Origin of the sequence: Streptomyces sp. NPDC006711, assembly GCF_042869775.1 — a bacterium.
GTDB lineage: Bacteria > Actinomycetota > Actinomycetes > Streptomycetales > Streptomycetaceae > Streptomyces.
This window is the reverse complement of record NZ_JBIAGO010000020.1, coordinates 1-115343: the sequence shown is the minus strand read 5'-3', so window position 1 is coordinate 115343 and position 115343 is coordinate 1. Positions and strand designations below refer to the sequence as shown.

91 protein-coding genes, 2 pseudogenes and 1 riboswitch (1 of these 94 running past the window's edge) are annotated in these 115343 nt (G+C 72.0%); of the genes and pseudogenes, 30 read left to right on the top strand and 63 right to left on the bottom strand.

The features are described from left to right. Nucleotides 1-4317 carry part of the coding region annotated (locus ACFYM2_RS30060) for an amino acid adenylation domain-containing protein (RefSeq protein ID WP_388840610.1) on the bottom strand (this coding region is incomplete at its 3' end). 2199 nt of the annotated region lie to the left of the window's left edge, so 4317 of the 6516 annotated nt are shown. Nucleotides 4318-5418: 1101 nt separating this feature from the next. Between ACFYM2_RS30060 and ACFYM2_RS30055 the strand changes: the two genes are divergently transcribed. The 4 genes from ACFYM2_RS30055 to ACFYM2_RS30040 all read left to right on the top strand — a co-directional run bounded on the left by ACFYM2_RS30055 (nucleotide 5419) and on the right by ACFYM2_RS30040 (nucleotide 8696). Beyond that, a protein-coding gene (locus ACFYM2_RS30055; protein ID WP_359004389.1) for an IS5 family transposase occupies nucleotides 5419-6203 on the top strand; the annotation gives its coding sequence in 2 pieces (ribosomal slippage) (nucleotides 5419-5752 and nucleotides 5752-6203; 786 coding nt in all). Between the two features lies 1 nt (nucleotide 6204). After that, nucleotides 6205-7722 carry an RHS repeat domain-containing protein gene (locus tag ACFYM2_RS30050; RefSeq protein ID WP_388840607.1) on the top strand — a complete coding sequence of 506 codons (1518 nt, stop codon included), beginning with the start codon at nucleotides 6205-6207 and terminating at the stop codon, nucleotides 7720-7722. After that, the gene (locus tag ACFYM2_RS30045) at nucleotides 7722-8219 is read left to right on the top strand and encodes a hypothetical protein (protein WP_388840604.1); all 498 of its coding nucleotides are present in this window, start codon (nucleotides 7722-7724) and stop codon (nucleotides 8217-8219) included. Before ACFYM2_RS30050 ends, ACFYM2_RS30045 begins: the two co-directional genes overlap by 1 nt. Nucleotides 8220-8369: 150 nt before the next feature. Beyond that, entirely contained in the window at nucleotides 8370-8696 is a 327-nt protein-coding gene (locus ACFYM2_RS30040; protein ID WP_388840615.1) for a contact-dependent growth inhibition system immunity protein, read from the top strand. Between the two features lie 38 nt (nucleotides 8697-8734). Here the strand turns inward: ACFYM2_RS30040 and ACFYM2_RS30035 are convergent. From ACFYM2_RS30035 to ACFYM2_RS30025, 3 genes and pseudogenes are all read right to left on the bottom strand, one after another. Further along, nucleotides 8735-8992: pseudogene (locus ACFYM2_RS30035) on the bottom strand (IS5/IS1182 family transposase); the annotation flags it as partial. A gap of 428 nt (nucleotides 8993-9420) precedes the next feature. Then, the gene (locus tag ACFYM2_RS30030) at nucleotides 9421-10761 is read right to left on the bottom strand and encodes a class I SAM-dependent RNA methyltransferase (RefSeq protein WP_388840601.1); all 1341 of its coding nucleotides are present in this window, start codon (nucleotides 10759-10761) and stop codon (nucleotides 9421-9423) included. A 115-nt stretch (nucleotides 10762-10876) separates the two neighbouring features. Next, complete coding sequence (locus ACFYM2_RS30025) at nucleotides 10877-12922, bottom strand: APC family permease (protein WP_359006351.1); 2046 nt, start codon at nucleotides 12920-12922, stop codon at nucleotides 10877-10879. Nucleotides 12923-13149: 227 nt separating this feature from the next. On the opposite strand from ACFYM2_RS30025, the gene ACFYM2_RS30020 reads away from it, so the two are divergent. After that, the gene (locus tag ACFYM2_RS30020; protein ID WP_362719734.1) at nucleotides 13150-13818 is read left to right on the top strand and encodes a TrkA family potassium uptake protein; all 669 of its coding nucleotides are present in this window, start codon (nucleotides 13150-13152) and stop codon (nucleotides 13816-13818) included. Further along, on the top strand, nucleotides 13818-14486 hold the full coding sequence (locus ACFYM2_RS30015) for a potassium channel family protein (protein ID WP_388840598.1): 669 nt from the start codon (nucleotides 13818-13820) through the stop codon (nucleotides 14484-14486). The genes ACFYM2_RS30020 and ACFYM2_RS30015 overlap by 1 nt, the downstream gene beginning before the upstream one ends. An 85-nt stretch (nucleotides 14487-14571) precedes the next feature. Here the strand turns inward: ACFYM2_RS30015 and ACFYM2_RS30010 are convergent, their stop codons facing one another. The 8 genes from ACFYM2_RS30010 to ACFYM2_RS29975 all read right to left on the bottom strand — a co-directional run bounded on the left by ACFYM2_RS30010 (nucleotide 14572) and on the right by ACFYM2_RS29975 (nucleotide 22197). Next, nucleotides 14572-15306: a DUF3159 domain-containing protein gene (locus ACFYM2_RS30010; protein WP_359006357.1), complete on the bottom strand. Its 735-nt coding sequence runs from the start codon at nucleotides 15304-15306 to the stop codon at nucleotides 14572-14574. Between the two features lie 3 nt (nucleotides 15307-15309). Then, on the bottom strand, nucleotides 15310-15708 hold the full coding sequence (locus ACFYM2_RS30005) for an OB-fold nucleic acid binding domain-containing protein (protein WP_359006360.1): 399 nt from the start codon (nucleotides 15706-15708) through the stop codon (nucleotides 15310-15312). A 120-nt stretch (nucleotides 15709-15828) separates the two neighbouring features. Further along, entirely contained in the window at nucleotides 15829-16521 is a 693-nt protein-coding gene (locus tag ACFYM2_RS30000) for a response regulator (protein WP_350233125.1), read from the bottom strand. Nucleotides 16522-16594: 73 nt separating this feature from the next. Next, entirely contained in the window at nucleotides 16595-19165 is a 2571-nt protein-coding gene (locus ACFYM2_RS29995) for an ATP-binding protein (protein ID WP_388461482.1), read from the bottom strand. A 148-nt stretch (nucleotides 19166-19313) separates the two neighbouring features. After that, entirely contained in the window at nucleotides 19314-20048 is a 735-nt protein-coding gene (locus tag ACFYM2_RS29990; RefSeq protein ID WP_359002083.1) for an ABC transporter ATP-binding protein, read from the bottom strand. A gap of 247 nt (nucleotides 20049-20295) precedes the next feature. Continuing rightward, a complete protein-coding gene (locus ACFYM2_RS29985) occupies nucleotides 20296-21081 on the bottom strand; it encodes a DUF3710 domain-containing protein (RefSeq protein WP_359002085.1) in 786 nt (261 codons plus the stop codon). A 1-nt stretch (nucleotide 21082) separates the two neighbouring features. Then, nucleotides 21083-21616, bottom strand: a complete 534-nt coding sequence (gene dut / locus ACFYM2_RS29980) for a dUTP diphosphatase (protein ID WP_350233121.1) — start codon at nucleotides 21614-21616, stop codon at nucleotides 21083-21085. After that, nucleotides 21613-22197, bottom strand: coding sequence for a PaaI family thioesterase (locus tag ACFYM2_RS29975; protein ID WP_359002087.1), 585 nt, complete (start codon nucleotides 22195-22197; stop codon nucleotides 21613-21615). The genes dut and ACFYM2_RS29975 overlap by 4 nt, the downstream gene beginning before the upstream one ends. Nucleotides 22198-22254: 57 nt before the next feature. On the opposite strand from ACFYM2_RS29975, the gene ACFYM2_RS29970 reads away from it, so the two are divergent. Beyond that, nucleotides 22255-22716 carry a DUF3093 domain-containing protein gene (locus ACFYM2_RS29970; protein ID WP_350233119.1) on the top strand — a complete coding sequence of 154 codons (462 nt, stop codon included), beginning with the start codon at nucleotides 22255-22257 and terminating at the stop codon, nucleotides 22714-22716. 28 nt (nucleotides 22717-22744) lie between these two features. Here the strand turns inward: ACFYM2_RS29970 and ACFYM2_RS29965 are convergent, their stop codons facing one another. From ACFYM2_RS29965 to ACFYM2_RS29950, 4 genes are all read right to left on the bottom strand, one after another. Next, nucleotides 22745-23752, bottom strand: a complete 1008-nt coding sequence (locus ACFYM2_RS29965) for a hypothetical protein (protein ID WP_388461487.1) — start codon at nucleotides 23750-23752, stop codon at nucleotides 22745-22747. Nucleotides 23753-23763: 11 nt separating this feature from the next. Next, nucleotides 23764-24060 carry a DUF4193 domain-containing protein gene (locus ACFYM2_RS29960; protein ID WP_053725482.1) on the bottom strand — a complete coding sequence of 99 codons (297 nt, stop codon included), beginning with the start codon at nucleotides 24058-24060 and terminating at the stop codon, nucleotides 23764-23766. 405 nt (nucleotides 24061-24465) lie between these two features. Continuing rightward, nucleotides 24466-25704, bottom strand: coding sequence for a HAMP domain-containing sensor histidine kinase (locus tag ACFYM2_RS29955; RefSeq protein WP_359002092.1), 1239 nt, complete (start codon nucleotides 25702-25704; stop codon nucleotides 24466-24468). Nucleotides 25705-25709: 5 nt separating this feature from the next. Beyond that, a complete protein-coding gene (locus tag ACFYM2_RS29950; protein WP_267056846.1) occupies nucleotides 25710-26363 on the bottom strand; it encodes a response regulator transcription factor in 654 nt (217 codons plus the stop codon). A 343-nt stretch (nucleotides 26364-26706) separates the two neighbouring features. Between ACFYM2_RS29950 and ACFYM2_RS29945 the strand changes: the two genes are divergently transcribed. Beyond that, nucleotides 26707-26877: a hypothetical protein gene (locus ACFYM2_RS29945; RefSeq protein WP_350233116.1), complete on the top strand. Its 171-nt coding sequence runs from the start codon at nucleotides 26707-26709 to the stop codon at nucleotides 26875-26877. 75 nt (nucleotides 26878-26952) lie between these two features. Here the strand turns inward: ACFYM2_RS29945 and ACFYM2_RS29940 are convergent, their stop codons facing one another. Together ACFYM2_RS29940 and ACFYM2_RS29935 are read right to left on the bottom strand one after the other, a co-directional pair. Next, a complete protein-coding gene (locus ACFYM2_RS29940) occupies nucleotides 26953-27753 on the bottom strand; it encodes an inositol monophosphatase family protein (RefSeq protein ID WP_388840595.1) in 801 nt (266 codons plus the stop codon). Nucleotides 27754-27762: 9 nt separating this feature from the next. Continuing rightward, entirely contained in the window at nucleotides 27763-28917 is a 1155-nt protein-coding gene (locus ACFYM2_RS29935; protein ID WP_388840592.1) for a ferrochelatase, read from the bottom strand. 142 nt (nucleotides 28918-29059) lie between these two features. Between ACFYM2_RS29935 and ACFYM2_RS29930 the strand changes: the two genes are divergently transcribed. Next, nucleotides 29060-30301, top strand: a complete 1242-nt coding sequence (locus ACFYM2_RS29930; protein WP_388840589.1) for an MFS transporter — start codon at nucleotides 29060-29062, stop codon at nucleotides 30299-30301. Then, the gene (locus ACFYM2_RS29925) at nucleotides 30267-31580 is read left to right on the top strand and encodes a D-arabinono-1,4-lactone oxidase (RefSeq protein ID WP_388840586.1); all 1314 of its coding nucleotides are present in this window, start codon (nucleotides 30267-30269) and stop codon (nucleotides 31578-31580) included. The genes ACFYM2_RS29930 and ACFYM2_RS29925 overlap by 35 nt, the downstream gene beginning before the upstream one ends. A gap of 10 nt (nucleotides 31581-31590) precedes the next feature. On the opposite strand, the gene ACFYM2_RS29920 is transcribed toward ACFYM2_RS29925, so the two are convergent. Further along, the gene (locus tag ACFYM2_RS29920; RefSeq protein ID WP_388840583.1) at nucleotides 31591-32691 is read right to left on the bottom strand and encodes a hypothetical protein; all 1101 of its coding nucleotides are present in this window, start codon (nucleotides 32689-32691) and stop codon (nucleotides 31591-31593) included. Between the two features lie 498 nt (nucleotides 32692-33189). Between ACFYM2_RS29920 and sepH the strand changes: the two genes are divergently transcribed. Beyond that, nucleotides 33190-34272: a septation protein SepH gene (sepH, locus tag ACFYM2_RS29915; RefSeq protein WP_359002104.1), complete on the top strand. Its 1083-nt coding sequence runs from the start codon at nucleotides 33190-33192 to the stop codon at nucleotides 34270-34272. 98 nt (nucleotides 34273-34370) lie between these two features. On the opposite strand, the gene ACFYM2_RS29910 is transcribed toward sepH, so the two are convergent. After that, nucleotides 34371-35219 carry a sulfurtransferase gene (locus ACFYM2_RS29910; protein ID WP_388840580.1) on the bottom strand — a complete coding sequence of 283 codons (849 nt, stop codon included), beginning with the start codon at nucleotides 35217-35219 and terminating at the stop codon, nucleotides 34371-34373. A gap of 240 nt (nucleotides 35220-35459) precedes the next feature. Here ACFYM2_RS29910 and ACFYM2_RS29905 point away from each other — a divergent pair, with 240 nt between their 5' ends. Beyond that, a complete protein-coding gene (locus tag ACFYM2_RS29905; RefSeq protein WP_388461494.1) occupies nucleotides 35460-36233 on the top strand; it encodes a VOC family protein in 774 nt (257 codons plus the stop codon). 116 nt (nucleotides 36234-36349) lie between these two features. Here ACFYM2_RS29905 and ACFYM2_RS29900 read toward each other — a convergent pair whose 3' ends face one another. From ACFYM2_RS29900 to ACFYM2_RS29880, 5 genes are all read right to left on the bottom strand, one after another. Beyond that, nucleotides 36350-36937, bottom strand: a complete 588-nt coding sequence (locus ACFYM2_RS29900; RefSeq protein ID WP_359002110.1) for a hypothetical protein — start codon at nucleotides 36935-36937, stop codon at nucleotides 36350-36352. Nucleotides 36938-37069: 132 nt separating this feature from the next. Continuing rightward, a complete protein-coding gene (locus ACFYM2_RS29895) occupies nucleotides 37070-37720 on the bottom strand; it encodes a thymidine kinase (RefSeq protein ID WP_359002112.1) in 651 nt (216 codons plus the stop codon). 37 nt (nucleotides 37721-37757) lie between these two features. Beyond that, nucleotides 37758-38945 (bottom strand): nucleotide pyrophosphatase/phosphodiesterase family protein, encoded by a 1188-nt coding sequence (locus ACFYM2_RS29890; RefSeq protein WP_359002114.1) that lies wholly within the window; start codon nucleotides 38943-38945, stop codon nucleotides 37758-37760. After that, nucleotides 38945-39532, bottom strand: a complete 588-nt coding sequence (locus ACFYM2_RS29885) for a DUF5998 family protein (RefSeq protein WP_350233105.1) — start codon at nucleotides 39530-39532, stop codon at nucleotides 38945-38947. The genes ACFYM2_RS29890 and ACFYM2_RS29885 overlap by 1 nt, the downstream gene beginning before the upstream one ends. A gap of 38 nt (nucleotides 39533-39570) precedes the next feature. Then, complete coding sequence (locus ACFYM2_RS29880; protein ID WP_388840577.1) at nucleotides 39571-42543, bottom strand: GNAT family N-acetyltransferase; 2973 nt, start codon at nucleotides 42541-42543, stop codon at nucleotides 39571-39573. Nucleotides 42544-42939: 396 nt separating this feature from the next. Here ACFYM2_RS29880 and ACFYM2_RS29875 point away from each other — a divergent pair, with 396 nt between their 5' ends. Continuing rightward, nucleotides 42940-43221 (top strand): HPr family phosphocarrier protein, encoded by a 282-nt coding sequence (locus ACFYM2_RS29875; protein ID WP_350233103.1) that lies wholly within the window; start codon nucleotides 42940-42942, stop codon nucleotides 43219-43221. A gap of 62 nt (nucleotides 43222-43283) precedes the next feature. Here the strand turns inward: ACFYM2_RS29875 and ACFYM2_RS29870 are convergent, their stop codons facing one another. The 4 genes from ACFYM2_RS29870 to ACFYM2_RS29855 all read right to left on the bottom strand — a co-directional run bounded on the left by ACFYM2_RS29870 (nucleotide 43284) and on the right by ACFYM2_RS29855 (nucleotide 48074). Further along, a complete protein-coding gene (locus tag ACFYM2_RS29870; RefSeq protein ID WP_388461499.1) occupies nucleotides 43284-43994 on the bottom strand; it encodes a GntR family transcriptional regulator in 711 nt (236 codons plus the stop codon). Between the two features lie 193 nt (nucleotides 43995-44187). Then, nucleotides 44188-44955, bottom strand: a complete 768-nt coding sequence (locus ACFYM2_RS29865) for a M23 family metallopeptidase (protein ID WP_388840574.1) — start codon at nucleotides 44953-44955, stop codon at nucleotides 44188-44190. 13 nt (nucleotides 44956-44968) lie between these two features. Next, a riboswitch (cyclic di-AMP (ydaO/yuaA leader) is annotated at nucleotides 44969-45128 on the bottom strand. A 223-nt stretch (nucleotides 45129-45351) separates the two neighbouring features. After that, nucleotides 45352-46716, bottom strand: a complete 1365-nt coding sequence (locus ACFYM2_RS29860) for a M16 family metallopeptidase (protein WP_388461561.1) — start codon at nucleotides 46714-46716, stop codon at nucleotides 45352-45354. Nucleotides 46717-46733: 17 nt separating this feature from the next. Continuing rightward, nucleotides 46734-48074 carry a pitrilysin family protein gene (locus ACFYM2_RS29855; RefSeq protein WP_350234808.1) on the bottom strand — a complete coding sequence of 447 codons (1341 nt, stop codon included), beginning with the start codon at nucleotides 48072-48074 and terminating at the stop codon, nucleotides 46734-46736. Between the two features lie 206 nt (nucleotides 48075-48280). Here ACFYM2_RS29855 and ACFYM2_RS29850 point away from each other — a divergent pair, with 206 nt between their 5' ends. Continuing rightward, entirely contained in the window at nucleotides 48281-50743 is a 2463-nt protein-coding gene (locus ACFYM2_RS29850; protein ID WP_359002124.1) for a DNA topoisomerase IV subunit A, read from the top strand. 89 nt (nucleotides 50744-50832) lie between these two features. Here the strand turns inward: ACFYM2_RS29850 and ACFYM2_RS29845 are convergent, their stop codons facing one another. Beyond that, nucleotides 50833-51993: a CobW family GTP-binding protein gene (locus ACFYM2_RS29845; RefSeq protein ID WP_388840571.1), complete on the bottom strand. Its 1161-nt coding sequence runs from the start codon at nucleotides 51991-51993 to the stop codon at nucleotides 50833-50835. A 280-nt stretch (nucleotides 51994-52273) separates the two neighbouring features. Here ACFYM2_RS29845 and ACFYM2_RS29840 point away from each other — a divergent pair, with 280 nt between their 5' ends. Then, nucleotides 52274-53407: an FAD-dependent monooxygenase gene (locus ACFYM2_RS29840; RefSeq protein ID WP_388840568.1), complete on the top strand. Its 1134-nt coding sequence runs from the start codon at nucleotides 52274-52276 to the stop codon at nucleotides 53405-53407. Nucleotides 53408-53467: 60 nt separating this feature from the next. Here the strand turns inward: ACFYM2_RS29840 and ACFYM2_RS29835 are convergent, their stop codons facing one another. Next, complete coding sequence (locus ACFYM2_RS29835; RefSeq protein WP_388461503.1) at nucleotides 53468-54625, bottom strand: citrate synthase; 1158 nt, start codon at nucleotides 54623-54625, stop codon at nucleotides 53468-53470. A 120-nt stretch (nucleotides 54626-54745) separates the two neighbouring features. On the opposite strand from ACFYM2_RS29835, the gene ACFYM2_RS29830 reads away from it, so the two are divergent. The 6 genes from ACFYM2_RS29830 to ACFYM2_RS29805 all read left to right on the top strand — a co-directional run bounded on the left by ACFYM2_RS29830 (nucleotide 54746) and on the right by ACFYM2_RS29805 (nucleotide 60451). Next, a complete protein-coding gene (locus ACFYM2_RS29830; RefSeq protein WP_388840565.1) occupies nucleotides 54746-56056 on the top strand; it encodes a citrate/2-methylcitrate synthase in 1311 nt (436 codons plus the stop codon). Nucleotides 56057-56129: 73 nt separating this feature from the next. After that, nucleotides 56130-56588: a winged helix-turn-helix transcriptional regulator gene (locus ACFYM2_RS29825; protein ID WP_388840561.1), complete on the top strand. Its 459-nt coding sequence runs from the start codon at nucleotides 56130-56132 to the stop codon at nucleotides 56586-56588. A gap of 90 nt (nucleotides 56589-56678) precedes the next feature. Continuing rightward, on the top strand, nucleotides 56679-57527 hold the full coding sequence (locus tag ACFYM2_RS29820; protein ID WP_359002136.1) for an alpha/beta hydrolase: 849 nt from the start codon (nucleotides 56679-56681) through the stop codon (nucleotides 57525-57527). Between the two features lie 16 nt (nucleotides 57528-57543). Further along, nucleotides 57544-57942, top strand: coding sequence for a nuclear transport factor 2 family protein (locus ACFYM2_RS29815; protein WP_388461509.1), 399 nt, complete (start codon nucleotides 57544-57546; stop codon nucleotides 57940-57942). Between the two features lie 116 nt (nucleotides 57943-58058). Next, nucleotides 58059-59777 (top strand): ATP-binding protein, encoded by a 1719-nt coding sequence (locus ACFYM2_RS29810; protein ID WP_388840558.1) that lies wholly within the window; start codon nucleotides 58059-58061, stop codon nucleotides 59775-59777. Continuing rightward, nucleotides 59774-60451, top strand: coding sequence for a response regulator (locus ACFYM2_RS29805; protein WP_359002142.1), 678 nt, complete (start codon nucleotides 59774-59776; stop codon nucleotides 60449-60451). Before ACFYM2_RS29810 ends, ACFYM2_RS29805 begins: the two co-directional genes overlap by 4 nt. A gap of 54 nt (nucleotides 60452-60505) precedes the next feature. On the opposite strand, the gene ACFYM2_RS29800 is transcribed toward ACFYM2_RS29805, so the two are convergent. The 3 genes from ACFYM2_RS29800 to ACFYM2_RS29790 form a co-directional block, all read right to left on the bottom strand. Then, nucleotides 60506-61498 carry an ABC transporter substrate-binding protein gene (locus tag ACFYM2_RS29800; protein ID WP_359002145.1) on the bottom strand — a complete coding sequence of 331 codons (993 nt, stop codon included), beginning with the start codon at nucleotides 61496-61498 and terminating at the stop codon, nucleotides 60506-60508. A 237-nt stretch (nucleotides 61499-61735) separates the two neighbouring features. Continuing rightward, on the bottom strand, nucleotides 61736-62641 hold the full coding sequence (locus ACFYM2_RS29795; protein WP_388840555.1) for an ABC transporter permease: 906 nt from the start codon (nucleotides 62639-62641) through the stop codon (nucleotides 61736-61738). A 358-nt stretch (nucleotides 62642-62999) separates the two neighbouring features. Further along, entirely contained in the window at nucleotides 63000-63815 is an 816-nt protein-coding gene (locus tag ACFYM2_RS29790; protein ID WP_359002149.1) for an ABC transporter ATP-binding protein, read from the bottom strand. 168 nt (nucleotides 63816-63983) lie between these two features. Here ACFYM2_RS29790 and ACFYM2_RS29785 point away from each other — a divergent pair, with 168 nt between their 5' ends. After that, entirely contained in the window at nucleotides 63984-64667 is a 684-nt protein-coding gene (locus ACFYM2_RS29785) for a response regulator (protein WP_359002151.1), read from the top strand. A 12-nt stretch (nucleotides 64668-64679) separates the two neighbouring features. On the opposite strand, the gene ACFYM2_RS29780 is transcribed toward ACFYM2_RS29785, so the two are convergent. From ACFYM2_RS29780 to ACFYM2_RS29765, 4 genes are all read right to left on the bottom strand, one after another. Continuing rightward, complete coding sequence (locus ACFYM2_RS29780) at nucleotides 64680-66278, bottom strand: cation acetate symporter (protein ID WP_388840552.1); 1599 nt, start codon at nucleotides 66276-66278, stop codon at nucleotides 64680-64682. Further along, complete coding sequence (locus ACFYM2_RS29775) at nucleotides 66275-66835, bottom strand: DUF485 domain-containing protein (RefSeq protein WP_388840549.1); 561 nt, start codon at nucleotides 66833-66835, stop codon at nucleotides 66275-66277. The genes ACFYM2_RS29780 and ACFYM2_RS29775 overlap by 4 nt, the downstream gene beginning before the upstream one ends. A gap of 116 nt (nucleotides 66836-66951) precedes the next feature. Then, nucleotides 66952-67482, bottom strand: a complete 531-nt coding sequence (locus tag ACFYM2_RS29770) for a DUF1453 domain-containing protein (RefSeq protein WP_388840546.1) — start codon at nucleotides 67480-67482, stop codon at nucleotides 66952-66954. Between the two features lie 203 nt (nucleotides 67483-67685). Next, nucleotides 67686-69803: a DNA topoisomerase IV subunit B gene (locus ACFYM2_RS29765; RefSeq protein WP_359002159.1), complete on the bottom strand. Its 2118-nt coding sequence runs from the start codon at nucleotides 69801-69803 to the stop codon at nucleotides 67686-67688. Nucleotides 69804-70240: 437 nt separating this feature from the next. On the opposite strand from ACFYM2_RS29765, the gene ACFYM2_RS29760 reads away from it, so the two are divergent. Then, nucleotides 70241-70471 (top strand): hypothetical protein, encoded by a 231-nt coding sequence (locus ACFYM2_RS29760; protein ID WP_100575885.1) that lies wholly within the window; start codon nucleotides 70241-70243, stop codon nucleotides 70469-70471. 94 nt (nucleotides 70472-70565) lie between these two features. On the opposite strand, the gene ACFYM2_RS29755 is transcribed toward ACFYM2_RS29760, so the two are convergent. The 11 genes from ACFYM2_RS29755 to ACFYM2_RS29705 all read right to left on the bottom strand — a co-directional run bounded on the left by ACFYM2_RS29755 (nucleotide 70566) and on the right by ACFYM2_RS29705 (nucleotide 87708). Continuing rightward, entirely contained in the window at nucleotides 70566-71384 is an 819-nt protein-coding gene (locus tag ACFYM2_RS29755; RefSeq protein WP_359002161.1) for a serine protease, read from the bottom strand. A 132-nt stretch (nucleotides 71385-71516) separates the two neighbouring features. Then, the gene (locus ACFYM2_RS29750; protein ID WP_359002163.1) at nucleotides 71517-73070 is read right to left on the bottom strand and encodes an RNA polymerase sigma factor; all 1554 of its coding nucleotides are present in this window, start codon (nucleotides 73068-73070) and stop codon (nucleotides 71517-71519) included. Nucleotides 73071-73389: 319 nt separating this feature from the next. Beyond that, the gene (locus ACFYM2_RS29745; RefSeq protein ID WP_359002165.1) at nucleotides 73390-74274 is read right to left on the bottom strand and encodes a FadR/GntR family transcriptional regulator; all 885 of its coding nucleotides are present in this window, start codon (nucleotides 74272-74274) and stop codon (nucleotides 73390-73392) included. A 160-nt stretch (nucleotides 74275-74434) separates the two neighbouring features. Then, a complete protein-coding gene (locus tag ACFYM2_RS29740) occupies nucleotides 74435-76159 on the bottom strand; it encodes an ATP-binding cassette domain-containing protein (protein ID WP_388840543.1) in 1725 nt (574 codons plus the stop codon). Between the two features lie 1000 nt (nucleotides 76160-77159). Next, nucleotides 77160-77924: an NUDIX domain-containing protein gene (locus tag ACFYM2_RS29735; RefSeq protein WP_350233077.1), complete on the bottom strand. Its 765-nt coding sequence runs from the start codon at nucleotides 77922-77924 to the stop codon at nucleotides 77160-77162. Nucleotides 77925-78019: 95 nt separating this feature from the next. Beyond that, the gene (locus ACFYM2_RS29730) at nucleotides 78020-79954 is read right to left on the bottom strand and encodes a glycogen debranching N-terminal domain-containing protein (RefSeq protein ID WP_388840540.1); all 1935 of its coding nucleotides are present in this window, start codon (nucleotides 79952-79954) and stop codon (nucleotides 78020-78022) included. Between the two features lie 517 nt (nucleotides 79955-80471). Continuing rightward, nucleotides 80472-81953: a DUF4192 domain-containing protein gene (locus tag ACFYM2_RS29725; protein ID WP_388840537.1), complete on the bottom strand. Its 1482-nt coding sequence runs from the start codon at nucleotides 81951-81953 to the stop codon at nucleotides 80472-80474. Between the two features lie 462 nt (nucleotides 81954-82415). After that, a complete protein-coding gene (locus tag ACFYM2_RS29720) occupies nucleotides 82416-83216 on the bottom strand; it encodes a BTAD domain-containing putative transcriptional regulator (protein WP_388840534.1) in 801 nt (266 codons plus the stop codon). A gap of 144 nt (nucleotides 83217-83360) precedes the next feature. Continuing rightward, entirely contained in the window at nucleotides 83361-84110 is a 750-nt protein-coding gene (locus ACFYM2_RS29715) for a 4'-phosphopantetheinyl transferase family protein (RefSeq protein ID WP_388840531.1), read from the bottom strand. Continuing rightward, the gene (locus ACFYM2_RS29710) at nucleotides 84107-85414 is read right to left on the bottom strand and encodes a hypothetical protein (RefSeq protein WP_388840528.1); all 1308 of its coding nucleotides are present in this window, start codon (nucleotides 85412-85414) and stop codon (nucleotides 84107-84109) included. The genes ACFYM2_RS29715 and ACFYM2_RS29710 overlap by 4 nt, the downstream gene beginning before the upstream one ends. Beyond that, the gene (locus ACFYM2_RS29705; RefSeq protein ID WP_388840525.1) at nucleotides 85411-87708 is read right to left on the bottom strand and encodes an MFS transporter; all 2298 of its coding nucleotides are present in this window, start codon (nucleotides 87706-87708) and stop codon (nucleotides 85411-85413) included. Before ACFYM2_RS29705 ends, ACFYM2_RS29710 begins: the two co-directional genes overlap by 4 nt. 219 nt (nucleotides 87709-87927) lie before the next feature. On the opposite strand from ACFYM2_RS29705, the gene ACFYM2_RS29700 reads away from it, so the two are divergent. Both ACFYM2_RS29700 and ACFYM2_RS29695 read left to right on the top strand, forming a co-directional pair. Next, on the top strand, nucleotides 87928-90099 hold the full coding sequence (locus ACFYM2_RS29700; protein ID WP_359002185.1) for a RecQ family ATP-dependent DNA helicase: 2172 nt from the start codon (nucleotides 87928-87930) through the stop codon (nucleotides 90097-90099). 218 nt (nucleotides 90100-90317) lie between these two features. Then, entirely contained in the window at nucleotides 90318-90962 is a 645-nt protein-coding gene (locus ACFYM2_RS29695) for a hypothetical protein (RefSeq protein WP_388840522.1), read from the top strand. A gap of 369 nt (nucleotides 90963-91331) precedes the next feature. Here ACFYM2_RS29695 and ACFYM2_RS29690 read toward each other — a convergent pair whose 3' ends face one another. The 7 genes from ACFYM2_RS29690 to ACFYM2_RS29660 form a co-directional block, all read right to left on the bottom strand. Then, the gene (locus ACFYM2_RS29690) at nucleotides 91332-91958 is read right to left on the bottom strand and encodes a hypothetical protein (RefSeq protein ID WP_359002187.1); all 627 of its coding nucleotides are present in this window, start codon (nucleotides 91956-91958) and stop codon (nucleotides 91332-91334) included. Between the two features lie 221 nt (nucleotides 91959-92179). Further along, nucleotides 92180-92890 (bottom strand): ribonuclease HII, encoded by a 711-nt coding sequence (locus tag ACFYM2_RS29685; protein ID WP_388461535.1) that lies wholly within the window; start codon nucleotides 92888-92890, stop codon nucleotides 92180-92182. A gap of 97 nt (nucleotides 92891-92987) precedes the next feature. Further along, nucleotides 92988-93908 (bottom strand): ADP-ribosylglycohydrolase family protein, encoded by a 921-nt coding sequence (locus ACFYM2_RS29680; RefSeq protein ID WP_388840519.1) that lies wholly within the window; start codon nucleotides 93906-93908, stop codon nucleotides 92988-92990. A 12-nt stretch (nucleotides 93909-93920) separates the two neighbouring features. Beyond that, nucleotides 93921-94580 (bottom strand): histidine phosphatase family protein, encoded by a 660-nt coding sequence (locus tag ACFYM2_RS29675; protein WP_350233059.1) that lies wholly within the window; start codon nucleotides 94578-94580, stop codon nucleotides 93921-93923. A gap of 89 nt (nucleotides 94581-94669) precedes the next feature. Continuing rightward, a complete protein-coding gene (locus ACFYM2_RS29670; protein ID WP_388461538.1) occupies nucleotides 94670-95275 on the bottom strand; it encodes a YdbC family protein in 606 nt (201 codons plus the stop codon). Between the two features lie 109 nt (nucleotides 95276-95384). Then, nucleotides 95385-96191: an ABC transporter permease gene (locus ACFYM2_RS29665; protein ID WP_388840517.1), complete on the bottom strand. Its 807-nt coding sequence runs from the start codon at nucleotides 96189-96191 to the stop codon at nucleotides 95385-95387. Next, nucleotides 96188-97108 carry an ABC transporter ATP-binding protein gene (locus ACFYM2_RS29660; RefSeq protein WP_388840514.1) on the bottom strand — a complete coding sequence of 307 codons (921 nt, stop codon included), beginning with the start codon at nucleotides 97106-97108 and terminating at the stop codon, nucleotides 96188-96190. Before ACFYM2_RS29660 ends, ACFYM2_RS29665 begins: the two co-directional genes overlap by 4 nt. A 250-nt stretch (nucleotides 97109-97358) precedes the next feature. Between ACFYM2_RS29660 and ACFYM2_RS29655 the strand changes: the two are divergent. After that, nucleotides 97359-97953, top strand: a pseudogene (locus ACFYM2_RS29655) (response regulator). 171 nt (nucleotides 97954-98124) lie between these two features. Then, the gene (locus ACFYM2_RS29650; RefSeq protein WP_388461544.1) at nucleotides 98125-98655 is read left to right on the top strand and encodes a TerD family protein; all 531 of its coding nucleotides are present in this window, start codon (nucleotides 98125-98127) and stop codon (nucleotides 98653-98655) included. Between the two features lie 169 nt (nucleotides 98656-98824). Here the strand turns inward: ACFYM2_RS29650 and ACFYM2_RS29645 are convergent, their stop codons facing one another. Beyond that, nucleotides 98825-101728 carry a vitamin B12-dependent ribonucleotide reductase gene (locus ACFYM2_RS29645; RefSeq protein ID WP_359002201.1) on the bottom strand — a complete coding sequence of 968 codons (2904 nt, stop codon included), beginning with the start codon at nucleotides 101726-101728 and terminating at the stop codon, nucleotides 98825-98827. 154 nt (nucleotides 101729-101882) lie between these two features. Further along, nucleotides 101883-102404: a transcriptional regulator NrdR gene (gene nrdR / locus ACFYM2_RS29640; RefSeq protein WP_350233055.1), complete on the bottom strand. Its 522-nt coding sequence runs from the start codon at nucleotides 102402-102404 to the stop codon at nucleotides 101883-101885. A gap of 664 nt (nucleotides 102405-103068) precedes the next feature. Between nrdR and lexA the strand changes: the two genes are divergently transcribed. Continuing rightward, nucleotides 103069-103860: a transcriptional repressor LexA gene (gene lexA / locus ACFYM2_RS29635; RefSeq protein ID WP_350233054.1), complete on the top strand. Its 792-nt coding sequence runs from the start codon at nucleotides 103069-103071 to the stop codon at nucleotides 103858-103860. Nucleotides 103861-104024: 164 nt separating this feature from the next. Here the strand turns inward: lexA and ACFYM2_RS29630 are convergent, their stop codons facing one another. The 5 genes from ACFYM2_RS29630 to ACFYM2_RS29610 form a co-directional block, all read right to left on the bottom strand. Then, a complete protein-coding gene (locus ACFYM2_RS29630; protein WP_359002203.1) occupies nucleotides 104025-105995 on the bottom strand; it encodes an ATP-dependent DNA helicase in 1971 nt (656 codons plus the stop codon). 37 nt (nucleotides 105996-106032) lie between these two features. Then, on the bottom strand, nucleotides 106033-108021 hold the full coding sequence (locus ACFYM2_RS29625; RefSeq protein ID WP_388840511.1) for an IucA/IucC family protein: 1989 nt from the start codon (nucleotides 108019-108021) through the stop codon (nucleotides 106033-106035). Between the two features lie 58 nt (nucleotides 108022-108079). Beyond that, nucleotides 108080-108844 (bottom strand): GNAT family N-acetyltransferase, encoded by a 765-nt coding sequence (locus ACFYM2_RS29620; RefSeq protein ID WP_388840508.1) that lies wholly within the window; start codon nucleotides 108842-108844, stop codon nucleotides 108080-108082. A 30-nt stretch (nucleotides 108845-108874) separates the two neighbouring features. Beyond that, nucleotides 108875-110746: an IucA/IucC family protein gene (locus ACFYM2_RS29615; RefSeq protein WP_359002209.1), complete on the bottom strand. Its 1872-nt coding sequence runs from the start codon at nucleotides 110744-110746 to the stop codon at nucleotides 108875-108877. Nucleotides 110747-110866: 120 nt separating this feature from the next. Further along, on the bottom strand, nucleotides 110867-112288 hold the full coding sequence (locus ACFYM2_RS29610; RefSeq protein ID WP_388840505.1) for a diaminobutyrate--2-oxoglutarate transaminase family protein: 1422 nt from the start codon (nucleotides 112286-112288) through the stop codon (nucleotides 110867-110869). A 337-nt stretch (nucleotides 112289-112625) separates the two neighbouring features. Here ACFYM2_RS29610 and ACFYM2_RS29605 point away from each other — a divergent pair, with 337 nt between their 5' ends. Together ACFYM2_RS29605 and ACFYM2_RS29600 are read left to right on the top strand one after the other, a co-directional pair. Continuing rightward, a complete protein-coding gene (locus ACFYM2_RS29605; protein WP_388840502.1) occupies nucleotides 112626-113849 on the top strand; it encodes a trypsin-like serine peptidase in 1224 nt (407 codons plus the stop codon). Nucleotides 113850-114022: 173 nt separating this feature from the next. Continuing rightward, nucleotides 114023-115186 (top strand): trypsin-like serine peptidase, encoded by a 1164-nt coding sequence (locus ACFYM2_RS29600; RefSeq protein WP_388840499.1) that lies wholly within the window; start codon nucleotides 114023-114025, stop codon nucleotides 115184-115186. Nucleotides 115187-115343: the final 157 nt, after the last annotated feature.

Here is a 115343-nt window from a genome sequence, read left to right as displayed (position 1 = left end):
CTCGCCGGTGCTGCCGGTGGGCACCGGGCGCAGCTGGGCGTCCAGCACGAACATCTGGGTGTTCCAGATCGGCCGGCCGATGGTGACCACGCCCGCCGGGACACTCTCGCCGGGCTCGATGCGGTACTCCGAGCAGCCGACGGTGGTCTCCGTCGGGCCGTACTCGTTGATGACGGTCGCACCGGGGTGGCGGCTGCGCCACTCGTCCAGGACCTCGCCCATCAGCGACTCGCCGCCGAGCACCAACTGCTCCGCCGGCGAGTACTGCGCGGGCAGTTCGATGAGCAGCGGCAGGTGGCTCGGGGTGGCCTTGACGAAGGTGGGCCGCTGCCGTCCGTCCGCCGCCCGGGCCTGGCCGCTCAGCTCGACCAGTTCCACGCAGCCACCGGAGGTCAGTGGCGCGAACAGGCCGGTGGCGGTGAGGTCGAAGGCGACGGGCGAGTGGACCAGGGCCCGTCCGGCCACACCCGGGTACGCCGTGCGGGTCCAGCTGAGGTAGGCGTCCAGCGAGCGGTGTTGCACGGTGACGCCCTTGGGGCGGCCGGTGGATCCCGAGGTGAAGATGACGAAGACGGCGTTGTCGGGGTGGAGGGGTGCGGTGCGGTCGGCGTCGGTGAGGTCCGAGCCGTCCTGTCCGGTCAGCATCGCGGCGACCTCAAGGCCGTCCAGGCGCAGCGACGGGCAGGGCGCGGCGACGTGGTCGAGCACGCCCTGGGCCGTGACGACCAGTACGGGCGCCACGTCCTCCAGCATGAAGCCCAGTCGGTCCGCAGGGTAGGACGGGTCCAGCGGCAGGTACGCGCCACCGGCCTTCACGATGGCCAGCAGGGTGACCACCAGGTCAACCGAGCGGGGCAACGCCACCGCGACGTAGGACTCCGGACCGACGCCGCGCTCCACCAGGAGCCGGGCCAGCCGGTTGGCGCGCTCGTTGAGTTCGGCGTAGGTCAGGCTGACGTCGTCGTGCACGACGGCGGGAGCACCGGGCACGCGTCGTGCCTGCTCCTCGATGAGGACAGGCAGGGTCTTCCCCGAGACCTCGTGCGGACGGCCCTGCCACTCCTCCAGCGCCTGCCGCCGCTCCTGCTCCGTCAGGATCTCCAACCGGCCCAGGGGCACGTCCGGTTGGGAGGCGCACTCGGCAAGCAGCCGCACCAGCCGGGCGGTCAGCGCGTCGACGGTGGCCTTGTCGAACAGATCGGTGGAGTACTCCAGCATGCCGTCGATGCCCGCGGGAGTGCCGTCCCGCGCTGTCCTCTCCTTCGTGTGGAAGGAGAGGTCGCACTGTGCGATGCCCCTGTGGACGTCCTGCGCCGCCACCTCAAGGCCGGGCAGGACCATGCTGTCCTCAGGGGTGTTCTGCGAGGTCAGCATGGTCTGGAAGAGAGGGGCGTGGGAGAGCGACCGGGTCGGGTTGACGGCCTCGACGATTCGCTCGAAGGGGATGTCCTGGTGGGCGTAGGCGTCCAGGTCGGCCTTCCGCACCCGAGTCAGCAACTCACGGAAGGTCGGGTCACCCGACACATCCGTTCGCAACACCAGAGTGTTGATGAAGAACCCGACCAGATCATCCAACGCCTCATCCGAACGCCCCGCCACCGCGGTGCCGATCGGAATATCCGTACCCGCACCCAGCCGCGACAGCAGCGCCGCGAGCCCGGCCTGCAACACCATGAACACCGTGGCATCACACGCACGCGCCAACTCCACGATCCGCGCATGGAGTTCGGCGTCCAGTACGAAGTTCTCGGTAGCACCGCGATAACTGGCAACGGCCGGCCGAGGCCGGTCCAACGGAAGCTCCAACAACTCCGGAGCACCACTGAGCTCCTTGCGCCAGAAGGCCAGCTGCTGAGCGATCAGACTGTCCGGGTCGTCCTCCTCGCCCAGCACGTCACGCTGCCACAGCGCATAGTCGGCGTACTGCACCGGCAGCGCTTCCCAGGCAGGCGCCAGCCCACCCACGCGAGCCGTGTAAGCAGCGGACAGATCCCGCGACAGCGGGCCGCGGGACCAGCCGTCGGTGATGATGTGGTGCAGCAGGACGAGCAGGACGTGCGCGCCTGCGCCGACTCCGTACAGGACCGCCTTCAGCGGTACTCCGGCGGTGAGGTCGAAGCCGTGCCCGGCCTGCGCGAACAGCGCCTGTTCAAGCTGTTCGGTTCCGTCCAGCTCGATGAACTCCACTGTCGGGGCCGCCTGTTCGGCGGGCAGGATCACCTGGTGGGGTTCGCCGTCGTGGTCGGCGAAGCTGGTACGCAGCGCCTCGTGCCGGGCCACCACGTCGCCCAGCGCGGCCTCCAGCGCGGTGCGGTCCAGCTCACCGGTCAAGCGCACGGCGATCGGGATGTTGTAGGTCGGGCTTGGTCCCTCCATCTGATGGAGGAACCACAGGCGCTGCTGGGCGAGGGAGAGCGGGATCCTGGCCGGACGCTTCATCGGTGCCAGCGCGGCATGTGCCGTGCCGGCGCCGGCCAAGAGTGCCGCGAGCTCGGCGACGGTGGGTGCCTTGAACACCGCGCCCATCGACAGCCCGGCGTCCAGAGTCGCGCGAATCCGGCTGGTCAGCCGGTTGGCCAGCAGGGAATGGCCGCCCAGGTCGAAGAAGTTGTCATCGACGCCGACCGACTCAAGGCCCAGCACCTCAGCGGTCAGCCGGCACAGGATCTCCTCTGTCGGAGTGCTCGGGCCGCTGCCGAAACCGGTGCTGTACTCCGGAGCGGGCAGGGCCTTGCGGTCCACCTTCGCGTTCGGCGTCAGCGGCCACTCCTTGATCACGACGAAGGCCGACGGCACCATGTACCAGGGCACCGTCTCCTCGGCGTGGGCCCGCATCGTCGCGGCGTCCGGGTCGGCGGCGCCCTCCGTGGTACTCACGTAGGCCACGATCCGCTGGTCGCCGGGGCGGTCCTCGCGGACCAGCACCACCGCGCGGGAGACCTGCTCGTGCCGGGTCAGCACGGCCTCGATCTCGCCCGGTTCGACCCGGAAGCCGCGGACCTTGACCTGGTGGTCGGCGCGGCCGCGGAACACCAGCTGCCCGTCCTGCGTCCAATGGGCCAGGTCACCGGAGCGGTACATCCGGCCGCCCGGCGCCCCGAACGGGTCGGCGACGAACCGCTCGCTGGACAGCCCGGGCTGCCTGAAGTAGCCCCGCGCGAGCCCGGGGCCCGCGATGTAGAGCTCGCCGGTGACGCCCGGTGCCACCGGACGCAGCCAGTCGTCCAGGATGTAGCCGCGCATGTTGTCCATCAGACGGCCCAGAGGCAGCACGCCGTCCGGGGTCGGCAGGCCCGGCGGCAGCCGGAACTGTGCCATGTTCACGGTGATCTCGGACGGGCCGTAGACGTTGATGACGGTGGCCTGGGGATGGCGGCGGCGCCACTCGTCCAAGGCGGCACCCAGCAACGCCTCGCCGCCGAGCATCAGCTCACCGGTGGGCGAGTAGCCGTCCGGAAGCAGGTTGAGCATCGGCAGATGACTGGGCGTGGCCTTCATGAAGGTGCAGGAGACAGTGTCGGCGTACGCGTCTTCCTCCAGCGCGGCGGCCAGCACCCGCCCGCCGGACACCAGCGGCCCCCACAGCTCCGAGACGGTCATGTCGAAGGAGACCGGCGAGTGCCACAGCGAGGTGCCGCCCGGCCCCATGCTCGGGTAATCCTTGCGGGCCCACGCCAGATAGTCGGCCAGCGCCCGGTGCTCGATCACCACGGCTTTGGGGGTCCCGGTGGAGCCGGACGTGTAGGTGATGTAGGCCGGGTTGGCCATCCGCAACGGCTCGGTGCGCTCGGCGTCGGTCAGATCCCTGTCCGGCAGGCCAAGCAGCGCTTCGTCCACCGCCGGGTCGTCCAGCAGCACGAGGCGGTCGGCGAGCCCTTCCGCGGCGGGGGCGCCGGTGGCGGAAAGCAGGCAGGCGGGGTCGGAGTGGGAGAGCATGTAGGCGATGCGCTCGGCCGGGTAGTCGACGTCCACCGGCAGATAGGCGGCACCGGTCTTGGTCACCGCCACCAGCGACACGATCTGCTCCAGCGAGCGGGGCATCAGCACACCCACGACCTGCTCCGGTCCGGCACCGCGCGCCACCAGCAGCCGGGCCAACCGGTTGGCCCGCTCGTTCAGTTCGCGGTAGCTGAGCGTCCGGTCGCGGAAGGTCGCCGCGGGGGCGTCGGGAGTGCGGCGCACCTGGGCCTCGAAGAGTTCGGGCAGCTTCGAGCCGGGTGCAGGACACAGCCGTCCCTGCCACCGCGCCGGAACACCCGCGAACAGCTCCTCCCCGGCACCGGACTCCACCGCACCCGCAGTCTGCGAACCGCTCATCTTCCGAAACTCCTCGTGGCCCGACGAAGGGCGTGTGCTCTCGACTTGGCGACGTGTGTGAGGGCGTGCGACTCGGGCAAACGCGCATGACACTCGTGAATCGACGGTATGCACGGCCGATTTCGCTGCGTTATTGAAGCAATTTCGCAGGTGAGCAGAGGCCTGACAGCACAGGCCTGACAGCCGATAACGAACGCTGAACCACCGTGCTGCGCGTGCCGGCCACGCCACCTGGATGGCCGAGGCATGAGGTTCGCCCCGCTACAGGGCCCGTCTCGGCGGATCGCTTCCCGGCAGCGAACTCCACGGAACGGGCGACGGTTTCCAGGGGTGCTGGGCAACTGGCCTCGATACCCGTGGAGTGGAGCAGCGGAGTCAGTTCGCTGGGCGGCGAATCGCCTTGCGGCTTGGCGAGCGGGTCGGCGATCGCGCCGTCTCGGCGCCCGGGATCGAGGCGTCACCCGCGCTGAGCCTCGCGCCATAGGCGTCGCCCCAGTATCAGGGCGCCAGTTCTGCATCGGGGAAGCGCGCGGTCAAACCCGGGGCATTGCGCTGTCTGCCGACAGAAGAACCGCTCCTGAGACGCATGAGCACGTGCAACTCGGTGCTACGCGCGTGATGCGGACCACCTCGGTGGACGCACAGTGCCGCATACGACACCCACGGGGGATCCGGACTCCAGCATCAAGACCGACAGCTGAAGAGCCCTTCGACTTCCACGTCTCGCATCCGTCCATGGCCTCGGCGAACCCAAGCGCCCGCCCTTGCCCTCCATTCCGTGGAGGTCGGATGAGCGTCACGAGCGTCGCGGCTTGGTTTCCCCACTCCAGGTCGACTGACTGCGACATGCGCAACGCGTCGCGGGTGGGCGCCTTGTCCACCTCGCCGCACGCGCGCGGGCAGTCCTGATCGACGCACGCTTGGCTTTGCACGCAGTTCCCAGCGGATGCGATCGCGCCGATACAACGATTTGCAGCTGCTCAGGTTGCCAACGCATGGCACGGGCTTGACCCTTCATTGAGGGTGAGACTCTAAGATGCTATTTCATTTGGTGTGATCTTGCGGCAGTCTGGTGTGGTGACGACTGGGCTCGTACAGCGGATGGTGCCGGACGGCTTGTGGGAGTTGTTCGAACGTGTGGTGCCGCCGGCGCCGGAACGCCCCCAGGGCGGCGGCCGGCGTCGGCATGGGGATCGTGAAGTGCTGGCCGCCATCATCTTCGTGGCCACGTCAGGGTGCACGTGGAATCAGCTGCCACCCGGCTTCGGCCCCTCCGGAGTGACGGCGTTTCGGCGCTTCACCGAGTGGTCGCAAGCCCGGGTGTGGGCCAAGTTGCACCGCCTGGTCCTGGATGAACTCGGTGCCCGCGGTGAGTTGGACTGGTCGAGGTGCGCGATCGACTCCGTGAGCGTCCGGGCCCTCAAAGGGGGCCCCTGACGGGACCGAATCCGACCGACCGTGGCAAAGCCGGATCGAAAATCCACCTCATCGTCGACCGCAACAGTCTGCCCATCTCGATCGGCATCTCGGCCGCCAACGACCACGGCAGCCTGGCCCTCATTCCGCTGATGCGCGGGATCCCGCCGATCCGCTCCCGCTTCGGCCCGCGACGACGCCGCCCCGCCAAACTCCACGGCGATAAGGGCTACGACTACGACCACCTCCGCAACTGGCTGCGACGACGACAGATCGTGCCCCGCATCGCACGACGCGGGATCGAAGCCTCCGACCGGCTGGGCCGGCACCGTTGGGTGGTCGAGCGAACGATGTCCTGGCTGAACGGATGCCGACGCCTGCACCGCCGCTACGAACGCAAGCCCGAGCACTTCCTCGCCTTCGCCGGCATCGCCAGCACCCTCATCTGCTACCGCCGCATCACCAAATGAAATGACGTCTTATGATCCGGCGAACCGTGCGACTCAGTTGTGGTCGGATGTCGGCGCGCTCGCGTTCACGCATGATGCGGCAGGACGAGAGCGCCGGCGCACCATCGGTGAGTCGACGTTCCTCGCCCAGGAATGGGACGAAGCCGACCGCCTGACCGTGCAACGCCTCAGTTCAGCCCAGGATCGGACCCTCCAGCATCGCACCTACGGATACCGGGCAGACGGTTACCTCTCCGAGATGCGCGAACTGACGTCAGGCACCAGCCGGTTCACGCTCGATGCGATCGGCAGGGCCACATCCGTGCGCGCTGTCGGCTGGAGCGAGACGTACGCCTACGACGCCGCAGGTAACCTCACTCACGGCACTTCACCAGGCCAAGGAATCGTGGGGCAACGGGAGTTCGAAGGCACGCTCATTCGACGAGCTGACCGCACCCGTTATGAGTACGACGGACAGGGACGTCTGACTGCGAAGATCCGGCAGCTTCTCAACGGCCGGAAACGAAAGTGGACGTACTCGTGGACCGCCCAGGACCAGATGACCTCGGCGGTCACGCCCGAGGGCGAGCAGTGGCAGTACGTGTACGACCCGCTCGGACGGCGTATCGCCAAATACCGCGTGGACAAGGACGGTTCCAATGCGGACCAAACCGAGTTCAGCTGGGACGGCACGCGCCTTGCGGAGCAGACGGGGCCGGACGGGGCCGTCACTACCTGGGATTACGCGGTGGGCACGCACCGGCCTCTGACCCAGACCAGGCATCGTCCGAGGGGTGCTAAAACTTCATACCTTGCCGAACTGGCAGAAGACACAACCACTGAGCGAGTCACCCATTTCCACGCCATCATCACCGGACCGGTGGGTACACCAGCCGAACTCGTCACGGCGGACGGGCAGGTGGAGTGGCAGAAACGCGCGAGCCTGTGGGGTATGCCGTTGCCGTCCCCGGAGGACGGACCGCCGATGGTCGACTGCCCGCTGCGATTTCCGGGTCAGTACGGGGATGCCGAGACAGGGCTGAACTACAACTACTTCCGCTCATACGATCCCGAGACGGCCCGGTACATCAGTCCGGACCCTATGGGGCTTGAACCGGCCGGAAATCACCACGGCTATGTGCACGCACCGCACACGTGGCAGGACCCGCTCGGCCTTTCACCATGCAACTACGGAATTGAAGACCTCTACAGTTCGGCTGCCACAGTCAAGAAGGGGCAGCTGTCACCGGCGGGACGGGCATTACAAAAGCATGGTGACCCCAGCCCTGGCAATATCGAAAAACGGGGCCGGCCCCACGTCGATCTCTATGACTTCGGCAAGGTGACCAACGTCGAGCGCACACAGATCGCCAATGAGATGATCGAAGACATCCTCACCGATCCCAGGGTCGTTGAGAAGGTCAATACCTCGGCACTCCCTCAGTACGGGGGGATTACCAGGGACTTCAGAGTGCCCGGGGGCTGGGGTGCTCGCTGGAGTTGGCGCGGTGGCCAACTCACGTTCGAAGGGTTTCTGTGATGGCTGGACCGGTCCACGACAGGCTGCGATACAGGCCGGAGCATTTCGAGGCGGATGGGGCATTGCGCGACGTATGCATCTTGAATGCTCAGCCGGAATCCTGGCAGCGCATGATCGAAGGCTTTTCGATGGCCCCTTGGCGAGTCGTCTTCCGATGGACTTTCGCGGAATCACCTGACGAAGGGTCCCTCCTCGACGCCGGGGAAATCTGGCGGCACCTGGAAGAAGATCAAGATGAATCCGCGAGTCTTTCCGTCCAGGTGGGGAACATCTGGTTCACTTGCTACTTCTTCGACCCGGATGAGATCGAGTTCACCTTCGACCCTGCTGACGTCGAGGACGAGAAGTCGTTCACCGCAGTGCGGGACTTCGTCCGTCGTCTAGGCGATACGACCCAACAGGAAGTCATCGTCACAATGGAGGGGACCGATCACGCGGCGATGCCAGCTCTGCTGATATACGCGCCGACCGAGCGAACTCGAGGCGACCACTCATGAATTATCCGTGACAGGCCCCGCAACTGTAAGGCGTGGAGCGCAATCCCGGCACCAACTGAGCGCCCAATGGCATGATGCAGAGCCGAGAGGGGGATCTCCAGCCCCATCTCGGACGGCTTGTCGCATGATTCCAGGAAAGGCTGCTGATAAATCTGTCTTTCGACCGCTCTGCGGAAGAGTCCAATCAGCGACTTGACAGTGGAGCAACTTGCCAGGCTCATCACACAGGATGTCGGGCTGCCATGGTTGCTTCCTGTCGGCGTGGAGATCCTTCAGGGTGAGGCCGCAGAAGGGACCGCCGGCGGCTGGTTCGACGATGATTTGTTGACCGCAGTGCTCACGCGCAACGCCACCGCATGGGCCGAAGCACCAGAGCTCGCTGGAGCCATCAAGGATGTACTCGACATGCCCGACAATGAGCTTTCGCCCTACCTGAGAGACGACGCCGACAGATTTCGGGCACACCTGCCGCGCTAAGACCGTGTACGTTCACGCGCCGGGCATCTGCGGACCCGCTAGGTGAGCGAGTTCGCATCGGTGAGCCGGCGAGCCATGACGTGGGGCATGGCCCAGTAGACGCGGGAGGTGGACGTGGCCGGACGGTGTTCGTAGTCGCGGACCAGTATCAAAATCCCGAACGTCTGCTCCACCCGCCACCGTTTCGGCTGCGGAAAGAATCTCCGCCCCTCAGGATTGCGCCGGACTCGACGCCGAGTCCGGTGTCCCGCCCCGTGGGCGACGACCTGATTCTTGCGGCCCTGATCGACCAGGGCCGCAAGAATCAGACAGACAGACGCGTGGCACGAAGCCAAGCGCCTGACCGAATTCGTCACGGCAGTACACGACCACGCCGCATCCCTGCCACCCGGACAGGAAAGGGCCGAGATCGAGGCTGACTCGCGTTCGCAGGCGCCCACCTTCAGCAGCTCACCAGAGCCGCCTCGGCGCCGAAGCTATTCACGCCGCGCAGATCTTGAGTCGTACCTCGACACCATGCAACCGTCCGCGAACCGAGCTCATCCTCGACGCCCCACAGCCAGGGATCCTCAGACCACACCTGACGGATCGTCACCTGCGCCCACGAAGGCTTGACGCGCCATCAGTTCATGCGTCAAACGTGCGTCACACGCGTCGAACATGCGTCAAGACATCGCCCGTAACGCCCACACCGCACATACCGCACACCACCCGAACCCGCAGGTCAGGCACCCTTCGCGACCGGCTCCAGGATCGCCACGCACTCCACGTGATGGGTCATCGGAAACAGATCGAACGCCCGCAGCGTCCGCGGCTTGTAGCCCGTTTCGGCGAAGTACGCCAGGTCGCGGGCCAGGGCGGCCGGGTCGCAGGCTACGTAGGCGATGCGGCGGGCGCCCAGGGCTGCCAGGTGCTTGACCGTCTGCTTGCCGGCGCCCGCGCGGGGCGGGTCCAGGACGATCAGGTCCGCCTCCGTGATCTTCGTGCGGGGCAGGACCTGCTCGACCTTGCCCTGCTCGATGCGGACCCGCGGCAGGTCGGCCAGGTTGTGGCGGGCGTCCTCCACCGCGCGCTTGGAGGACTCGATGCCGAGCACCGCGCCGCTCTCGCCGACCCGCTCCGCGATCGCGCCCGCGAAGAGGCCGACGCCGCAGTACAGGTCGAGCGCCATCTCCCCCTTGCGCGGCATCAGGCCCTGCATGACCGCCTTCACCAGCGTGTCGGGGGCCTGCGGGTGGACCTGCCAGAAGCCGCCCATGCCGACGCGGTAGGTGCGGCCGTCCGCGCGCTCGCGGACGAAGGCGCGGCCGTGCACCCGGTGCACTCCGCCGTCCTTCTCCTCGACGCGCAGGACCGAGACCGGCTTGTCGAGTTCCACCAGGGGCAGCCGCCCGCCGGGGTTGGGGGTGAGGACGACCTGGCGGTCGTGCGAGCCCGATGACGCGATCGCCTCGACCGACGCCAGCTGCGGCCACTCCCGCTTCTCGACGCCCAGTTCCGTCACGCTCGGCGCCGCGATCATGCAGTGGTCGATGACCTCGATGTCGTGCGAGCGGTGCTTGCGCAGGCCCGCGTGGCCCTCGTCGTCGACGGCGTACTGCACGCGCGTGCGCCACGCCGGGACCTGGCCGGCCGGGAGCTTGTCGCCCTCGGCCGGCACGACCGTGCCGTCCCAGCCCGCGTCCTCGGGCGTGAGGCCCGCCAGACGCTGAAGCTGTTCGGCGATGACCTCGCCCTTCAGGCGGCGCTGCGCGCCGGGCTTGGCGTGCTGCCAGTCACAGCCGCCGCACTTGCCGGGACCCGCGAACCGGCAGGGGGCCTCGACCCGGTCCTTGGACGCCTCGATGACCCTGACCGCGTCCGCGCGCAGGAAGCGCGAGTCCTCCTCGCCCTCCGTGACCCGGGCCACGATCTTCTCGCCGGGCAGGGTGTGGCGTACGAACAGGACGCGGCCCTCGGCGGTGCGTGCGATGCAGTGGCCACCGTGCGCGACGGGGCCGACCTCGACCTCGTACTCCTCCCCGACCAGCGACGACGGCGAGGGCTCGGGTGCGTTCTGCTGCATGGGCGGGTGACTCCAGAGTGAGGGGAGGACGGCGAAGGCCGGGTGAACAGCCCACCAGTCTACGTGGGTGTCACCCGGCCGCCCGCCACGGGCACGCCCCGACCGCGCCGGGGCGTCAGCTCTTGTTGCCCGGCTCCTTCGGGCGGGCCACCGGGCCCCGGCGCACCGCGCCCGGCGCGTTCCAGTCCGCCCGTCTGCGGGCGCGCTTCTTCGCGGCCTCGGAGGACTCCAGCTGGTAGGGGACGGACGTCACCATCACGCCGGGGGTGAACAGCAGGCGCCCCTTGAGCCGCAGCGCGCTCTGGTTGTGCAGCAGGTGCTCGTACCAGTGGCCGACGACGTACTCGGGGATGAACACGCTGATCGCGTCGCGCGGGCTCTCGCGGCGCAGACCCCGTACGTACTCGATGATCGGCCGGGTGATCTCGCGGTAGGGCGAGTCGAGGATCTTCAGCGGCACATTGATGCCGCGCCGCTCCCACTCGTCCTTGAGCGCCTTCGTCTCGGCCGGGTCCACCGAGATCGACAGCGCCTCCAGCTGGTCCGAGCGCATCAGCTTGGCGTAGGCCAGGGCGCGCAGGGTGGGACGGTGGACCTTGGAGACCAGGACTATCGAGTGCACCCGCGAGGGGCGCAGGCTGTCGTCGGAGGGCTCGTCGGGGGCGGCGATCTCGGTGGCGACCCGGTCGTAGTGCTTGCGGATCGCGGTCATCGTTCCGTAGAAGATGACCATGCCGAGCAGCGCGACCCAGGCGCCGTGGGTGAACTTCGTCGCGAGGACGACCACGAGGACCAGACCCGTGAAGAACGCGCCGAACGCGTTGATCGCGCGCGAGCGGACCATGTGGCGGCGCTTGGTCTGGTCGGTCTCGGCGGCCAGGTGGCGGTTCCAGTGCCGGACCATGCCGGTCTGGCTGAGCGTGAACGAGACGAAGACGCCGACGATGTACAGCTGGATCAGGCGGGTCGAGTCCGCACCGTAGATCACGACGAGCAGGACCGCCGCGCCGGCCAGCAGCACGATGCCGTTGGAGAAGGCGAGCCGGTCGCCGCGGGTGTGCAGCTGGCGCGGCAGGTAGCGGTCCTGGGCGAGGATCGAGCCGAGCAGCGGGAAGCCGTTGTAGGCGGTGTTCGCGGCGAGGAACAGCACGAGCGCGGTCGCCGCGGCCAGCACGACGAACAGGAAGCTGCCCTTGCCGAAGACGGCCTCGGCGACCTGCGAGATCACCGGGTTCTGCACATAGCCCGAACCGAGCGGCGTGCCGTTGCGCAGCAGGTCCTCGGCCGGCTTCTCGACCATCCGTACGTGCGTGGTCATGGCCAGCGCGATGATGCCGCAGAACATGGTGACGGCGAGGCCGCCCATCAGGGCGAGCGTGGTGGCGGCGTTCTTCGACTTCGGCTTGCGGAAGGCGGGGACGCCGTTGCTGATCGCCTCGACGCCGGTGAGCGCGGCGCAGCCGGAGGAGAAGGCGCGCAGGAGCAGGAAGACCAGGGCGAAGCCCGCGAGGCCCTGGTGTTCGGCCTTGATCGTGTAGTCGGCGGTGGGCGCGTTCATGGTGTCCCCGAGTACCAGACCCCGGAAGGCGCCCCAGGCGATCATGATGAAGACGCCGGCGACGAAGACGTACGTCGGGATGGCGAAGAGCTTGCCCGACTCCTTCATGCCCCGCAGGTTCATGAGTGTCAGCAGGACGATGACCGCGACCGCGCACATCACCTTGTGCTCGACGATGAACGGGATCGCCGAGCCCAGGTTCTCGATGCCGGAGGCGATCGAGACCGCCACCGTCAGTACGTAGTCCACAAGCAGGGCGGAGGCGACGGTGAGTCCGGCCTTCGGCCCGAGGTTGGTGGTGGCGACCTCGTAGTCGCCGCCGCCGCTCGGATAGGCGTGCACGTTCTGCCGGTAGGAGGCGACCACGGTGAACATCAGCACCACGACCGCGGCCGCGATCCAGGGGCTGAAGTGGTACGCCGACACACCCGCCACGGACAGCACCAGGAGTACTTCTCCAGGCGCGTACGCAACGGACGAGAGCGGGTCGGAGGCAAAGACGGGAAGTGCGATGCGCTTGGGGAGGAGCGTTTCTCCCAGCTTGTCGCTGCGCAGCGCCCGGCCGATCAGGATCCGTTTGGGCACGTCGGTCAGTTTGGACACGCAGAGGATCGTAAGCGCTGTGTCTGGATAAGGCCCACCCGCCTCCCCCAAGCCGTGTCCGCGATACGGGCACTGAGTGAACGCATCACCTGCCGGGCCGCATAAGCTCATCGGGCGGCAACGTGGATTTCTGTTGCCACGCCGTTGCCCGGCTAGCCGAGAAGGAAGTAGTGAGCAGGGTGTTTGCGCAGGTCATCGGGGCGACCAGGAGTGCGGGGTAAGGGGACGTGCACATCGTCATCATGGGCTGCGGGCGAGTGGGAGCCGCTCTCGCGCAGGCCCTGGAACAGCAGGGGCACACCGTTGCCGTGGTCGACCAGGACCCGACGGCCTTCCGCCGCCTCGGTTCGGGCTTCGGCGGACGCCGGGTGACCGGCGTCGGCTTCGACCAGGACACCCTGCGCGAGGCGGGCATCGAGGAGGCCGGCGCGTTCGCGGCGGTCTCCAGCGGCGACAACTCCAACATCATCGCGGCCCGGGTGGCGCGTGAGATGTTCGGCATCGAGAACGTGGCGGCCCGGATCTACGACCCGCGCCGCGCGGAGGTCTACCAGCGCCTGGGCATCCCGACGGTCGCGACGGTCAGCTGGACCGCCGACCAGATGCTGCGCCGGCTGCTTCCGTCCGGCGCGGAGCCCCTGTGGCGCGACCCGAGCGGTGGCGTGCAGCTGGCCGAGGTGCACACCTCGACGGCGTGGATCGGTCACAAGGTCAGCAAGTTGCAGGAGGAGACCGGCGTACGGGTCGCCTTCCTCACCCGGCTGGGCGAAGCGGTGCTTCCGACGTCCCAGACGGTCCTCCAGGAGGGCGATCTGGTGCACGTGATGATGCGGACCGACGAGGTCGAAAAGGTCGAGGCGGCGTTCGCCCAGGGTCCCGAGGAGGGCGGTCACTGATGCGCGTGGCGATTGCCGGGGCCGGCGCGGTGGGCCGTTCCATCGCGGGCGAGCTCCTGGAGAACGGGCACGAGGTGCTTCTCGTCGACAAGGCGCCCACCGCCATCTCGGTCGAGCGGGTGCCGCTGGCGGAGTGGCTGCTCGCGGACGCCTGTGAGATCACCTCGCTCGACGAGGCGGCGTTGCAGCGCTGCAACGTGGTCATCGCGGCCACCGGTGACGACAAGGTGAACCTGGTCGTCTCGCTGCTCGCGAAGACCGAGTACGGGGTGCCCCGGGTCGTGGCCCGGGTCAACAACCCCAAGAACGAGTGGCTGTTCAACGAGTCGTGGGGCGTGGACGTGGCCGTCTCGACGCCGCGTCTGATGTCGGCGCTGGTCGAGGAGGCGGTGAGCGTCGGCGATCTCGTACGGCTGCTGCGCTTCAGCCACGGCGACGCCAACCTGGTCGAGCTGACGCTGCCGCCGGAGTCCGCGATCGCGGGCACCCAGGTCGGGGACGTGGCCTGGCCGCAGGACACCTCGCTCGTCACCATCATCCGGGGCACCCGGGTGCTGACGCCGAGCCAGGAGGAGACCCTGGAGGCGGGCGACGAGCTGCTGTTCGTGGCCGCGCAGGCCCGCGAGGAGCAGTTGGAAGACCTGCTGTCGGTACGCCGCGAGCGCTGATCGGCGACGATGCGCCAAAGGCCCGGAACCGTCGTGGTTCCGGGCCTTTGGCGCGCGTACGGAAAATCCCCGGGCGGGGGGTTGGTCAGGCGCCGGCTTCGCCCCTGGCGGCGGCCTTGCGGGCCTTTTCGGCCGCTTCCTCGGCCTCCATCTCGGCGAAGACGTCGATCGGCGCCGGCGCCTTGGCGAGGAAGACCCAGGTGAGCCAGACGGCGAGCAGGAACGGCGGGATCTTCAGGGCGATCAGGACCCAGCCGAGCTGGGAGGTGTTGGCCCACCAGTACAGGGGGAAGAGGATCGCGCACTTGGCGAGCAGGATCAGCCCCCAGGCCCAACTGGCCTTCGCGTACGCCTTCTTGCGGCCGGGGTTGCGGGTGCGCCAGGACAGGTTCTCCTTGAAGACCGGGCCGAGGATGAGCCCGATCAGCGGCACGCCGCACAGGGTGGTCACGATGTACGCGAGCGCGAGGCCCAGCGTGTAGAGCATGCCCGGCAGGTAGAAGTCCTTGGCGTTGCCCGTCACCATGGCGAAGACCACGCCGAAGGCCACGCCGAAGACGCCGCTGAAGGCGTGCTTCATGGTGTCCTTGCGCACCAGGCGGACCGCGACGAGCAGCAGGGACACCGCGAGGGCGGCGATCGCCGAGACGTGCAGGTCCTTGTTGACCGTGAAGATCGTGACGAAGAGCAGTCCCGGAAGGACCGTCTCCACCATGCCGCGCACGCCGCCGAAGGCCTCGAAGAGCGCGGCTTCGGTCACCGCCTTCGCGTCGGCGGGCGGGGCGGGGGTGGTCGTGGTCGGCTTGTCGACTGACGTCACCGGCTACTCCTGTCCGAGCGGTCGCAGTTCGTATTTGGGGTTGAAAAGGACCCGTCGGCCGTGGCTCAAGGAGATCCGGCCCGAAGCGATGAGCTTGCGGCCCGGCTCGATGCCCACGATCGAGCGCCGTCCGAGCCACACCACGTCCAGCGGGGCGGTGCCGTCGAAGAGCTCGGCCTCCAGCGCCGGCACACCCGCCCGGGGACGCAGGGTGACCGTCCGCAAGGTACCAGTGACTTTGACTATCTGGCGGTCGCTGCACTCGGCGATGCGGGTGCACCCCGTGGCCTGTGCGTCCTGCTGCAGTTCCGCGGAGTGCAGGTCCTCCTGCGAGGTGGACAGCCGGTCGAGCATCCGGCGCAAGCGCCCCGCGGGCTTGTCGGTACGAAGGTCAGCACTCATACACAAAGGGTACCGGGGCCCTCCCCCGCCGGATCGAAGCGTGTGGGCACCACGCACTCCTCGGCCCTACCGCACGGGGATGAGGCGTCCCGGTCACCCCCGGCGGCGGGCCGGCTCGGATCAGTGTTCGAAGCGGTACCCCATGCCGGGCTCGGTGATGAAGTGGCGCGGGTGCGAGGGGTCGAGCTCCAGTTTGCGGCGCAGCTGGGCCATGTAGACCCGCAGATAGTTGGTCTCGGTGCCGTAGGAGGGGCCCCAGACCTCCTGGAGCAGCTGCTTCTGGCTGACCAGGCGGCCGGGGTTGCGCACGAGCACTTCGAGCAGGTGCCACTCGGTGGGGGTCAGACGTACGTCGCGGCCGTCGCGGTGGGCCTTCTTGGCGGCCAGGTCGACGGTGAAGCCGTCCGTTTCGACGAGGACCACGTCGTCGGGCCCGTCGGCGCCCTTGGGCGGCTCGGCGCGGCGGACGGCGGCGCGCAGCCGGGCCAGCAGCTCGTCCATGCCGAAGGGCTTGGTGACGTAGTCGTCGGCGCCCGCGTCAAGCGCCTCGACCTTCTCGTCGGAGGTGTGGCGCGCGGAGAGCACGAGGATGGGGACCCGGGTCCAGCCGCGCAGCCCCCGGATGACGTCGACGCCGTCCATGTCGGGCAGGCCGAGGTCGAGGACGACCACGTCGGGGTGGCGGGCGGCGGCGAGCTGGAGGGCGCTCGCTCCGTCGGGGGCCGCGTCCACCTCGTACTTGCGTGCCTTGAGGTTGATCACGAGCGCGCGCACGATCTGCGGCTCGTCCTCGACCACGAGCACCCGGGTCATCTGGGACACCTGCCTTCTGCGGTTACTGGCTGAGCGGTTACTGCCTGAGCGGTTACTGCCTGAGCGGTTCGGTTCATGAGGGGGCGTTGGTGGCTTGAACGGCGGGGGTGGCTTGTGCGGCGTGGTCCGTCGGGGCGCGGCCGGGGCCCGGGGCGGCGCGGACGGTGAGGACCATGGTGAGGCCCCCGCCCGGGGTGTCCTCGGCGGCGAGCGTGCCGCCCATGGCCTCCGCGAAGCCCCGGGCGACGGCGAGACCCAGGCCAACGCCCGCCCCGCGCGGGGCGTCTCCGTAGCGCTGGAAGGGCGCGAAGATGCGGTCCTTGGCGGCGTCGGGCACGCCGGGGCCCCGGTCGGTGACGCGTATCTCGACGCGTTCGGCCAGACCGCTGGCGGCGACCGTGACGCTGCGGCCGGGCGGGCTGTACTTGACGGCGTTCTCGACCACGTTGGCCACGGCCCGCTCCAACAGGCCCGGGTCGACCTCGACCATGGGCAGCGTCTCGGGGATGTCGAGGACGACGCTGTCCTCGGGGACGCCGCCCAGCGCCATGGGCACGACCTCGTCGAGGTCGATCTCGCGGATGAGCGGGGTGACGGTGCCGGTCTGGAGGCGCGACATGTCGAGGAGGTTGCCGACGAGGTGGTCGAGGCGGTCGGCGCCGGCCTCGATGCCTTCGAGCAGTTCCGCGCGGTCCTCGTCGGACCACGCGACGTCCTCGGAGCGCAGCGAGCTCACCGCCGCCTTGATGGAGGCCAGCGGGGTGCGCAGGTCGTGGCTGACGGCGGCGAGCAGCGCGGTGCGGATGCGGTTGCCCTCGGCGAGCTTGCGGGCCTCCTCGGCCTCGCCGACCAGGCGCCTGCGGTCCAGGACGACGGCGGCCTGGGCGGCGAACGCGCCGAGCACCCGCCGGTCCTCGGCGGGCAGGACCCGGCCGGACAGGGCGAGCGCCATGTGGTCGCCGACCGGCATGTCCACGTCCGCGTCCTCGGGCCGGCCGACCGGGCGGGGGCCCACGCTGCCGGCCCGGGTCCAGGGCTCCATGTCGCCGGCGCGCTCCAGAAGGGCGACCGATTCCATGGCGAAGGTCTCGCGGACCCGTTCGAGCAGGGCGTCCAGGCTGGTCTCGCCGCGCAGGACGCTGCCCGCGAGGAAGGAGAGGATCTCCGATTCGGCGCGCAGCCTGGCCGCCTGGTGGGTTCGGCGGGCGGCGACGTCCACCACGGAGGCCACCGACACCGCGACCAGGACGAATATGACGATGGCGACGATGTTCTTCGGGTCGGCGATCGTGACCTGGTGGACGGGCGGGGTGAAGAAGTAGTTCAGCAGGAACGAGCCGAAGGCGGCCGACGCGAGGGCCGGGAGCAGTCCGCCGATCAGCGCCGCCGCGACCGTGAGCGTCAAGAAGAGCAGCATGTCGTTGGCGAGCCCGAGGTCCGCCTCGACGTTGGTGAGCAGCACCGTGAGCAGGGCGGGACCCAGCACGCCGGCCGCCCAGCCCCACACGATGCGGGCCCGCCCCAGCCGTGCGCCGCGCGCCACGGGCAGGCCCCGGCCCTTGGCGACCTCGTCGTGGGTGACGATGTGGACGTCGAGGTCGGGACCGGAGTCCCGGGCCACGGTCTGTCCGACGCCGGGGCCGAGGATGTACTGCCAGGCCTTGCGCCGGCTTGAGCCGAGGACGATCTGGGTGGCGTTGACGCCGCGTGCGAAGGCGAGCAGCGCGGAGGGGATGTCGTCGCCTATGACGTGGTGGAAACTGCCGCCCAGGTCCTCGACGAGGGTGCGCTGGACGGTGAGTTCCTTGGGCGACGCGGAGGTGAGTCCGTCGCTCCTCGCCACGTAGACGGCCAGGATCTCACTGCCGGAGCCCTTGGCGGCCATGCGGGCGGCCCGGCGGATCAGGGTGCGGCCCTCGGGGCCGCCGGTGAGGCCGACGACGATGCGCTCGCGGGCCTGCCAGGTGGACTGGATGCCGTGCTCGCCCCGGTACTGCTGGAGGTATTCGTCCACGCGGTCGGCGACCCAGAGCAGCGCGAGTTCGCGCAGGGCGGTGAGGTTACCGGGCCGGAAGTAGTTGGAGAGGGCCGCGTCGACCTTGTCGGACTGGTAGACGTTGCCGTGCGCCATGCGGCGGCGCAGCGCCTGGGGCGACATGTCGACGAGCTCGATCTGGTCGGCCCTGCGCACCACCTCGTCGGGCACCGTCTCGCGCTGGCGTACGCCGGTGATCGACTCGACGACGTCGCCGAGGGATTCCAGGTGCTGGATGTTGACGGTGGACACGACGTCGATGCCGGCCGCGAGCAGTTCCTCGACGTCCTGCCAGCGCTTGGTGTTGCGGGCGCCGGGCACATTGGTGTGCGCCAGTTCGTCCACCAGGGCGACGGCGGGGCGGCGCTCCAGGACCGCGTCGACGTCCATCTCGGTGAAGGCGCCGCCCCGGTAGTCGATCGCGCGGCGCTGGATCTGCTCAAGGCCGTGCAGCATCACTTCGGTGCGCGGCCTGCCGTGGTGCTCGACCAGGGCCACGACGCAGTCGGTGCCGCGCTCGACCCGGCGGTGGGCCTCGGAGAGCATGGCGTACGTCTTGCCGACGCCCGGCGCCGCGCCGAGGTAGATCCGAAGCTTGCCGCGTGCCATGGCCCCATTGTCTTTCAGAATTCAGCTGCGTACGCTGCGTCGACCTTACGGCCAACAATTGCGGCAAATGGGGTGGGGGTGGGGCGGAGGGCACCTCTTGACGCGATTCTGACGCCCGGCCGCCGGGTCTCGGGCCGCGCGCCCCGGGTCAGCCGTGATCGGTGATCTGGCCGTCGCTCAGTTCCAGGACACGGTCGGCGAGGCCCAGGAGCTGGCTGTCGTGGGTGGCGACCAGGGCGGTGACGCCCTCTCCGCGTACGACGGCGCGCAGCAGCTCCATCACCGCGAGGCCGGTGTCGGCGTCGAGCTGGCCGGTGGGCTCGTCCGCGATGAGCAGGGCGGGGCGGTTGGCCAGGGCGCGGGCGATGGCGACGCGCTGCTGCTGGCCGCCGGAGAGCTCGCCGGGCCGCTGCGCGGTGTGCTCACCGAGGCCGACCAGGGAGAGCAGCAGCGCGGCCCGCTCCTCGCGCTCGCGCGCGTCGGCCTTCTTGAGCCGCATGGGGACGCCCACGTTCTCGGCGGCGCTGAGGATGGGGATGAGGCCGAAGGACTGGAAGATGAAGCCGATGCGGTCGCGGCGCAGCTCCAGGAGGCCCTGCTCGCCCAGGCTCCCGACGTCGGTGCCGTCCACCGTGATGGTTCCCTCGTCCGGCTTGTCGAGGCCGCCCAGGAGGTTGAGCAGGGTGGTCTTGCCGGAGCCCGAACGGCCCTTCAGGGCGACGAGTTCGCCGCGCGGCACTTCGAAGGAGACGCCGCGCAGGGCGTGCACGGCGCGGGGGCCGGTGCCGTAGGAGCGGTGCAGGTTGTCGACCTTGACCATCGGGCCGGCCGGCCGCTCGGCCGCGAGGGCCGCAGCGCCCTGTCCCCTGGTGCTCCGCGTCATGTCGGTCATCTCCCCGTTGCCCCGCTGTCCCGTCGCCCCGGCGCCCCGTACGTACGTGTGCGCGGTTGGGCGCCAGTATGTGCGGGCGGCGCGGGGGCGGGCAATGACGTGGCCGGGGGTCTGCCCGGATCGCCCGGGCGGGGGAGGTCTTTCGGGCAACGCGCGAGGGCCGGGGCGACGGCGCGAACGCCGATGGGCCGCGTCCCCTTCGCGGGGGCGCGGCCCATCGAGAAGCCGGGCGGACGGTTCAGCGGATCTCGGTGACCTCGGGGCCCCGCTGGAGCTGGCCCATGCCGCCGGAGAAGCGCGAGCCCTCCTGGTCCTCCTGCTGTACGCCCTCGGGCACCATCTGCGCGTCGTTGGGCAGCTTCAGGACGATCGGGTCGCGGGGCGCCATCGGGCCCTCGCCGCGCACCACGACGGTGTCGCGGAAGATCGTCTCCAGGAGCCCGGCGGCCCCCGGCTGCACCGCGCCCTGGCCGGAGATGACCCCGCGCAGGAACCAGCGCGGTCCGTCCACGCCCACGAAACGCACCAGCTGCACGCCGCCCGTGCCGTCGGGCAGCTGGACGGGGACCTGCGCGCGCAGCTCCCAGCCGAGCGGGCCCTCGACCTCGTCGATGATGCCGCCCTGCTGGGTGATGCCGGAGGCGATCTCCTCGCGGACCTCGCCCCAGATGCCTTCCTTCTTCGGCGCCGCGAAGGCCTGCAACTGGACCGCGCTGTCGTTCAGGACGACCGTGGCCGCCACGATCGCGTCGCCCGCGACCTCGACGCGCAGCTCCATGCCCTCGACCCCGGGGACGAAGAGGCCGCCGAGGTCGACCCGGCCCTCGCCCGGCTCGATGACCTCGGAAACGTCCCAGGGCCCGTCCGGACGCGGCGCCGGCGGCAGGTTCACCCGGCGCGCCTCGCCCTCGTCGCCGGCCCCGGTGGCGCCGTCGGCCTCAGTGCCGTCGACGGCCTGCTCGGCCTCGCCCGCCGCGTCCGCCGCGTCGTCCGCGGATCCACTCTTCTTGCGACGTCCGAACACGTCACTGTCCTTCCCGGTCGGATACGGCCGAAGCGTATCGATTCCCACCCGTTGTGCCGCCACTGGCGGCCGGATCGTCCACGGCGGCGTGACCGCCGGTGGACCCGAAGCCCCCCTCGGCCCGCGCCGAGCCGGGAAGCTCCGCCACCTCGTGGAAGCGCACCTTCTCGACTTGCTGGACGACCAGTTGGGCAATGCGGTCGAAACGCTCGAACCGCACGCTCTCGCGCGGGTCGAGGTTGACCACGATCACCTTGATCTCTCCACGGTACCCGGCATCCACCGTCCCCGGGGCATTCACCAGGGCGACACCGCACCGGGCGGCGAGCCCCGAACGGGGGTGCACGAAGGCCGCGTACCCGTCGGGCAGCGCGAGGGAAACACCGGTCGCCAGAACCGCCCGCTCACCGGGGGCCAGCTCGGCGGCCTCGGTGGTCACCAGGTCGGCCCCGGCGTCGCCCGGGTGCCCGTACGCCGGGATCGGCACCTCCGGGTCGACGCGGCGGATGAGGACGTCTACGGGGTCACGCGTCACGGGTTCACCTCGAAGGCGCGGGCGCGCCTGACCTGGTCGGGGTCGGACATCGCGGCCTGGATCTCGGCCGGGCGTCCGTTGTCGATGAAGTGGTCCACCTTCACCTCGATGAAGAGGGCCTGGGCCCGGACCGCCACGGGCCCGTCGGGCCCGCCGACGCGGCCGGTGGCCCGGGAGTAGATCTTGCGGCCGGCCACGGCGGTGACCTCGGCCTCCAGATGCAGCACGGCGTCGACCGGGACCGGGCGGACGAAGTCCGTCTCCAGCCTGCCGGTCACCGCGATGACCCTGAGCAGCCAGTTCAGCGAGCCGAGCGTCTCGTCGAGCGCGGTGGCCAGCACCCCGCCGTGCGCGAGCCCGGGGGCGCCCTGATGGGCCTCGCGCACGGTGAACTCGGCCGTGACGCGCACGCCTTCCCCGGCCCGCGCGGCCAGGTGCAGTCCATGGGGCGCTCCGTCGCCGCAGCCGAAGCAGTGCCCGTAGTGCGCGCCGAGCAGTTCGCCCGGCAGGGGCGCCTCGGGGTGCCGCACCGGCGCCGTGGCGTCGGCCGGGGGCGTCAGGGACGCAGATGTAGCAGTCACAGGCGCAGACCTTACCCGCGGTCCAGGCGCAGGTCGCGCCGTGCCAAGCTTGCTTTCATGCAGCCCAATGCCCCGCAGTACACAGAACGCCTGACCGCGCCCCGCTCCTGGTGGTTCATCTCCGTCCTGGTCGGCGTCGCCTGCGCGCTGATGCTGCTGCCGGTGGGCACGCTGCCGATGCTGGCCGGTTTCGTGGGCGGCACGGCGGTGTCGTGGGTGGTGGTGAGTTCCTACGGCTCGATCCGGATCCGGGTGCTCACGGACACGCTGGTGGCGGGCGAGGCCCGGATCCCGGTGAAGGCGCTGGGCGAACCGGAGATCCTGGACGCCGATGAGGCGCGGGCCTGGCGGCTGCACAAGGCCGATCCGCGCGCTTTCATGCTGCTGCGGGCCTACATCCCGATGGCGGTGAAGGTGGAGATCACCGACCCGTCGGACCCGACGCCCTACGTCTACCTCTCCACCCGTGACCCCGAGGCGCTGAAGGCCGCTCTGAACGCGGTCCGCTCCGCCGCCTGAGCCGGATCTCCCCCGGCCGGTTCGCCGCTCAGCGGCCCAGTTCCCCGGGGGTGGTGCCCGGCGGCAGCGGGTCGTCCGGCTGCTCCAGGGCCGGCAGGTCCTCCAGCGCGTCCCAGGGCACCTGGCGTGCGCGCAGGTCCTCGCGGACGTGCCCGGCGAGTTTCTTGGTGTCGCGGCGGTTGAGCACGGCGCCGACGGCCGCGCCGACCATGAACGGCGTCAGGTTCGGCAGATTGCGCACCATGCGCTTCATGATCTGCTGGCGCAGCTCGCGCTTCATCTGGCCGCCGAGGGCGAAGTTGAGCGTGGTGGGTTTGGTGACGTCGATGCCGCGCTCCTCGGTCCACGACGTCAGGTACGCCATGGCGCGTTCCTTGAGCGAGCCCGGCGGCCGCATTCCGTAGACCTCGTGCAGCTCGGCGATGAGCTTCAGCTCGATGGCGGCTACGCCGGTGATCTCCGCGGCCAGTTCGGCGGGCATCGCGGGCGGTACGGGCAGCATCGCGGCCGCGCCGATGCCCGCGCCGACCGTGGACGTGCCGTTGGCGGCGCCCGCGATCAGCTTGTCGGCGATCTCCTCGGGGCCGAGCCCCGGGAACTGGGCGCGCAGGGTCGCCAGGTCCCGCACCGGGACGCGGGGGGCGATGTCGATGATCCGGTCGGCGAGGTGGCCGAGCGAGGCCTTCACGCCCTCGCCGCTCTTGCGTACGCCCTTCTTGAGCACCGGAACACCCTTCTTGAGGGCCGGCAGGCCCTTGTCGAGAGTGCCCCTGCGCAGGGCGTCCAGGCGTCGGACCCCGGCCGCGGGTCCCGCCTCCTTCGTCTCCGGTGCCGTGACGGCTGCTTCGAGCGAGGCCTGCCGGCCCCGCTCGGCGTCACGTGCACCGTCGGCCGCGCTCACCGCAGGCCGGCCGGCCGGCTCGGCGGGGGCTTCCACGCCTTCTGCCGGGCTCGTGCCGCCCTGTGGCGCCTCGGTGGGACCCGGGGCACCCTTCCTCCGGAACGGTCGCTTCCGGGACGGTTTCGCGCTTGCCACAGCCGGCCTGCTCAGTCGCAGTCGCGGCAGATGGGCTGGCCGTTCTTCTCCCGGGCCAGCTGGCTGCGGTGGTGCACGAGGAAGCAGCTCATGCAGGTGAACTCGTCGGCCTGCTTGGGCAGGACGCGAACGGCGAGCTCTTCGTTGGACAGGTCCGCGCCGGGCAGTTCCATACCCTCGGCAGCCTCGTACTCGTCGACATCGACGGTCGAGGTGGACTTGTCGTTGCGCCGGGCCTTCAGCTCTTCAAGGCTGTCGGAATCGACGTCGTCATCGGTCTTGCGTGGGGTGTCGTAGTCCGTTGCCATGTCGCTCTCCCCCTCTGGGTGGTTGCGGTGTCTCAGCGCACGTAACGCGTGAGAGGCCGGACTTGTGCCCGACCTGAGGCGGAGATTTTGCCTCACATCAAGGTCTGTTACTCAATCGACACCCAACCGCACCCCTCAGGAGTGCTCGTCTTGGATGGCGATCGGGACCGTACACGGTCCATAGGTCGCGCTTCACCAGCGCCACCTCGTGTACTTCCCGTGATCTCACCCCCCGGAAACCCGGACTTTTACCGGGATTCCAGGGAATTCGACGATCACGGAGAGTAGGTGGCCTGTTGTGTCCCCTTGTGACTGATCACACACGGAACTCACAGGAACAGGTCCAGAGAATTCCGCGCAAAGCGAACGGCCATCAGAAGCCCAAGGGGCTCCTCGCGCCGCGTCTCAGACCGGAAGGGTGACACGCATCACGAGGCCTCCGCCTTCGCGGGGCTCCGCGATGATACGGCCTCCGTGGGCCCGCGCGACCGACCGGGCGATGGACAGGCCGAGTCCGACGCCCTTGTCGCTGCCGGTCCGCTCGGTACGCAGCCGCCGGAACGGCTCGAAGATGTTGTCGATCTCGTACGCCGGGACCACCGGGCCGGTGTTGCGGACGATGAGCGTCGCATGGCCGTCCCTGACCTCGGTGACCACCTCGACCCAGCCCTCATCGGGGATGTTGTACCGCACCGCGTTCTGCACCAGGTTCAGCGCGATCCGCTCCAGGAGCACGCCGTTGCCCTGGACGATCGCGGGGGCCCGCTCGCCGCGGATCTCCACGCCCTTGGCATCGGCCTCGTTGCGGGCCTGGTCCAGGGCGCGTGAGGCCACCTCCGCGAGGTCCACGGGCTTGCGGTCGATGATCTCGTTGTCGCTGCGGGCCAGCAGCAGCAGCCCCTCCACCAGCTGCTCGCTGCGCTCGTTGGTGGCCAGCAGGGTCTTGCCCAGCTGCTGGAGCTCGACCGGGGCGCCCGGATCGGACAGATGCACTTCGAGCAGCGTGCGGTTGATGGCGAGCGGGGTGCGCAGCTCGTGGGAGGCGTTGGCGACGAAGCGCTGCTGGGCGGTGAAGGCCCGCTCCAGGCGGTCCAGCATCTCGTCGAAGGTGTCGGAGAGCTCCTTGAGCTCGTCGTCGGGGCCGTCCAGCTCGATGCGCCGGGTCAGGTCGGTGCCGGCCACCCGGCGGGCGGTACGGGTGATGCGGCCGAGCGGCGACAGGACGCGCCCGGCCATCGCGTACCCGAAGGCGAAGGCGATGACGCTGAGGCCGACCAGGGCGAGCAGGGAGCGGCTGAGGAGGTTGTCCAGGGCGTGCTGGCGCTGCTGGGCCATGCAGAGGCTGATGGCGTCGTTGATCTCCTGGGAGGTGCCGGAGGCGGGCAGCTGGCAGCTGCTGCTGGACAGCGCGATGCCCTGGCCCCCCACGATCTTGAAGGGGGCGCTGCCCGCGTGCAGGGCCTGGGCCGCCAGCAGGTAGATGATCGACAGGAGCAGTATCCCCGCGATCATGAACATGCCGCCGTAGAGCAGGGTGAGGCGTATGCGGATGGTGGGCCTGAGCCAGGGGAAGGGCGGTTCGGCCGACTTCGGGGCCCAGGTGGGCTTCGGAGGCGCCGTGGGGGGCGCGGGCGTGGCGGCCATCGCCGTCAGATCCGGTAGCCCGAGCCCGGCACGGTGACGATCACCGGGGGCTCGCCGAGCTTGCGGCGCAGGGTCATGACGGTGACCCGTACGACGTTGGTGAACGGGTCGGTGTTCTCGTCCCAGGCCTTCTCCAGCAGCTGCTCGGCCGAGACCACGGCGCCCTCGCTGCGCATCAGGACCTCGAGCACCGCGAATTCCTTGGGAGCGAGCTGGATCTCCCGGCCCTCGCGGAACACCTCGCGCCGGTTGGGGTCCAGCTTGATGCCGGCCCGCTCCAGGATCGGCGGCAGCGGCACGGTGGTGCGCCGGCCGAGCGCGCGGACGCGGGCGGTCAGCTCGGTGAAGGCGAAGGGCTTGGGCAGATAGTCGTCCGCGCCGATCTCCAGGCCCTCGACCCGGTCGCTGACATCGCCCGCGGCCGTCAGCATCAGGACACGCGTGGCCATGCCCAACTCGACGATCTTGCGGCAGACGTCGTCGCCGTGGACGAGCGGGAGGTCCCGGTCGAGCACGACCACGTCGTAGTCGTTGACGCCGATCCGCTCCAGGGCCGCGGCGCCGTCGTACACGACGTCGACGGCCATGGCCTCCCGGCGCAGTCCGGTGGCCACCGCATCGGCGAGCAGCTGCTCGTCCTCGACGACGAGTACGCGCACGGCGCATTTCCTTCCCTAGGGACCCGCGTCGTTCGCGGGCACGACGGTGCAGTGCACCAGTGACGGTGCGCTCCCATCCTGCCCCTTACGCCCATAAACCGGCGGTAAGGCGATGCCGGGCCGGCGGCCGCCCCCGCCTGCGCTTTCCGGCCACGCCAGGTGCGGGCGCGGTGCGCAACCGGATTGGCGGGCCCGTTGAGGTTTCCGCCGGAGCGGGTCTGGGGAGGACGAATGCACACCCCGCGATCACGCCCCTGGCTGTGGCTTGCCACACCCCGGCGTCGTGGTCGCTACCCACCGTCGGCACACCCCGTGCCACCGACCCACGACGAGGGGGCGCACCATGGACGCTTTCACCGCAGGACTGCTGCAGCGCATAAGGGCCACGGAAACCGACCTCACACGGGCACGCGAGACCGGCGACGACTTCCTCGCGGACGTCGAGCAGGCGGAGCTTGACGATCTGCGTCGTCTGGCCGCCGAGCACGGCGTCGAGGTGGCCGCAGCCGTCTGAGACCCGTCCGCCCGAGACCCCGGCGCCGCGTACATGGGCGCCGGGGTCCGGTCATGTCCAGGGCCGCCGGGCGGCTCAGTCGTGCCAGGCGCCGTGCTCCTCGAGGAGCGCCTGGAGCGGGCCGAAGACCTCCGGGGACGCGGCGAGAGTCAGCTCGCGGGAGGCGGGCTGCCCCGGCCGCCCGCCGGTGAGCGCGCCGGCCTCGCGGGCGATCAGGTCGCCCGCCGCGTAGTCCCAGGGGTTCAGGCCGCGCTCGTAGTACGCGTCGAGCCGGCCCGCCGCCACGTCGCACAGGTCGATCGCGGCCGAGCCGCCTCGGCGGATGTCACGGAAGCGCGGGATCAGGCGCTCGGCCACCTGGGCCTGGTGGGCGCGGACGGAGTGGACGTAGGCGAAGCCCGTGCCGACCAGGCACTGCGCGAGCGGGGCCGGGGGGCGGCAGCGCAGCCGGCTCTCGCCCTCGAAGGCGCCGCCGCCGAGGACGGCGTGGTAGGTCTCGCCGCGCATCGGGGCGGCGACCACACCCGCGACCCGCTCGCCGTCCGCCTCGGCGGCGATGGAGACGGCCCAAGTGGGCAGCCCGTAGAGGTAGTTGACGGTTCCGTCGAGCGGGTCGATGATCCAGCGCACGCCGCTGGTGCCCTCGCTGGAGGCGCCCTCCTCGCCGAGGAAGCCGTCGCGCGGGCGCCGTTCGGCGAGGTAGCCGGTGATCAGCTTCTCGGCCGCGATGTCCATCTCGGTCACCACGTCGATGGGGCTCGACTTGGTGGCGGCGACGGCGAGGTCGGCCGGGCGCCCGTCACGCAGCAGCGCCCCGGCCCGCCGGGCGGCCTCGAGGGCGAGATCGAGCAGTTCGCGGTGCAGCGGTAGCGTCATGGTCGCTCCTTACGCGTACGGGCTGTCGGCGCCGGCCGCGGCGGGCTTCGCGGCGCCCCGGGCGGCCGGGCAGCAGCCGACCGCGCACAGGTCGTGCGAGGGGCCGAGCGCGCCCAGGGCGCACCGCTCGGCGGGCAGTCCGCGCTCGGCCGCCGCGCGTTCCAGGACGAGGTCGCGCACGGCCGCGGCGAAGCGCGGGTCGGCCCCGACGGTGGCGGAGCGCGCCACGGGCAGACCGAGCTCGGCCGCCTTGGCGGTGGCCTCCGTGTCCAGGTCGTACAGGACCTCCATGTGGTCGGAGACGAAGCCGATGGGGACCATGACGACGGCCGGGGCGCCCTCGCCGTGGACCGCCTCCAGGTGGTCGCAGATGTCGGGTTCGAGCCAGGGGATGTGCGGGGCGCCGGAACGGGACTGGTAGACCAGCCGCCAGGGCCGCTCGACGCCGGTCTCGGCGGCGACCGCGCCGGCGATCACCCGCGCCACGTCCAGGTGCTCGCGCACATAGGCGCCGCCGTCGCCGTGCTCCGCCACCGGACCGGAGGTGTCGGCGGCGGCGGTGGGGATCGAATGCGTGGTGAAGGCCAGGTGGGCGCCCGCGCGGACGTCATCGGGCAGCGCGGCGAGCGACTTCAGGACGCCGTCGATCATGGGGCGGACGAAGCCGGGGTGGTTGAAGTAGTGCCGCAGCTTGTCGACCCTGGGCACCGCAAGGCCCTCGTCCTGAAGCGTCGCCAGCGCCTGTGCCAGGTTCTCGCGGTACTGCCGGCAGCCCGAGTACGAGGCGTACGCGCTCGTGGTGAGGACCGCGACGCGGCGCCGGCCGTCGGTGACGAGCTCGCGCAGGGTGTCGGTGAGGTAGGGCGCCCAATTGCGGTTGCCCCAGTAGACGGGCAGGTCGAGGCCGTGCTCCGCGAAGTCCTCGCGCAGGGCGGCCAGAAGGGCGCGGTTCTGCTCGTTGATGGGGCTCACGCCGCCGAACAGGAAGTAGTGCTGCCCCACCTCCTTCAGGCGCTCCTTGGGGATGCCCCGGCCGCGCGTCACGTTCTCCAGGAACGGGACCACGTCGTCGGGGCCTTCGGGGCCGCCGAAGGAGAGCAGCAGCAGGGCGTCGTACGGGGCGGCGGCGGCCACTCCGGGAGCTGGATCGCGCAGTTCGGACATGACTCGATCCTGCCATCCGCCTCTGACAGAGGGCCCACCGAGCCGGTCGTGGGGGCCGGGAAAAAGGCGGTGCGCCCGCCCACTTCAGCGTCGTACGCTTTAGGAATTAAGTAACGCGTCACGCCGGAACCCGGAGCCCCCGTTGCCCAGTCCCTATCGCGCGATCTTCTCCGCCCCCGGCGCCCTGGGGTTCTCTGCGGCGGGCCTGCTCGGCCGGATGCCCCTGTCGATGATGGGCATCGGCGTGGTGACCATGATCTCCCAGCTGACCGGGCGCTACGGCCTGGCCGGCGCGCTCTCGGCGACGCTCGCCATGTCCGCCGCCGTCCTCGGCCCCCAGATATCCAGGCTCGTGGACCGGCACGGCCAGCGCCGGGTGCTGCGCCCGGCCACCCTGGTCACCGTGGCCGCGGTCGGCGGGCTCCTGGTCTGCGCCCAGCGGGGCGCCCCCGACTGGACGCTCTTCGTCTTCGCGGCGGGGGCCGGCTGTGTGCCGAGCGTCGGCTCCATGGTCCGGGCCCGCTGGGCCGCGATATACCGCGGCGACACCCAGAAGCTGCACACGGCGTACTCCTGGGAGTCGATCGTCGACGAGCTCTGCTTCATCCTGGGACCGATCCTGTCGATCGGGCTCTGCACCGCCTGGTTCGCCGGGGCCGGACCGCTGATCGCGGCCTGCTTCCTGGTGACCGGGGTGCTCTGGCTGACCGCTCAGCGCGCCACCGAACCCGCCCCGCACCCGCACGAGCAGCACACCGGCCGCACCGCCCTCGGCTCGCGCGGTCTGCAAGTCCTGGTCGCCACCTTCGTAGCCACCGGCGCGGTCTTCGGCTCGGTCGACGTGGTCACGGTCGCCTTCGCCGACGAGGCGGGCCACAAGGCGATGGCCAGTCTGGTGCTCGCCGTGTACGCGCTCGGCTCGTGCCTGGCCGGGGCGGTGTTCGGGCTGCTGCGCCTGAAGGGGGCGGCGTCGACCAGGTGGCTGGTGGGCGTGTGTGCGATGGCGGTGAGTATGATCCCGCTCCAACTGGCCGGGAACCTGCCGTTCCTTGCCGTGACGCTCTTTGTCGCGGGTCTGTTCATCGCGCCGACGATGGTGACGACGATGGCCCTGGTCGAACAGCACGTACCGCGCAGCAAGCTCACCGAGGGCATGACCTGGACCGGTACCGGGCTCGCGGTCGGTGTGGCGCTCGGCTCATCGGCCGCCGGTTGGGTGGTGGACGCGGCGGGCGCGGGGGCGGGGTATCTGGTGTCCGGCGTGTCGGGAACGCTCGCGGCGGTGGTGGCGTTCCTCGGATACCGCCGGCTTCGCAGGCCGGTGCCGCATCGGGAGGGGCTCGAAGCAGATGAGCGGAGCGAACGGCAGCAGCACCTGGCGTAACTGGGCGGGCAACGTCACCGTCAGGCCGGCCCGAGAGGTCGCGCCGGCCTCGGCGGTGGAACTGGCCGAGGCGGTCCGCGCCGCCGCGCGGGACGGCCTCGCGGTGAAGGCGGTCGGCACCGGCCACTCCTTCACCGCGGCCGCCGCGACCGACGGCGTACTCATACGTCCCGACCTGCTGACCGGCATCCGGAAGATCGACCGCGCCGCGATGACCGTCACGGTGGAGGCGGGCACCCCGCTGAAGCGGCTCAACGCGGTGCTGGCGCGGGAGGGCCTGTCCCTCACCAACATGGGCGACATCATGGAGCAGACGGTGGCGGGCGCCACGAGCACCGGCACCCACGGCACCGGCCGCGACTCGGCCTCGATCGCCGCCCAGATCACCGCACTTGAGCTGGTCACCGCCGACGGTTCGCTCCTGACCTGCTCCGCCGAGGAGAACCCGGAGGTGTTCGCCGCGGCCCGGATCGGGCTCGGCGCGCTCGGCGTCGTCACCGCGATCACCTTCGCCGTCGAGCCCGTCTTCTGGCTGACGGCCCGTGAGGAGCCGATGGGCTTCGACCGGGTCACCGCCGGCTTCGACGAACTCTGCGCGGAGAACGAGCACTTCGAGTTCTACTGGTTCCCGCACACCGGCAACTGCAACACCAAGCGCAACAATCGCAGCGCCGGGCCCGCCGCCCCGCCCGGGAAGCTGCGGGCGTGGATCGACGACGAGTTCATGTCCAACGGGCTGTTCCAGCTGGTGTGTTCGCTCGGCCGGGTCGCGCCCGCCACGATCCCGGCCATCGCGGGACTCTCCAGCCGGGCGCTCTCCGCCCGCACCTACACCGACATTCCGTACAAGGTCTTCACCAGCCCGCGCCGGGTGCGCTTCGTCGAGATGGAGTACGCCCTGCCGCGCGAGGCGGCGATCGCGGCGCTGCGCGAGGTCAAGGCGCTGGTGGACCGCTCGCCGTTGCGCGTGAGCTTCCCCGTGGAGGTCCGCGTCGCGCCCGCCGACGACATCGCGCTCTCCACCGCGTCGGGCCGCGAGAGCGCCTACATAGCCGTGCACATGTACAAGGGCACGCCGCACCAGGCGTACTTCACGGCGGTCGAGCGGATCATGACCGAGCACGCGGGCCGGCCGCACTGGGGCAAGCTGCACACCCGGGACGCGGCGTACTTCGCGGAGGTCTATCCGCGCTTCGCCGAGTTCACCGCGCTGCGCGACCGGCTCGACCCGGACCGCCGCTTCACCAACCCCTATCTGCGGCGCGTGCTGGGCGACTGAGGCGCGGGCGTCACGGGGCGGGGGTGCCCCCGGGCTTCGCGCCGGAGGCGCCCGAGGCGCCGGGCCCGCCGGCGCCGCCGCCCTGCCCCGTGGCCGTGCCGGACGAATCCGCTCCCGACGAGCCCGTGCCCGGCGAACCGGCGGAGCCGGACGGGGTGGGCGTCGGGGCCGTCGAGGACCCCCCGGAGCCGGAACCGGAACCAGAGCCGGAGCCGGAACCCGAGCCGGGCCCGGTACCGGAGCCCGTGGACGGGGAGGACGAGGGGGCGGGCGACCGCGAGGGATCCGTCGTCGAGGAGCCGTCCCCGCCCGTGCCCTTGCCGCTGCGACCCGGGCTCGGCGAACCACCGGTGCCGGCCCCGGGCGAGGGCTTGTGCGGATCGCCGCTGTCGGCGGGCGCGGGATCCGAGGGCTGCCGCTTGGCGGCGCCGCCGGTGAACACGGACTGCAAGGTGGTCCCGCCGCCGTTGCCGCCGAGCTCGCCGCCGGCGATGAGCTCGTACGCCGTGATACCGCCCATCGACACCCCGAAGACGACGGCCGCCGCCAGCAGCGGCCGCTTCCAGCCCCGCAGCCGGGTGCCGTGGACGCTCGCCTCGTTGAACTCCTTGGCCGGCGCCGCGCCCGGCGGCAGGTCCCCCGGTCCGAGGGTCTTCAGCAGCCGGGTCCGGTCGGCGTCCGCGCGGGGCAGCAGGTGCGTGCGGTCGGCGTCGAGGTCGACCTGGCCCAGGAGCTGGGTCCGTTCGGCGTCGGCGGGATCGGGCCGGCCCAGGAGCTGGGTCCGTTCGGCGTCCGCCGGGGGCGGCGGCGCCGTCCGGTCGCGGCCGCGTTTGTACGGGGAGACCACCGGCACGTGCCGCGCGCCCGACTTGGCCTGGACCGTCACTTCCCGCAACTGCTCGCCGGTCCGTTTGAAGAAGTGCTGGAAGACGGTGCCGCCGCAGGTGGCGACCACGCTCACGACACCGGCGCCGATGAACGTGCCGTACACGCCGAGGGTCGAGGCGAGCACCGCCGCGGCGACCGCCGCCAGCGCGCTGCCCGCCACTTGAGGCACGCTCAGATCGATGCGCTTCTTCTCATCCGTACCGGTGTCCGGCTTGTCACTCATGCCCAGTCCTTGTTCGCCCTTCTGTTCCGTCTTGCACTGGGAAAGGACATATGAGCGAAAGGATTAGTTCCGGTTTTGGGGATTGTGTGAAGCAGGACACGTGGGTGCCTGGAACGCCCCCGCCGGGGCAGGCTCAACTCCCGTACCCAGGGAGAACTTCGGCGGCGTGCCGGTCCACCCCGGTGGCCCGAATGGAGTACTGTGGCGAGCCCTGGGCCCCGGTCCCACACGGGTACCCGGGACTACGGGAGGGGGCCGAACGCGGCACTCGAACCGGCGGCGCCGCGGCACCGCACGGGCGCCTGCTGCACAGAGTGACCAACTCGGTCACCCTGCGTTGTGAAACAGGCAACCGTGCCACAGCGGCGTTCCAGGGCCCATGCCCGACACGCCGGGCAACTCGGCAATGTTGTGGCAGGCTGCACCCGGGCAGGCCACACTCGACTAGCGGAAGCAGCGACGCACGTGACGTCGGCAGGCACCACCCGGGAGGTCCCCATGCCCGAACTGCGTGTCGTGGCCGTCTCCAACGACGGCACACGACTGGTGCTCAAGGCTGCGGACAGCACGGAGTACACGCTTCCGATCGACGAGCGGCTCCGGGCCGCCGTGCGCAACGACCGGGCCCGTCTCGGCCAGATCGAGATCGAGGTGGAGAGCCACCTCCGCCCGCGCGACATCCAGGCACGGATACGAGCCGGTGCCTCCGCCGAGGAGGTCGCCCAGTTCGCCGGCATCCCGGTCGAGCGCGTACGCCGCTTCGAAGGCCCCGTCCTCGCGGAGCGCGCCTTCATGGCGGAGCGGGCGCGCAAGACCCCCGTGCGCCGTCCCGGCGAGAACACCGGACCCCAGCTCGGCGAGGCGGTGCAGGAGCGTCTGCTGCTGCGCGGCGCCGACAAGGAGAGCGTCCAGTGGGACTCCTGGCGCCGCGACGACGGCACGTGGGAAGTCCTGCTCGTGTACTTGGTCGCGGGCGAGCCGCACTCCGCGAGCTGGACCTACGACCCGCCGCGCCGGCTCGTGCAGGCCGTCGACGACGAGGCCCGCTCGCTGATCGGCGAGTCCGACGACACCATCACCTCGGTGCCGGAGCCCAGCTTCCCGTTCGTGCCGAGGATCGCCAGGCTGCCCAGGGACCGGCCGCTCGACCGCGCCCTCGACCGGTCCCTCGAGCGGCCGCTCGACCGGGCCCTCGACCGTCAGTTGGAGCGGCCGGCGCCGTCGCCCGAGCCCGTGGTGGCCGACGAGAGCGATTCGCTGACCAGCCTGCTCGAAGCGGTGCCGAGCTTCCGGGGCGACCTGGTCGTCCCTGAGCGTCCGTCCGCCCCGCCGGAGCCGCCCGAGACCGCGCCGGACACCGAGTCCGAGGTCGAGGAGCCGCCCGCGCCGGCCGCTTCGGCGGGTGCGGGCGCCGCGTACGCGGACGTCCTCATGCCCCGCACGGTGGCCGGCCACCGGGACCGGCTGACCGGGACCACCGACCGCCAGGCCGAGGCCGACGGGGTGCGCCCCGGACGCAGGGCGGCCGTCCCCAGCTGGGACGAGATCGTGTTCGGGACGCGCAGGAAGAAGCAGGACTAGAGGTCCCCGGACGTCCGCCGTGGGGGCGGGGCGGCGCCCCGCCCCCACGGGTGTCCGGCGCGTCGGCCCGCCCGGCACGGCGGGCCGGTCTGCCCCGGCTACTGCGGGTCGGGTCCCGTCGCCACCGGCCGGGACTCGTCGCTCGACCACTGGGACCACGAGCCGGCGTACAGCGCCGCCGGGATCCCCGCCACCGCGAGGGCCAGCACCTCGTGCGCGCCCGAGACCCCCGAACCGCAGTAGACGCCGACTTCGGTGTCGAGCGCCCCAAGGGCCTTGAAACGGGCGGCCAGTTCGGGCGCGGGAAGGAAGCGGCCGTCGGGGCCCACGTTCTCGGTGGTCGGCGCCGAAAGGGCGCCCGGGATGTGCCCGCCCACCCGGTCGATGGGCTCGACATCCCCCCGGTAGCGCTCCCCCGCCCGCGCGTCGAGCAGCACCCCCGAGCGCGCCAGCGCGGCCGCGCCGTCCGCGTCCAGCAGTGCGACCGCTCCCGGCTCGGGTCGGAAATCGCCCTCGGGGGGCGCCGGGATCTCGGTGGACAGCGGGCCCGTCCAGGCGGCGAGCCCGCCGTCGAGCACCCGGACGTCACCGTGGCCGGTCCAGCGCAGCAGCCACCAGGCGCGGGCCGCGGCCCAGCCCTGCCCGCCGTCGTAGACCACGACCGGGGTACGGGCCGACACGCCCGCGCCGCGCATCACCCGGCCGAATTCGGCCACGTCCGGAAGCGGGTGGCGGCCGCCGGCCCCGGGCGGCCCGGCCAGTTCGGTGTCGAGGTCCACGAACACGGCGCCGGGAAGGTGGCCCGCCGCGTACTCGGCCCGGCCGTCGAAGGGAGCGTCGCCCGACGCCTTGGCCAGGCTCAGCTGCCAGCGGACATCGAGCAGGACCGGCGGTCGCGGGCCCGCCACGGCGGCGGCCAGTTCGGATGCGGTGATGATGGCGTTCATGGGGTCATCCTCGCGCAGCGGCCGTCCGCGACGTAAGACCAGGAAGAGCCGGAGGGAGCCGGGGGGATCCCCGGGAAGCGTGAGAGGCCTCAAAGGGGGCATCCTCCTGCGGGAACGCGCCACACGCGGCGCGGCCGGGGCGCGCAGGGGCCATGGGGGTGGAAGCATCGGCCCGGGTGCGCGGGTACTTCAACCGCACCTCCCAGCAGCAGTATGGCGACGGCCGAGGAGAGAGTGACGATGACCCAGTCGGAGACCCGGCGCACACCTGGCACACCTTGCTGGGTGAGTCTCATGGTGCACGGTCTGGCCGCGACCCAGGAGTTCTACGGCGCGCTGTTCGGCTGGGAGTTCTGGCCCGGCCCGCAGCAGCTCGGCCCCTACGTCCGCGCCGTGCTCGACGGCAAGGAGGTCGCCGGGATCGGCCAGTTGCCCCCCGACCGGCATCTGCCGATCGCCTGGACCACCTATTTGGCGACCGATGACGCGGACGCGACGGCCGAGTCGATCCGGCACTGCGGCGGCACGGTCGGCGTCGGTCCGCTCGACGCCGGTGAGGCGGGCCGGATGGCGATCGCCTCGGACCCGGCGGGCGCCGTGTTCGGCGTCTGGCAGGGCGGTGAGCACGTCGGCGCCGTCGTCGCGGGCCCGCCCGGCACCCCGGCCTGGAACGAGCTGGTCACGCGCGAGACCTCGGCGGTCGGCAAGTTCTACCAGGCGGTGTTCGGTTACGCCATGGAGCCGGCGGCCGGGGCCGACCCCGACCATGTGCGTCTGTGCCTGGACGACCATCCGGTCGCCTCGCTGCACGGCGTGGGCAACGCCCTGCCGCGCGACAAGGGGGCGCACTGGATGACGTACTTCGAGGCCGCCGACGTCGACGCGGCGGCGGCCCGGGTGGCCGGCCTCGGCGGCCGGGTGCTCACCGAGCCGCACACCACCGCGAGCGGCCGGGTCGCGATGGTCGCCGACCCCGAGGGCGCCGTGTTCACGCTTCTGCGATCGGGCGGCTGACCCGGCCGGTGTCCGGGGCGGCCGGCCCGAACAGTGTCCATGAGGGTACGCCGCTGACGCTCCAGGGAGGTGAACAGCCGGTCCGCCGCGGCCAGTTGCCCTGACCCCGCGCCCGGTCAGTGCTGTTCGCTCCGGGGGACCTCGGCCAACCCCTTGAGCCCCGGAATCGGCGCCAGCGCGAGCCAGTAGCACAGCGCGCCCAGCGCCATGAGGTCCAGGCTGAGGGCCATCACGGCGGTACCGGCCAGGACGAGCACCGGGGGCAGCCAACGGCCCGCCTTGGCGGGCCGGGCGAGGGCGCGCGTCACGAGCAGGGCCAGCAGACCGATGTAGAAGAGCAGCGGCCCCACCGTGTACACGGCGGGCGTCACGCCGGGGTGTGCCTTGACCGCGAGGAAGAGCGCGTCCATGCCGGCGCGGTCCTGGGCCCGCAGGCCGACTTCGAGGTCGATCGCCGCCTGGACGATCCCGGCGGCGATGCCGACCAGCGCGACGGCGGCGGCGGCCGATGCGGCACCCGGGTGCGCGGTCCTGCGACGCAGCCCGAGGACCACGGGCACGAACAGGACGAGCGAGGCGAGCAGCAGAAGGTGTCCCGTGGTCCACAGGACGCCGGGGCTCCGCGCGTCCTCACCGGACATCCGGACGAGGCCGTACCCGGCGAGCAGGGCGGGGGCTGCGGTGGCGTACGTACGAGGTGTCATGGCTCGATGCTCGCCCGGCGCGACCCCCCGGCCCATCGGGAAGGACCCTGGCCCAACCCCCGTACGGCCCCTACGGGTTGGTCTCCCGAACACGACGGCAACCCCGGCCGGGCGCGGACGGCGGCGCCGGGGTCAGGCGGAGGCGACCGGCAGCACGTCCGGTGAGAGCGCCGCCGCCCGCGCCGACGCGCTCGTCATCCGCCGGCGGTGGTGGCGCCGGCACAGCACCTCGTACCCGATCTCGTCCGCCGCCTGGTTGACGTCGCCGATGACGACCTGGGCGCCCTCGACGACCATCTGGCCGCCGATGGTACGGGCGTTGTGCGTGGCGCGGGCGCCGCACCAGCACAGCGCCTCGACCTGCAACACCTCGACCCGGTCGGCGAGTTCGACCAGGCGCTGGGAGCCGGGGAAGAGTTTGGAGCGGAAGTCGGTGGTGATGCCGAAGGCGAAGACGTCGAGTTCGAGGTCGTCGACGACCCGGGCGAGCTGGTCGATCTGGTCGGGCGCGAGGAACTGGGCCTCGTCCGCGATGACGTAGTCGCAGCGTCCGCCCTGGGAGAGGTGGGCGACGAGATGGGCGTAGAAGTCGAAGCCGTCGGCGGCCTCGACGGCGTCGGTCACCAGGCCGAGCCGGGAGGAGAGCTTGCCCGTGCCCGCCCGGTCGTCCCGGGTGAAGATCATGCCCTGGAGCCCGCGCGCCGAGCGGTTGTGCTCGATCTGAAGAGCGAGGGTGCTCTTTCCGCAGTCCATCGTTCCGGAGAAGAACACCAGCTCGGGCATGGGAGGGTGACGGCCTTTCAGATCTGGGGGGAGGGTGTTACGAGCGTACTTCGAGGAGCGGTACGAGCTGTTCCACCGGGGTCATCGAGCCGTGGTTGCCGACCATCAGGGACTCGTGGGGCTCGCGCCGCGACGCGGTGATGACGACGTCGTCATGGGCGGCCGCCACCACGTCGCCGATCCGGCCGTACACCCGCTCGTCGATGTGCGGGCCGAACCAGCCCGCGGCGATCGCCTCGTCGCGGCTCGCCACCCAGAACTGCTCGCCCAGCACCTCGCGCCAGCAGGTCAGGACGTCCGGAGCGGCGCCCGGCACCGCGTACACATGGCGGGCCCGGCCCTCGCCGCCGAGCAGGGCGACGCCCGCGCGCAGCTCCCAGTCCTCGTCGAAGTCGATCCGGGACTGCTCGTCGAAGGGGATGTCGATCATGCCGTGGTCGGCGGTGATGTACAGGGCCGCGCGGGGCGGGAGCTGTTCGGCCAGGCGCTGGGCGAGCCGGTCGACGTACATCAGCTGGCCGCGCCAGGCGTCCGAGTCGACGCCGAAGCGGTGGCCCTTGCCGTCCACCTCGGAGTAGTAGGTGTAGACCAACGACCGGTCCCCCGCCGCGAGTTGGGCCGCCGCGAGATCCATGCGCTCCTCGCCGGAGAGCTTGCCCCGGAAGGTGCCGCCGCTGAGCGCGACCTTGGTGAGCGGGGTGTGCTCGAAGTCCGGCGACGACACCTGGGCGGTGTGCACGCCGGCCCGGTCGGCGAGCTGGAAGACGGTGGGGTGGGGCTGCCAGACGTGCGGGTCGGTCCACGGCTTCCAGCGGAGCTGGTTCATCAGCTCGCCGGCCTCCGGGTCGCGCACGGTGTAGCCGGGCAGGCCGTGCTCGCCGGGGGGAAGGCCCGTGCCGACCGAGGCGAGCGAGGTCGCCGTGGTGGCGGGGAATCCGGCGGTTATGGGCCGGCCCGTGCCGCCGCGCGAAGTGGCGAGCAGGGAGTGCAGATAGGGCGCCTCGTCGGGGTGGGCCTTGATCTGCTCCCAGCCGAGGCCGTCGATGAGGAAGACGCAGTTGCGGTCGGCGGGCGCGAGGGCGTCGATGCGCTGTTCGAACCCGGGTACGCCCTGGCCCGCCACGAGGGTGGGCAGCAGGTCGGCGAGCGATCCGGTGCCGTACTCGGGGACGGGCGCGGTGTCCAGGGCGAGGGGTTCGGGGTCCTGCCAGGCCGGCTGTGCCATCAGCGGCCGGTCGCCGCGGTCGCCTCGGAGAGCGCCTGGGCGAAGGCCAGGGTCCCCCGGACCGTGTCGGGGCCGTCTCCGGCCTCGCTGACGCGCAGGCTCAGGTCGTCGGCGGTCGAATTGCCGGTGTAGCCGTGATCCGCGTCGCAGTTCGGGTCGCCGCAGGCGGCGGGCTCCAGGTCGAGCCGCGCGACGGCGCCCCAGCCGATGGTCAGGACGACCTCGCGGGGCAGGGTGCCGGGCGTGTACGACTCGGGGTTGGCGACGACGCGGCTCACCACGACCGAGGAGATCCGGCCGAGCTTGACGGACTCCGTGGAGGTGGTCGCGTACGGGGTGGGGGAGGTGGTGTCGGCGTTCTGCTCGTCGGTGTGGCTGACGATGAAACGGTTGTCCGTCAGCACGAGGACCGTCACATGGCGGCGCACCTCGTTGGCGTCGAAGGTGGTTTCCTGGTGCACCAGGTACGACGCGATGGGCTCGCCGCCGACTGCGGCCTCCACCGCCTCGGCCACTAGGGCCGGGTAATAGCCGCTGCGCTCGATCGCCGCGCGCAGCCCCTGGGTCGTCGTACCGGTCTTCGCCATGGGGTCCATCTTAAGCTCCCGCGCGGGGCTCACGGCCCTCAGTAGCTGGGCAGGCGCCTGGGGCCCAGGTCCGTGCGGGGCGGGGCGGGGGCCAGACGGACGCTCGCGCCGAGCACCGCGAGGCCGCGCTGAGCGACGATCACGGGTTCGAGACCGATGGCGACCACCTCGGGATGGTCGTCCACCAGCCGCGACACCCGCAGCAGCAGCTCTTCGAGCGCCGCGGTGTCCACCGGCGCCGAGCCGCGCCAGCCGAACAGGAGCGGCGCGGTCCTGATGGTCCTGATCAGTTCGGCCGCGTCGCGGTCGGTGGCCGGAATGAGGCGGTGGGAGGTGTCGCCAAGCAGTTCGGAGGCGGCGCCCGCGAGCCCGAAGGACAGCACCGCGCCCACCGCGGAGTCGATCGCGGCGCGCACGACGGTGTCCACGCCGCGCGGGACCATGGCCTGCACCACCGGCGCGAGCTCCTGCGGCTTGCCGAGGGTGGCCGTCAACTCGGCGTAGGCGCGGGCCAGTTGGCGCTCGTCGGCCAGGTCGAGGCGGACGCCGCCGAGGTCGGGGCGGTGGCGCAGGTGCGGCGCGGTGGTCTTGAGGGCGACCGGGTAGCCCAGGCGGCGGGCGGCTTCGACGGCGCGGGCCGCGTCGGGCGCGGGCAGCGCGGGGCGCACCGCGATGCCGTACCGGGCCAGCAGCTCCCGGGCGTCGGCGTCGGCCAGGGTCGTGCCACGCGGGTCGGGGTCGGCGCCGAGCAGGCGCTCGATCAGGGCGGCGGCGCCGGCCTCGTCGATGTCGTCGTACTCCCCCACCTTGCCGGGGTCGGCCGCCTCCCGCCGCCAGCGCGCGTAGCGGACGGCCTCGGCGAGGGCCCGCACGGCCCGCTCGGCGGCGGGGTAGGCCGGAATGCGGGCGGCCTCGCGCGGCGCGGGCGGCGTGCGGCCTGGCTCCGCGCCGGGGGGTGTGGCCGCCCCGCGCCCCGGGTCCTGCCCCGGCCGGACGCCGACGGGTGCGCCGGATACGCCGAGTGCGCTGGATGCGCGGGATGCGCGGGATACGCCGCCACCGGATCCCCGCTCCTCGGGGGCCGACGGGACCGATGCGGCCGACGCGGTGCCGGGCGGAGCCGGATGCGCGCCGGACGGGGTCCGGGTGACCGTTCTAGCCGCCGCGGCCAGCGCCTCGGCCAAGCCGCCGATTTCCACGTGGACCACCGCCACCGGCTTGGCGGGCGCCGTGGCCGCGGCGTCGCGCAGGGCGTCGGCGAGGACCTGGCCGTCGCCGGACTCCAGCACTCCGTTCTCGCCGACCCAGGGAATCGCGGTGACCACCACCGCGTCGCAGGCGTCGTCCGCCAGGGCCGCCGTGAGGGCCGCGCGGAAGTCGGTCGGGGTCGCGGCCGTCGTCAGGTCGAGGGGCCTGAGCGGACGCAGACCCTCGGTCAGACACGCGTCGTACGTCAAAAGGCCCAGCGATTCGGAGTTGCCGAGGATCGCCACGCGCGGCCCGGCCGGGAGCGGCTGGCCCGCGAGGAGCAGGCCCGCGTCGACGAGCTCGGTGACCGTGCCCACCAGGATGACGCCGGCCTGGCGCAGCAGCGCCGAGACCGTGGCGTCCGGCACCCGGCTCACGGGGACGGCGTGACCCGGCGGGGTCGTGCCGCTGTGCCGGGCGCCCTTGACGACCACGACGGGTTTGGCGGCGGCGGTGCGGCGGGCCAGGCGGGTGAACTTGCGCGGGTTGCCGATGGATTCGAGGTAGAGCAGGACGACGTCGGTGTCGGGGTCCTCGTGCCAGTACTGGAGGAAGTCGTTGCCGGACAGGTCCGCGCGGTTGCCCGACGAGATGAACGTCGACGGGCTCGCGCCGCGCCGGTAGAGGCCCGAGAGCAGGGCGATGCCGATCGCGCCGGACTGCGTGAACAGACCGATCCGGCCGGCGGGCGGCGCCTGGGGGGCGAGCGAGGCGTTGAGCCGCACGCCGGGCGCGGTGTTGATGATCCCGAACGCGTTGGGGCCGATCAGCCGCATCCCGTAGGAGCGGGCCTGGCGCACGAGCGCGCGCTGGCGCTCCCGGCCGGCCGGGCCGCTCTCCGCGTAGTCGGCGGCGAGGACGACCAGGCCCTGCACGCCGTGCTCGCCGCAGTCGGCGACCGCGTCCGGCACCCGTTCGGCGGGCACCGCGAGGACGGCCAGGTCGACCGGTTCGCCGATCGCGCCGACGCTGGAGAACGCGGGGACGCCGTCGATCTCGCGCCGCTCGCCGGTCAGCGCCCGGTTCACGGCGTAGAGCCGTCCCGTGAAACCGGCCTCCAGGAGGTTGCGCAGGACCGCGCGGCCGACGCCGCCGGGGGCGCGGCCCGCGCCGATGACGGCGACCGAACCGGGCGCGAGCAGGCGCCGCACGGATTTCGCCTCGGCGCGGTATTCCCTGGCGCGTTGCACGGCGAGCGATTCGGCGGTGGGTTCCAGATCGAGCGTGAGGTGGACCGAGCCGTCCTCGAAGGAGCGCTTCTGCTGGTACCCGGCGTCCGTGAACACCTTGATCATTTTGTTGTTGGCCGGGAGCACTTCCGCGGCGAACCGCCTGATGCCGCGCTCGCGGGCCACCGCCGCGATGTGTTCGAGCAGCGTGGAGGCGACGCCGCGCCCCTGGTGGGCGTCCTGGACGAGAAAGGCGACCTCGGCCTCGTCGGCGGGGGCGGAGGCGGGGCGGCCAAGGGCGTTGATCCGGTCGTAGCGCACGGTCGCGATGAACTCTCCGCCGACCGTCGCCGCGAGCCCGACCCGGTCGACGTAGTCGTGATGGGTGAAGCGGTGCACGTCCTTGGCGGAGAGGCGGGGGTAGGGAGCGAAGAAGCGGTAGTACTTCGACTCGTCCGAGACCAGCTCGTAGAAGGAGACGAGCCGGCCGGCGTCCTCGGGGCTGATGGGCCGGATGCGCGCGGTGCCGCCGTCGCGCAGCACCACGTCGGCCTCCCAGTGAGCCGGGTACGCGGGGTCGGACGCCGTCGTCATACCGAAAGCGTACGGGTCGCGTGGGCGTACCGGGCGGGGCAAGGTGGCAAGGGGGTGTCTGGTGGATCAGGGTCGGTCAGGGCGCCGCGCCCCCGGCCATGGTCCACCAGACACCCCCTAGGGAGTGTCTTCAAAGTGGCGTCGTCCGCCCGTAGGGCGGGGCCGGCGGGGTCTGGTGCGTGCGATCGCAAGGCGAAGGAGGGAGTCGACGCGGAGCATCGGCGACCGACGACAACGCCGCGAGCGTGCGTGCCAGACCCCGCCGGCCAGACGGGACTTTGAAGACACGACCTAGGGCCGGCCGGCGGCGCACCCGGGCCCGGGGTCGGCAGGAGCACGGCACACCCCATGAGAGACTGGTCTAGACAACCGTCAGAGATTTCGAAGGGCAACACCATGGCTGAGCGCCGCGTCAACGTCGGCTGGGCCGAGGGCCTGCACGCCCGCCCCGCGTCCATCTTCGTCCGTGCCGCCACGGCTGCCGGAGTCCCCATGACGATCGCCAAGGCCGACGGCAACCCGGTCAACGCCGCGTCCATGCTCGCGGTGCTCGGCCTGGGCGCGCAGGGCGGCGAGGAGATCGTGCTGGCCTCCGACGCCGAGGGCGCGGACGCCGCGCTCGACCGGCTGGCGAAGCTGGTCGCCGACGGCCTCGAGGAACTGCCCGAGACCGTCTGACCCGGCCGGCCGCACACCGAAGGACCGCCGGGCCCCGACACGGGCCCGGCGGTCCTTCGTCGTCAGGTGCGGGCGCGCGCGATCTCGGTCCCGCGCGGCGCCCCTCGCTTTCTCGGCGTTCCGCTCGGTGCGGCCACCCCGGCCGCCCCGAGCCCGCGCGGCCGGTGGGCGCGCGAGGACCGCTCGGTGTGCTGGGCCATGAGCGAGCGGGCGCGTTCGGCGTCGCCCCGGGCCACCGCGTCGGTGACGGCGCCAAGGCCGTCCCACGCCTGGGCCCCGCGCTCGGACGGATCGGCCACGTACATCCAGGCGATCTTGCGCCGCACCTGGGTGAGCGGCGCGATCAGGGCCGGGCTCGCGCAGGCCTGGGCCAGCGTCTCGTGGAACCAGCCCCACAGCTCAGCGCAGTCCTCGCCCGCACCGCGCCCGGCCCGCTCCCTGCCCAGCCGCACCAGGGCGCGCAGCACGGTGAGATGGGCCTCGTCGCGGCGCGCGGCGGCCCGCGCCGCCGCCAACGGCTCCAGCAGCAGGCGCAGTTCGAGGAGGTCGGCGCCCTCGGCGGCGGTGGGCTCGGCCACCCAGGCGCCGGCGTATCTGCGGGTGGTCACGAACCCCTCGGACTCCAGGGTGCGCAGGGCCTCGCGGACCGGGACGCGCGAGACCCCGTAACGGCGGGCGAGCGCTTCCTCGGCGAGCCGGCCGCCGGGCTCGTGGACGCCCGCCACGATGTCGTCGCGGATGGCCGCGCACACCGAATGCGCCGGAACGCGCATGCCTCGACCTCCGCCTGGTACACGGCGCGACGCGGTCGTCGGCGCTGGTCGGGCGACTGTACGCAGGCCGTGTTAATTCCCCGTGACGCGTCGGAGCCCAGGGGCGCCTTCCGGCCAACGGCGAAGGCCCCCGCGCGCGTCACGGGGGCCTTCGGTGGGCGCGGGGGCGCCGGGGTGCCTTCGGGTGGGACGCTCAGACGTTCACGCCGTGCGAGCGCAGGTAGGCGACCGGGTCGATGTCCGAGCCGTACTCCGGTCCGGTGCGGGCCTCGAAGTGCAGGTGCGGGCCCGTGGTGTTGCCGGTGTTGCCCGACAGGGCGATCTGGGTGCCGGGCTCGACCGACTGGCCGACGGTGACCTGGATGACCGAGAGGTGGCCGTACTGGGTGTACGTGCCGTCCTGCATCTTGATCACGACGTTGTTGCCGTACGCGCCGCCGGGGCCGGCCTCCACGACGGTGCCGAGGCCCACCGCGTGCACCGGGGTGCCGATGCCCGCGTGGAAGTCGATGCCGGTGTGGCTGCCGGAGGACCACAGCGACCCGCCGGTCTTGTAGCCGGTGGACACATAGCTGTTGGATATCGGCGCGACAAAGGTGTTGAGGCGCTTGCGCTCGGCCTCGCGCGCCGCGCGCTCCTTGGCCTCGCGTGCCTCCTGGGCCCGCAGTTCGGCCTTGCGCCGGGCCTCGGCCTCGGCCTCCGCCTTCGCCTGGGCCTTCGCGGCCGCCTGCTTCTGCGCGTCGGCCTGGGCGCCGAGCTGGTCGGCGACGGTGTCACCGATGACGATGGCCTGCGTGAGACCGGTGTCGGTGACGGTGTTGTCGGGGGCGGCGACGGCCGGGGAGGCGAGGGTGCCCACGACTCCGGCGGTGGCGAGGGTGGCGATGCCCGCGATGTTCGCGCTGCGGCGCGTCATCCGGCTGGGCGCGCGGTGTTTCCCGGTGGCACGGGTGAACGCCATGGAGTGGCGGTGTCCTTTCCTTCCATCTCGCCTACCGGGTTAGCTGACGGGTTCGGAGCAGGAAGGTCTCCTACGGACTCCCCCGCGGGCGGAGGCGTCCGATTCACCCCAGGGACTGAGTGGGTCCCCGGCTCCCCTGGCTCGCGCCATCGGGGACTCGGCGATCGCTGTCCGGTGCCGCGGCTGCGGCGGGTGGTGACGGACAGCGCGACTGACGCTAGACGGCCGGTCTTTCTCCTACCAAACAGACGCCGCATTTTGTTGCGTACGCCACACGACAGAGAGGCAACCTCCCCAACAAACAGGACATATGGGCAGACCCCGGGGGCGCGTGCGCCACCGGGGTCCTTCCTGTCACCGAGGCCCCGGGGATCCCGGGGGCCGAAGGGGCGTCAATCAGCCCGTGACGACGCTCACTTCACCGATGCCCAGCGCCCTGACCGGCTCCTCGATCTGCGCCGCGTCGCCCACGAGCACCGTCACGAGCCGGTCGGCCGGGAAGGCGCTGACGACGGCCGCCGTCGCCTCCACGGTGCCGGTCTCGGCGAGCCGCGCGTACAACTGGGCCTGGTAGTCGTCCGGCAGGAACTGCTCGACCTGGTCGGCCAGCGTCGCCGCGACCGCCGCCGCCGTCTCGTACTTGAGCGGGGCTACGCCCACCAGGTTCTGCACGGCGCTCTCGCGCTCGGCGTCCGTCAGCCCTTCGGCGGCCAGCTTGCGCAGCACCTTCCACAGGTCATCGAGCGCGGGACCGGTGTTGGGAGTGTCCACCGAGCCGCTGATGGCGAGCATCGCAGCGCCACCGTCGGGGCCCGAGCGCAGCACCTGGCCGAAGGCGCGCACACCGTAGGTGTAGCCCTTCTCCTCGCGCAGCACCCGGTCCAGACGGGACGTCAGGGTGCCGCCCAGGCAGTACGTGCCGAGCACCTGGGCCGCCCAGACGCGGTCGTGGCGGTCGGGGCCGACGCGGCCGATGAGCAGCTGCGTCTGGACGGCGCCCGGGCGGTCCACGATGACGACGCGGCCGGTGTCGTCGGCGGTGATCGCCGGGACGGGGCGCGGCTCGGCGGTGTCGCCGGTCCACGCGCCCAGGGTGTCGGCGAGGATCGCGTCGAGGTCGGTGCCCGACAGGTCGCCGACGATGACGGCGGTCGCCGTCGCGGGACGCACGTGCGCCTCGTAGAAGGCGCGCACGGCGGCCGCGTCGATCGCCCCGACGGTCTCCTCGGTGCCCTGGCGGGGCCGGGAGATGCGCGAGGTGGCCGGGAAGAGCTCCTTGGAGAGCTGCTTGGCGGCGCGGCGGGCCGGGTTGGCCTGCTCGTGCGGGATCTCGTCGAGCCGGTTGCGCACCAGGCGCTCGATCTCGGAGTCGGCGAACGCGGGGGCCGCCAGCGCCTCGGCGAGCAGCGAGAGCGCCTTCGGCAGCCGCGAGAGGGGCACTTCGAGCGAGACCCGGACGCCGGGGTGGTCGGCGTGCGCGTCGAGCGTGGCACCGCAGCGCTCCAGCTCCGCGGCGTACTCCTCGGCCGAGTGCTTGTCGGTGCCCTCGGTCAGGGCGCGCGCCATGATCGTGGCGACGCCGTCCAGGCCCTCGGGCTCGGCGTCCAGCGGGGCCGCGAGGAAGATCTCGACGGCGACGACCTGCTGTCCCGGCCGGTCACAGCGCAACACGGTCAGGCCGTTGGCGAGCGTGTCGCGCCCGGGGGCCGGGAAGGCCCACGGCTCGGCGGCGCCGGCGGCCGGCTTGGGGTGGAACTCCATGGTCACGACAGCGTCCGTCACTGGCCCGCCTCTTCTTCCTCGTCGTTGCCTGCCTCGGGTGCCCCGGTGGGCTCGTACACCAGGACCGCCCGGTTGTCGGGGCGCAGCGTCGCGGCGGCGACCGCCTTGACCTCGGCCGCGGTGATCTCCAGGACGCGGTCGACCGCGCTCAGGGCGAGCTGCGGGTCGCCGAAAAGGACCGCGAAGCGGCACAGTTCGTCGGCGCGGCCCGCGACGGTGCCGAGCCGGTCGAGCCATTCGCGCTCCAACTGGGCCTGGGCGCGCTCCATCTCCTCGTCCGTGGGGCCCTCTTCGGCGAACCGCGCCAGCTCCTCGTCGACGGCGGCCTCGATGTCGGGGACCTCGACGCCGCCGGAGGTCTTGACGTCGAGCCAGCCGAGCGAGGGCGCGCCGGCCAGCCGCAGCAGGCCGAAGCCCGCCGCGACCGCCGTCCGGTCGCGCCGCACCAGACGGTTGTGCAGACGCGAGGACTCGCCGCCGCCGAGGACGGTCAGCGCCAGGTCGGCGGCGTCGGCCTCGCGGGTGCCGTCGTGGGGCAGCCGGTAGGCGGCCATCAGGGCGCGCGCCGGGACGTCCTCGACGACGACCTCGCGCAGCTGCCCGCCCATGGTGGCGGGAAGCGATCCGTCGCGCGGCGGCTGCTTGCCGTCGTGGGAGGGGATGGAGCCGAAGTACTTCTCCACCCAGGCCAGCGTCTGCTCGGGATCGATGTCGCCGACCACCGAGAGCACCGCGTTGTTGGGCGCGTAGTAGGTGCGGAAGAACGCGCGCGCGTCGTCCAGGGTCGCCGCGTCCAGGTCGGCCATGGAGCCGATCGGGGTGTGGTGGTAGGGGTGGCCCTCGGGGTAGGCCAGCGCGGTCAGCTTCTCGAAGGCGGTGCCGTAGGGCACGTTGTCGTAGCGCTGGCGGCGCTCGTTCTTGACGACGTCGCGCTGGTTTTCCATCGACTCCTCGTCGAGGGCGGCGAGCAGCGAGCCCATGCGGTCGGCCTCCAGCCAGAGCGCGAGCTCCACCTGGTGGGCGGGCATGGTCTCGAAGTAGTTGGTGCGCTCGAAGCTGGTGGTGCCGTTCAGGGAGCCGCCGGCGCCCTGCACCAGTTCGAAGTGGCCGTTGCCGTGGACCTGCTGGGAGCCCTGGAACATGAGGTGCTCGAAGAGGTGGGCGAGACCGGTACGGCCCTTGACCTCGTGGCGCGAGCCGACGTCGTACCAGAGGCACACCGCCGCGACCGGGGTCAGGTGGTCCTCGGAGAGCACCACGCGCAGGCCGTTGGCCAGTCGGTGCTCCGTCGCTGTCAGACCGCCGGAGCCGGCCTGGGCTGTGGCCGTGTGACCCATGGGCATGTACGTCCCTTCGTATCCGATGTGCAGTACCGCAGTGTGGAGTACGTGCGGAGGAAGTCCTGGGTTGAGAAGTCCTGCCACTGTATGCAAGCGCGTGGGCACCTGGCGAAGTTCCCGGGTCGCGGTCGGCGTTGTCAGTGGGACGGTCCACAATGGTCGGATCCAGCCCCGATCCGGTACGTGAAGGAGCAGCAGCCGCGATGGCCCGCCGCAGCACGAAGACCCCGCCGCCGCCCGACGACTTCGAGGAGCGGATCCTCGACATCGACGTCGTCGACGAGATGCAGGGCTCCTTCCTCGAGTACGCGTACTCCGTGATCTACTCGCGGGCCCTGCCGGACGCGCGGGACGGCATGAAACCCGTCCAGCGCCGCATCGTCTACCAGATGAACGAGATGGGCCTGCGCCCCGACCGGGGCTATGTGAAGTGCGCCCGCGTCGTCGGCGAGGTGATGGGCAAGCTGCACCCGCACGGTGACGCCTCCATCTACGACGCCCTGGTGCGCATGGCGCAGCCGTTCTCCATGCGCCTTCCGCTGGTCCAGGGCCACGGCAACTTCGGATCGCTCGGCAACGACGACCCGCCGGCCGCCATGCGGTACACCGAGTGCAAGATGGCCGACGCCACGTCGTTGATGACGGAGTCGATCGACGAGGACACCGTCGACTTCACGTCGAACTACGACGGCCAGGAGCGGGAGCCGGTCGCCCTGCCGGCCGCCTATCCGAACCTGCTCGTCAACGGCTCGTCCGGGATCGCGGTCGGCATGGCCACCAACATGCCGCCGCACAACCTGGGCGAGGTCATCGCCGCCGCCCGCCATCTGATCCGCCATCCGCAGGCGGACCTGGAGGCGCTGATGCGCTTCGTGCCGGGCCCCGACCTGCCGACCGGCGGCCGGATCGTGGGTTTGCAGGGCATCAAGGACGCCTACGCCTCGGGGCGCGGCACCTTCAAGATCCGGGCCACGGCGTCGGTGGAGAACGTGACGGCGCGCCGCAAGGGCCTGGTCGTCACCGAGCTGCCCTTCACGGTCGGCCCGGAGAAGGTCATCTCCAAGATCAAGGACCTGGTCGGCTCGAAGAAGCTCCAGGGCATCGCCGACGTGAAGGACCTCACCGACCGTTCGCACGGTCTGCGCCTGGTCATCGAGGTCAAGAACGGCTTCGTCCCCGAGGCCGTCCTGGAGCAGCTGTACAAGCTGACGCCGATGGAGGAGTCCTTCGGCATCAACAACGTGGCCCTGGTGGACGGCCAGCCGCTCACCCTCGGCCTCAAGGAGCTCCTTGAGGTCTACCTCGACCACCGCTTCGACGTGGTGCGCCGGCGCAGCGAGTTCCGCCGCACCAAGCGCCGCGACCGGCTGCACCTGGTCGAGGGCCTGCTCGTGGCCCTGGTCGACATCGACGAGGTCATCAGGATCATCCGGTCGAGTGACAACTCGGCGCAGGCCAAGGAACGGCTGATCGAGCACTTCTCGCTCAGCGAGATCCAGACGCAGTACATCCTGGACACCCCGCTGCGCCGGCTCACCAGGTTCGACCGCATCGAGCTGGAGAGCGAGCGCGACCGCCTGAGCGGCGAGATCGACGAACTGACCGGGATCCTGGACTCCGACGGCGAGCTGCGCAAGCTGGTCTCGGCCGAACTGGCGGCGGTGGCGAAGAAGTTCAGCACCGACCGGCGCACCGTCCTGCTCGAATCGGCGGGTTCGTCCGTGGCGGCCGTCCCCCTCGAAGTCGCGGACGACCCGTGCCGGGTGCTGCTGTCCTCGACGGGCCTGCTGGCGCGCACCGCGGGCGCCGAGCCGTTCACGCCCGGCGAGGACGACAAGCGCGTCAAGCACGACGTGATCGTCTCGTCCGTGCCGGCCACCCAGCGCGGCGACGTGGGCGTGGTGACGTCCAGCGGGAGGCTGCTGCGCCTCGCGGTGATCGACCTGCCCCGGCTCCCGGACACGGCGTCCGCGCCCAACCTGTCGGGCGGCGCCCCCGTCTCGGAGTTCCTGTCCTCGCTGGACCCCGACGAGACGGTGGTGTGCCTCACCACGCTCGACGAGTCCTCACCGGGTCTGGCCATCGGCACCGAGCAGGGCATCGTCAAGCGCGTGGTGCCCGACTACCCGGCCAACAAGGACGAGTTGGAGGTCATCACCCTCAAGGACGGTGACCGGATCGTGGGCGCGGCCGAGCTGCGCACCGGCGAGGAGGACCTGGTCTTCATCACCGACGACGCCCAGCTCCTGCGCTTCCAGGCCCAGCAGGTGCGCCCCCAGGGCCGGCCCGCCGGCGGCATGGCCGGCATCAAGCTGGCCGACGGCGCCAAGGTCATCTCCTTCACGGCGGTCGACCCGGGCGGGGACGGGGCGGTGTTCACGGTCGCGGGCTCGGGCGCCACCCTGCTCGGGGACGCGGCGGTCTCCGCCAAGCTGACGCCCTTCGACCAGTACCCGCGCAAGGGCCGGGCCACCGGCGGGGTGCGCTGTCAGCGCTTCCTCAAGGGCGAGGACAAACTGGTGCTGGCCTGGGCGGGACCCGCTCCGGCGCGCGCGGCCCAGAGCAATGGCACCCCGGCCCAGCTCCCCGAGCCCGACCCACGCCGTGACGGTTCGGGCACGCCGCTGACCTCGCCGGTCGCGGTCCTTTCGGGCCCCCTCGCGTAAGACGGAGGCGGGGACGGGGGCGGAGGCGGGGAGCGAGCGCGGCGGCGGGCGCGGGCACGGGCGTCAACTAGCCCAGGGGGCCGGGGAGTTCACCGAACCCCGGCCTCTTCCGACTCCTCGGGGTCCTCGATGTCGGACTCGGACTCGGGCTCGGCCTCCGCCTCGGGCTCGGGCTCGGGTACGTAACGCAACACGCCCCACATCGCGTGTTCGGCGGGGACGGCGCCCGGGTCGTCGCTCACGCAGCCGGCGAGGTGCTGGTCCAGGGCGGGCGCGTCGATGCCGGCGCCGATCAGGACGAGGTCGGTGCGGCGCTCCTGGCCGGGCGCCCACGGCTCGGGGTAGAAGCGCAGGAACCGGCCGACCGCGTGCAGGCTGTAGCGGTTGCGAGGATCGGCGGCGCCGAAGTCGATGAACCCCTTGAGGCGGTAGAGGCCTTCGGGCCGGGTGTCGAGGAAGGCCATGAGGCGGCGCGGGTCGAGGGGCACCTGCGAGGTGAAGGCGACGGACGTGTACCCGGCGTGCAGGTGCCCGCCATGGCCCGGGCAGCCGGGCCCGTGCGGGTCGTGCCCGCAGGAGTGGCCGGGCTCCTCGCCGTCGGGCAGATCGTCGAGCAGGTCGTCGAAGGCCAGCTGCCCGACCCGTTCCGTGACGGGCCTGCGGTCGAAGAAGAGCTCCGGGTCGACGCGGCCGTACGCGGACTCGACCACGGCGGCCGCCTCGGGCAGCGAGGCCCGCAGCCGGGCCAGGTCACCGGCGTCCACCCGGTCCGTCTTGTTGAGCACGACGAGGTCGGCGATGGCCACGTGCCGCTCGATCTCGGGGTGGTGCTCGCGCGTCGCCTCGTACTCCGCCGCGTCGACGACCTCGACCAGGCCCCCGTACACGATGCGCGGGTTCTCGCTGGCGAGCAGCATCTTGAGGAGTTCCTGCGGTTCGGCCAGACCGCTCGCCTCGATGACGATGACGTCGAGGCGAGCGGCGGGACGGGTGAGCTTGTCGAGGTAGCGGTCGAGTTCGCTGCTGTCGACGGCGCAGCACAGACAGCCGCCTCCGAGCGAGACGGTGGAGTCGCCGAGCCGGCCCGCCACCGTCATGGCGTCGATCTCGATGGATCCGAAGTCATTGACGATGGCGCCGATACGGGTGCCGCGTGAGGCCCTGAGCAGATGGTTGAGCAGAGTGGTCTTGCCCGAGCCGAGGAAGCCCGCGAGGACGATGACGGGGATCTGCCGGCCGGGGTTGTTCACCTGGGACCTTTCCGCGAGCCGCGTCCCCTGGGCGCCGCCCGGACGGGCGGCGGCCGGACCCGGCCTCTGTGCTTGCTGGTTGTCTGTGCCTGCTGGTTGTCCGCGCCCGCCGCCTGCCCGCTCGCGCGGACATTGCCCGGAACGCAACGATTCCTTGCCGTTTTGTGTATTGCGGCCCCCCGGCACGCTGTCGAGACTCAGCCTGTCACGACTCGACGTATCCCCGGAGAGCGGGTGAAGCGGTCTCCAGGATGCACACGACAAGCACCGGGAGAGCGCCATGCACCACAGGAACGTCTTGATCTCCGGGGCCAGTGTGGCAGGGCTGACGCTGGCCTACTGGTTGCAGCGGGCCGGGTTCCGGCCGACCGTGGTGGAGCGGGCTCCGGGGCTGCGCAAGGGCGGGCAGGCCATCGACATCCGGGGTTCCGCCTTACAGGTCATGGACCGGATGAACCTTCTCGACAAGGTCCGGTCCGTGACGACCGGCATGCGCGGCATGTCGGTGGTGGACGGCGACGGCGTGGAACTGTCGCGCTCCACCGAGGAAACCTTCACGGGCGGGGTGATAGACAACGACGACGTCGAACTGATGCGGGACGATCTGACCACGCTGCTGTTCGACGTGAGCCGCTACGGCACGGAGTTCCTGTTCGACGACGTCATCACCGCCATCGCGCAGGACGACGACGGCGTCGAGGTCCGTTTCCAGCACGAACGCCCGCGCCGCTTCGCCCTGGTGATCGGCACGGACGGCCTGCACTCGGGGGTGCGCCGGCTGGTCTTCGGGCCGGAGTCCTCCTACCTGCGTTTCCTCGGCAGCTATCTCGCGATCTTCAGCGTGGACAACTTCCTCGCGCTGGATCACTGGCAGACCTTCCACATGACCCCCGAGGAGCTGGTCGGCGTCTACAGCACGCGCGACAACACCGAGGCGAGGGCGATCCTCCTGTTCCACTCCCCCGAGCTGGACATCGACCACCGCGATCCCGTCCGCCACAGGGCCCTGGTGGCCGAGCGGTTCGCCGGGGTCGGCTGGGAGACGCCCCGGCTCCTGGAACGCATGGGCAGCGCACCGGACTTCTACTTCGACTCGATGAGCCAAGTCCGCCTCGACCACTGGTCCAAGGGGCGGGTCACCCTGGTGGGCGACGCGGGCTACTGCCCCTCGCCCCGCTCGGGCCAGGGCACCAGTCTCGCCCTGGCAGGGGCCTACGTACTGGCGGGTGAGCTCGGCAACAGCCCCCACGACCACCGCGGCGCCTTCGCCCGCTACGAGCTCCTGACCCGCGACTACGTCCACCGCAACCAGCGGCTCGCCCAGAACAGGTCGGGCGACAGCAGGCCCTCCCCCGTCGAGCTCGCCCGCGCGGCCAACTCCCTGACGCTTCCCGCCTACCCCTGCCGGGGCTGACCCCGTCCCCGCCGCGGCAGGAGCCGGCGGGCCCGGCGTGCGGCGCCGCCAGGAGCGGGCTCAGGCAGCGGGGACGGGCTGCGCCGGGGGCGGCCCCACATAGCGCGCCGCCGGGCGGATGATCTTCGAATCGGCCGACTGCTCCAGGATGTTGGCGCTCCAGCCCACGACCCGGGCGGCGCAGAAGGTGGGCGTGAACATCTCGCGCGGCAGGCCGCACAGTTCCATGACCACACCGGCGTAGAACTCCACATTGGTGTGCAGCTCACGGCCCGGCTTGAGTTCGGCCAGGATCGCCTCGACCTGGCGCTCCACCTCGACGGCGAAGTCCACCAGCTGTCCGCCGAAGCTCTGCGCGATGCCGCGCAGCATGCGGGAGCGGGGGTCCTCGGTGCGGTAGACGGGGTGCCCGAAGCCCATGATCCGGTCACCGGCCAGGACGCGTTCGCGGATCCAGCCGTCGATGCGGTCGGGGGTGCCGATCGCGTCCAGGGTGTCCAGGGCCCGGCTGGGCGCGCCGCCGTGCAGGGGACCCGAGAGCGCGCCGACCGCGGCGACCAGGCTCGCCGCGACATCGGCGCCGGTGGAGGCGACGACGCGGGCGGTGAAGGTGGAGGCGTTGAAGCCGTGGTCGATCGTCGAGATGAGGTACTGCTCCACGGCGCGGACCCGCTCGGGCTCGGCCTCACAACCGGTCAGCATGTAGAGGTAGTTGGCGGCGTACGGGAGATCGTCGCGGGGCTCGACCGGCTCATGTCCCTGGCCGAGCCGGTGCAGCGCGGTGAGCAGGGTGGGGACGGCGGCGCAGGCGGCGAGCGCGTCCTCGGCGCGCTCGCGCGGGTCCAGGTCGTACACCGGCCTAAAGCCCCTGGCCGCGCCGAGCAGGGAGAGCGCGGTGCGCAGTCCGGCCAGCGGCCCCGAACGGGCTCCGGTGCGGGCGATGCCCGGCAGCGCCTCCCGTACGCCGTCGGGCAGGTGGCGCAGCGCCGCCGTGCGGGCGGCGAAGGCGGCGCGGGCTCCTGCGTCGGGCAGCTCGCCGTGGAACATCAGGTACCAGACGTCCTCGAACGTGCGGGCTCCCGCGAGCTCCACGGCGGAGTACTGGCGGTAGTGGTAGAACCCCTCGCGGCCTCGGACGTCGCCGAGTTCGGTGTCCGTGACGACGACGCCCGCGAGCCCGCGGGGTGCCGCGGCGGGGGCGGTGACGGTGCCGGCCATGTGACTGCCTCCTTCAGTGCTGCATCTTCCCTGCTTCATCTTGATTCGACTGTCTATGATTGATTGCAAGGTGTCAACATTGATTCTGATCCGCTCAATCAATATGGATACGGTGACCCCATGACGGAACAGGCACGGCTCACCACCCGCGAGGCGGCCCAGCGGCTCGGCGTGAAGCCCGAGACGGTCTACGCGTACGTCAGCCGGGGGCAGCTGAGCAGTGAGCGCGCGCCCGGCGGCCGGGGCTCCACCTTCGACGCTCGGGAGGTCGACGCGCTGGCCCGGCGCGGCAACCGCCGCGAGCCGTCCGCCGGCGGCGCCACGGGCGGCGAGCTGAGCTTCCCCACCGCCCTGACCCTGATCGACAAGGACCGCTACTTCTTCCGCGGCGTCGACGCCGTCGAACTCGCCACCGCCTACGGCTTCGAGGAGGTCGCGGAGTGGGTGTGGACAGGGGAGCTGACGCGCGGCGCCCGCTTCACCGCGCCGCCCCCCTTCCTCGAAGCGGCCCGGCGCGCCGCCGGCGCGCTGCCCGCACACAGCGGCGCCATGGACCGGCTGCGGGTCGCCGCGGTCGCCGTCTCCGCCGCCGACCCCCTGCGTTTCGACCTCGACCCCTCGGCCGTCCTCGGCTGCGGCCGGATGCTGATCCCGACCCTGGTCGGCGCGCTGCCGAAGGCGGCCAGGACCGAAAAGGACGCGACCGACGAAAACGACACGGACGACGAGGGCCGCCTCGCCGGGCGGCTGTGGCGGCGCCTGACCCCCCAGGAACCTGACGCGACGTCAATTCGCTTGCTTGACACGGCACTCGCGCTGCTCATCGACCACGACCTCGCGGCCTCCACGCTCGCCGCCCGGGTCGCCGCTTCCGCCCGGGCCCACCCCTATGCCGTGGTCTCGGCCGGACTCGGCGCGCTGGAGGGGCCGCTGCACGGCGCGGCGAGCGGCCTGGCCCACCGCACCCTGGCCGAGGTGCTTGAGCGCGGCGGCGCGGCCCCGGTCGTCGCCGACCATCTGCGCTCGGGGCGGCGCGTACCCGGCCTCGGACACCGCCTTTACACCGGCGAAGACCCGCGCGCCACCGCCCTGTTCGCGCTGCTCGGCGCCATCCCGCAGGCGGCGGACGCACTGGCGGCGGCGCGCGACGTGGTGGACACGACGGCCCGGCACACCGCCCTGTACGCCAACATCGATCTCGCGCTCGCCGTCATGAGCGTCGCCTTCGGCATGCCGGCGGAGGCCGGCGAGACCGTGTTCGCGGTGGCCCGCACGGCCGGCTGGATCGCGCACGCCCTGGAGGAGTACGCGGAGCGGCCCCTGCGGATGCGCCCCAGCGGTCACTACACCGGCCCCCGCCCACCACGGCCCCTCCCCCTCCCTTTCCAGGGGCCGTCCACGGGCGGCCCGGGCGCTGCGGCGAGCCAGTAACGTCTCACTCCTGCGTGCCCTTCAGTACCGACCAGACCACTCACCGCCGGGCCGGCGGGGGCGGGAGAAGCCCATGTCCGACCAAAAGAGTCACCTCACCTTCCAGCACGGCCAGGAGTTCCTGTCCGCCATCTCCGAGCGCTGGAACTACCAGATCCTGCGGGAGGTGTTCTTCGGCGTCGGCCGGTTCGGCGAGCTCAAACGCGCCCTCGGCATCTCGGCGAACATCCTCACCGCGCGGCTGGCCGGCCTGACCGAGCTGGGCCTGCTGACCAAGCACGCCTACCGCCCGGACAAGCCGTGGTACGAGTACCGGCTCACCGACAGCGCCCGCGAACTGGTCGTGCCGGCCATCGTGACCATCACGCGCTGGGCCGAGGCCCACGCGACGGACGGCGACCTCACGCGCCACCCCCTGGTGCACACCGCGTGCGGCAGGCCGACCGAGCCCTATCTCGCCTGTAGCAGCTGTCACCAGCCGGTCGAAGCCTCGTCCCTGCACCCGGCACACCCGGAGGAAGGGCCGCACTGACGCACCCCGAGCAAGTGGTAGCGGTTTGATACTAGTAGCGCTACGCTACCAAGTGTCGCCCTCCTCGACGACCACGGAGAGGAACCGCACATGACCTCCGCCTGGCTCCACGACGTCACCGAGCAGCTGATCCCCACGGCCCTGGGAGACATCAACGTCCGCGTCGGCGGCCGCCCCGACGGCCCCGCCATGGTGTGCTGGCCCAGCCTGATGATGGACGGCACGATGTGGCAGTACCAGTACGAGCACTTCGCCCCCACCCACCGTCTCGTCCTCATTGACAGCCCAGGCCACGGCAAGTCCGACGCCCTGCGCAGGATCATCGACCTGAGGGAGTGCTCCGACGCCCTCGTGGAGATCCTTGACGCGCTCGGCATCGAACGCTGCGTCCTGGTCGGCAACAGCTGGGGCGGCATGCTGGCGGGGGTCTTCCCCGCGTACCACCCGCGCCGCACCATCGCGGCGATCGGCATCAACTGCACCGCGTCCCTGCCCTCCACCTTCGAGAGCGTCTGGGCCACCGGGCTCTGTGCCCTCCTCTCGCTGCGCGCGAGCATGCCGCCGCTGGCCGCGAAGGCAGCGCGCGCCGCCTTCGCCGGCCCCACGGCAGAGGCCACGAACCCTGAATTCCTCGACTTCATCACGTTCGTCCTGCGCGACGACCCCAAGTCCGTCGCCTGGGCGCTGCGGAGCATCCTGATCGGCCGCAAGGACGAGCACCGCCGTCTGAGCACCATCCGGGACACGCCCGTCCTGATCATCGCGGGCGAGGAGGACAGCCAGTTCCCCGTGCACGTGGTGCGGCGCATGGCCGACGCCATCGAAGGCAGCACCTTCCGTGTGCTGCCCCATACCGCCCATCTCGCGGCCCGCGAGAACCCGGCGGCCGTCAACGCCGAGATCCATGCCTTCCTCGCCGCGCTGCCCGCCGCGGCCTGACCAGGAGTGCGCCCTCATGCCGGACACCGCCCACGCCACAGCCGTCCCCGAGTGGATCCTCGCGTTCATGGACGCCATCGACACACTGGACTTCGACGAGGGGTTCGCGCCTCTCACCGAGGACACCGACATGTACTTCGGCACCGCCCACATCCATGGCGTCGAGGCCATCAAGGCGTTCTTCGTCAAGATCGACGCACCGCTGCGCATCAGCCACGAGGTCCTGGAGTACTGGACCACGGACAACGGCGTCCAATTGCTGCGGGGCGAGGCCGTCATGGCCAAGAAGAGCCACCCGGAGCACGTGGTGCGCGCGCCGTTCACGCACATCTTCGAGCTGGAGCGACAGGAGCCGCCACGCGTGCGGACCCTGCGCGTCACGGCGGGCCCGCTGCGCACGGACAGCGTCATGTGATCCGGAGACCGCCGCACGGCTGAGCCCCCGGCGCCGCGCCGCGCCGTCCAGGGAGACCGCACTGTGATCCCGGAGGCATTCCGGGAAGCGGCCCGGGCCGTCTAACGTGCCTACCCATGACCGCCCACCCGACCAGGCCCGCGCCCCGCAGGCGGCGTCTTGGCTGGCCACGGCGGGTCTTCTCCCAGGTGCTCCTCATGCAGCTGGCCATCGCGGCCGGTGTGGCCGTGCTGGCCACCGGGCTCTTCCTCGCCCCGCTCGGCGCCCAGCTCGACGACCAGGCCATGCGGCGTGCCCTCGCCATCGCCGCCACGACCGCCGCCCAGCCCCGGCTCGCCGACGACCTGCGCTCCACCCCGCCCTCCGCCGGCGGCCCGGTGCAGGCCGAGGCGGAACGCGTGCGGCGCGCGACGGGCGCCGAGTACGTGGTGGTCATGGACACGCGGGGGGTGCGCTGGTCGCACACCGACCCCCGTGAGATCGGCCGGGTGGTCTCCACCGACCCGAAGGACGCGCTGGCCGGCCACGACGTCATGGAGATCGACAGCGGCACCCTGGGCCGCTCGGCCCGCGGCAAGGTCCCGCTGCGCGACGCCCGCGGCACGATCGTGGGCGCCGTGTCGGTGGGCATCGAGTACGACAGCGTACGGGCCCGGCTCCTGCACGCGATCCCGGGACTGCTCGCGTATGCGGGCGGCGCGCTCGCGGTGGGCGCGCTCGCCGCCTACCTCATCGCGAGGCGCATCCACCGGCAGACCCGTGACCTGGCCTTCTCCGACATCTCCATGCTGCTCGCCGAACGCGAGGCGATGCTGCACTCCATCCGTGAGGGCGTGGTCGCACTCGACCGGGGCGGGCGCATCAGACTCCTCAACGACGAGGCGCAGCGTTTGCTCGGCGTCGGACCCGAAGTGGCCGGGCAGGCCCTGGACGACGCGCTGGGCGCGGGACGTACGACGGAGGTCCTGGCGGGCCGGGTCGAGGGCACCGACCTGTTGACCGTGCGCGGCCACCGCGTCCTGGTCGCCAACCGGATGCCGACGCAGGACGGCGGGGCCGTGGCGACCCTGCGCGACCGTACCGAGCTGGAACGCCTGGGCCGCGAGCTGGACTCGACGCGCGGCCTGATCGACGCCTTGCGCGCCCAGGACCACGAGCACGCCAACCGGTTGCACACCCTGCTGGGCCTGCTCGAACTTGAGCTGTACGAGGAGGCCGCCGACTTCGTCACCGAGGTCGTCGGGGTGCACCGGGCCACCGCCGAGCAGGTCACGGAGAAGGTCAAGGATCCGCTGCTCGCCGCCGTCCTGGTCGGCAAGGCGACGGTCGCAGCCGAGCGCGCGGTGGCCCTGGGGCTGTCGCCCGCGACCCTGCTGCCGGACCGGCTCGTCGATCCCCGCGGCCTGGTCACCGTCATCGGCAACCTCGTCGACAACGCGCTCGACGCGACGGCCGGGGTGCCCGGCGCCGCGGTGGAGGTGGAGCTGCGCGCGGAGGGGCGCACGGTGGTCGTACGGGTCCGTGACAACGGTCCCGGCATCCCCGCCGAGCTGCGGGAACTGGTCTTCACCGAGGGCTGGACGACCAAGGAGGCGCCCGCGCACGGCAAGCGGGGGCTCGGGCTCGCGCTGGTGGGCAGGTTCGCGGAGCGCATGGGCGGCGGCGCGCGCGTCGCCGACGGTCCGGACGGCGGGGCGGAGTTCACCGTCGTACTGCCCGACGCGCTGGGCGAGACGCCGCACACGAGCACGGATGCCGGCTCCGTCACGAGCACGGATGCGGGCTCCGTCACGAGCACGGACGGGCGGCGAAGGCCCGTAGAGGAGGCGCGGTGATCGACGTACTGGTCGTGGACGACGATCCCCGGGTCGCCGACATCAATGCCGCCTACACCGCGAAAGTTCCCGGCTTCCGGGTGGTGGCACTCGCGCATTCGGCCGCCCAGGCGCTGGCCCGGGTCGTGGCGCGGCCGGTGGATCTGGTGCTGCTCGATCACTATCTGCCGGACGAGAACGGGCTCGCCTTCGTGCGGGAGCTGCGGGCGCTGGGCCACCACACCGACGTGATCATGGTGACGGCGGCCCGCGATGTGGCCACCGTGCAGGCCGCGATGCGTCAGGGCGCGTTGCAGTATCTGGTCAAGCCCTTCAACTTCGCCGGTCTGCGCGCCAAGTTGGAGGCGTACGCCGTGCTGCGCCGGACCCTGGACGGCGGCGGCGAGGCCGAGCAGGCGGAGGTGGACCGGATCTTCGGGGCGCTGTCCGTCCCGGCCGAGCCCGACCTTCCCAAGGGCCACTCCCCCACCACCGCCGATCTGCTGCGCCGGGTGCTCAAGGCGGCCGAGGGCCCGCTCGCGACCCAGGAGATCGCGGAGCGGGCGGGGGTGAGCCGTCAGACCGCTCAGCGCTATCTGAAGCTCCTTGAGCGGGCCGGCCGGGTGCGGCTCGGTCTGCGTTACGGCGAGACGGGCCGCCCCGAGCACCGTTACGCGTGGGTGGCCTCGCGGTAGCCGGGGCGGGCGGCGGACGGCGGGTGCGTCCCCCGATGGAGCGGCGCGGGCGCGTCAGCCCTGCGGGACCTTCTTCACGAACTCCGTCGTGTAGGTCCCGGACAGATCGACCTTGGCCGACTTGAGGTTGGGATTGAACGCCTTGAGTACGCGCTCGACCGTCTCGGGACCGTTCTCGGGCATGACGCCGTCCTTGGTGAACATCGGCAGCGTGGACTCGATCGCCTGCGCGTAGAGCGCCTTGCCGCCCTGCGCGTAATCCGCCGGCATCTTGGCCGCGATCTCCCGCGCACTGTGCGCGGACATCCAACGCAACGTCTTCACCAGGGCGTTGACCAGCTTCTGCACCGTCTGCCGGTGGCCGTTCACCCACTGCGTGTTCATGTACAGACTGGAGGACGGATAGGGGCCGCCGAGCGCCTGCCGCGAGCCCTCGGGCGTGCGCATGTCGATCAGGACCTTGCCGAGCTTCTGGTCGAGGAGGGCGGCGACCGTCGGGTCGGTGGTCATGCCGCCGTCGATGGAACCCTGCTTCAACGCGGCGATGAAGGTCTGCCCCGCCCCGACCGCGACGGGGGTGAAGTCGCTGGTCTTCACCCCGTCGCGGACCGCGAGGTACTTGGTGAGGAAGTCCGTCGACGACCCGAGCCCGGTGACCCCGAGCTTCTTGCCCTTGAAGTCCTTGGGCGACCCGATGCCCGCCGCGGCCCGCGTGGAGACGACCTCCACCTCGCCCGGCGCGTGCGAGAACTGCACCACCGACTCCACCTTCTTGCCCTTCACCTGAAGGTCGAGGGTGTGGTCGTAGAAGCCGACGGCGCCCTGGACGTCACCGGAGATGAGCGCGGTCTCGGCCTGCACCCCGGCCGGTTCGGTCAGCAACCGCACGTCCAGGCCCTCGGCCTGGAAGTAGCCGAGCCGCTGGGTCAGCATCGCGGGCAGATAGATGACCTTGTCGAGGCCGCCGACCATGATCTTGACGGTGGCCTGCCCGGACGCGCTCCTGGTGTCCGACGCCGCGTGGCCGCCGCAGGCGGAGAGCGTCATCAGGAGAGCGACGCAGAGGCCGCCGGCGAGGCGGGCGCGGGGTGCGCTGCGCGCGGCCGGGCGCGCTGAACGAGCCAGTGTGGTTGGGGAGTTGAGGCCGCCTGGTGCGGCGTCGGAGTTGCTGCCGTGCATGATCATCACGTCCCTGTGATCACGGGTGGGGTACGGAGGGGGTACGCGGCGCGCGTCGGCGTTCCGCGTACGGAGCGGGGGCGCCCCGGGGGCGGCCCGGTCTCGTCAGCGGTCGGTGGCGGACTCGGCCGGGCGCCAGCGGAACAGCCGCCGTTCGGCGAAGGTGAGCAAAGCCTCGGTCACCAGCGCGACTACCGCGAGAATGGCCATCGCCGCGTACACACCGGCGGCGTTGAAGGTTCCCTGCGAGGCGGCCACCAGGAGCCCGAGGCCCTTGGTCGCGCCGATGTACTCGCCGACGATCGCCCCGATCAGCGCGAAGCCGAAGCTGACGTGGAGGCTGGTGAAGATCCAGGAGGTGGCGGAGGGGATGACCACCTGAAGGGTCACGCGCCGCTTGCTCGCGCCCAGGACGCGGGCGTGGTCCACGAGGTTCCGGTCGACCTCGCGGGCGCCCTGGAAGGCGTTGAAGAAGACCGGGAAGAAGACGAGCACGACGGCGGAGGCGACCTTGGAGGCAGGGCCGAGCCCGAACCAGATCAGGAAGACGGGCGCGAGCACGATGCGCGGGATGGCGTTGAGCACCTTGATGTAGGGGCCGAGCACGTCGGCGAGGAAGCGGATCCGGCCAAGGGCGATGCCGAGCACCACACCCGCGACCACCCCGACGGCCCAGCCGAGCAGCGCCTCGTAGAGCGTGTACCAGATCTGCTCCCAGAGCGAACCCTGCGCGGTGCCGTGCTCGGCCCACTCCCGTATCTGGCGCCAAATGGCCGAGGGCATCGAGAAGTTGAAGGCGTCGATGACCTCGGCGCGGGCCAGCACTTCCCAGGCCCCGAAGACCACGACCAGCAGCAGGAGGCGGCTACCGAGAACCAGGAGGCGTCGGTTGCGAGCAGCCCGGGCACGCGTCGCACCCTTGGCACCGGACGGGGCGGGGACGGCGGGCGCCGCCGGCGAGGCACCGTGCGTGTCCGGCGCCGTCGACGAGGCACCGTGTGCGTCAGGCACCGTCGGCGACGCACCGTGCGTGTCCGGCGCCGTGGACGAGGCGCCGTGTGCGTCAGGCAGCATCGGCGACGCGCCCTGTGCGTTAGGGGGCACCTGCGACGCGCCGTGTGCGTCAGGCACCGTCGACGAGGCACCGTGCGTGTCCGGCGCCGTCGGCGAGGCACCGTGTGCGTCAGGCGGCACCGTCGACGAGGCATCGTGTGCGTCAGGCACCGTCGACGAGGCACCGCGAGTGTCCGGCGGCGTCGGCAACGCGCCCTGTGCATCCGGCGGCATCGGCGCGGCGCCGTACGTGTCCGGCGCCGTCGACGAGGCACCGTGTGCGTCAGGCGGCACCTGCGAAGACGCACCCTGTGCGTCAGGCCGCATCGGTGGCGCTCCGCTCCCTGGTGATGCGGACCTCTTCGCCCAGGCACTGCCAGATCTCCCGGTAGATCTCAAGGAAGCGCGGTTCGAGGCGCACCTCCTCGACCTTGCGCGGGCGGGGCAGGCCGATGTCGAAGATTCGTTTCACGGTGGCGGGGCCCGCCGTCATCACGACGACCCGGTCGGCCAGGGCGATGGACTCCTCCAGGTCGTGGGTGACGAACACGACCGAGGCCCCGCTGCCCGTCCAGAGTTCGAGGAGTTCGTCCGACATCAGGGCTCTGGTCTGCACGTCGAGGGCCGAGAACGGCTCGTCCATCAGCAGGATGCGCGGGTCGTTCACGAAGGTGGCGGCGAGCGCGACGCGCTTGCGCTGGCCGCCGGAGAGCTGGTGCGGATAGCGGTCCTCGAAGGCGCTCAGGCCGACCCGGGCGAGCCAGGCGCGGGCCATCTCCTTGGCCTCGGCCTTCGCCACGCCGCGAAAGCGCGGGCCCGCCATGACGTTGGACAGCACCGTGCGCCAAGGGAAGACGGCGTCCTGCTGGAAGACGAAGCCGACCTTGTCACCGATGCCGCGGACCGGCTCCCCGGCCACGAAGACCTCACCATCGGTGGGCTCCTCCAGGCCGCTGACCAGGGTCAGCGTGGTCGATTTGCCGCAGCCGGTGGGGCCGACGACGGCCACGAACTCGCCCTGGCGCACGGTGAGATCGAGATCCCGTACGGCGATGTGCGCGGCGCCCGACGGCGTACGGAACGCCTTGCCCGCGCCCCTCAGCTCGATGGCGGGGCTGGTTACTGTGTTCATGGAGCGGGACCGTAGGCGCGGGCCGCCTCGGGCGTCAGCCTTGTGCGCGCTGGACGTACTTCTGCGCGCAGACCCCTGTTGTGCTCGTTTTGCGCGCGATACAACTGCGGAGTTCAGCGCGACATCGGCGCGCGGCACTGCTGTCGCGGCCTCGGGGAGGGATGCGTCGTGATCGATGTCCTGGTCGTGGACGACGATTTCCGGGTCGCTGAGATCAACGCGGCGTACGTCGGGAAGGTTCCCGGCTTCCGGGTGGCGGCGCGGGCGCACAGCGCCGCGCAGGCGCTGGCCGCCCTGGAGCGCCACCGGATCGATCTGGTCCTGCTCGACCACTTCCTGCCCGACGAGACCGGGCTCAGCCTGGTGCGCCGGATGCGCCAGCGGGGCCACCACACCGACGTGATCATGGTGACGTCGGCGAGCGATGTGGCGACCGTCCAGGCCGCGATGCGCCATGGCGCCCTGCACTATCTGGTGAAGCCGTTCACCTTCGCGGGGCTGCGGGCCAAGCTCGACGCGTACGCGACGCTGCGGCGCACGGTGGACCGGGCGGCGGACGCCTCGGGCGCGGGGCCGGTGGCGCAGGACCAGGAGCAGGTCGACCGGATCTTCGCCGCGCTGCGCACCGGGCTGCCGAGCCGCCACTCGGTGCCGACAGCGGAACTGATCCGCGATGTCCTGCACGACGCCGACCACCCGCTGTCCGCCCACGAGGTCGCCGGACGCACCGGCCTGAGCCGGTCCACGGCCCAGCGCTATCTGCGTCTGCTCGAACAGTCCGGGCGCCTGCGCCTGACCTTGCGCTACGGCGAGACGGGACGCCCGGAACACCGCTACGCGTGGGCGGTGTGAGTCGGCGGGGTCCTACACCGCTCCCGCGCCGGTCAGGGCCCGTACCTCCGCCTCCGCGTGCTTGAGCTCGTCCGCCACCTCGTGCGAGGTCACCGTGCCCAGCCAGCCCGCGAGGAACCCGAGGGGGATGGAGAGCAGGCCGGGGTTTTGCAGCGGGAAGAACTGGAAGTCCACGCCGGGGAAGAGGGATTCGGGGCTGCCCGAGACCACGGGCGAGACGAGCACCAGGATCAGCGCGGGAACCAAGCCCCCGTACACCGACCACACAGCGCCCCGCGTCGTGAAGTTCCGCCAGAACAGCGAGTACAGGAGCACCGGCAGGTTCGCCGACGCGGCCACCGCGAAGGCGAGGCCGACCAGGAACGCCACGTTGAGGTCACGGGCGAGCAGGCCGAGCGCGATGGCCACCGCCCCGATCCCCACCGCCGCGACCCGCGCGACCGCGACCTCGCTGCGCTGCTTGGCGTGCCCGCGCTTGAGGGAGGCGTACAGATCGTGGGCGACGGAGGCGGAGGACGCGAGGGTGATGCCCGCGACCACGGCGAGAATCGTGGCGAAGGCGACGGCGGCGACCACGGCGAACAGGACCGTGCCGCCGGTGGAGCCGGCTCCGCCGCCCAAGTGGTAGGCGAGCAGCGCGACGGCGGTGTTGCCCGCCGGGTTGGACGCCTTGACCTCGGCGGTGCCGACCAGCGCGGCCGCGCCGAAGCCGAGCACGATCGTCATCAGGTAGAAGCCGCCGATGAGGCCGATGGACCAGATGACCGAGCGGCGGGCGGCCCGGGCGGTGGGCACGGTGTAGAAGCGCGAGAGGATGTGCGGCAGTCCGGCCGTGCCGAGGACCAGGGCGAGACCGAGGCTGATGAAGTCGAGCCGCGCCGTCCAGTCGCCGCCGTATTTGAGGCCGGGTGCCAGGAACTCCTTTCCGTGGCCGCTGTGTTCGGCCGCCGAGTTCAGCAGCAGGTTGATGTCGCCGTGGAAGCGCAGCAGCACGAGCACGGTGAGGGTGATCGTGCCGGCCATCAGCAGGACGGCCTTCACGATCTGGATCCAGGTGGTGGCCCGCATGCCGCCGAGCGACACATAGACCACCATCAGGGCGCCCACCCCGATCACCGTCCAGTTCCGCGCGGCGCCGCTCGTGCCGCCGAGCAGCAGGGCGACCAGGCTGCCCGCGCCGACCATCTGCGCCACCAGATAGAGAACGGACACGGTGACCGAGGAAGTTCCCGCCGCGATCCGCACCGGCCGCTCGCTCATCCGGGCGGCGACGACGTCGGCCAGCGTGAACTTCCCGCAGTTGCGGACGAGTTCGGCGACCAGGAGCAGCACCACGAGCCACGCGACGAGGAAGCCCACGGAGTAGAGCATGCCGTCGTAGCCGAACAGGGCGATCAGGCCGGAGATGCCGAGGAAGGAGGCGGCCGACATGTAGTCGCCCGCGATGGCAAAACCATTTTCCATGGGGGAGAAGAGCCGGCCGCCCGTGTAGAACTCCTCGGCCGAGCCGTGCCGGTTGCGGCTCACCCAGGTGGTGATGGCGAGCGTCACCGCCACGAACGCGCTGAACAGGAGCAGCGCCAGAGTCTGCTGGTCCCCGCCGGCGATCACTTGTCGGCCCCCCGTGTCGTTCCCTGTCCTTCGTCCCGCCGGGCCGTGGTGGCATCTACCCAGGGGCCGCTGTGCCGGTGGTGGCGGCGGTTCTGCTGGTTCTGTTCGAACACGACCCAGCGCAGCTCCAGCGCGGCGTGGTCCCTGCGCAGCCGGGCGTGGCGGGCGTAGGCCCAGGTCAGCAGGAAGGCGGTGAGGAACTGGGCCAGTCCCGCGACCATCGCCACGTTCACCGCGCCGGCCACCGGGCGTGCCATGAGGTCCGGGGCGCCGACCGCGGTGATCACATAGGCGAGATACCAGGCGAAGAAGGCGAGGGCGGCCGGGACGACGAACCGGCGGTAGCGGCGGCGCACCTCCCCAAAGGCCGCACTGCGGTGCACTTCGAGGTAGATCTCGGCCGCGCCGGCACGTTCGTCCTCGCCCGCCCGCTGCTGGGCGGGCACGGTCGCGGCCACCGCGTCGCCCTCCAGCTCGCCCCACCCGGAGGCGATGGTGTCGTACCAAGGGTCGTCGATCCGCGCCGCCGCGGAGTCACGCCCTTCCTGCTTCTCCACCGAACAACTCTCCTTGCTCACGGCCCCGTTGGGCCAGTGCCCAAGGATGAGCAGAGGCGGCCCGCCCGGCGCTCGCCAGGAGGGCCCCTTCACCCCATTGGGTGATGGAAATGGCGTCAGTCGAGTGAGCCGCGCCGGGACGGCCGGGCGGAGCCGGCGCAGGCCGCAGCGGCCGCCGCACCGTAGGACGCCGGGGCCGGCTGGGTCCGCCACATCAGGAGGCCGCCGCGCACCAGGAGGGAGGCGGCGAGGGCGAGCAGGATGGCACCCGTGCCCAGGTGGATCCCGGCCAGGGCGCCGAGCCCGGCGAGCCCGACGCGCACGAGGATGCCGAGCACCCAGATCCCGGCGGTGGCCCCGGTGCCGCGGGACCACACCGTGCCGTCCGCCTCGGTCCAGGTCTTCGACGTCAGGACCCAGCCGACGCCCATGAGCACCCCGATCAGGACCTCCGCGCCCAGCAGCACGAGCGAGCCCGAGCGGTGGTGCTGGTCCACCAGGCCGCCGTTCCTCACCGAGAAGAACAGCAGCAGCGCGGGGAGGAGCCACCAGCGCCGGGAGCCGCCCACCTGCTGGGGCTTGAACTGGCGTACCAGGATCAGCGCGACCGCGGCGAGGGCCAGCAATACGTTCATGAGCGCGGACATCGAAGCCTCCAGGCGACGGGAACGGAACGGTCCGTACGCTTAAGGACGCTACGGAAACCGCCTGCTCAGAGGCATCGGCGCAGAGGTGGACCGCGGGTGGACGTCCCGTCTGCACCCAGGGGTGGAGAGACGCGGACGCCGGTCCGCGCGAGCGCGCGGACCGGCGTTCGCCGGGCGGGACCGGGGCCGGGGTCCGGCCAGGATCACGCGTCGATGCGTGAGCGGTCCAGGGTGGCGGCCGAGCTGGTGATGAACTCCTTGCGCGGCGCCACCTCGTTGCCCATCAGCAGATCGAAGACCTGCTCGGAGGCCTCCAGGTCGCCGATGTTGATCCTGCGCAGGGTCCGAAAACGCGGGTCCATGGTCGTCTCGGCCAGCTGGTCGGCGTCCATCTCGCCGAGGCCCTTGTAGCGCTGGATGGTGTCCTTGTAGCGGATGTTCTTGCGCTGGAACTCCAGCAGGGTGCTGCGCAGTTCGTTGTCCGAGTACGTGTAGACGTACTTGTCCTGGCCCTTCTTGGGCTGGACCAGCTCGATGCGGTGCAGCGGCGGCACCGCGGCGAAGACCCGGCCCGCCTCGACCATCGGGCGCATGTAGCGCTGGAAGAGGGTCAGCAGCAGGATGCGGATGTGCGCGCCGTCCACGTCGGCGTCGACGAGCAGCACGATCTTGCCGTACCGCGCGGCGTCGATGTCGAAGGTGCGGCCCGAGCCGGCCCCTATGACCTGGATGATCGCGCCGCACTCCGCGTTCTTCAGCATGTCGGAGACCGACGCCTTCTGAACGTTGAGGATCTTGCCCCGGATCGGCAGCAGGGCTTGGAACTCGGAGTTGCGGGCGAGCTTGGCGGTGCCGAGCGCCGAGTCGCCCTCGACGATGAACAGCTCGCTGCGCTCGACGTCGTCGCTGCGGCAGTCCGCCAGCTTGGCCGGCAGCGAGGAGGATTCCAGCGCGGTCTTGCGGCGCTGCGCCTCCTTGTGCTGACGGGCCGCGATGCGGGTCCGGGCGGCCGCGACGATCTTGTCGAGGACGGCCCTCGCCTGCGCCTTGGCGTCCCGCTTGGTGGAGGTCAAGAACTCCTTGAGCTCCTTGGCGACCACATTGGCGACGATCCGGTTGGCCGCCGATGTGCCAAGGACCTCCTTGGTCTGGCCCTCGAACTGCGGCTCGGCCAGCCGGACGGTGACGACCGCCGTGAGCCCTTCCAGGGCGTCGTCCTTGACGACGTCGTCCTCGGCGACCCGGAGCATCTTCGTGGCGCGCAGGACCTCGTTGACGGTCTTGGTGACCGAGCGCTCGAAGCCGGTGACGTGGGTGCCGCCCTTGGGGGTGGCGATGATGTTCACGAACGACTTCAGGTTGGTGTCGTAGCCGGTGCCCCAGCGCAGCGCGATGTCCACGCCGAGCTCACGGGTGACCTCGGTGGGCGTCATGTGGCCCCGGTCGTCCAGGACCGGGACCGTCTCCTTGAAGGTGCCCGAGCCGGTCAGGCGCAGGACGTCATTGACGGCCTTGTCCTCGGCCAGGTACTCGCAGAACTCGCTGATGCCGCCGTCGAAGCGGAACGTCTCCTCGGTCTTGCCCTCGCCGTCCAGGCCCCGCTCGTCGCGGACCACGATGGTCAGGCCGGGCACCAGGAACGCCGTCTGGCGGGCCCGCTGGTAGAGCGTGTCCAGGGAGAGCTTGGCGTCCTTGAGGAAGATCTGGCGGTCGGCCCAGTAGCGGATGCGGGTGCCGGTGCGGCCCTTGGGCACGCGCTTGCCCTTGCGCAGTCCGCTGCCGGGGTCGAAGGGCGCGTCGGGGCCCTGCTCGGTGAAGATGCCGGGCACGCCGCGGCGGAAGCTGATCGCGTGCGTGGTGCTCCGGTCCACCTCGACGTCGAGGCGGGCCGAGAGCGCGTTCACCACGGAGGCGCCCACGCCGTGCAGGCCGCCGGAGGCGGCGTAGGAGCCACCGCCGAACTTGCCGCCGGCGTGCAGCTTGGTCATGACGACCTCGACGCCCGAGAGGCCGGTCTTGGGCTCGACGTCGACGGGGATGCCCCGGCCGTTGTCGCGCACCTCGACGGAGGCGTCGTCGTGGAGGATCACTTCGATGTGGTCGCAGTGGCCGCCCAGGGCCTCATCGACGGAGTTGTCGATGATTTCCCAGAGGCAGTGCATCAGGCCGCGGCTGTCCGTGGACCCGATGTACATGCCGGGCCGCTTGCGGACGGCTTCGAGGCCTTCGAGTACGAGCAGATGCCGAGCGGTGTAGTTGGAGCCGTCGCGGTCTGCCCCGCTCAGCAGCGCAGTGGACGGAACGGACGTCTCGGCGGTCACGCAGTTCGCTCCTCGCTGAATTTCAATGGACGCCCCGGTGGGTAAGGGGCCGGCGTCGGTCGCCGGTCAGAGGGTACCGAGGCCTGGTAGAGCCGTTGTAACGCCACCCTCGCGAAACCTCATGCTAGTCCAGCGTCGCAAACATGTTCGATCCCTCGTGGGGGTGATGCGGATATCACGTTCCCAATCAGGGCATGAACCATTTAGGCTCCGGGCACGTCCTCATGAACAACCGGCAACCCCGCCGGGAGGACCAGACAAGACAAGCAACGCGAAACCCGTAAAGCTCCGCAATACGGCTCATTCGCCGCCAACCGGCAGCAGACAGCCACCTTGACCCAAGAAGTTTTCGAGGAAAAGCCACGAGCGGGAACGTTTTCGGCCTGGTTGGATGTTGACCCTGGTACGACAGCTCGTCGAGCTAGAGAAGAGGCGACGTGACTACTGTTCTGACCCCCGCGAGCCCCCTGACGGCCGCCGACCGTTGCGACCGCTGCGGCGCACAGGCCTACCTTCGCGTAGTCCTCACCAGCGGCGGCGAGCTGCTCTTCTGCGCTCATCACGGACGTAAGTTCGAGCCGGAACTGAAGAAGATCGCCGCTGACATACAGGACGAGACGGACCGCCTCACGGCGGTGCCCGAGTCCACTGGGGACGAGGATCGCTGAGACCTCGGCACCACGACGAGCCAGGGCCGGTCCAAGGCCGGCGACGGGCGGCACTCCCCGTGCAGGGGGAGTGCCGCCCGTTCTCATGTCCGCGTCAGGAAGCCGTGCCCGACGGCAGGGAGACGGCCGACACCCGGGTGTACACACCGGGGAACTCGGCCTTCGCGCAGCCGTTGCCCCAGGAGACCAGGCCGATGAGCTTGCCCCCGGCCACCAACGGCCCCCCGCTGTCGCCCTGACAGGCGTCGTGGCCGCCCTTGGGATCGCCCGCGCACAGCATGGTGGCCGGCTCGTAGGACCCTTCGGAGTTCGGCGGGTAGGCGCGCGCACAGGCGTCGTCGGGCAGCACCGACACGATTCCCGCGTGCAGGGTGGTCGGATAGCGGCCCGCACCCGTCGTGTCGCCCCAGCCGTAGACCGTGGCCCGGGTGTCGGGCTGATAGCCCGGGTCGCCCGCCGGAGCCAGCGGGATCACCGAGGAGGCCGGCAGCGGCTTGGACAGGGTGAGCGTGGCCCAGTCGCCCGCGTTGGTCGCCGTGTTGTACCCCGGATTCACCCAGGTGGCGCTCACCGGGATCTCCTGGCCGTCGGCGGTCTTCAGGTCCGTGCGGTCCGCGATCACCTTGAGGTCGTGGACCTGGCTCACGGCCATGCCCAGCACGTCGTTGCGCAGGCAGTGGGCGGCCGTCAGGACCGTGGTGGGGGCGACCACCACTCCCCCGCAGAACTGGCCCGCGCGCGTACGTCCGAACCGGTCACGGCTGGAGAGGGCCACCACCCAGGGGCTGTCCGAGATCTGGACCTTTTTTCCCCCGATGACGATCTCGTCGGCAGCCGCGGGCGGTGGCGCGCCCAGGGCGGTGACCGCGAGGGCGGCCGCCCCCATCACGGCTCGGGCGGTGGAGCGGCGCATAGGGTCTCCTGACTCTCGGTGACGCGGGCACACCCAGCGTCATTCAACGAGCGGCACACCGCACCTGCGGGTACGCGCGAGGGCCCGGTCTCCCGCCGGGGAGACCGGGCCCTCGTTCGTAACGACCGCGACCTAGTCGAGGTAGTCGCGCAGCACCTGCGAACGCGACGGGTGGCGCAGCTTCGACATGGTCTTGGACTCGATCTGGCGGATCCGCTCACGCGTCACGCCGTAGACCTTGCCGATCTCGTCCAGCGTCTTGGGCTGGCCGTCGGTGAGACCGAAGCGCATGGAGACCACGCCCGCCTCACGCTCGGAGAGGGTGTCGAGCACCGAGTGCAGCTGCTCCTGGAGGAGCGTGAAGCTGACCGCGTCGGCCGGCACGACCGCCTCGGAGTCCTCGATGAGGTCACCGAACTCGCTGTCGCCGTCCTCACCCAGGGGGGTGTGCAGCGAGATCGGCTCACGACCGTACTTCTGGACCTCGATGACCTTCTCGGGGGTCATGTCGAGCTCCTTGGCCAGCTCCTCAGGGGTGGGCTCGCGGCCCAGGTCCTGGAGCATCTGGCGCTGGACGCGCGCGAGCTTGTTGATGACCTCGACCATGTGCACCGGGATACGGATGGTGCGGGCCTGGTCGGCCATGGCCCGGGTGATCGCCTGACGGATCCACCAGGTGGCGTACGTGGAGAACTTGTAGCCCTTGGTGTAGTCGAACTTCTCGACCGCGCGGATCAGACCGAGGTTGCCCTCCTGGATCAGGTCCAGGAAGAGCATGCCGCGGCCGGTGTAGCGCTTGGCCAGGGAGACCACCAGACGGAGGTTGGCCTCCAGGAGGTGGTTCTTGGCGCGGCGCCCGTCCTCGGCGATGATCTCCAGCTCGCGCTTGAGCTTCGGCGCGAGCTTGTCGGCGTTCGCCAGCTTGTCCTCGGCGAACAGGCCCGCCTCGATGCGCTTGGCGAGCTCGACCTCCTGCTCGGCGTTGAGCAGCGGGACCTTGCCGATCTGCTTCAGGTAGTCCTTGACCGGGTCGGCGGTGGCTCCGGCGACGGCGACCTGCTGGGCGGGAGCGTCGTCCTCGTCCTCGTCGGACAGGACGAAGCCCTTGCTCTCGCCCTCGGGCTCCTCGTCGTCGCCCTTGCCGGGCGCGGCGTCCTCAAGGAGCTCGTCGCCCTCGACGGCCTCCTCGTCGTCACCCTTCTTGGCGGCCGTCTTCTTCGCCGCGGTCTTCTTGGCCACCGTCTTCTTGGCGGCGGTCTTCTTCACGGCCGCCTTCTTGGCGACGGCCTTCTTGGGGGCGTCCTCGGCCTCGTCGGCCGGCACGTCCACGGTCTCGGACGGGGCCGCGGAGGCGGCGACGGTCCTGGTGGTGGTCACGGTCGTCTTGGCCGCGACCGTCTTGGTGGCGGTGCGCTTCGCCGGGCTCTTCGCTGCGACGCTCTTGCGTGTGCGCTTCGGTGATTCCGCGGCACTGACCATCAGCGTCACACCCTCTTCCTCGAGGATCTGGTTGAGGCTGCGCAGAACATTCTTCCACTGGGTCGGCGGAATCTGGTCGGCTTCGAAGGCCCGACGCACGTCATCGCCGGCGATCTGTCCATCAGCCTTTCCCCGCTCGATGAGCGCCATCACAGACTCGGACTCGGCGATCTCCGGCGGGAGCGTACGGGATGTGCTGGCCGACACGAACAACCTCTCGAAACGATGGAAAACGGCTTCCGGCCCCGCCCAGGATCGGGCCGGAGCCGACGACCACCGGCTGGGGATGTGCCGGGGGCGCGGGCTGAACCTCGGAGCTGCACAGCGCCACGCTTGGCCGCTGTATTCCTTCCTCGGCTGTTACCTCTTAAGTCATCGCATGGTTCCGAGGAGTGTTACGGGCAATCTTCGTGGCCCGAGTCACACCCCAAAGGGGACCAAGGGCCCACAAGGGGCAGATACCCCGTTTCGAGCCCGCCGGACCCTCCCCGGGATCCGGCGGCACAGCGTGTCGGGCGGGCTCAGGTCAGTGCTCGCGGGGGGCGGGGACGACCCGCTCCACCTCGGGGTGCACCGTGAGCAGTTGACGCACGGCTGCCTCCGCCGCCATCGCGTCGCCGCCGGCCAGGGCGTCCACGATCCGGCCGTGGTGCGCGAGCGAGCCGTCCGTGGGGCGGTCACAGCCGGAGACCGGGGCGCCGGAGACCTGGAGGGCGGCCGAGACGATGCCGGAAAGGTGCTCCAGCATCCGGTTGCCCGCGAGCTGGATCAGGAGGGAGTGGAATTCGGCGTCGGCCCGCGAGAAGGTGAGCGCGTCACCCTGAGCGAGGGCGTGGCCCATGATCTCCACCATGTCGCCCAGGCGCTGCTGGATGTCCTCGCGGCCGTGGCCCGCGGCCAGGCGGGCGGCGAGCGGCTCGATGGTCCAGCGCAGCTCGGCCAGCTCGCGGCGCTGGTCGTCCCGCTGGGGGCCGAAGGCGCGCCACTCGATGATGTCGGGGTCGAGCAGGTTCCAGTCGCTGACCGGGCGGACCCGGGTGCCGACGTTGGGCCGGGCGCTCACCAGCCCCTTGGCCTCAAGGACGCGCAGGGACTCGCGGACGACCGTGCGGGAGACCTCGAAGCGCTGGCCGATCTCCTCGGGAACCAGCGGACGGTCCGCGCCGAGGTCGCCGGAGACGATCATCTGGCCGAGCTGCTGGACGAGTTGACCGTGCAGGCCTCGGCCCCGGCTGCCGGCGGCCCTGCGGCCCACCCGGCCGAGCTCCGCGTCCCCGCCGTCCCAGGACGGGGCTCCCAGCCGGTCCGAGGGGCGCGCCTCGCCGTAGGGGTAGCGGTCGAGTTCGCCCGGGGCGGAGAGGCCGGCTTCGGCGGTGCGGGCGGTCATCATGGTGTGCGCAAGGGTGCTCATGCACCCTTTGTCGGCGGGACTCCCGTGCCCCTTGAGGTCTTTGGTGAAAAGCACACGAAAGGGTGATCACCGCCACCCCCGCAATTGACGCTTTATCGGAAAGAAGCGGGCATTGGCCCCGGAGTTGCGGACAGATCACCGTTCGCCGGGCGCGAGCCGTTCACCAACGGGCCCTGGCGCGAAGGCCGGTGAGCAGATACGCGCAGATGAGAACGGTGAGCGACAACGTCAGCGCGGCGCCGACCGGTTCGGCGATCAGACGCAGTACGGCGACGAGCCAGTGGTCCAGGGCGTGCGGCCAGCGCACCCGGGCCAGGCCACGCAGCCGGTCGGGAAGTCCGGCGACGGAGCGCACCGTGTGCCCTTCGACTGCCTTGCGCAGCAGCGGTACGACGACGACGGGGACGGCGAGCACCGCGGCCAGGCCCGCCGATGTGGCCCGGAAGATCCCGGCGGCGAGCAGCCCCGCCCAGGCGCAGCCCACCGTGAGTCCGGCCCAACTCGCGGCCAGGGCGGGCCATTCCCGCGCCGGACCCGCGACCGGCCCTCCGTAGACCAGGCGCAGGGCCTGGTGGTCGAGCAGGGCGGCGAGGGCGGCGAGCACGAGGGCCGCGCCGGCGGACACCACGAGCTTGGCCAGGAGCAGTCCGAGCCGGCGCGGCACGGTGCCGCGGTCGGCGGCGAGCGCGGGGTAGCGGTATTCGTCGCCGAAGGCGAGCGCGCCGAACAGGCCCGCGCCGAGCGCGGCGGGAGGCAGCGGGAGCAGACCGGGCCAGGCGGAAAGGAGGCGCGACGGCGGGGCGTGCCCGGCCCGGGCGAGCAGCACCGACAGGACCGCCGACACCGCGAGAACGCCCGCCGCCAGCAGGAAGGTTGTGCGTACGCCCAGGAGCCTGCGCAGCTCGTAGCGCAGAGGGCGCAGCGGGGTACGGGGGGTGGCGGGGGTGATGGGCAGCGGGTGGGAACTTCGGGGCGGGGCGGGGCGTTCCTCGGGTGGGACGTGGACGCTCGGTCCTGCGTCACCGACCTCGTCGGCGAGCCGGTGCAGCAGCACGCCGTTGCGGAAGGCCGTCTCCCCGACCTCCGCGGTGCTGCTGCCGTACACGGACAGGTGGCTGCCGTCCTCGGCGACCACTTCGACGGAGCGCTGCGCGGCGCGTGCCTCGCGGCCGACCAGGGCGGCGAGGCGGGCGGCGTGCGGGGTGGCGACGGCGACGCGCGGCCGAAGCCGGGTGCGGGCGAACTCGGTGACGTCCTGATCGGCGACGAGCCGGCCGCCGTCGATGGTGACCACGCGGTCCGCCACGCGAGCCGCTTCCTTGGGGTCGGCGAAGGTGCACAGGACGGTCCCGCCGTGCTCCGCGTGGCCGCGCAGCAGTCCGTGGAGCCAGGCGTTCTCGCGGGGCGAAAGGCCCTCGGCGGGTTCGTCGAGCAGGAGGGTGTGGGGATCGCCGAGCAGCGCGGCGGCCAGGCCCAGGCGGCGGTCCATGCCGAGCGAGAGGGTGCCGAGGCGCTGGTCGGCGAGGCCGGAGAGTCCGACGACCTCCAGCATCTCCTCGGCCCGCGACACCGGTACGCCCGCGACGGTGCACATCAGCTTCAGCTGGCCCCGCACGGTGCGGGCGGGGTGGCCCGGCACATCGCCGAGGAGGGTGCCCACTTCGCGGGTGGGGTGGGCGAGCGCGTGCAGGGGCCGGCCGCGGAAGTAGGTGACGCCACGGCCGGGTTCGAGTTCGAGCATCAGGCGCAGGGCCGTGGTCCGGCCCGAGCCCGGTGCGCCGAGCAGAGCGGTGAGCTGCCCGGGTCGCGCCTCGAAGGTGAGGTCGTCCACGACGGGCGGGAGGTCGGGGCGGGGGGCGCTGGTGAGTCCGATTGCCTGGAGCATCGCTTCTCTCGCGGTAGGTGAGACCGCTCGGCCAACGGGGCGGATAGAGCAGCAAGATAACCCGGCATTTCAGACTTTTGCGGCAGGCGCGGGTCGTGAGGGCGAGGGGGGTGCGAGGGGGCGGGGCCCGGGTTGGCGGAGAGCCCAGCGTTTGGGCCCCCCGGGCGGGGTTCGCCTCCTCCCGGGTGCACGGTTGGGTCGGCGGCCGCGCCTCGCCGCATCAACGCGACGCGACGGGCTGGCAGTTGGGCTGGTGCCGCAGAGGGGCCGGGTGATGTGGGCCGGGACCATGACGCCCCAGGACGGGCGTTGGAGCGAACGGGAGCCGCCCAGACCCTGCGGGGGCCAACCGGGCGGACGGCGGCGACCTTGGGCGGCGCTCGGCAGCACTCGGGGTCTGGGTCCGGCGCGGCCTCGGCCCCTGGCCTGGGCGCGGCCACCGAGCCGGGGGCCGGGCCCGAGGGTCCCTCCGACTCGATGGGACCAGTGGTTCCGCCCCGGGCGGGCTCGCGGTTCGGGGCCGAGCGCTCGGCGGCCAGTGGTTTCGGCCCGGGCTGGCTGCGTTTCTCGGGACCGAGCGGGGCCAGTGGCCGCTGCCTGGGCGGGCGACGGGGTCCGGGCTGACGGGGTGCGAGGTTCCGGACTCGCGGGGCGCGGAGTTCCGGACCGACACGGCGCGGGGTTCCGGACTGGCAGGGCGACGGGGTCCGGGCTGACGGGGTGCGAGGTTCCGGACTGGCAGGGCGTCGGGTTCCGGACTCGCGGGGCGCGGAGTTCCGGACCGACACGGCGCGGGGTTCCGGACTGGCAGGGCGTCGGGGTCCGGGCTGACGGGGTGCGAGGTTCCGGACTGGCAGGGCATCGGGTTCCGGGGTGGCGGGGTGCGGGGTTCCGGACCGACAGGGCCCGGGTTCCGGACCGACAGGGCTCGAGTTCCGGGCTGGCGGGGTGCCCGGCTGGTGGTGCGTGGGTTGGGGGGCGGGGTCGGGGTCGGGGGGGGTCAGACTTCTGGGCGGAGCATGGGGGGGTTCAGGAGGGTCGCGCCGCCGGCTCGGAAGAGCTGGGCGGGGCGGCCGCCCTGGCGGGTCGTGGTGCCGCCGGCCGGGACCAGGAAGCCCGGCGTGCCGGTCACCTTGCGGTGGAAGTTGCGCGGGTCGAGGGCGACGCCCCACACCGCCTCGTACACCCGGCGCAGCTCGCCCACGGTGAACTCGGCGGGGCAGAAGGCCGTCGCGAGCGAGGAGTACTCGATCTTCGAGCGGGCCCGTTCCACTCCGTCCGCCAGGATCCGCGCGTGGTCGAAGGCGAGCGGTGCGGGCGGCTCGTCGTCGCGGCCGAAGCCACCGCCCTTGCCGAGCACGTCCTCGACGGGCGCCCAGCGCGCACTGTGCGCGTCGCCCCCCGCGCGCGGCGCCGGCAGGTCGGGGGCCAGGGCCAGATGCGCCACGCTGACCACCCGCATCCGGGGGTCGCGCCGGGGGTCCCCGTACGTGGCGAGCTGTTCGAGATGGGCGCCGTTGGCGAGCGCCGGAGCCGAGGGGTCCGAGGCGCACAGTCCGGTCTCCTCGCCCAGTTCCCTGGCCGCGGCGGTGGAAAGGTCCTCGTCGTCCCGGACGAATCCGCCGGGCAGCGCCCAGCGCCCCTGGAAGGGAGGCTCCCCCCGCCGCACCACCAGCGCGCAGAGCGCGTGACGGCGCACGGTGAGCACGACCAGGTCGACGGTCACGGCGAAGGGCGGAAAGGCCGACGGGTCGTAGGGCGACATGCGCCGATCATAGTCGTCTGCCTGACGATAAACACTCCCTTCCGCACCCTCCGGCGCTTCTTGTCCCACGGCCTCTCCCGACGTGGCCACCTCCTTCATCCCCCCAACTGCAGCCATTCGGCGGCCTGCTCGACCATGCCGACCCCGAGCCGGCTGACCCGGACCGCGAACGGCTCACCCCCCACGCTCAGACCCGCGAGCCGCACCGCGCCGAGCGGGACGGAGCGCAGCGGGTGCAGGGCGACCGACGCGGCCGGGGCGTCCGGGCGGATCCCGGCCAGGGTGGTCAGGAGCTGGATGCCCGCGGCCGCCGCCACCGCCGCCGGGCGACAGGCCGCCGGGTGCGGCACGGGCACGCCCCCGGCGGTGCGCTGCTCCCCCGCGTACATCTCGGGCAGCCGGTGGCCGAACGCCTCCGCCGCGTCCAGGACACCCCGCAGCAGGGCGACGGCCTCCTTCTCGTGCCCCGCGCCCGCCAGGCCCGCGACGGCCACCGCGCTCTCATGGACCCGCACGGCGCCGGCCCGGTGCCCGTACGGGTTGTACCCGGGCTCCTTGACGGCGAGCCCGCGCAGCCCCCACCCCGAGTCCATCGCAGGCCCGCCAAGGAGCCGGGCCACCTGCTCCGTCCCCGCCGCGTCGAGCATTCCGGGTGCGAGGCGGCCACCGCCCAGCAGCCCCGTGTCCAGCAGATGAGCGGCGCCCGAACCGAGCAGCGGCACCGGCCGGCCGTCGGCGGTGCGGCCCGCGGCGGGACGCCCGCCCCCCAGGTCGTCGACCCAGAACTCCGCCCGGAACCGCTCCCTCATGGCTCCGGCCCTGGCGAGCCAGCCGTCGGCGCCGGGGCGGCCGCACTCCCGCAGCAGTTCCCCGCCGAGCAGCGCGGCCCGATGGGCGTGGGCCTGGGTCTCGGCGCGGACGAACCCGGCGCCCGGGCCGCTCTCGGCGAGGTAGCCGTTGTCTCCCAGGGCCGCGTCCAGCCAGCGCAGACAGCGCTCGGCGGCCGGCAGTAGCTCGGCCACCTCCGGCTCGGGCAGACCCCAGCGACGCGCCTCCGCGAGTACGACCGGGAACGCCAGCGTGGCCTCCACCCCCGTACAGCCCGGCGGCAGGAAAGGACCCGCATCCCTCAACGGACCAGGAATGCGCCCCAACTCCGGCCCCTGTGCCGCAAGTTGAGCCCGAGCCAGCGTACGCAGCGTGGCTGCCGCCAGGCGCGTGGACAGAGGCAGCGCCATACGTGCCGCCCACAGCGCCTCGGCGGGCGCGGCACCGCACCGCCAGGGGACGCCGGCTGCCACGTGCAGGTCGGCGGGGTGCGCCGGGTCGCGGATCAGCAGGGCCCGCAGATCGTCGATGCTGCGTTCCAGCAGTGCCGCCACCCGGGGATCGTCCCCCTCGGCTCTCGCCTCCCGGGACGAGGGCAGCACGCTCGTACCCAGGCCTGGCGGCCGCGCGGGCCGGCCGCCCCGGATGTGCAGCTGGATCACGCACACCCCGCCCGGCGGCAGTTCCACCGCCCAGCGCAGCACCCCGGCGGAGGCCAGCGCGTCGGTCGGCGGTGGCTGGGCGGTCACCGCGCAGTGGGCGCCCCCCGAGGTCCAGCGCATCCCCGAGTCGTGAACGCTGGCGGGCAGTTCGGGCCCGGCGCGGCCCGCGGCCACCGTGGCCAGGTCCGCCAGGTCCGTTCCCAGGGCGATCTCCACCGGGAACCGCACGGGCCTGGCCGATGAGCTGGCCAGGGTGATCCGTTCGGTGCCGTCGGCGCGGCGCAGCCGCTCGACCGAGATCTCGGGGTCGGGTCCGGCGTCCGCCGTCGTGCGCACCACGGCGAGGAAGCGGGCGCCGTCGGACGATATCGACCTGCCCTGCACGGAGATCGGGTCACGGCCCGCCACCCGCAACTGGCAGCGCGACAGCAGCCGTCGGCCATGCTGGTAGAAGCCTTCGAGACCACGCCCGGTCAGCTGGCCGTGTTCCGGCGAGACCACGAGGCCGGGCAGGGCTACGCAGATCAAGGCGGCGTGCACGGCCGGGAGTTCGCCCGGCGGCCGCCCGGGGGTTTTGAGCGGGGGCGGGCCCCCCTGCGCCCTCGCCGGGACCGGAACCGGCGCGCCCCCATCGCCCGCGCGAGGCGGCGAGGTCGGCGGGAGCGGGCCCTCATGCGTCCCCGGCGGGACCGGACCCGGCGCGGCTCCCTTGCCGACGCGAGGCAGTGCGGTGGACACCATGCGTACCCTTCTGCGCGTTCCGGACGAGGACGGCGGCGGTGGGCCGGGGCGGATCTCGCCGCCCGTGGGGAGTGGTGCCCGGGACCGCGCCGCCATCAAGGTGAACGCCGCGGGGGTTGACGGGGTCACGGACGGGCCGCCACCCGGGGCACCCGCTCGGTCGCACGAGGCACCCGGTCGGTCGCACGACCCCACCCCGGCCCGCGCGCCCGCGCCGTCGCCCTCCCAGTACTCCCGGCCCACGCCGTCGGCCCCGGCCCCACGCCGTCACCCCCTCTCACGCCTCACCCCCCGGCGCCCGCTCCTCGCACCCCCTTCACTCCTCCCCCGTCGTCCTCTCCCCGCTCCTGCGCCGGGCCCGGGTCCGCGTCCCCTCCGGCCTGGGGCCGGCCGGTTGCGGCGGGCCGGCGGGGCGGGCCGGGCCCCCTGGCTGCTGTCCTGTGCCGCCCCTGCCCGTGGGCGGCGGCACCCTGCGACGGACGCGGGTGCGGGCCGTCCGCCCCTCCTTCGCCGCCGCTGACGCCGAGTCATCCACTGGTGCCGCGCCCTCCACCGGCGCTTCGTCCTCCTCCCGTACGGAGGCCCCCACCTCCACTCCCCTTCGCCTCGCCGCGCGTTCCTCCCGCAGGCAGATGCGCAGTTCCTCGGGGTCCAGGCCCTGGTTGCAGGCCTGGTGCAGGAGGTAGGCGAAGCGGTACTCCGGGTCCGCGCGCAGGGCCAGGCTGAACGCCACCCGGGCGTTCGGGTCGTCCCCCGTCGACCATGAGACCCAGCCCGCCAGCGTGAGCAGCGCGGCCGCGTGGTCGCGGTAGGGCCCCACGCACCGGCGGGCCAGCGCCCGCCACAGACGCAGGGCGGGCTGCGCCTCGGCGCCCTCCATCCACTCGGCGGCCCAGTCGCGGGTCGTGCGGTCCTGGAGGCCGAGGATCAGGGCCGCCGCCTCGTCGTGGGCGATGAGCCCGTCGTCCAGTTCGTCCACCGCGTTCCTGCCGGCGAGCAGCGCTCCGGCGCCCCGGCCGGCCGGGGCCCGCCCGTCCGCGCCACAGGCCGGCGCCGGGGCCCGCGCGATGCGTCGCATGAGCCGGGCCGCGAGATCGAGCGTTTCGTCGGCCACCCCGCGCCGGTCGCCACCGCCCAGAACGCGCGGGAACATCTGCGCGGCCGCGGCGTCCAGCGCCCGCTCCTGCTCCTGCGCCGCCGGGTACCGCATGGGCGCGAACCGCTCCTCCATCTCCCGCAAGGATCCCCGCACTTGAAGCCCCGCGTAGGTGGCGGCCGCCGCCATGACGGAGGTGCCCGGCAGCGCCAGGACACTGCCCTCGGGCGGGCAGCAGCGGCTGTCCGGGCAGCAGTACGACCAGTAGCGCCCGTCGGAGATGCACAGCGCTTCCAGGACCGGGACGTCGAGGCTGCCGCACGCGACGCGGAGCCGTTGGGCCAACGGGCGCAGCCGCTCCATCACTTGCCGAGCGCTGCCGTCCCGCGACGGGTCCTGGCAGAGGAAGACCACGATGCCGTCCGGCCGGGGGCCTCTGCGCTCGCTGCCCGTGACCAGACACTCGGCGAGCTGGTCGGCGATGTCGGGCCACTCCTGCGGTGAGGCCGGAAGACCCACCCTGACCCGGCCGCCGAACCGGCCGCTCTCGCCGTGCAGCGCGACCAGGACGGCCGAGTCGGTGGGGTGGAAGCCCAGCAAGTACGGCAGCGCGTCCGCCAGTTCGGCCGGGCCGCGCAGGGTGATCCGCGGGTCCCCCGCACCGGCCGAGCGCAGAGCAGCGGATTCCCGCGCCGCGGACACGTGGGGATGAGGATGGGGCACGCGGGAAAGAGATTCGTTCGGTACGGATACGTGCGGTACGGACTCCTGGGGTACGGATTCCGCCGCAGTGGTTTCGCGCGCACCGGCTTCCCGCGCACCGGTTTCGTGCGCACCGCCCTCACGCAGCCCGCCCGCACGCGCCACCCCGGTTTCCCGCGCACTGGTTTCGCGCGCACCACCCTCACGCGCCGCCCCGGTTTCCCGCGCACCGCCCTCGCACGGACCGCCGTCACCAGGCTCGGGTTCGGATTCGTCATGTTCGCTCATGTTTCGCATGCCCTGAGCGTTTCGCGGTTCCGGATCCCTCGCCACCCCTGTGGAAAACCCCTTGTCCACAGCAACTCGAATCAGTCGTACAAATGCCGGGACACCCACCGGCCTACCCCAACCTCCTTACTCAATAAGGCAATTCACCCCCGCCGGCGGCGCCACCCACACACATCAGCCCGCCCCGCCCACCGCGACCATGGCGGCGCCCCAGCCGGCGCCCTGTGCGGCCCAGCGGTTCTCGTTCGCGCCGTGCAGGATCTCCCGTTGCAGATCGCGCAGTTCGGGCATCGGGTCGATGCCGAGTTCTTCGCGCAGGGCGGTGCGCAGCCGGGTGAAGGCCTCCAGGGCCTGGCCTCGGCGGCCGATGCGGTGGAGGACGAGCATGAGCTGGGCGTGGAAACCCTCGTGCAGGGGGTGGCTCTCGGTTAAGTACCGCAGTTCGCCCGGGACTTGGCGGTGTCGGCCGATGCGGATGTCCGCCTCGATGCGGCCCTCCAGGGCGGTGAGCCGGAGCTCTTCGAGGCGGGAGACCTCCAGGGACAGACGCGGGCCGAGGGGCACGCCGTCCAGGGGCGCACTGCCCCGCCACAGGGCGAGGCCGCGCTGGAAGGCTCGGGCGGCCTCCGCGTTGTCACCCTCGCTGAGCGACTGGCACCCTTCGTCGACGGCCCGCTCGAAGAGGTCGGCGTCGACCGTTCCGGCGCCGAGGTCGAGGCGGTATCCGCCGCGCGAGGTGACCAGGACGTCCTTCGCGTCGAGCCGGCCGTGGGAGGACCGCGAGGCCATCAGGGCCCGCAGGTTCATGACGTACGTCTGGACGGCGGTGACCGCGCTGCGGGGCGGCACCACCCCGAACCAGAGCTCGTCGATCAGGCTCGACATGGTCACCACGTGGCCGACCGCGAGGGCGAGGGTGGCGAGCAGCTGCTGCTGCTTCGGCGCCGTGGGGCCCCAGCCGAGATCTCCGTCCATTATCCGGACGTCACCGAGCACTCCGATATCCAAGACAACTCCCCCTGAGCTATTGATTGCTCTGCCTTGTCAATGTTCCGAACATACCGAACGGTTTGCCTTTTCGGTCCCACCCCTGAGCCCACCTGCACGGATGGAGGCAGGTTACCCAGACGTGACCACGCCTGTCGCGGAAATCAGATGAGTGGAGCCGAAATGGTTGGAGGCCGCCCCGAGGCCGGGCACATGAAAGCGCCCGTCCTTCCCCATGAGGTGACACCCGTCGCCGTCCGTCGCCAATCCGAAATCGGCGTACGGAATCCTCCGCCCGCTTCCCATGGCCTTGGCATAGGAATTCTTCAGGGTCAGAAACCGCAGGAGCAGCGGGTGGCGCGCGGCGGGCAGGGCCGCGCGCAGCCGCTCCAGTTCGTACCGGGTGAGCAGGTGCTCCACGGACGGCAGCCGCAGCGGCGGCGGCCGCAGGGGCGCCACGTCCACACCGACCCGGCCGCCGTCCATCAGGCCCACGGCCACCAGTCCTTCGCAGTCGCCGACGCTGATGTCCAGGTCGTCGCAGCCCCGCAGGTGCGGGCGCCCGGTGGGGGTGTACGCGATCTCGAAGAGTGCCGGGTCGGTGCCCAGGAGGGCGCCGGCCGTGGCCCTGAGCATCAGGCGCGAGACGATGAAGCGGACGCGCCGCTCGGGTGTGGGCTGGCGGTCGGCCCGCGCGCGGTCCGCGCCGAGCAGGACCCGTACCTCCTCGGGGTCGGGTGCCGCGTCCCGCGACCACCAGTCCTCGGTCCTTCCCGCGACGACGACGCACCGGCTGCGCGCCAACTCCTTCCTGATGGCGGCCACTTCCAGGTCGTCCGGGCCCCGCGTCGCGTAGAGCGCGGGGGTCGGCTCGCGTGTCAAGCCGTGCTCCCCATCTCCAGGTCGATCCGCTGCCGGGACAGGTCGTAGGCAAGGCACTCCCGGTCACGGGTGATCACTTCCTTCAGGACGAGCCCCACTTGTCCTCGGGGCAGTCTCGGCGCCGGGTGGCCCAGGCGCCGCAGTACCCGGCTGAGGGCGAGCAGCAGCCAGGCGCGGTCGGTGGCGTCGCCGGCCGGTGGCGCGGCGAGGAGCCGCAGCCTGCTGAGTCCGCAGGCCGCCGCGGTGAGCAGGGCGAGCCGGTCGGCGACCGCGAGGGCCGCCGGGTCGGGCCGCGCCGAGGTGGGGCAGGCCAGGTGGGCGCGGCGTCTTTCCAGGCCCCGCAGTTCCCGGTTGAGCGTACGGATGAGTTCTCGCAGGGCCGCCCCGGCCGGTTCGTGCCCGTCGGGAAGGCCGGAGAAGTCGCGGAACTCCCGTCCCAGCAGGCGCAGTCCACGGCCCGATGATCCGGGCAGGAACTCGGCGAGCAGCCGGGCCGGCCGGTCCGCGCCCGGGCCCGCCGCCGCCATCAGCGCCTCGGACTCGCGGGTGGCGGAGAAGTCGTAGGCGGACCTGGCCAGATGACCGTCGCCCCGCCGCGCGTTCAACGGAATGAGTTCTTCCGCCCCTTCGCGCAGCAGCCGGGGAACCAGGTATCCGCACACGGCGGGCAGTGTCCCGGTCGCGGCGCCCTCGCGCAGGGCGCCGGACGCGGCGGCGACCACGCAGTCGGCGAGCAGCAGGTCGGCGAAGGTCCCGGTCAGGGCGCCGACCGCCGACAGGTCGTCCACCGGCGCGTAGTGCTTGCGGTGGGCGCGTACGGCGGTCCGCAGCCGGGCGTCGGCGACGGCGACGAGCCATCCCGGCAGCACGGTACGCACGAACGCCTCCGTCAGGTCGGGCTCGCAGCGGCAGTCCGGTGCGTGGCCGGGGGCCGAGCAGGCGGGAACGGTGAGCCAGATCCGGGCGGCGGCGCCGGTGTCGTGCGCGGCCCCCTCGCCCGGGTCCGCGGGGCGGGCGTACGGCCGCTGGTGGGTGCCGTGGGGGCCGGGGACGGCGAGGACGAGGCGTCCGCCGTCCCGCAGCGCGGCGGCCAGGTGGGCCGCCGTCGCGGGGTGCTCCGCCGGGGGCGGTGGCCAGCCGCGCTCCACGGGGAAGACCCCGTGGGCGCGGATGACCGCACGGACATGGTGGATGGTCTCGTCGCCGCGGTGCGCCTCGCCCCGCAGGACGGGCGGGGAGCCCGCGCCGGCGCCGCGCCGCGGCACTGCGGCGCCGGTGAGCGGGCTCGCCCGCCGCTCGCTCACTGGGCCGTGCGCCGGCCGATGTAGCCGACGGCGAGCAGGGCGCCCGCCGCGAGGGCCGCCGCGGCGACCGCGAGGGCGGTTTTGGTCCCGCTGTCGCCCGGGGAGGCGTGCAGGACGGAGCCGAGTACGGCGACGCCGACCACGGCGCCGGTCTGGCGGGCCGAGTTGAGGGCGCCCGAGGCGATGCCGGCCTGTCCCTTGGGCACCGAGGAGACCAGCGTGGTGACCAGGGAGGGGATGGCGAAGGAGACACCGAACCCGAAGACGAGCAGGCCGGCGGCGGTCAGCGCGTAGTGGGTGGCGCCGTCGCCGCCGACGAAGGCCAGCTGGATGAGCGCGCCCACCGTCATCAGCGAGAAGCCGAGGATGGAGGGGATGCGCGGACCCTTCTTGGCGACCAGGCGGCCGGTGTAGACCGGGTTGAACGCGGTGGGCAGGGTCAGCGGCAGGAAGGCGAGCCCGGCGGCCATGGCGGTGTAGCCGAGGCCCTGCTGGAAGTGGAGCGACATGACGAACAGGACGCCGGAGTGGTGCGCCGCGTCGCCTCCGACGTCGCCTTCCACAGCCCGCACATGGACCCGCTCCTGGCCGAACTGAGCGCCGCCACCCACGACTTGACCATCAACGAGCCCACCATCCCCCTCTACAGCACCGTACGCCCCGGTCGCTGGGCAGTGCAGACCGGCGATCAGCGCCGATCCGGCGGGCAGCGAGCCGAGGAACTTCCGCTCCAGGAGCGCGTGTTCGGCGGCTTCGGCGGGGGACGGGTGGGCGATGAGGTCGAGGACGACCTCGACGAAGGGGAAACCGACGGCTTCGGCCCGGTCGGCCGCCGCCGTGTCGAAGGCGCGCAGGACGACACCGAGCACGCCGCCGTCCAAGGAGACGCGTTCCAGGGCGGCGCGCCAGGCGTCGCACTCACCGGCTCCCACCGGGCGCCGCCAGTCGGCGAGCACCAGGGAGCTGCCGGCCACCGAGTGCCCCTCGCACAGCCGGATCTGGCGTTCGGCGCGGTCCCCTGCGACGGTGACGAGCCGGTTGCGCAGGAGGACGCCGCCGAGATGCAGCGGCGCGCCGAGCGCGTGGCCGCCCGGGGCGGGGGTTTCGGTGCGCGGCGCGTCGTGGGCGTAGGCCTCCTCGGCGGCCGCGATCCGCTCGGGGTGACGGCGGCGCAGCCCCGCGAGGCCGATCGCGTCCGTGCGGGTCAGGAAGTGGAATCCGAAGCGGTCGGCGTCCCGGTCCATCCGGGATCCGAACGTCTCCCACCAGCGCATGCTGGGCAGGGCCCAGCGCTGGGTGCGCTCGGTCTCGGGGCGGCGGCGACTCTCGTAGCGCGCGAGGGCGCTCTCGACGCCTTCACTGCCTACGCCCGCGCCCCTCGCCGCGAGCTCCGCGGCGAGCCCGATGGCGTCCTCCATCGCCATCTTGGTGCCCGAGCCGACGGAGAAGTGCGCGGTGTGGGCGGCGTCGCCGAGCAGGACGAGGTTGCGGTGCGACCACGCACGGTTGGTGATGTGGCGGAAGGTGGCCCATTTGCTGTTGTTGACCAGGAGCGGGTGGCCCTGGAGCTGTTCGGCGAAGACCTGCTCCATGAGCTCTTGGGCATAGGGGTCGCTGACGCCCGGTGCGGCGGCCCGCTCCGTCGAGGTCTCAAGCCCCGCCGCCCGCCAGGTCGCCTCGTCGGTCTCGACGATGAAGGAGTGCAGCCCCTCCCCGTAGGGATAGGCGTGCGCGGCGAAGGCGCCGAACGCGGTCTGGACGAACGGGAAGGTCACCACCTCGAACGGCGCCCGGGTGCCGAACCAGACGTACTTGCCGGCGCCCGGCGTCGTGCGGGTGCCGAAACGGTCGGCGAGGGCGCCTCGGGTGGCGGAGTTGGCGCCGTCGGCCGCCACCACCAGGTCGTGCCCGTCGATCAGCGCGAGGGCGTCGGCCCGCTCCTCGAAACGGAGCTCGGCCCCCGCGTCGGCGGCCTGCTCCTGGAGGACGGCGAGCAGCGTCTTGCGGGACACGGCGGTGAACCCGTACCCGCCGTAGCGCAGCGCCCGCCCCCGGTGGCGCAGTTCCATGTCGGTCCAGGCGACGCCGGCCTCCGCGATCCTGCGGTGGGTCACGGGGTCGGCCCGCTCGAAGGCGGACATCGTACGGTCGGAGAAGACCACCCCGAATCCGAAGGTGGCGTCCGGGGCGTCGCGCTCGTGGACGGTGACCTGGCGGGCGATCCCCCGCAGCATCAGGAGCCTGGCGAGGAAGAGTCCTTCAGGACCTCCCCCGACCACAGCGACATCCAGCACGGCCAGCACCCTCTTCCCTGCTCGGCGGCGTCTGCCCGGGTCGAAATCCGGGCGACGCCAGGGAGCTTCGCGTGGGTGCCTCAAGCCGTTCTCAAGCTGCTTTCAAGCCGGTTGTCCACAGGGTGGGCGGAGCCCGTGGTGCCGCTCTGACCTGCGCGGACGGCCCAGCGGGCCCGGCGGCGTACCGCGCTTGTCCGACCCGTCCTGTTGTATGGGGGCATGGAGCACACGAGCAACGCGCAACTGCGTACCGAGGCCGATGCGGTCCTGGCCCGTCTCGTCGGGGACGCCACGGGCACCGCGCGGCTGCGCGAGGACCAGTGGCGGGCGATCGAGGCACTGGTGGCCGACAAGCGGCGGGCCCTCGTCGTGCAGCGCACCGGCTGGGGCAAGTCCGCGGTGTATTTCGTGGCGACGGCGCTGCTGCGGTCGCGCGGCGCGGGCCCCACGGTGATCGTCTCGCCGCTGCTCGCCCTGATGCGCAACCAGGTCGAGGCGGCCGCCCGCGCGGGCATCACCGCCCGCACCATCAACTCCGCCAACCCCGAGGAGTGGGACACCGTCCAGGAGGAGGTCGCCGCGGGCGCGGTGGATGTGCTGCTGGTCTCCCCCGAGCGCCTGAACAACCCCGATTTCCGGGACAACGTGCTGCCGAAGCTGTCCGCGGCGACGGGCCTGCTGGTGGTCGACGAGGCGCACTGCATCTCCGACTGGGGCCACGACTTCCGGCCCGACTACCGCCGGCTGCGCACCATGCTGGCCGAACTGCCGCCGCTCGTCCCGGTGCTCGCGACCACCGCCACCGCCAACGCCCGGGTGACGGCGGACGTGGCCGAGCAGCTGGGCACGGGGGCCGGCTCGGACGCGCTGGTGCTGCGCGGGCCCCTGGACCGCGAGAGCCTGAGCCTGAACGTGCTGGCGCTGCCCGACGCGGCGCACCGCCTTGCCTGGCTCGCCGACCATCTCGACGAGCTGCCGGGCTCGGGGATCATCTACACGCTGACCGTCGCGGCGGCCGAGGAGATCACCGCCTGTCTGCGCCGCCGGGGCCACCCGGTCGCCTCCTACACCGGTAAGACGGAGAACGCCGACCGCCAGCAGGCCGAGGACGATCTGCTCGCCAACCGCGTCAAGGCGCTGGTCGCCACCTCCGCGCTCGGCATGGGCTTCGACAAGCCCGACCTCGGCTTCGTGGTCCACCTCGGCTCGCCCTCCTCGCCCATCGCCTACTACCAGCAGGTCGGCCGCGCCGGCCGTGGCGTGGCGCACGCGGAGGTGCTGCTGCTGCCGGGCCGCGAGGACGAGGCGATCTGGAAGTACTTCGCGTCGGTGGCCTTCCCGCCCGAGGAGCAGGTCCGGCGCACCCTGGACGTGCTGGCACAGGCCGGCCGCCCCCTGTCGCTGCCCGCCCTCGAACCCCTGGTGGAGCTGCGCCGCACCCGGCTCGAAACGATGCTCAAGGTGCTGGACGTGGACGGCGCGGTGCACCGCGTCAAGGGCGGCTGGACCAGCACGGGCGAGCCGTGGGTGTACGACAGCGAGCGGTACGCGTGGGTGGCGCGCCAGCGCTCCGCCGAGCAGCAGGCCATGCGGGACTACGCCGCGACGACGGGCTGCCGCATGGAGTTCCTGCGCCGTCAGCTGGACGACGAGCAGGCGGCGCCGTGCGGGCGCTGCGACAACTGCGCGGGGGTCCGCTTCACCGCCGACGTGTCCGGCGCCGCCCTGGAGCAGGCCCGGGGCGAGCTGAGCCGGCCCGGCGTCGAGGTGGAGCCCCGCAAGATGTGGCCCACCGGTCTCGCGGCCATCGGCATCGACCTGAAGGGTCGCATCCCGGCGGGTGAACTGGCCTTCCCCGGGCGGGCGTTGGGCCGCCTTTCGGACATCGGCTGGGGCAACCGGCTGCGCCCGATGCTCGCGCCGGGCGCCCCCGACGGGCCGGTGCCCGACGATGTGGTCCAGGCCGTGGTGAGCGTGCTCGCCGACTGGGCCAAGGGCCGGGGCGGCTGGGCCTCGGGGGCCGCAGACGCGCCGGCCCGGCCGGTCGGGGTGGTGACGCTGCCCTCCCGGGCCCGGCCCGCGCTCGTCTCGTCCCTCGGCGCCAGGATCGCCGAGATCGGACGGATGCCGCTGCTCGGCTCGCTCGCCTACGCCGAGGGCCCGGCGGGCGAGGCGATCGCGCAGTCCAACAGCGCCCAGCGGGTGCGCGCCCTGCACCAGGCGTTCACGGTGCCCCCGGCGCTGGCGGCCGCGCTCGCCGAGGCCGAGGGACCGGTGCTGCTCGTCGACGACGCCAGCGACACGGGCTGGACGATGGCGGTGGCGGCGCGCCTGGTGCGGCGCTCCGGCGCGAAAGGCGTGTTTCCGCTGGTCCTCGCCGTCCAGGCGTGAGGAAAGGGATGGCGGGGGGCGCGTCTGGGCAGGGATAGAGGTGCGGGCCCATGGATCGGGGCGGCGGTCCTCATCGCGTCTCGCCGCCCGGTCACGGGACGGCGCGACGGGGGGCTCGCGCCTGACCGGAACCGCCCGCTCCGCATGCGCCGCGCCCTGGCGCGCGGCCGCCTCGGCCCCGGCCCGCGCGCCGAGGCGCGTCTTTCGAAGGGAGGACCGTGACGACCTTCGGACTCGCTCCGTCCACGGCTTCGCCGGCGCTCTCCAGCTCTTTTTCCGCCGGCTCCGCCGACCGCCACGCCCGGCTGCTCGAACCCGCCGAGTGGGCGGCGGCCGGCATTCCGCTGCTGCGCAGTCCCCGTGACGTCGTCGGCGCCCTGTTCCCGCTGCACCGGCCCACGCCCGGCACGGCGATCGTCGCCGTCCTTGACCCCGAGGAACGGCTCGCCGCCAGCGCCTCGTTCGCGCCGCGCGCGGCTTCGGCCGACGGCTGGGAGTTCCGCAACGCGCTGCTCGCGCAGTTGCGTCGGGTGGTCCCGCACGATCTGCGCCGCCGCTCCCCGGTGCGTACCGCGGTGCTGCTGTACTGCCGGGAGGGCGACGAGCGCTGGACGCCGCAGGACGGCGCCCTGATGTGGGGGCTGCGCGACGCCTGCACCCTGCACGGGCTGCGCTGCGGCGCGTACATCACGCTGACGGGTGGGGGCTGGCAGGTGCTGGGCGAGGGCCGCGCGGGGCGCAGCCCCAGCTCCCCCGTCCTGGCCCGTCCGCGCCTCGGCGCCGCCGGGGGACGCGCGGGGCTGCCCGCACCGCGCCGGGCGAGCGCCGCCCTCGACCCGCACGGCCGCGCGGCGGCACGCTGAAACGCCCGGGGCCCGGGCCGGCCACCGCCGCGCCCGAGGACGACCGGCACGGATGACCGCCATGACCGCCGGGCCCTTGCGCCACCGGCGCTAACCGCAGGCCCTTACGCCCCGGCACTGACCGCAAGCCTTTGCGCCCCGGCGCTGACCGGGGAGCCTTGTGCCTGACGCCGACCGCAGGCCCTCGCGCCACCGGCACTGACCGCAGGCCTTCGCGCCACCGGCGCTGACCGAGGGGCCGCGTGCCTGACGCTGACCGCAAGCCCCTGCGCCACCGGCGCTGATCGCAAGGCCCGCCGGGCCCCGGCCCACGCACCCGGCCCGCGTGGCCGGCGTTCGCGTGCGGTGGCCGGGACGCGGGCGGGGGCCTCAGACTCCGGCGCCGAGCGCCGAGTTGACCTGCTGCGGGTCGCCGCACACGATGAGCAGCGTCTCGGCGCGCTCGCGCGCGAGCGCCAGCGCGCGGCCGACGACGCCGTCGTCGTCTCCCTCGGCGTTGGCGGCCACGACGACCACCGGTCGGGCCGAGGCCCGGGCCACGTCGGCCGCGTCGGCGTAGAAGACGTCGTCACGGGCGTCGTGCTGGGCCCAGTAGGCGTCCTCGCCGAAGGACAGCTCGTGCGCGGCCCACGGGTGGGTCTCACCCGTGGTCAGGACCAGGATGTCGCCCGGCGCGCGGCCGGTGTCGAGCAGCAGGTCCACCGCTTCGCCCGCCGCGTCGAGCGCGCCGGCGGCCGGAGCCGGGATCAGCTGGATCTGGGGGCCGGCCGGGCTCGGCGGCCCGGACGGCGGGGTCTGCGCGGCGGAAGGGTGCGTGCGCTGCGCGGGGGGCGTGGGCCGGGCCGGGCCGGGGCCCGGACGTCCGGGACGCGGTGCGGCCGCGGGACGCGGACCGGGTACGGGGCGAGGGGTCTGCGCGGTGCGGCCGGCGGCCGGGGTGACGCGGGGACCCTGGGCACTCTCGTGAATCTGAGGCTCCTCGGGGATGAGAGGCATGAATGGATGTCTATCAAATGCCGGTGAACACGTCATCGGCGGGTGGCACAAAGGTGCGATCGGGGCGGAGTCTCCCCTCAACTGGGCGGGAAAGTCCAGGGATTTCGGGATGCCGCCCGGGACTTGCCCGCTCCCGCGAAACGGACCGGAAAACTCCGCAGCCGGGGAAACGCCTTACGGAAAACGGACCGAGAACTTCCGGAAATCGGCCGTGGTCCGGGTCAGAAATCGAAGCCGAGCTGTCCCCCGCTTTCGAGTGCGGCCGCCTCCGGGGAGAGCCGCGTCTTCTTCAGGTGCCGCCAGCGCGGCAGTCCGTCCAGGTAGGACCAGGACAGCCGGTGATAGGGCGTGGGCCCCAGCTCCGCGAGGGCCGCCTTGTGCACGGGCGAGGGATAACCGGCGTTGTCGGCGAAGCCGAACCCCGCGTACTCCCCCTGGGCGCCCGTCAGTTGGGCCATCATCGCGTCCCTGGCCACCTTGGCGATCACCGAGGCGGCCGAGACCGCCACGCAGGACTGGTCGCCCTTGATCACCGTACGGACCTGCCAGGGAAGCCCGAGATAGTCGTGCTTCCCGTCCAGGATCACCGCGTCCGGCCGCACCGGCAGCGCGTCGAGGGCCCGCACGGCGGCGAGGCGCAGCGCGGCGGTCATGCCCAGTTCGTCGATCTCCTGCGGGGAGGCGTCGCCCAGCGCGTACGCGGTGACCCAGCCGTGCAGTATCGCGGCGAGCTCGCCCCGGCGCTTGGGGCTGATCAGTTTGGAGTCGGTCAGCCCGGCGGGTGGGCGGCGAAGGCCCGTGACGGCGGCGCACACCGTGACGGGACCGGCCCACGCCCCGCGTCCGACTTCGTCGACACCGGCGACGACCTTGGCTCCGGTGGTGGCGCGGATCGAGCGCTCGACGCTGTGGGTGGGTGGTTCGTACGGCATGGCGTCTGCAACATTACGCCGCCGCCGACGGCCCGCGACACCCAGGTCACGCCTAGGAGCGCGCGGCCTTGGATCCGGCGGCTCGGGGCGGGCGCGGTCAGTGGGCCGGAGCGTCGGTGACCCAGGCCGGAAGGGCCTCGGTGCGCTCCAGCCAGCGGGCCGGGGGCGCGCCCGCCGCACCGGCCGCGACCACGCCGCCCACGATCGCGCAGGTCGTGTCGACGTCTCCGCCCACCTGCGCGGTCGTCCAGAACGCCCGCTCAAAGTCACCGAGTCCGCGCGCCGCCGACCACAGCGCGAAGGGCACCGTGTCGTGCGCGCTGGTGCGCCGGCCGGAGCCGAGCACCGCGGCCACCGTCGCCGCGTCGTCGTAGTCGAGCATGTCGCGGGCCCGGCGCAGCCCGGCGCCCACGGCGCTGCGTGGCACGAGTGCGATCACCGCGTCCAGCAGGGCGGCAGGCCCGGGCGGCCCCTCGGGGGAGGCCGCGAGCGCGGCGGCCGCCGCGACGGCCATGGCGCCGACGACGGCCTCGCGGTGCTGGTGGGTGGTGTAGGAGGAGATCTCGGCCTGGTGCGTGGCCTGCTCGGGATCGCCCGCGTACCAGGCGCCGAGCGGCGCGATGCGCATGGCCGAGCCGTTGCCCCAGGAGCCCTGCCCCTTGAACAGCGCGGAGGCCAGCTCCCGCCAGTCCCCGCCCTCCCGCACGAGCCGCAGCATGCGGTTGACGGCGGGACCGTAGCCCCGGTCGACGTCGTGATGCCGAGCGAAGGACCAGGCGAGCGCGTCCTGGTCGATCCGGCCGTGCGAACGGAGCACGGCCAGCACCGAGCAGGCCATCTCGGTGTCGTCGGTCCACTGCCAGCGGCCCTCGGGCAGTTCCCGGCGCTTGAGGCGGGGGTAGTTGACGGGGACGAAGAACTGGGAGCCCAGCGCGTCGCCGACGGACAGCCCGCGCAGGCTGGCCAGGGCGCGCTCGTAACGCGGGTCGAGTGATTCGGTGGAGGAGTCAGCTGTCATCGCCTGACCACTCTATCCGGTGACGCCATACGGTTCCGGGGCGCGCCACCGCTGAAAGGGCCGGTCCAGCGCGTACCGGCCGTCCGCCCCGAGCAGCAGGGTCCTGGTCTCGGCGTTGCCCGGGTTGGACAGCGACTCGAAGTCCGCCACCGTCCAGTGGAACCAGCGCATGCAGAACAGCCGCATGGTGAGCCCGTGCGTCACCAGGAGCACATTGGGCGGGTGGTCCGGCGCTTCGAAGCTGCGGTAAAGGCTCTCCAGGAACGCCCCCACCCGGTCATAGACGTCGGCCCCCGACTCGCCCTGGGCGAAGCGGTAGAAGAAGTGGCCGTAGGCGTCCCGGTAGGCCTTCTGGAGCTTGACGTCGTCCCGGTCCTGCCAGTTCCCCCAGTCCTGCTCGCGCAGCCTCGGCTCCTCGCGCACCCGCACCCGCTCCGGCGCCAGACCGAACGCCTGGAACGTCTCGTGGGTGCGCCGGTAGGGCGACACGTACACGCTCACGCCCTCGTCGCCGAACAGCGCGCGCAGCCGCTCCCCCGTCGCCTCGGCCTGGCGCACCCCGGCCGCGGTGAGCCTGAGGGCGTGGTCGGGCTCGCGCTCGTACACGGTGTCGTCGGCGTTGCCCTGCGACTCGCCGTGCCGGACGAGGACGATGCGCCGTGGTCTTGCCATGGTCAAACCCTAGATCGCCCGCTCACCTTTCGAGCGACTGTGCGACCTCCATCCGGCGTAGCCGGGGCCAGGGCGCGGAACGGGGCGGGTCAGACGGTCCACTGCGGGTCGAGTTCGACGACGTCCCCGCTCAGGGCCGTGATGTCGCTCTCGGTCTGCGCCAGCAGCGACAGCCGCTCCACGCGGTCGGCCCGGTACTTGCCGTGCTCGGCGGCCGAGCGCCACATCGAGAGCACCAGGAACTCATGGCCCGGTGCCTCGGCGAACGCCCCGCGCACCATGCCCGGCGAGCCCGCCATCGCGGGGTTCCACACCTTCTGCTGCATCAGCGCGAAGTGCTCGACCCGCTCCTCGCGCACCGTGCAGTGCGCGACCCGGACCACGTCCGCGTCCGCGAAGTGCGGCTCGAAGCCGGTCTTGATGTCGAAGCGGTGGCCGAACAGCTTGCACTCGATGTCCTTGTACGTACCCGACTGGGCCGCCGCGAGCCCGTCGTGCGACCGCGCCATGAAGGAGTCGTAGAACGCGCGGCTCTCCCAGAAACCGAAGACATGGGCCACATCCGGCCGTGCGCGGCTCCAGCCGCCGCCCTGCCCCCGGAAACCGGGCTCACCCAGTAACCCCGCCCATTTCCGCTGCCCCCGCTCGAAACCGCGGCGGTCCACCACGGTGCAGCGAATCCATGTGACCAGCACCGGCCCATCGTACGGCGCGCCGCAGCGCCCCGGTCGCACTCCGACGGCGTACGTCCGGCGCACCGGATCCACCGCCCGGCGCGCGCCGGAGCGGCCAGGCCCTGGGGGCTCACAGATCGTGCCGGCGGACGACGACCACACCGACGACTGCCGCGGCGAGGGACCAGGCCGCGTACACGGTCCACGACCCGCTGATGGTCGCCGGGTAGGGGGACGATCCGAAGGGGTCGTCCATCTGCACCAGCCGTTCCCAGGCACAGCGGGGCAGCGCGTGAAGCAGGGCTGACGACCAGCGGTGGCGGTCGTTGAGGAGGAACGGCAGCAGCAGAAGAATGCCGGTGAACGTCACGAGAGTGGTCGCGGTGTGCCGGATGAGGGCGCCGAGGCCCATCCCGACGAGTGCGCACACCGGGGCGAGCAGGGCGGACGCCGCGACGGCGCGGAGAGCGCCGGGGTGGTCGAGGGACAGGCCGATGCCCCGGCCGGACAGGAGCGCCTGTGTCACACCGAACGAGGTTCCCGCTACGACCGATCGGCGGGCCGGGACTGCCGCGAACGTCGTGCGGATCTGTCCGGTGCTGTACTCGCCGACGAGCGTGAGGGCGCCGATGCTGCCGGTGGCGAGTATCAGGACCATGCAGGCGCCGGCGGTGAAGGCGTCCCGCATGGCCCAGATCGGAACGAAAAGGGCCCGGATCCCTTCGTTGTAGGTCGGCCAGTTGTTGTAGTCCGCGACGGCCGAGCTGATGTTGATGGCGATGACGGCCAGCGCACTGATCCCCAACGCCCAGGAAACGGACCGCAGCGACCAGAGTTTGATCCACTCGGCGGCGAGGAGGTCGTGGAAGCGGGCATGGGGCTCGACGGCGCGCACGGCGTTCGAGAGGGCCGTCCGCTGTGTGGTGGTCGAGGTCATCGGGATTCTCCTGCGAGGTATTCGACGCTGTCGGCGGTGAGTTCCATGAACGCCTCCTCCAGTGAGGAGGTGCGGGTGGCCAGCTCGATGAGCACGACGCGGTGGTGGGAGGCAAGTTCCCCGATGCGGGCCGCGCTCAGGCCGGTCACGGTGAGCCACGTGTCCGCGCCCGGGCCGTCCGGCTGGACCGAAGCGCCCTCGGCTTCGAGCACAGCCGCCAGCGCGGTGGGGTCGGGCGTCCGCACGGTCACGCTCCGGCGGGTGCCGCGGGCCGCGAACTGTGCCACGCTCTCGTCGGCGATCAGCTCGCCCCGGCCGATGACGATCAGGTGCTCGGCGGTGTTCTGCATCTCGCTCATGAGGTGGCTGGAGACGAACACGGTGCGCCCTTCGCCGGCCAGCCGCCGGAACAGGCCACGTACCCACCGCACGCCCTCCGGGTCCAGGCCGTTGACCGGCTCGTCGAACAGCAGCACCGCAGGGTCGCCGAGCAGAGCCGTGGCGATGCCGAGCCGCTGCTTCATGCCCAGGGAGAACCCGCCGATGCGGCGCCGGGCCGCAGGAGCCAGTCCTACCTCCTCAAGGACCTCCTCCACCCGACGCCGCGGGATGCCGTTGCTGCGGGCCAGGGCGGACAGGTGGGCCGCCGCGCTGCGACTGCCGTGGACGTCGTGGGCGTCGAGCAGGACACCGGCGTGGCGCAGGCCGCGCGGATGGTCCCGGAAGGCGTGGCCGTCGATGGTGGCGGTGCCGCTGGTGGGTTGGGTCAGGCCGAGGAGCATGCGCAGCGTGGTGCTCTTGCCCGCACCGTTGGGGCCGAGGAACCCGGTGACGCGGCCGGGACGCACGGTGAGGGTCAGGCCGTTGACGGCGGTGGCCTTGCCGTATCGCTTGGTCAGTTCGTTGACTTCGATCACCCGGCCAACGGTGCCGTGGAGAGCGCCCGCCCCGCATCGGCCCGTCGACCGCATGCGCGGGAGAGCTTGTATCCCGTGGGCGTACGCCCATGGGCCCCTGTCCCGCCGCTGGTCAGGCGATTACGATCGCCCCATGTCCGCCAAGCCGCGTCCCCCGCTGTCCTGGCACCCGCGGCCGGCCGCGCGGGCGGCTCTGGCCTGGTGCGGGGCGATCGCCTACCCGTACGTCCGCAGCGGTCTGCGTGTCCTGATGGCCGACGCCCCCCGACATCGACGTCGTGGGAGAGGCCCAAACCGGCGCCGAAGCGGTCCAGTTGGTCCGGGACACCAAGCCCGACGTGGCGGTGATGGACATCCGCATGCCCGGGATGGACGGCATCGAGGCCACCGGGCTGAGCACGGCAGCCGGTGGAGCGACGCACGTCCTTGTCCTCACCACGTTCGACGAAGACGAGTACGTCTACGGTGCGCTCCGAGCGGGTGCGAGCGGATTTCTGGTCAAGGACATGGCACTGGACGACATCCTCGGGGCGATCCGCGTGGTCGCCGCCGGAGACGCCCTGATCGCCCCGAGCGTCACACGCCGCCTGATCGCGGAGTTCGCCGCCCGCCCTGAACCGGCCCCGCACGCACGGCCGGTCGGGAACATCACCGAGCGGGAACGCGAGGTACTGACCCTCGTCGGACGCGGCATGTCCAACAGCGAGATCGCCGCGCACCTCTACATCAGCGTAGCCACGGCAAAGGCACACGTCGCGCGGCTACTCGCCAAACTCGATGCCCGCGACCGGGTCCAACTGGTCATCACCGCCTATGAGACAGGCCTGGCCACACCACCTCGGTGAGACGCCGGCATCTCGGTCGCCGAAGCGCGCCGCCCGAGGCGACGAACAAGCCCGCGCCCACTCCGCCACCCCCTCATCGCCCAGCCGGCGCCAACAGGGCCTGGACGCGGGCCACATGGGGCGTGGGAGCATGGGGGTCGGCGGGGTGGCAGGTCCGGGGAGGGGTGGGCGATGAGCGGCATCGGCAAAGGGCTCGGCACGGTCGAGGTGGCACTGCGCTGGGATCCGAGTCCGCTCGGCTCTCCGCCCCACGACCTGGACGTGGTCGCGTGCGTCTACGCGGCGAACGCCCCCTATGGGCCGCCCGCCCATCAGGTCGCCTTCGACAGCCGCTCCCCCGACGGCACGATCCATCTGGACCGCGACAGCCGCACCGGCCAGGGCCTCGGGTACGACGAGGTCATGACCATCGAGCTGTCGCGCATGGCGGCCGGGCACAGCCGGGTGGTGGTCGGGGTGGTGATCCAGCAGAACGCGGGCCGCCGCGTCTTCGGCGATGTGGCGGGCCCGGGGGTACGGATCCGTGAGGGTTACACGGAGCTGTCCCGGCACGACCTGTCCTCGGTGGCCGCCTCGATGGCGGCGACGGTCGCGGAGTTCACCCGGGACGACGCGGGGGCCTGGCGGTTCCGCGAGGACGTCCGGGGCTTCGACCTGCCCCCGGACGCCTTCATCACCGCCATGGGCGCCCCACCGGCCTGACCCCGGCCCGGCGGGCCCGCCCCGCACGCGAACGGCCCGCACGCGAACGGCCCGCACGCGAACGGCCCGAAGGGCGCCGACCTGACGTCGGCGCCCTTCGGGTGACCCATCGGCCGGCCGGAGCCCTCGCGCCCACCACGTTGCCATGGCGGCCGGAGGGCCCCCGCCGTCAGCTGCAGCCGCTGGTGGAGCCGCAGCCCTCGCAGATGTAGCAGGAGCCGGCCCGCTGCATCTTCGTACCGCAGGAGAAGCACAGCGGCGCGTCGGCGCTGACGCCGAGCTGCATCTCGACGAGCTCCGCCGAGTTGTGCGCGACCCTGGGGGCCTCGGCGGCGGCCGGCTTCGGCGTCGCGACGGCCTTCAGGGGCTCGCTCTGGCGCGGCGCGGACTGGGCCAGGCTCTCCACGTCCAGCTCGTCGTCCTCCATCGCCGGCTCGTAGGAACCGGTGTCGAGGTGGCGCTGGCGCTCCTCGGCGGAGTGGATGCCGAGCGCGGAGCGCGTCTCGAAGGGGAGGAAGTCCAGCGCCAGGCGGCGGAAGATGTAGTCGACGATCGACTGCGCCATCCGCACGTCCGGGTCGTCGGTCATACCGGCCGGTTCGAAGCGCATGTTGGTGAACTTCGAGACGTACGTCTCCAGCGGCACGCCGTACTGGAGGCCGACCGAGACGGCGATGGAGAAGGCGTCCATCATGCCCGCCAGGGTCGAACCCTGCTTGGACATCTTCAGGAAGACCTCGCCCAGACCGTCGTCCGGGTAGGAGTTGGCCGTCATGTAGCCCTCGGCGCCGCCGACCGTGAAGGAGGTGGTGATCCCCGGGCGGCCCTTGGGCAGGCGCTTGCGGACCGGACGGTACTCGACGACCTTCTCGACCGCGGCGCGGATGGTGTCCTCGGCCTTGGCGGTGACCGCCTCCTTCTCGCCGTCCTTGACCGTCTTGGTCTTGGCGGAGAGGGGCTGGCCGACCTTGCAGTTGTCGCGGTAGATGGCGAGCGCCTTGACGCCCATCTTCCACGCCTCGAAGTAGACCTCTTCGACGTCCTCGACCGTGGCGGTCTCGGGCAGGTTGACCGTCTTGGACAGGGCGCCCGAGATCCACGGCTGGATGGCCGCCATCATGCGGACGTGGCCCATCGCGGAGATGGAGCGCTCACCCATGGCGCAGTCGAAGACCTCGTAGTGCTCGGGCTTCAGGCCCGGGGCGTCGATGACGTTCCCGTTCTCGGCGATGTGGGCGACGATCGCCTCGATCGCCTCCTCCTGGTAGCCGAGGCGCCGCAGCGCCTGCGGAACCGTGCCGTTGACGATCTGCATCGAGCCGCCGCCGACCAGCTTCTTGAACTTGACCAGGGCGAGGTCGGGCTCAAGACCGGTGGTGTCGCAGGACATCGCGAGACCGATGGTGCCGGTGGGCGCGATGACCGAGGCCTGCGCGTTGCGGAAACCGTTCTTCGCGCCGAGCCGGATCACGTCCTGCCAGGCCTCCGTGGCGGCGGCCCAGATCGGGTTGTCCAGGTCGTCGACGTGGACGGCGACGGCGTTGGCGTCGGCGTGCTGCTTCATGACGCGCTGGTGGGGCTCGGCGTTGCGGGCGTAGCCGTCGTAGGGGCCGACGACCGCGGCGAGCTCGGCGGAACGCTTGTAGGAGGTGCCGGTCATCAGGGAGGTGATGGCACCGGCCAGCGCGCGGCCGCCGTCGGAGTCGTAGGCGTGGCCGGTCGCCATCAGCAGGGCGCCGAGGTTGGCGTAGCCGATGCCGAGCTGGCGGAAGGCGCGGGTGTTCTCGCCGATCTTCTGCGTCGGGAAGTCCGCGAAGCAGATCGAGATGTCCATCGCGGTGATGACCAGCTCGACGACCTTGGCGAAGCGCTCGACCTCGAAGGACTGGTTGCCCAGGCCGTCGTCCTTGAGGAACTTCATCAGGTTCAGGGACGCGAGGTTGCAGGACGTGTTGTCCAGGTGCATGTACTCGCTGCACGGGTTCGAGCCGTTGATGCGGCCGGACTCGGGGCAGGTGTGCCAGTGGTTGATGGTGTCGTCGTACTGGATGCCCGGGTCGGCGCAGGCCCAGGCCGCCTCGGCCATCTTGCGGAAGAGGGACTTGGCGTCGACCTCCTCGATGACCTCGCCGGTCATGCGCGAGGTCAGGCCGAACTTCCCGCCCTGCTCGACGGCCTTCATGAACGCGTCGTTCACGCGCACCGAGTTGTTGGCGTTCTGGTACTGGACGGACGTGATGTCGTCGCCGCCCAGGTCCATGTCGAAGCCCGCGTCGCGCAGCGCGCGGATCTTCTCCTCCTCCTTCACCTTGGTCTCGATGAAGTTCTCGATGTCGGGGTGGTCGACGTCGAGGATGACCATCTTGGCCGCGCGGCGGGTCGCGCCGCCGGACTTGATGGTGCCGGCCGAGGCGTCGGCGCCGCGCATGAAGGAGACCGGGCCCGAGGCGTTGCCGCCGGAGGACAGGAGCTCCTTGGAGGAGCGGATGCGGGAGAGGTTCAGGCCGGCGCCGGAGCCGCCCTTGAAGATCATGCCCTCTTCCTTGTACCAGTCGAGGATCGACTCCATGGAGTCGTCGACGGCCAGGATGAAGCAGGCCGAGACCTGCTGCGGCTGGGGCGTGCCGACGTTGAACCACACCGGCGAGTTGAAGCTGAAGATCTGGTGCAGGAGGGCGTACGCCAGCTCGTGCTCGAAGATCTCGGCGTCGGCGGGCGAGGCGAAGTACCCGTACTCCTCGCCGGCCTTCGTGTAGGTCTTCACGATCCGGTCGATGAGCTGCTTGAGACCGGTCTCGCGCTGCGGGGTGCCGACGGCCCCGCGGAAGTACTTGCTGGTGACGATGTTGACCGCGTTCACCGACCAGAAGTCGGGGAACTCGACGCCACGCTGCTCGAAGTTGACCGAGCCGTCGCGCCAGTTGGTCATGACGACGTCACGGCGCTCCCAGGCCACCTCGTCGTACGGATGCACGCCGGGGGTGGTGTGGATGCGCTCGATGCGCAGCCCCTTGGTGGCCTTGGATCCCTTGGCTCGGGAGCCTCGTGCCGGGCCGCTCGTCGTCTCTGTCATTGCCGCCTCCCATACGCGGGCAAAAACGCCCAAAAGTGCCTGAATGTTCCCAGGGCACGGTGTTTGTCTGGTGCCACGGGCGCGGCAGAGCGCACCCCTGGCAGGTTCTGGATGCCGCCGATCGGCGACCGCGGGCCCCTGCGGGCCGCCGCGGTCAGTCGGCGGCGGTGGCGGGGACGGGGACCTCGGGGGTCGCGCCGGCCGCGCACGTGTCTGATGGCTCCCCGGGGGGCCGCTGCTCGCGGAGCTCCGCGATGGCGGCCTCGAAGTCCTCGAGGGTGTCGAACGCCCGGTATACGGACGCGAAGCGCAGGTACGCGACGAGGTCGAGCTCCTGCAACGGGCCGAGTATGGCAAGTCCCACGTCGTGCGTGGTCAGCTCGGCGCTGCCGGTGGCGCGCACCGCCTCCTCGACCCGCTGGCCGAGCTTGGCGAGGGCGTCCTCCGTGACGGGCCGCCCCTGGCACGCCTTGCGGACGCCCGAGATGACCTTGGTGCGGCTGAAGGGCTCGGTCACGCCCGACCGCTTGATGACCATCAGCGAGGCCGTCTCCACCGTCGTGAAGCGACGGGAGCAGTCGGGGCACTGACGGCGCCGGCGGATCGACGTGCCGTCGTCGGTCGTCCGACTGTCGACGACACGGCTGTCGGGGTGCCTGCAGAAGGGGCAGTGCATGGTTCCCAAGCCTCCTTCACAGCACGACTGAATAGCCTCGGTGGGCCAGGAATCCGCCCGCGAAGCGACCCCAAGCATAGGCGATGACCAGGGTCGCAGCGGACCATGGACCACAACTTCTGGGTGGCCGCACCAATCCAACCACTAGATCTAGTGGATCTCGGGATTTCGCCGCCGATCCGGCGCGTCCGCGTGTCGCCCAGGGGGCGCGGCCGGCGCGGCGGGGCCCGGCCGCGCACGAGATTACGGGAAGCGCGTCGCGCCGGTGGATCCCGGGGTGCCGGATGACAGACTGTCCGGCGGCGCCGCGCCGTCGTGGGCGGCGCGCGGGGGCGTGACCGTACGGCGTCCGGCCCGGTGCGGCCCGGTGCGGCCCGGCCCCGGGCGGGGGCCGTCACCATACGGCGTTCGGCCTGGCGCGGCCCGGCCCGGCCTGACCCTGCCGTGAAGGCTGCCGCGACGGCTCGCGAGTGGCCCGCACATGGTCCGCAGACGGCCCGGATGCCGTTCGACGGGCCCCCGGTCGGGACTCGCACATACACCCAGCCCCAGGGCCACGTAGCGTAATCCGCGATTTTTCACTCGAACGTGTGTTTGGCGCAACCTTTCGAAAGCAACTACCGTTGTCCAGCTAGGGAGACCACATTCGAGAGGGGCCGCCGACGTGACCACGACCGCAGACAGTGCCACCATCACTGCCCAGGACCGCTCCCAGACCCGACTTGAGCCGGTGCATGCCATGAATGACGCAGTCACGAACCAGGGGGCGGACGCCGCACGGCCCGCCCGCTCCCTGCCCGGCAGGCCTCCAGGCATCAGGGCGGACAGCTCCGGGCTCACCGACCGGCAGCGGCGGGTCATCGAAGTCATCCGGGACTCCGTGCAGCGCCGTGGCTATCCGCCGTCGATGCGGGAGATCGGTCAGGCCGTCGGCCTCTCCAGCACCTCGTCCGTCGCCCACCAGCTGATGGCCCTCGAACGCAAGGGCTTCCTGCGCCGCGACCCGCACCGCCCGCGCGCGTACGAGGTCCGCGGCTCCGACCAGCCGAGCAGCCAGCCCACCGACACCGCGGGCAAGCCCGCCGCGTCGTACGTGCCGCTGGTGGGCCGCATCGCCGCCGGTGGGCCGATCCTCGCCGAGGAGTCCGTCGAGGACGTCTTCCCGCTGCCCCGCCAGCTCGTCGGCGACGGCGAGCTCTTCGTCCTGAAGGTCGTCGGCGACTCGATGATCGAAGCCGCCATCTGTGACGGCGACTGGGTCACCGTCCGCCGCCAGCCCGTCGCCGAGAACGGCGACATCGTCGCGGCGATGCTCGACGGCGAGGCCACGGTCAAGCGCTTCAAGCGCGAGGACAACCACATCTGGCTGCTCCCGCACAACGCCGCCTACCAGCCGATTCCCGGCGACGACGCGACCATCCTGGGCAAGGTGGTGGCGGTGCTCCGGCGGGTCTGACCCCACCGCCGGCTTCGACCGGGCCCCGGGACCTCCTGCGCCGGTCCCGGGGTCCCGCCATGTCAACCCCGGGGTGCCCGCGACACCCGCCGCCCGCGCGGGCGCTACCCCGCCGTCGCGCTCCCGGCCGTCGCCTCCCCGCCGTCGCTTCGCTTGCCGTCGCCCTACTTGCAGTCCGCCCGCGCCGCCGCATCGATCGCCGCGAGCGAGCGCCGGGCCTGATTACGGTCCGTGGTGTACCAGAAGCCGGGCAGCGAGGCCCGCAGATAGCTGCCGTACCGGGCGTTGGCCAGGCGCGGATCGAGCACCGCCACCACACCCCGGTCCCCGGTCGCCCGCACGAGACGGCCCGCGCCCTGTGCCATCAGCAGCGCGGCGTGCGTGGCCGCGACCGCCATGAAGCCATTGCCGCCGGCCTCCTCCACCGCTTTTTGCCGGGCGCTCATCAGCGGATCGTCCGGACGCGGGAACGGGATGCGGTCCATGACCACCAGCTGGCAGCTCGGCCCGGGCACATCGACGCCCTGCCACAGTGACAGCGTGCCGAACAGACACGTCTTCGGGTCGGCGGCGAACGTCTTGATCAGCTCGCCCAGTGTCTCCTCGCCCTGCAACAGGATCGGGTGGTCCAGACGCCCGCGCAGCTCCTCCGCGGCGGCCTGGGCGGCCCGCATCGAGGAGAACAGGCCGAGCGTGCGGCCCCCGGCCGCCTCGACGAGCTCGGCCAGCTCGTCCATCATGTCGCCGCGCGAGCCCTCCCGGCCCGGCGTCGCCAGATGCTTGGCGACATACAGGATGCCCTGCTTGGGATAGTCGAACGGCGAGCCGACGTCCAGGCCCTTCCACCGCGGCGCGTCCTCGTCACCCATGCCCTCGGGAGACAGACCCAGGGAGGCGCCCACCCCGTTGAAGTCGCCGCCGAGCTTCAAGGTGGCCGACGTCAAGACCACCGAGCGGTCCGCGAACAGCTTCTCCCTGAGCAGCCCCGACACCGACAGCGGAGCCACCCGCAGCGACGCGCCGAAACGGTCGTGCCGCTCGTACCAGACGACGTCCCACTCGGAGCCGTTGGTGATGCGCTCGGCCACGCCGTGCACCGTCTCCAGCATGGCAAGGGCCTGCTTGCGCACCGCGTCCTCGTCCTGGACGGACTTGTCGCGGGTCGCGCCCAGCGCCGAGATCACCTCACGGGCGGCGTCGCGCAGCGCCATGAGCGCGTAACCGAGATCTTCGGGAACCTCCTCGAGGCGGCCGGGCAGCGCCAGCTCCATGACCCGCTCGAAGCCCTCCGCCGCGGTCTGGAGCTGATCGGCGACCTTCTCGTTGACGAGCTTGGCGCTGCGCCGCACGGTCCGGCTGACCTGCCCCGGGGTGAGCTCGCCGGTGGCGACGCCGGTGACCCGGGAGACCAGCTCGTGCGCCTCGTCGACGATCAGCACCTCGTGCTGCGGGAGCACCGGGGCGCCCTCGATCGCGTCGATGGCGAGCAGCGCGTGATTGGTGACGACCACGTCGGAGAGCTTGGCGCGCTCGCGGGCCATCTCGGCGAAGCACTCCGCCCCGTACGCGCACTTCGAGGCGCCCAGACACTCGCGCGACGACACCGACACCTGGCTCCAGGCCCGGTCCGAGACGCCCGGGGTCAGCGCGTCACGGTCACCGGTCTCCGTCTCGTCCGCCCAGTCCCGCATCCGCAGGAGGTCCTGGCCCAGCTTGCTGGTGGGCGCGGCCGCCTCGAACTGGTCGAACAGGCCCTCGTCCTCGTCCTGCGGGGCGCCCTCGTGCAGGCGGTGCAGGCACAGATAGTTCGAGCGGCCCTTGAGCATCGCGAACTGCGGGCGGCGCCGCAGCAGCGGCTGCAACGCCTCCACCGTGCGCGGCAGGTCGCGCTCCACGAGCTGGCGCTGGAGGGCGAGCGTGGCCGTGGCGATCACCACGCGCTCTCCGTGCGCGAGCGCCGGCACCAGATAGCCGAGGGACTTTCCGGTGCCCGTCCCGGCCTGGACCAGCAGGTGGGAGGCGTCGTCGACGGCGTCGGCGACGGCCGTGGCCATCGCGACCTGGCCAGGGCGCTCCACGCCGCCGACGGCGGTGACGGCGGCGTGCAGGAGCTCGGGGAGTGAAGGCTTCGTCATAGCCGGACCAGCCTAAGGCTCAGCACTGACAACCGGGTCACCCAGCGGGTGCGAGCGGGTTCGCCACGGTGCCGTGCACGGTGGCGTGCGGCCGCTCCGAGCGGTCGCGGTAGCCGTCGGTGTGCAGGCGGTTGCGGTTCAGACAGAGCCGTTCGATGCGGGGGGCGAGCAGGTCGAAGGTCTCGTAGCGGTCCTTGTCCCCGGGGAAACGCGCCTGGTAGCGCAGGATCTCCTCGCGCACCAGGGCCCAGAAGTCGCCTTCCGCGACCCCGAGTTGGTCCTCGCACAGCACGGCGAGGAACCGGTAGACCCCGACGAACAGCCCCGCGTGAATGAACTGTGTGAGGAAGTCGGGCGCCTCGGTGAGCAGGACCTTCCGTACGTCCTCGGGCATCGAGTCGTGTTCGGGCAGGTGCTCGGCGCTCACGTTGATGTCGTCGACGAAGTCCTTGATCGCCAGGCGGACGGGCACGTCCTGGTCGTCGAAGACCACGATGGCGTTCTCGCCGTGCGGCGAGAAGACGGTTCCGTACCGGTACAGGAAGCGCAGCAGCGGCGGCAGCATGGCGGCGAACAGATGCCGCAGCCACACCCGGGGCGCCAGACCCGAACGGGTGACGAGTTCGGCGGTGAAGGCCCGTCCGTCGGCGTCGGTGTGCAGCAGCGCCGCCAGGGTGCGGGCGCGTTCGCCCGCCGCGAGCTTCGGCGGCAGCGGCTCGCGCCAGATCGCCCCCAGCAACTCCTTGTACTGGTAGGGCACTTCACCGGTGCGGTCGTAGACCGGGTGCTCCACGGCCACCGACGCGACCTCGCCGAGCAGGATGACCCGGCACTCCTCGCGCAGAAAGGGATCCCTCTCGCACAGGCCCTGGACCCAGGAGGTGACGGCGGGCGCGGCCACGGTGCGCTCGGTGGGCAGTCCGCGCCAGACCAGGGTGTTGAGGATGGACAGCGGCAGCTTCACCGTGTGGCGCTCGGGGCTCGACAGATTGAGGAAGGTGCGGATGGACTGCTGGGGAAGGCGCACGTCGCCGTCGGTGGGCAGCGGCACGATGGCGTTGTCGGCGACGGCGGCGGCGAAGAGCGGAAGGATCATCTCCGTCCACTGCCAGGGGTGCACGGGCAGATACAGATACGCCTTTGGGTCGAGGGCCCGGGCACGCAGCGCGGCGGCGAAGGCGGCGCGGACGGGGGCGTCGAGCTCACGCGCGTAGAGCCGGTCGGGCGTGGCCAGGGCCTTGACGCCCCGGTAGCCGGCCAGGTCGGTACGGACCGCGATCCAGGGCAGTTGGGCCGGGATGCGGGCCTCCGGGCTCCACCGGGCGGCGTCGTCGGCGGAGAAGCCGAGCCGGCCCTTGTTGAGCACCAGCCAGGGGTGCCCGCTCTGGTGCCCCTCCAACTCCGCGTAGCCGAGGTCGGCCAGGCGCGCGGCGGGCAGCGCCGTGCTCTGCAACCGGGTGTCGGCGGCCAGGGTCGCGGACAGCTCCCGTACGAGGTGGCCGAAGGTGGCCCCGTCGATGCCGAGGGTACGGCGGGCCAGCGCGAGAAAACGCAGCGGATCGGTGAGGGCCCGGCCGCCGGGCGGCGCGGCGCTCCCCCCGGGGCTCGCGGTCCGCAGCCCCTGGCCCGCGGCCGCCTGTCCCGTGTGCCCCGGGCCCGCTGCCGGCTGCCCCGTGCCGGATGCGGGCGGCTCGGCCGGCTGCGGGAGGTGGCGTACGGAGTCGGGGTCCACCTGCCAGCCGCCGTAGGCGCCGCGCCGCGCGACGAAGGCCAGCGTGCTGCCGTCGTCCAGCGTGAACCCGTAGTGAGCCGCCGTTTTCCCGGCCGGACCGGGATTGTCAGTGGCGGGCCCTACCGTTGGTTTCACGATCTCCTCGTACGCGAAGGCGCCGATCATCTTCGCGAGGAGCAGCCGTCCCGCGCGCTCCCACGCCTCGCGGTTCAGCTCGGGCGGGGCCAGCAGCGCGGGCGGGGCTTTCGGGTCGAGGAGGCCGTGGGAATCATGGGGGGAAGGAGGGTTCGGCACAAGGACTCCTCGGGGTCAAACCGGTGCGTGGCAGGGGGTATGCGGAGCGGCGGGGCGTTCACAGCAGGTTCCTGAGCGCGCGGTCGCGGACCATCAGGGCGGCGCGCTTGTCGGGAAGGTCGACCTCCGCGTGGAAGCGGAAGCCGGCGCTGAGGAACGCGGAGACGGAAGGGGTGTTGCGCAGATCGGGTTCGGCGATCACCCGGGGGCACTGCGGGCGGTGGTCGAGGACCAGGTCGGCGACGGCCCGGAGCAGGGTGGTGCCGACACCGCGGCCGCGATCGGCGACGCCCCCGATCAGCAGATGGATGCCGGTGTCGTGGGGGCGGGCCGGATAGTGGCGGGCCAGCGGGTCCAGGTCGGCCCGGTAGATCTCCCAGTAGCTCATGGGGGTCCGGCCGAGTACACCGAGGCAGGGCACGCTGCGGCCGTCGCCGTCCAGTTGGCGGCGCAGATGGGCGGCGGTGACGTGCTCGGGTCCCGCCAGCTCCCAGAAGGCGGCCACGGCGGGGTCGTTCATCCACCGGGTGAGCAGCGCGAGATCGCGTTCGGGTGTCACGGGCAGGAGGCGGAACTGCCCGAGCGCGGTGGTGGCCGGCGCCCAGTCGCCGGGGGAATCGAGGAGGTCCTGTCCCGCTGGGCAGCCGGCGGCGGAGTCGCCGTCGCTGTCGCCCGGGCCCGGGGGGCCGGGCTCGGGGGCCGACTCGGCGAGCAGGGACAGCAGGCCGTCGGGCAGGTGCAGGTCCAGGGTGTCCTCGGCCGCCCCCGCCGGTTGGGGGGCCGGGCCGGCGTCGGCGTCGGTGCTCGCATCGGTGGGAGGCACGGCGACGCTCCTCTCAGCAGTTCGTAGGGGTCAAGTGCCGCTGATGTGAAGGGGGTTGGCGATGGTGACGTAGACGGACTGGGTGTCGACCGGGCCGACGAGTTCGTCGAGGCCGTGCAGCCGGGTCAGCAGATTGGCCTTGCAGCGCAGCGTCGCACCGCTGAGCAGCTGGCCGGGCAGCGGCGAGCCGAGGCCGGCCGACCCGGCGAGGAACTGGCGCAGCGCGGCGAGCAGGACACGTTCGTCGGCGAGGTGCTGCGCGCCGAAGGCGCCGATGAGACCGAGGATGTTGTTGACGCCGAGGTAGTAGGCGAAGCGTTCGTCGGTCACGGCGTCGGGGACGAAGGTGTCGCTGGTGGCGCCGATGCCCGGCAGGCGGCGCTCCAGGTCGGCGCGGTGCGACTCGCGGAAGTAGTAGCCCTGGTTGTCGCGGTAGCGGCCGCCGGCGGGCCAGCCGTCGGGGTCGAGCAGGACCAGCGTGTTCTGCTGGTGGGCCTCCAGGGCGATGCCCGCCGTGCCGTCCAGCCACAGCAGCGGGCGCACCACGTGGTCGAGGTAGCGCAGGAACCACTCGGCGCAGACCGCCGTGGTGGGCCGTCCGGTGCGGGCGGCGAGCCGGCCCACCACGTCGGCCAGGCGCGAGTGCGTGCCGCTACGGCCCGGCATGGGCCTGGGGGCGGTGAGCGCGGCGAGGCAGACGGCGTCGTCGCCGTGCGCGAAGGGGTTGTGGCGGATCATGACGTCGAGCCCCGCCAGCGCCTCGCCGTTCGGGGTGTCGACCGCGAGCCAGGCCGGGTCGCGGACGATGTCGAAGCAGGGGTGGGCTGCCTGCCACTGCTCGCCGAGCCCGGCCCGCAGCAGACGGTGGACCTCCACGCCCCGGTGGAGTTCCTTGCGGAGGTTTTCCCTGCGGGAGTTGGTGATGCGGACGCCGAGCGACAGTTTGAGCATGGCGTCGGCGCCGGGGCGGTGCACGGTGCGGACGGAGGAGGTGGGGTACCAGGGGCCGCCGTGCGGACCGAGCTCACGCAGCAGTCCGGCGTCGAGCAGCGCGGCCACGGCGGGGCGCTCGACGATGTCGCGGGCCTGCCAGGGGTGCAGGGGCAACGCGGCGCTGCCGGGCGGAAGTTCCAGGCCGGGGCCGGCGAGCCGGCGCGTCAGGTCGGGGGCGCCGACCGTGCGGCCGCTCTCCGTCCAGGCCGAGTCCGAGGCCAGCACGGAGGCGTCGACGGCCAGCCAGCGCAGCGGGAAGGAGCCGTACAACTCCGGTGAGTAGCGGCGCACTTCGGTGTCGGACAGGCCCTCGCGGCTCTTGGGGGTGGGGTGCAGGGGGTGGCCAAGAAGCAGGGACTGCTCGGCGGTGAGGAAGAGGTCGGCTTCGGGGGGCGGCGCGGGGCGGGCGCGCCGGTCGGCGATGAACCACGCCGTGCGGCGCACCGAGTCGGCGACGCGTCCCACCAGGTCGGCGCCTTCGCTCCGGCCCGCCTCGCGTCCCAGCAGGGCCGCGAGGGTGACGGCGTCGACGGGCGGCGCGTCGGGGGGCGCTCCTTGCAGGGCGGGCCGGCCGAAGCGGTGCCAGCCGGTGGCCGACCAGTAGGGCACGGGCACGAGCAGCGCGGTGGCGCTGGCGGGGAGCGGGATGCGCAGGACCATGCCGTCGGGCGCGGCCAGGTCGTTCTCGCGCACCCAGCAGCGCAGCAGGTTCTCCACGGCGGCCGCTTCGGCCGCGGCGGCGGGGTCGGCGGCGTCGAGCGGGTCCGGGTCGCGGTGCGCGGTCAGTCGTTCGCCGTGGATCCCGGCCTTCTGGCGCGGCACCGTCGTCGGCTCGGCCGCCACGGGGCCGCAGGGGGCGGTGGCGGGGCCGTCGGCCTCGTGCGCGTCGGGTGCGGGGGTGGGATTCACGGGGGCGTTCCTCGGGTGTTCGTGGAGCGTGGTCCTGGTTCAGGGAGACGAAGAGGGAGGTGCATGGGGCGAGTGGGGAGTGCGGTCCTGGTTCGGGGGGACAGCCGGTGTGGTCCTGGTTCAGTGGGGCGGTCCAGTTTCGGCCCGGTGGTGCGCGCCGGGCCCGGCGCCGGCCACCGCTCCGGCGCGCGCGTGCGGTGCGCGGGAGACCGCGGCCACGGCGTCGGCGAGGCGGTCCAGGACCGCCACGGCCTGTTCGTCGGTCAGGGTGAGCGGGGGCAGCAGCCGCACCACGCTGGAGTGGCGGCCGCCGAGTTCGACGATGAGCCCGCGCCGCAGGCACGCGCGCTGCACGGCCGCCGCGAGCGCCGGCGCGGGCGGCGGCGGGCCGCCCGAACTCAGGTCCTCGCGCTCGGGGTCGACGAGTTCGACGCCGATCATCAGGCCGCGGCCGCGTACGTCGCCGATGCAGGGGTGGTCGGCGGCGAGCCCCTGCAACTGGCCGAGCATGCGGGCGCCGAGGACGGCCGCGCGGTCGGCGAGGCGGTTCTCGCGGACGTGGGCGAGGGTGGCGGCGCCGGCCGCCATGGCGAGCTGGTTGCCGCGGAACGTGCCGGCGTGCGCGCCCGGCTCCCACACGTCGAGGTCGTCGCGGTACACGATCACGGCCAGGGGCAGGGAGCCGCCGATGGCCTTGGAGAGCACCATCACGTCGGGCACCACGCCGCTGTGCTCGACCGCCCAGAAGGCGCCGGTGCGGCCGACGCCCGTCTGCACCTCGTCGGCGATCAGCGGGATGGAGCGGCGCTCGGTGATCTCCCGCAGCCGGCGCAGCCAGGCGTCGGGCGCCGGGATCACCCCGCCCTCGCCCTGGACGGGTTCGAGGATCATCCCGGCCGGCGCGGGCAGTCCGCCCTTGGGGTCGTCGAGCAGGTTCTCGGTCCAGCGGGCCGCGAGTTCGGCGCCGCGTTCGCCGCCGATTCCGTACGGGCAGCGGTAGTTGTGCGGGTAGGGAAGTCGGGTCACGCCCGCCTCGCGGCCGCCGCCGGAGACGGCGAGGGCGCCCGCGGTCATGCCGTGGTAGGCGCCGGTGAAGGCGAGCATGCCGGTGCGTCCGGTCGCGGTGCGCACGAGTTTCAGCGCGGCCTCGACGGCGTCGGTGCCGGCCGGCCCGCAGAACTGGATCCGTCCGTGCTCGGCGAGTTGGCGCGGCAGGGTGGCGAAGAGCTCGGTGGTGAAGGCGTCCTTGACCGGTGTGGCGAGGTCGAGGACGTGCAGGGGCGCGCCCGAGTCGAGGACGGCGCGGATCGCTTCGAGCACGACGGGGTGGTTGTGGCCGAGCGCGAGCGTGCCGGCGCCCGAGAGGCAGTCCAGATAGCGCCGCCCGTCGGCGCCCTCGATCGTGAGCCCGCGCGCCCGCACGGGCACGATGGGCAGCGAACGGGCGTAGGTGCGGGCCGCCGACTCCCGCAGGGACTGCCTGCGCAGGATTGCCTCATGAGCGCCCGGCGGCGCCGCCGGGGCTGGTTCGGTCACGGCCACGACTGCTGGTCCTCCCGCTGTGACGGTTCTGTGGCGCGTCCGTCGCGCGGTGCGTACGCCCACGCTGAACGCTGTCCTGATGTCCCCCGTACGTACCAACGACGCCGGCGGCGCGCGATCACGGCCTGAAGCGAAGTTCCTCGCCGCTGGGGAAGGTTGGCCTTACCCGGGCGGCCGGACGGGGCGGCAAGGAAGGCGATGGCGGGCCCTGCCGCGTGCCGTCCGTCCGGGCCCCGGCATAGTGGGGGGCCGTGTCGCGGCGCCGTCCACGGCGGCGGCGCGCGCGAGTTCAGCCAACGAAGACGCTTTGACACCGAAGTCCCAGGGGGAATTCCAGATGCGACCGACACGCCAGTCCAGCGCCGAGGGCACGGGGAGGAGCACACGCCACGGGGGCTTTCCCGTGGCGGCCGCGCTCGGTCTCACGGCCGCGCTCGCGCTGACCGCCACCGCGTGCGGGCCCGGCGATTCGAGCGCCGACAGCAAGCCGTCGGCGTCGGCGGTCTCGGGTGGCACTGACAAGTTTCAGATTCCCGATGACGTCAGACAACAGCTGAAGAAGCACGGGATCGACCCGGACAAGTGGAAGAACGGCGAGTGGAGGAACTGGGACAAGGACAAGTGGCTCCGTGAGGCGAAGGACTACGTCAACCCGATCATCCAGGGCCTGTGGGACCCGGACCGGATGCGCAAGGCGGACAAGCCCCCGGAGAAGACCGTCCCCAACGACATCTCCGGCGACAAGGGGGTGACGGACCCGGCGCCCGCGCCCGTCAAGGCGGCCGCCGTGAAGGCTCCGTACCACCAGAGCCTGCCGGAGCTCGGCAAGCTCTTCTTCGACAGCCCCGAGGGCTCGATGGTGTGCTCGGCGACGGTCGTGCAGGACCCGGCGCATCCGGGCAAGTCGAACCTGGTGTGGACCGCCGGGCACTGTGTGCACGCGGGCGCCAAGGGCGGCTGGTACCGCAACATCGCCTTCGTCCCCTCGTACAACAACACCGACCTGGCGACCTCGCAACTGCAAAAGGCCACCAAGCAGCAGATCGCACCGTACGGCGTCTACTGGGCCGACTGGGCGCAGACGTCGCAGCAGTGGATCGAGGGCGGCGGCCCGACGGGCGGTCAGGGCGCGCCGTACGACTTCGCGGTGCTGCATGTGACGCCGGAGAAGGGTTCAAACGGCAAGTCCCTGGAGGAGACCGTCGGCGGCGCGCTGCCGGTGGACTTCAACGCACCGGCCGTGCCGAAGATCGCCTCCATGACGGCCAACGGGTACCCGGCGGCGCCTCCCTATGACGGCCAGAAGCTGTTCCAGTGCAAGGACAGGCCGGGCCGGCTCTCGCTCGACGCGAGCCTGCCGACGATGTACCGCCTCGGCTGCACCATGACCGGCGGGTCCTCCGGCGGCGGCTGGATCGCCACGGGTTCGGGCGGCAAGCCCTCGCTCGTCTCCAACACCTCCATCGGCCCGGTCACGGCGGGCTGGCTCGCCGGTCCGCGCCTGGGCAAGGAGGCCAAGGGCGTGTACGACTCGGTGAGCGGCAAGTACGCCGGTCACTGAGCCTGTTGCGGGGGTCCTGTGAACGTCGGGGCCCCCGTTCGTCCCCCTCGTGCCGAGCGGGCATAGTAGGGGGCCGCGCGGTGCGGCGGCGGCGTACACCCGCGCCCATCGCGCTGACAAGTACATGGCAAAACCTGCCTCCACGGGCAGGCCCATCAGGGGGAATCGTTCCCATGCGATCCATACGTCCGCTGCTGACCGCTTCCGGTCTCGCGGCGGCCATCGCGCTGACCGCCACCGCGTGCGGTCCGGGCGACAGCGACGCCGACAGCAAGCCGTCCGCCTCCGCCTCGGCCAAGGGCGGCGCGAGCGCGCCCTCAGGCCTGGCCGACGCCCTCAAGAAGCACGGCGCCGTGCTGGACAAGTGGAAGGACGGCGGCTGGAAGAACTGGGACAAGGGCACCTGGCTGCGCGAGGCCAAGGACTTCGTCAACCCGGTGATCGACGGCCTGTGGAAGCCGGACCGGATGAAGTCGGCCAAGGACCCGCAGAAGACCATGGCGGCCGGCGACGCCACCGGCGGCACCGGTGCCTCCGACCCCGAGCCCGCGCCGATCAGGGCCGTCCAGGAGAAGCTGCCCTACCACCAGTACGCGGCCCCGGTCGGCAAGGTCTTCTTCGACTCCCCCGAGGGCTCCATGGTGTGCTCGGGCACCGTCGTGAAGGACCCGGCCCACCCCGGCAGGTCCAACATGGTGTGGACCGCCGGGCACTGCGTCCACCAGGGCGGCTCCGGCGGCTGGTACCGCAACATCGCCTTCGTCCCCTCCTACAACGACCAGGGCAAGTCGGCGGCGGCGCTGAACAACGCCACGCCGCAGCAGATCGCGCCCTACGGTGTCTACTGGGCCGACTGGGCCTCGACCTCCAACGAGTGGATCAACGACGGCGGCCCGACCGGCGGCACCGGCGCCCCGTACGACTACGCGGTCCTGCACGTCAAGCCGGAGAACGGCACCAAGTCCCTCGAAGAGACGGTCGGCAACGCGCTGAGCGTCAACTTCTCCGCTCCGCAGGCCAAGACGGTCGGCGCGATGGGCGCCTGGGGCTACCCGGCGGCGTCGCCCTATGACGGCCTGCAGATGTTCACGTGCGTCGACCGCCCCGGGCAGCTCTCCATCGGCCCGGGCACACCCGCCATGTACCGCATCGGCTGCACCATGACGGGCGGCTCGTCCGGCGGCGGCTGGTTCATGAACGGCCCCGACGGCAAGGCGCAGCTGGTCTCCAACACCTCGATCGGGCCGGTCACTTCGGGCTGGCTGGCCGGACCCCAGCTCGGCGCCGGAGCCAAAGCGCTCTTCGACGCGATGAGCGCGAAGTACGGCGGCAGGTAACACCTCGCGCGCACCCCGCGCGGCCCCGCACGACGCGAAGGCCCGCCCCCTCTTGGCCGAGGCTTGGGTTCTAACGGTCCTCGCAACACCCGCGATCTGTGGGAGTTGCGAGGACCGTGGCCGTTGGACGCGATGATCTTGCGGGGCTGAGGGAGCG

Bases quoted from the DNA above. Each gene is read 5' to 3' on its own strand.
- ACFYM2_RS30050 (WP_388840607.1), top strand. From the start codon at position 6,205: ATGACGTCTTATGATCCGGCGAACCGTGCGACTCAGTTGTGGTCGGAT.
- ACFYM2_RS30045 (WP_388840604.1), top strand. From the start codon at position 7,722: ATGGCTGGACCGGTCCACGACAGGCTGCGATACAGGCCGGAGCATTTC.
- ACFYM2_RS30030 (WP_388840601.1), bottom strand. From the start codon at position 10,761: ATGCAGCAGAACGCACCCGAGCCCTCGCCGTCGTCGCTGGTCGGGGAG.
- ACFYM2_RS30015 (WP_388840598.1), top strand. From the start codon at position 13,818: ATGCGCGTGGCGATTGCCGGGGCCGGCGCGGTGGGCCGTTCCATCGCG.
- ACFYM2_RS30005 (WP_359006360.1), bottom strand. From the start codon at position 15,708: ATGAGTGCTGACCTTCGTACCGACAAGCCCGCGGGGCGCTTGCGCCGG.
- ACFYM2_RS30000 (WP_350233125.1), bottom strand. From the start codon at position 16,521: ATGACCCGGGTGCTCGTGGTCGAGGACGAGCCGCAGATCGTGCGCGCG.
- ACFYM2_RS29995 (WP_388461482.1), bottom strand. From the start codon at position 19,165: ATGGCACGCGGCAAGCTTCGGATCTACCTCGGCGCGGCGCCGGGCGTC.
- ACFYM2_RS29990 (WP_359002083.1), bottom strand. From the start codon at position 20,048: ATGACGCGGAGCACCAGGGGACAGGGCGCTGCGGCCCTCGCGGCCGAG.
- ACFYM2_RS29970 (WP_350233119.1), top strand. From the start codon at position 22,255: ATGCAGCCCAATGCCCCGCAGTACACAGAACGCCTGACCGCGCCCCGC.
- ACFYM2_RS29960 (WP_053725482.1), bottom strand. From the start codon at position 24,060: ATGGCAACGGACTACGACACCCCACGCAAGACCGATGACGACGTCGAT.
- ACFYM2_RS29955 (WP_359002092.1), bottom strand. From the start codon at position 25,704: ATGGCCGCCACGCCCGCGCCCCCCACGGCGCCTCCGAAGCCCACCTGG.
- ACFYM2_RS29945 (WP_350233116.1), top strand. From the start codon at position 26,707: ATGGACGCTTTCACCGCAGGACTGCTGCAGCGCATAAGGGCCACGGAA.
- ACFYM2_RS29940 (WP_388840595.1), bottom strand. From the start codon at position 27,753: ATGACGCTACCGCTGCACCGCGAACTGCTCGATCTCGCCCTCGAGGCC.
- ACFYM2_RS29935 (WP_388840592.1), bottom strand. From the start codon at position 28,917: ATGTCCGAACTGCGCGATCCAGCTCCCGGAGTGGCCGCCGCCGCCCCG.
- ACFYM2_RS29925 (WP_388840586.1), top strand. From the start codon at position 30,267: ATGAGCGGAGCGAACGGCAGCAGCACCTGGCGTAACTGGGCGGGCAAC.
- ACFYM2_RS29920 (WP_388840583.1), bottom strand. From the start codon at position 32,691: ATGAGTGACAAGCCGGACACCGGTACGGATGAGAAGAAGCGCATCGAT.
- sepH (WP_359002104.1), top strand. From the start codon at position 33,190: ATGCCCGAACTGCGTGTCGTGGCCGTCTCCAACGACGGCACACGACTG.
- ACFYM2_RS29910 (WP_388840580.1), bottom strand. From the start codon at position 35,219: ATGAACGCCATCATCACCGCATCCGAACTGGCCGCCGCCGTGGCGGGC.
- ACFYM2_RS29905 (WP_388461494.1), top strand. From the start codon at position 35,460: ATGACCCAGTCGGAGACCCGGCGCACACCTGGCACACCTTGCTGGGTG.
- ACFYM2_RS29900 (WP_359002110.1), bottom strand. From the start codon at position 36,937: ATGACACCTCGTACGTACGCCACCGCAGCCCCCGCCCTGCTCGCCGGG.
- ACFYM2_RS29895 (WP_359002112.1), bottom strand. From the start codon at position 37,720: ATGCCCGAGCTGGTGTTCTTCTCCGGAACGATGGACTGCGGAAAGAGC.
- ACFYM2_RS29890 (WP_359002114.1), bottom strand. From the start codon at position 38,945: ATGGCACAGCCGGCCTGGCAGGACCCCGAACCCCTCGCCCTGGACACC.
- ACFYM2_RS29885 (WP_350233105.1), bottom strand. From the start codon at position 39,532: ATGGCGAAGACCGGTACGACGACCCAGGGGCTGCGCGCGGCGATCGAG.
- ACFYM2_RS29880 (WP_388840577.1), bottom strand. From the start codon at position 42,543: ATGACGACGGCGTCCGACCCCGCGTACCCGGCTCACTGGGAGGCCGAC.
- ACFYM2_RS29875 (WP_350233103.1), top strand. From the start codon at position 42,940: ATGGCTGAGCGCCGCGTCAACGTCGGCTGGGCCGAGGGCCTGCACGCC.
- ACFYM2_RS29870 (WP_388461499.1), bottom strand. From the start codon at position 43,994: ATGCGCGTTCCGGCGCATTCGGTGTGCGCGGCCATCCGCGACGACATC.
- ACFYM2_RS29865 (WP_388840574.1), bottom strand. From the start codon at position 44,955: ATGGCGTTCACCCGTGCCACCGGGAAACACCGCGCGCCCAGCCGGATG.
- ACFYM2_RS29860 (WP_388461561.1), bottom strand. From the start codon at position 46,716: ATGGAGTTCCACCCCAAGCCGGCCGCCGGCGCCGCCGAGCCGTGGGCC.
- ACFYM2_RS29855 (WP_350234808.1), bottom strand. From the start codon at position 48,074: ATGGGTCACACGGCCACAGCCCAGGCCGGCTCCGGCGGTCTGACAGCG.
- ACFYM2_RS29850 (WP_359002124.1), top strand. From the start codon at position 48,281: ATGGCCCGCCGCAGCACGAAGACCCCGCCGCCGCCCGACGACTTCGAG.
- ACFYM2_RS29840 (WP_388840568.1), top strand. From the start codon at position 52,274: ATGCACCACAGGAACGTCTTGATCTCCGGGGCCAGTGTGGCAGGGCTG.
- ACFYM2_RS29835 (WP_388461503.1), bottom strand. From the start codon at position 54,625: ATGGCCGGCACCGTCACCGCCCCCGCCGCGGCACCCCGCGGGCTCGCG.
- ACFYM2_RS29830 (WP_388840565.1), top strand. From the start codon at position 54,746: ATGACGGAACAGGCACGGCTCACCACCCGCGAGGCGGCCCAGCGGCTC.
- ACFYM2_RS29825 (WP_388840561.1), top strand. From the start codon at position 56,130: ATGTCCGACCAAAAGAGTCACCTCACCTTCCAGCACGGCCAGGAGTTC.
- ACFYM2_RS29820 (WP_359002136.1), top strand. From the start codon at position 56,679: ATGACCTCCGCCTGGCTCCACGACGTCACCGAGCAGCTGATCCCCACG.
- ACFYM2_RS29815 (WP_388461509.1), top strand. From the start codon at position 57,544: ATGCCGGACACCGCCCACGCCACAGCCGTCCCCGAGTGGATCCTCGCG.
- ACFYM2_RS29810 (WP_388840558.1), top strand. From the start codon at position 58,059: ATGACCGCCCACCCGACCAGGCCCGCGCCCCGCAGGCGGCGTCTTGGC.
- ACFYM2_RS29800 (WP_359002145.1), bottom strand. From the start codon at position 61,498: ATGACGCTCTCCGCCTGCGGCGGCCACGCGGCGTCGGACACCAGGAGC.
- ACFYM2_RS29790 (WP_359002149.1), bottom strand. From the start codon at position 63,815: ATGAACACAGTAACCAGCCCCGCCATCGAGCTGAGGGGCGCGGGCAAG.
- ACFYM2_RS29770 (WP_388840546.1), bottom strand. From the start codon at position 67,482: ATGTCCGCGCTCATGAACGTATTGCTGGCCCTCGCCGCGGTCGCGCTG.
- ACFYM2_RS29755 (WP_359002161.1), bottom strand. From the start codon at position 71,384: ATGCGCCGCTCCACCGCCCGAGCCGTGATGGGGGCGGCCGCCCTCGCG.
- ACFYM2_RS29745 (WP_359002165.1), bottom strand. From the start codon at position 74,274: ATGAGCACCCTTGCGCACACCATGATGACCGCCCGCACCGCCGAAGCC.
- ACFYM2_RS29740 (WP_388840543.1), bottom strand. From the start codon at position 76,159: ATGCTCCAGGCAATCGGACTCACCAGCGCCCCCCGCCCCGACCTCCCG.
- ACFYM2_RS29735 (WP_350233077.1), bottom strand. From the start codon at position 77,924: ATGTCGCCCTACGACCCGTCGGCCTTTCCGCCCTTCGCCGTGACCGTC.
- ACFYM2_RS29720 (WP_388840534.1), bottom strand. From the start codon at position 83,216: ATGGACGGAGATCTCGGCTGGGGCCCCACGGCGCCGAAGCAGCAGCAG.
- ACFYM2_RS29700 (WP_359002185.1), top strand. From the start codon at position 87,928: ATGGAGCACACGAGCAACGCGCAACTGCGTACCGAGGCCGATGCGGTC.
- ACFYM2_RS29690 (WP_359002187.1), bottom strand. From the start codon at position 91,958: ATGCCTCTCATCCCCGAGGAGCCTCAGATTCACGAGAGTGCCCAGGGT.
- ACFYM2_RS29685 (WP_388461535.1), bottom strand. From the start codon at position 92,890: ATGCCGTACGAACCACCCACCCACAGCGTCGAGCGCTCGATCCGCGCC.
- ACFYM2_RS29680 (WP_388840519.1), bottom strand. From the start codon at position 93,908: ATGACAGCTGACTCCTCCACCGAATCACTCGACCCGCGTTACGAGCGC.
- ACFYM2_RS29675 (WP_350233059.1), bottom strand. From the start codon at position 94,580: ATGGCAAGACCACGGCGCATCGTCCTCGTCCGGCACGGCGAGTCGCAG.
- ACFYM2_RS29665 (WP_388840517.1), bottom strand. From the start codon at position 96,191: ATGACCTCGACCACCACACAGCGGACGGCCCTCTCGAACGCCGTGCGC.
- ACFYM2_RS29650 (WP_388461544.1), top strand. From the start codon at position 98,125: ATGAGCGGCATCGGCAAAGGGCTCGGCACGGTCGAGGTGGCACTGCGC.
- ACFYM2_RS29645 (WP_359002201.1), bottom strand. From the start codon at position 101,728: ATGACAGAGACGACGAGCGGCCCGGCACGAGGCTCCCGAGCCAAGGGA.
- nrdR (WP_350233055.1), bottom strand. From the start codon at position 102,404: ATGCACTGCCCCTTCTGCAGGCACCCCGACAGCCGTGTCGTCGACAGT.
- ACFYM2_RS29630 (WP_359002203.1), bottom strand. From the start codon at position 105,995: ATGACGAAGCCTTCACTCCCCGAGCTCCTGCACGCCGCCGTCACCGCC.
- ACFYM2_RS29605 (WP_388840502.1), top strand. From the start codon at position 112,626: ATGCGACCGACACGCCAGTCCAGCGCCGAGGGCACGGGGAGGAGCACA.
- ACFYM2_RS29600 (WP_388840499.1), top strand. From the start codon at position 114,023: ATGCGATCCATACGTCCGCTGCTGACCGCTTCCGGTCTCGCGGCGGCC.